The sequence below is a fragment of the Pseudomonas sp. GW821-FHT02B10 genome, assembly GCF_059421865.1.
Map to the genome: position 1 here is coordinate 57,182 of NZ_JBWKVU010000009.1, position 112,936 is coordinate 170,117.

Genomic DNA, 112,936 nt, shown 5'->3' on the forward strand with positions numbered 1-112,936 from the left:
CGCCGATCCATGGCGAGGCCGGGATCGGCTATGTGCTGCGCAGCGGTCTGTTCCTGCCGCCGCTGATGCTCAACGCCGACGAGACTGAAGCCATCGTCCTTGGCCTGCGGTATGTCGACCAGCGTGGCGACGAAGTCCTCGGCAAGGCCGCCGCCGATGCCCTGGCAAAGATCGCCGCGGTGCTGGCGCCGGCGGCCCAGGAAGCCTTGCACAACCCAACCGTGCTGCCCGGCCCGCCGGCGTATCGCTACCCGGAAAACGTGGTGCCGCTGAATGTGTTTCGCCAGGCGATCCGCGAGCAGGCCAAGCTGCACATCGATTACGCCGACGTGAACAAGACGCCGAGCCAGCGCCTGATCTGGCCGCTGGCCCTGGGTTTTATGAACGAGGCGCGGGTGATCGTCGCCTGGTGTGAGCTGCGCGACGATTTCCGCACCTTTCGCACCGACCGCATCGCCGCCGCGAGCGAGCAGGGCCAGCGTTATCCGGGACGGCGCAGCGACCTGTTGCGCACCTGGCGCCAGCGCATGCAACTGGACGATGCCGGGCGTTTCACTCCTGACAAGAATTGACGCGACGGCGTTTTAGCATGGCTCCAGCAACGATAAACAAGGAGCCGCAGCACCATGTCCAGCACAGCCCTTTCTCTCGCACCGGCCATCGCCGCCTACCTCGCGGCCACCAATGGTCGTGACAGTTCGGCCGTCGCCAGTTTCTTCGCCGAAGACGCCCAGGTGTTCGATGAGGGCCAGCACCAGGCCGGCACCCGGGCCATCGCCCAATGGATGGAAGACCGCGCCCGCCGTTACCAGCCCCGGCTCGAGGTGCTCAAGGTCCAGCAACGCACCGGCAAGGTGCTGGTGGATAACCTGATCTCCGGCAGCTTTCCCGGCAGCCCGCTGGAATTGCGCTACGTGTTCCGGTTGGACGAGCAGGGCAAGATCGCCCGGCTGGATATCTCGTTGTAGCCGTCGCTCCCGCGCTCGCTGTAGCCGCTGGTGAAGCCTGCGATCGGCAACGCAGTTGCCGCAAAACCTGGGCACGCGGTGTATCAGATAGAACGCGCGGCCCGGATTACGGCAACTGCGTTGCCGATCGCAGCCTCGCGCTGCTCGGCAGCGGCTACACAGGCGCCGTGTTTCCTGTAGCCGCTGCCGATCGACCGCGCAACGGTCGCCAGGTGAGGCATGGCATACTGCGCGGCCCCTTTGCGGATGCGTGGATCCCATGCCTTTCGATTCCCCCCTCAGCGCCTATCAGTACGCCCTTCAGGAGCGCGGTTTTGTCGCCGACGAGGCCCAGGAGCGGGCGATGCTGGCCCTGCAGCAGTGCCATGTCGCCCTGCATGAAGGGCGACGCTCGATCACCGGGGTTTATCTGTGGGGCCCCGTGGGGCGGGGCAAGACCTGGCTGATGGACCAGTTCTATCAAAGCCTCGAGGTGCCGGCGCGGCGTCAGCACTTCCACCATTTCATGGGCTGGGTCCATCAGCGCTCGTTCCAGCTGACCGGCACCGCCGACCCGCTGCAGGCCCTGGCCCGCGAGCTGAGCGAAGAGGTGCGGGTGCTGTGTTTCGACGAACTGTTCGTCAACGACATCGGCGACGCGATCATTCTCGGGCGCCTGTTCCAGGTGATGTTCGAACAGGGCGTGGTGATGGTCTGCACCTCCAACCAGCCGCCGCAACAGCTGTATGCCGACGGCTTCAATCGCGAACGCTTCCTGCCGGCGATCGCCGCGATCGAGGCGCATATGCAGGTGGTGGCGGTGGACGGCGCCCAGGACCATCGCCTGCACCCGGGGGCGGCCACCCAGCGTTATTGGGTCACCCCGGCCGGCCAGCCCAGCGCCCTGGGCCCGGCGTTCGAACAACTGGCGGCGGGGCAGGCGGTGTCCAGCGCGGTATTGTCGGTGGGCTACCGCGAGGTCCGGGTGATCAAGGCCAGCGAGCGGGTGCTCTGGTGCCGTTTCGCCGACCTGTGCGAGCAACCGTTTGCCGCCATGGACTTCATGGCCCTGTGCGACCGCTTCAGCGCGATCCTGCTCAGCGAAGTGCCCGAGCTCAGCGCGCAACAGCGCCCGGGGCGGATTGCCCGGGGTACCGAGGACGGCGCCGAGCGAGTGGTGGCGGGTGATCGCGAGCTGCCGCAGCTGTCGGTGCACGATGACAGCGTGCGGCGTTTCATCGCCCTGGTGGACGAGTGCTACGACCGCAAGGTGCCGCTCTACCTCGAAGCGCGGGTGCCGTTGGAGGCGTTGTACACCGAGGGCTACCTGGAGTTTCCATTCCGCCGTACCCTCAGTCGTCTGAAGGAGATGCAGCTGCAGCGTTTCGGCTGAGCACGCCTGATCATTACAAGGGAGACCTGACCGTGAACCAGCCCCTGTCTCATCATCTGCTGACCATGGCTTACCAGAACGCCTGGGCCAATCACCGCCTGGGCAAGGCCTGGGAAATACTCACCCCGAGCGAGCTGGCGGCGCCGCGGGTGAGTTTCTTTCCCAGCCTGAAAGCCACCCTCAACCACATCCTTACCTGCGACTGGTTCTATGTCGACGCGCTGGAGCGAGAGCTGCGCGGCGAGGCGCCAAGGGCCGACTGCTATGTGTTTTTCGATGACGAAGAACCTTTCGACCAGGCCGCCGACCTGCGCCGCGAGCAGGCGCTGGTGGACCGCCGGCTGATCGCCTATTGCGAGCAGCAACGGGATGTGGACCTTGCGCGCATCGTCACCATCGCCCGGGAAAAGCCGCAGTGCGATACCCGGCTGCGCATGCTTTCGCATCTGTTCGAGCACCAGTTGCATCACCGTGGCCAGGTGCACGCCATGCTCAGCGGCACCCGGGTGGCGCCGCCGCAGCTGGATGAGTTCTTCTGCGCGGGCGAGGCGGCCCTGCGCGCCGAGGACTTTGCCGAGCTGGGCTGGAGCGAAGCGCAGATCTGGGGCGCGGAGGCGGTCGAGGAAAAAGGACGGTAGCGCTTGACGCGCTAGCTGCTCGTTTGGTCATGTGCCGATGTTTACAATCGCTCTCCCGGGGACCCGCCCGGATCAATAACTGTTGAGGACAGACATGGACGTTGCAGACGTATTGGTACTCCAGGCCAGCTACACCAACCCGGTACACGCCGAGGCGATCGCCCTGGTGCTCAACCACTATGCCCAGGACCCGATGGGCGGCGGCCAGCCGTTGGACGCCGATCTGTTGCGGCAATTGCCCGGCGAACTGGCCAAGCGCCCCCACGCGTTCAGCGTGCTGGCCTTTGTCGGTGGCGAACCGGCCGGCCTGGTGAATTGCTTCGAGGGCTTTTCCACCTTTGCCGGCCGGCCGCTGGTCAATGTGCACGATGTGTCGGTGATCGATAAATTCCGCGGCCTGGGCCTGAGCCAGAAGATGCTGCACAAGGTCGAGGAGATCGCCCGCCAGCGCGGCTGCTGCAAGATCACCCTGGAAGTGCTGGAGGGCAACGCGGTGGCCCAGGCGTCCTACCGCAAGTTCGGCTTCGACGACGCCAGGCTCGACCCGAGCCATGGCCGGATGCTGTTCTGGAACAAGACCCTGTAAGCCCCTGGAGCCCGCCGGCCGATGAACTCATCTCCCCTGGATGCCCCCGTGACCCGCCGTGACAGTGCCTGGACGGTGTTCCTGGTGTTCTTGCGGTTGGGCCTGAGTTCCTTCGGCGGGCCGGTGGCGCACCTGGGGTATTTCCGCACCGAGTTCGTCCAGCGCCGCGCCTGGCTGAGCGAGGCGGCCTATGCCGAGCTGATCGCCCTGTGCCAGTTCCTCCCGGGGCCGGCCAGCAGCCAGGTGGGCTTTGCCCTGGGCTGGTCGCGGGCGGGGCTGGCCGGCGCGCTGGGCGCCTGGCTGGGTTTCACCTTGCCTTCGGCGCTGATCCTGATTGCCCTGGCCATGGGCCTGAGCGGTAGCGGCACAGGGTTGCCCGGCGGGCTGGTGCATGGCCTGAAGATCGTCGCGGTGGCGGTGGTGGCCCAGGCCCTGTGGGGCATGGGCCGTGCTTTGTGCCGCGGGCCGCTGCGTATGCTGATCACGCTTGTCTCGGCGATCAGTGTGCTGCTCTGGCCGACCACCCTTGGCCAGGTCTGTGTGATGTTGCTGGCGGGGATGATCGGCGCGGGCCTGCTCCAGCCGACTATCGACAACCGCGAGGACGGGCTGGCGATCGCGGTCGGCAAGCGCACGGGCTACCTGGCCCTTGTGCTCTTTGCCCTGTTGCTGGCGGGCTTGCCGCTGCTGGCCGGGCTCTGGCCCAGCCTGTCGCTGCTGCTGGCCGACAGTTTTTATCGCGCCGGTGCCCTGGTGTTTGGCGGCGGCCATGTGGTGCTGCCGCTGTTGCAGAGCGAGGTGGTCGCACCGGGCCTGCTGAGCAACGATCTGTTTCTCGCCGGTTATGCCGCTGCCCAGGCGGTGCCAGGCCCCTTGTTCTCTTTTTCGGCTTTTCTCGGCGCCGCCATCGACGGCTGGCGCGGCGCGCTGGTGTGCCTGGCGATGATTTTCCTGCCGGCCATGCTGCTGATCGTCGGCGTCCTGCCGTTCTGGCAGCACCTGCGCCACCTGGGCCGGGTCCAGGCCGCGCTGGCCGGCGTCAACGCGGCGGTGGTCGGCCTGCTGGCGGCGGCGCTGTACGAGCCGCTGTGGACCAGCACCATCCTCAAGCCGCTGGACCTGGGGTTGGCCCTGCTGGCCCTGGCCGCGCTGATGCGCTGGAAGCTGCCGCCCTGGCTGGTGGTGCTCGCCGGTGGCGCCGTCGGCCTGCTGCTGGAGGCCTGAGGCCAGCGTCGTCAGGTGCGCGGCGGGTGATTGAGCCGGGCAAACACCAGGCGGAACAGGGTGAAGCTGCCCGGCACGCTGCTGACCTCGGTCCGGCCCTGATGCAGGTTCATGATCGAGCGCACGATCGCCAAGCCCAGTCCCGTACCGCCTTCGGCGCGCGAGCGGCTGCTGTCGACCCGATAGAAGCGCTCGAACAGGTGCGCCAGGTGCTGCTCCGGGATACCGGCGCCGGGGTTGCCCACCGACAGCGACACGCTCGATTCATGCTCCTCCACCAGGATCGAAATACTCGACGCCCGCGGGCTGTGGCGGATGGCGTTGGACAGCAGGTTGGAGATCGCCCGCTGGATCATCAGGCGGTCGCCGTACACCAGGCCATCGCCGGACAGGCTGATGCCCAGGTGCTTTTCCTCGGCGCTCAGGGCGAACAGTTCCATGACCCGCCGCGCTTCCTCGCCCAGGGAGATTGCTTCGAACGCCACCTGGGAGGCCGGATGGCTGACCTGGGCGAGGAACAGCATGTCGCTGACGATCCGGGTCAGGCGCTCCAGCTCTTCGGTGCTCGACTCCAGCACCGCCTTGTACTCGTGGGGCGGGCGCTCCCGGGACAGGGTGACCTGGGCCTTGCCCATCAGGTTGGTGATGGGCGAGCGCAGCTCGTGGGCCAGGTCGTCGGAGAATTGCGAGAGCTGCTGCACGCCGCCGTCGAGCCGGTGCAGCATGAAATTGATGCTGTGGGCCAGCTCGGCCAGCTCCCTTGGCAGGTTGTCCGGCGACAGCCGATGGGTCAGGTCCTGGGTGGTGACCTTGGCGGCCACCCGGCTGAACTGCTGCAACGGCGCCAGGCCACGCTGTACCACCCACCAGGCGCCGATGCCGATCAGCATCAGCAGCAGGGGCAAGGCGATCACCGTGGAACGCAGGTAGGCACTGAGCAGTGCCTGGTCGTTGGCCCGGTCCAGGGACAGCACCACCCGCACCTGTTCGCCGTTGCGCAGGGTTATCAGGCTGGAGGCGCTGAGCAACCGGTTGCCGGCGCTGTCGAGCCAGTCGAGGAACGCCGGGCTTTCCGGCTGGGTCAGGGCTTCGGGCAGCGGGCCCAGGTTGCGGTTGCCGATGTTCAGCAGCGGTTCGGCCTGGGGATCGGCGGCGAAAATGCTCAGGTGCAGGTTGTCGTGGCCCATCACCAGATCCAGCAGCGAATGTGGGCGGGCGGCGATATCGCCGGTCTTCAGGTCGCTGGTCAGGGTGTGGCGGATCTGTTCGAGTTTGCTGTCCAGGCTTTCCCGCGCCAGGCTGCCCAGCTCGTGGCTGAGGGCCAGGTAGGCCAGGGTCGCGAGCAGCAGCACCAGGCCGGCACCCATCAGGCTGACGGTCAGGCCCAGGCGCATGGACAGGCTGCTGGCGGTGCGTTGCGCGGCTTTCATTGGCGCACTTCCAGGACATAACCGACGCCACGGATGGTGTGGATCAGCTTGATCTCGCTGGCATCGTCGATCTTCGCCCGCAGGCGGCTGATGGAGACCTCCACCACGTTGGTGTCGCAGTCGAAGTTCATGTCCCAGACCAGAGAGATGATCTGGGTCCGGGTCAGCACCTCGCCCGATTGGCGCATCAGCACCTGCAACAGGGTGAACTCCTTGGTGGTCAGGTCGATGCGCCGCGAGCCGCGATAGGCCCGGTGCCGGCGTGGGTCGAGCTCCAGGTCGGCGACCCGCAGGGTGTCGGTCGCCGGCAGGTTCTCGCTGCGCCGCAGCAGGGTGCGCACCCGCGCCAGCAACTCGGGAAACTCGAACGGCTTGACCAGGTAATCGTCGGCCCCCAGGTCCAGCCCCTTGACCTTGTCGGCCAGGCGCCCGCGCGCCGAGAGCATCATCACCCGGGCGTTGCTGTCCTTGCGCATGTCTTCCAGCACCTGCCAGCCGTCCTTTTCCGGCAGATTGACGTCCAGAATCACCAGTTCGTAGTTTTGCTGTTCGATCAGGTAAAGCCCGTCGACACCGGTGGCGGCGCGGTCGACTACATAACCGCTTTCGGTCAGGCCCTGATGCAGATAATCGGCAGTTTTACGCTCGTCTTCGACAACCAGAATGCGCATGGAAAAGTGACCTCTTGATCATTAATACGATTTCAATGGCGCTGGATATGAAGTTGTTGTTGGACCAGCCATAAAACCCGCGAAGTTGCTGCTGATAAATAGCCTCAGCCGTTTGGGTCGGGGGAATGCTCAAGCCTGAAGTGGCTTTAGGGTCAAGATTTAAAGTGCCTGATATCAATGGCTTGTGTCTGTTTTCGACAGCCGGTTAGCTGGCTGGGCCAATAGCAAGCTAAGTGAAGTGATTCAAACCGATCATGTGTTATTTACTGTTTCAATATATGTCGAAGTTTGGCGGAAACTTATATTAATACAGCCGGTAATGACGGTTGCTTAGATGGCGTAATTGTCATTTTGACGTCAGAAAGTTGATAGCCCATGGTCATGTCGCTGATATCGACGGCAATAAAAAAGGCGCCCGTGAAAGGGCGCCGGAAGATCCTCTCTGGCAAAGGAGCATGATCGTCAGAGAGGAGTAGAGCTCGGGGCGTTTCAGGCGTCCGGTTGCGCGCTGGCGCGGGTCGGGTCCTCGGCGGGTGCCTGGGGTTTTTTCCCGTTCTCGGAGGACGTCTGTTCGCTATCGGTGCGGGGTATCTGCTGGCTGATGGGGAAGTTATCCCAGTAGTGCTTCATGCGTTCAGCGCCGCCTTCGGCGAACGCTGCACCCGAGCTGGCAATCATCAGACCGGCGAGCAGGAGTGTGGAGGCTTTCATATGCGATGTCCCATTGACGGTGATCGGTATCCGTTGCGTCCCTGTAACGAAGCAGTGAGGGAAGTCTGGCGCGATCTTATTAACTAGGGGTTAACAGGACGCTGAAGGCGGGATGACAATGCTGTCATCCCGGATGAGGGGCGCTGACGGCCCACAGATATGAGCTGTGTAGGAAGAAGGGCGGGTTACAGCTTCCAGTCCAGGCTCAGGGTCAGGGTGCGCGGTTCGCCCCAGTAGACGCCGTTATAGAAGCCGACCCGTTCGTAGTACTTCTTGTCGAACAGGTTGGTGACGTTGAGCGAGGCCGACAGGTGCGGGTCGAACTCGTAGCGCGACATCAGCCCGGCCACGCTGTAGGCCTGCTGATGGATGCGGGTGTTTTCGGTGACGATGCGCCCGTTGCCGTCGCGCCCCACCGGCCGCCGGCTGCTGCCGTAGATCTCGCTTTGCCAGTTCAGGCTGCCGCCGACGGTCAGCGCCCGCCACTGGCCTGGCAGGCGATAGGCCGTCGACAGGCGCAGCATGTTCATCGGCTCGCCGCCGTTGGCGCGCTGCTTTTCACCGTCCAGGGCGTGGGTGTAGGTGTAGCCGGCGGTGAGGTTCCAGCCCGCGAGGATTTCGCCCGAGACCTCGGCCTCGAACCCCTGGACCTTGCCGCCTTTGCCGCCCGACTTGTAGAACTCCTCGCCGGTGACCGGGTCCGGCGGCACCGAGCTGTCCAGTTCGGCGACGTTGTCCTGCTTGCTCCAGAACACTGCGGTGGCCAGGTTCAGGCGCTCCTCCAGCAGGCTGCCCTTGAGCCCCAGCTCGTAGTTGCTGCCGACCACCGGCTCCAGGTATTTGCGGCTGGCGTCGCGCTCGGTCTGGGGCTTGAAGATGTCGGTGTAGCTGACATACACCGTGTATTGCGGGGTGAGGTCGTACAGCAGGCCGGCGTAGGGCGTCCACATGTCGTTGTGCTGTTGGTGGGTGTCTTCGAGGCTGGTCAGCTGGTTGTTGGCGTCGTAGCGGCGAGAACGACTGTGGGCGCTCCAACTGCCGTAACGGCTGCCGAGCACCGCGTGCAGCTCGTCGCTCAGGCTCAGGCGGGTCGCCAGGTAGCCGGCCTTTTGCCGGGTGCTGTCGCCGGAGCCGGGCAGGTTGGTCACGGTGTCGGGAAACTTGGCGATGCCGCCCATGTATTTCCAGTCGGCGATGCTGGCGTAACCCGGCGGCGTCGGGCCGTCGACGGTGTGTGGCGACGATTCGCGGCGCTCGGCCTCGCCGTAGCCCAGCATCAGTTCATGTTCGCGGCCCAGCAGGTTGTAGGGACCGGCCAGGTTGAAGTCGTACACGCGCATTTTCTGCGTGCCGATCATATGGCTGGTCCAGGCGGTCATGCCCGAGCGGTCGGCCTCCGGGAAACCGGCACCGCCGTAATAGACCTTGCCGTCGCTGTCGCTGTCGCGGTGGGTGTAGGCGGCTTTCAGGTGCCAGTCGTGGCCCAGGCGCTGGTCGAGGGTGGCGAAGGCGGTCTTGTCCCTGAGCGGCCAGGAGCTCCATTGCGCCGCCATGTTGGTGGAGCGCGGCAGGTTGGCCTTGCCGCCCGCGGCGTTCCAGTAGGGCACGGTGCCCCAGGAGGTGCCCTGGACCTGCTTGTCCTGGTAGTCGTAGCCCACCGCCAGGGTGGTGCTGTCGGTCAGGTCGGCCTCGAGAATGCCGTAGCCGACTTCCCGCTGCAGCTGGTAGTGGTCGCGAAACGACTGGCTGTCGCGATAGGCCAGCACCGTGCGCCCGCGCAGGCGTCCGTCGAACCCCAGGGGGCCGCCGACATCGACGTAGCTGTAGTAGTTGTCGTAGCTGCCGCCGCTGACACCGGCCTTGGCCGCCCACTCGTGGGTCGGTCGCTTGCGCACCATGTTGACGGTGGCCGAAGGGTCGCCGGCACCGGTGGTCAGGCCGGTGGCGCCGCGGACCACCTCGATGCGGTCGTAGATGATGGTGTCCGCATCGGACTTCATGCGGGTGAAGGTGTTGAGCATGCCATCGATCTGGAAGTTGTTGATGGAGTAGCCGCGGGAGGAATAGCTCACCCGGTCGGAGTCCAGGTGCTGGACCACCACCCCGGTGGTTTGCCCCAGGACCTCGGACAAGGTGTCGAGTTTGAAATCGTCCATCTGCTGGCGGGTCACCACCGACACCGATTGCGGGGTTTCCTTGATCGACAGGTTAAGGCGCGTGGCGGTGCTCATGCTGCCGGTGGTGTAGGACCCGGTATTTTCCGTGGTGGCGCCCAGGCCCTGGGCGGTGACGCTGGTGGCATCGAGCTCCAGGGTCCTGGCGCTGCGGTCGGGGTTCCGGGCGGGTTCGCTTTCGGCCAGCAGATCGGGGCTCAGAACCGCGCCGCACAGGCCGAATGTCAAAGTCATGGATCGGGTGAATGGCGCGAGCATCGCTGCCGCCTCCTTGTCGTCGAGGGAAAAAATCCGTTTGCACAGAGACGAAAAGGCGGAAGGGTATTTAGGATAAACGAGAATAATTATTATCTTTAGAGATGCAAAAATGCCCCATGAAGGGGCATTGAGGGCCGGTATTACGGGGCTGCGTGAGCCCCGTAGGAAACGGCTTATTCTGGCATCGCTTATTTCTGCACGACTTATTTCTGTACGACTTATTTCTGTACTACCGCGGTGGGTGGCGGTGCCTTGGGCTTCATCAGGCTGAAGTCGATCAGGGCTTTCTCGTTGCGTTCATAAGGGTTGCCGATCAGCAGCGGGCGCGGCTTGAAGCTGTCGCTGACCAGGCTCTTGCTGCGGTCCAGTTCGTCGGAACTCAGCCCGGCCATGTCGGCCCAGGTATGGATCAGGTGCGAGCTGCTGTAGGCGCGGCCGAGGTCGCCGGCGAAGTTCCAGTCATGGTTCTGCTTCCACTTCGGCGAGGCCCAGGCGATGAACGGAATGGTGTACATCGGCGCGGTCGGCTTGCCTTCGTTGCGGCCCAGGGTGTTGTGGCCGGCGGAGTCGAACACGTCTTCGCCGTGGTCCGACAGGTACAGCAGGAAGCCGTTGGGGTCGGTCTTGGCGTAGTCCTTGATCAGGCTCGAAACCACGAAGTCGTTGTACAGCACGGCGTTGTCGTAGCTGTTGTAGGTCGGCACCTGGTCGTCACGCACGCCGGCCGGCACGCCAGTGCGGTCGGTGAACTTGTCGTAGCTCGGCGGGTAGCGGTACTGGTAGCTCATGTGGGTGCCCAGCAGGTGGACCACGATGAACTTGCGCGGCGCGCCGTCGGCCAGGGCCTTGGAGAACGGCTCCAGCACGTCGCCGTCGTACTGGCGGGCGTTCTGGTTGCGGTTGTTGTTCAGGTAGACCTGCTCGTCCGCCTGCTCGGAGAAGGTGGTGAGCATGGTGTTGCGTTTGGTCATGGTCTGCTGGTTGGTGATCCAGTAGGTCTTGTAGCCGGCCTGCTTCATCACGCTGACCAGGGACGGGGTCTTGAGGTACAGGTCCGGGTTTTCCTCGTCGGCGAAGGTCAGCACCTGCTGCAAGGCTTCGATGGTGTAGGGGCGCGGGGTGATGACGTTGTCGAAGATCGCCAGCTGGTCCTTGAGCTTGTCCAGCTCCGGCGTGGTCTGGCGCGGGTAGCCGTAGAGGCTCATGCGCTGGCGGTTGGTCGACTCGCCGATCACCAGGACCAGGGTCGAAGGCTGGTTGGCCATGCTGTCCTTGAGGTTGTGCAGCGGCGGGATCTTGCTCACGTTGTCGAGCATGCCCTGCATGTTTTCCAACTGCTCGCGGTAGCGTCGGTAGGCCACCACCATCTGCCACGGCACCGCGGGCTCGATGCGCGTTTCGAATTTCTCCAGGCCGCCGGCGAAGCTGCCGGTGCGCGCGGTCTGCTTGATCAGCGGGTAGCCGATGACGGCGATCAGGATGGCCATGGCCGCCACCAGCGCGCGACCGCGCGGCAGGTAGACCGGGCGCAGGCGGGTCCAGAGGAAGAGGGCGAAGGCGGTATGGGCGAGGAACGCCAGCACCATCCACCAGGCGAAGTACTGGGTCAGGTACTCACCGGCTTCGGAGGGGTTCGACTCGAACATGATGAAGATGACGCTCTGGGAGAACTCCTGCTGGTAAATGAAGAAGTAACCCAGGCTGGCCATGGAACAGGCCCAGAGCACGATGCCGATGACGGCGGCCATCGCGCGGGTGCGGGCCGGGAACAGCAGCATCGGCGCCAGCCAGATCGCGCTCATGATGAAGGCTTGGCGGAAACCGGCGAACCCGGAGGTGTCGGTCAGTTGGATCAGTAACTGGGTGATGCCGGAGAAGTACCAGAAGAACAGGAAGAGCCAGCCCAGGCCCGCCCAGTCAAACCCCTTCGCGGATGTCTTATCGCGTTTAAACACTGCCATCGAGCGCTCCAGCTGCATTGAACATGACATTCGCCGGAAAGCTTCGACTACCTCGGCGAACGCGCGCCGCGCCCGTGGGGGCGGCAATATTGCGCCGGAGTATCTACAAGCAGGTGTGAAAACTTTGTGAGTTGGTACCTACGTGTCAGATAATGCCGTCGCCAGGAGGCGGGTAGGGTAAAAAGCGACGGGCAAAAAGAAGCCGGCGATCCATCAAGGACTCAGCCGGCTTCATTAACAACCTGTTGCAAGGACCGGCCACGGCGGGCAGGTTCCTCGGATTCTCAGGCGTGTAGCTGGGTGACGGCAGCCACCTGACCCTGGTTCTGCAATGCCAGGCGCAGTTGCGCCAGCTCTTGCTTCAACTGGTCGTGCTCGTTCTTCAGTTCGCGCAACTCGTCACGACGGATAGTGACGTAGAGGGTTTGTGCTGGTCGTGCCGGTAGTACTGTGCCCATTGCTCACCTCGCAAATGGCGTGCATCAACTGTGGTCCGGCCGCTTGAATTCCGGGGCCTGAAACACTATCGGCGGCAATTTTGATTTCTTTTGCCGGCAAAGGGAACTTTTTTATTTTCAGCGGTCGTTGTGCCTTCGAAGCGATTCGCGTCGTTATCCACTCACTGCTTGGGAAACTTAGTCCAGCCGCTCTGGACTAACCCTCACTGGCCTCGTTGGGCTATAACCTTTTGACACAATTTAGTAGTAAGGAGCATCAGCACATGCAACTGGGGATTATCGGACTGGGCCGCATGGGCGGGAACATTGCGCGGCGCCTGATGCTCAATGGGCATGAAACCGTGGTCTATGACCGTAACAGCGCTTTTGTCAGCACCCTGAGTGGCGAAGGCGCCAAGGGCGTCGCCGACCTGCCGGCCCTGGTCGCCGGCCTGGAGAAGCCGCGCGCGGTCTGGGTCATGCTGCCGGCTGGCGCGCCCACCGAAGACACCATCGAAACCCTCAGCCAGTTGCTCGAACCGGGCGACGTGATCATCGATGGCGGCAACACCTACTATAAGGACGACATCCGTCGCGCCCAGGCGCTGGCGGAAAAAGGCCTGAACTACATCGACGTCGGCACCTCTGGCGGCGTCTGGGGCCTGGAGCGCGGCTACTGCATGATGATCGGCGGCGACGCCGAGGTTGTCCGCCGCCTGGACCCGCTGTTCGATGCGCTGGCGCCGGGCATGGGCGACATCCCGCGGACCAAGGACCGGGTGGCTGAAGACGATCGCGCCGAGCGCGGTTACATCCACGCCGGCCCCGCCGGTGCCGGGCACTTCGTCAAGATGATCCACAACGGCATCGAGTACGGCATGATGCAGGCCTTCGCCGAAGGCTTCGACATCCTCAAGACCAAAGCCTCGCCAAGCCTGCCGCAAGACCAGCGCTTCGACCTCAACGTCGCCGATATCGCCGAAGTCTGGCGCCGTGGCAGCGTGGTCTCGTCCTGGTTGCTGGACCTGACCGCCGACGCCCTGGCCACCGATCCGCAACTCGACGGTTTCTCCGGCGAAGTGGCCGACAGCGGTGAAGGTCGCTGGACCATCGAAGCCGCCATCGAGCAGGCGGTGCCGGTTCCTGTGCTGTCCAGCTCGCTGTTCGCTCGTTTCCGCTCCCGCCAGCAGAGCACCTATGGCGACAAGATGCTGTCGGCCATGCGTTTCGGCTTCGGCGGCCACGTGGAGACTCCGAAAAAATGACCTCCTTGCGAAAGAAGTCCAAGGCTCAACCCGCTCCACCCACCACACTGTTTCTATTCGGCGCCCATGGCGACCTGGTCAAGCGCCTGCTGATGCCGGCGCTGTACAACCTCAACCGTGACGGTTTGCTGGATGAGGGGTTGAAGATTGTCGGCGTCGATCACAACGCGATCAGCGATGTGGATTTCGCCAAGAAGCTCGAGGACTTCATTCGCACCGAGGCTGCCGGCAAGGTCGGCAGCGGCGCGCAAGCGCTGGACCCGGCGCTCTGGGCCAAGCTGGCCAATGGCATCAGCTATGTCCAGGGCGACTTCCTGGACGACAGCACCTACGACGCGCTGGCGGCGAAAATCGCCGCCAGCGGCACTGGCAATGCGGTGTTCTACCTGGCCACCGCACCGCGCTTCTTCAGTGAAGTGGTGCAGCGCCTGGGTGCGTCGGGGTTGCTGGTCGAAGGGGACAACGCGTTTCGCCGGGTGGTGGTGGAGAAGCCGTTCGGCTCCGACCTGCACACCGCGCAAGCGCTGAACGAATGCCTGCTCAAGGTGATGAGCGAGAAGCAGATCTATCGGATCGACCATTACCTGGGCAAGGAGACGGTGCAGAACATTCTGGTCAGCCGTTTCTCCAACAGCCTGTTCGAGGCTTTCTGGAACAACCATTACATCGACCACGTGCAGATCACCGCGGCGGAAACCGTCGGGGTGGAAACCCGTGGCAGCTTTTATGAAAACACCGGCGCCCTGCGCGACATGGTGCCCAATCACCTGTTCCAGCTGCTGGCGATGGTCGCCATGGAACCACCGGCGGCCTTCGGCGCCGATGCGGTGCGCGGAGAAAAGGCCAAGGTGGTGGGGGCGATTCGTCCCTGGAGCACCGAAGAGGCCCTGGCCAACTCGGTGCGTGGCCAGTACGTGGCGGGCAAGGCGGGCGACAAGCCGGTGGCCGGCTACCGCGAAGAGGCCAATGTGGCCCCGGACAGCAACACCGAAACCTACGTCGCCCTCAAGGTGATGATCGACAACTGGCGCTGGGTCGGCGTGCCGTTCTACCTGCGCACCGGCAAGCGCATGAGCGTGCGCGACACCGAGATCGCCATCTGCTTCAAGCCTGCGCCGTACGCGCAGTTCCGCGATACCGAGGTCGACCACTTGCAGCCGACCTACCTGCGCATCCAGATCCAGCCCAATGAAGGCATGTGGTTCGACCTGCTGGCGAAAAAGCCCGGGCCGACCCTGGAGATGGCCAATATCGAGCTGGGGTTCGCCTACAAGAACTTCTTCGAGATGCAGCCTTCTACCGGCTACGAGACGCTGATCTACGATTGCCTGACCGGCGACCAGACCCTGTTCCAGCGCGCCGACAACATCGAAAACGGCTGGCGCGCGGTGCAGCCGTTCCTCGATGCCTGGAAGGAAAAGGCCAAGGTGCATATCTACCGGGCCGGTGAAGACGGACCGGCGGCCGGCGACGAGTTGCTGACCCGCGACGGCCGTGAATGGCACAGCCTCGGATGAGGGGCGAGGGGCAGCATCCCATCCAGTTCCTGCTCAGCGACATGGACGGCACCTTGCTGCTGCCCGATCACAGCTTGAGCCAGCGCACCATCGCCGCGGTGCGCGCGCTGCGCGAAGCCGGGGTGTTCTTCAGTCTCGCCACCGGGCGACCGCCGCGGGCCATGTTGCAGCAGATCGAGGCCCTGGGCGTCGACCTGCCGACCGCGGCGTTCAATGGCGGCACCCTCGTCAATCCCGATGGCAGTTTCCTGGTGCGCCACCATGTGCCGGTAGCGGTCGCCAACACTGTCCTGGCGCTGTTGTCGCCGCAGCCGGAAGTCGAAGTCTGGGTGTTCGCCGACGGTGAATGGCTGCTGCGCAATCCCCATGGGCCGATGGTGCCGCGCGAGCAGCATGGCCTGGGTTATCCGCCGGTGGTGGTGGAGAGCTTCGAGGACTACCTGCCGCGCATCGACAAGATAGTCGCCGCCAGTGCCGACACTGAACTGTTGGTGGAGCTGGAGGCACGTTTGCTGGAGCAGGTCGGTGGGCAGGCGCAGGTCTCCCGTTCGCAGCCGGTGTACCTGGATGTGACGGCGCTGCAGGCCAACAAGGGGCAGGCGCTGATCACCCTGGCGGAGTTTCTCGGGGTGCCGCTGGAGCGTACCGCGGCGCTGGGCGATGGCGGCAACGACCCGGCGATGTTCCAGCAGGCCGGGTTGTCGATTGCCATGGGCCAGGCCGAAGCGGCGGTGAAACGCCAGGCCGACCTGGTGACGGGCAGCAATGTCGTGGATGGCGCCGCCGAGGCGATCGAACGATTTATCCTGCCGCGCTAATGCAAAACCTGTAGCCGCTGCCGCAGGCTCGGGCCGTGTTCGGACGATAAGGCCGAAGGCCTTCAGCGATCTGGAGACCGCCGCGACCCTGCGGGTCGATCGCAGCCTACGGCAGCGGCTACATCCTTACAGCCAGTAGCTCACCGCATACCAGCCCAGCACACCCATCACCAGGGTGTAGGGCAACGCCATCCACACCATGCGTCCATACGACAGGCGCACCAGCGGCGCGATCGCCGAGGTGAGCAGGAACAGGAACGCCGCCTGGCCGTTGGGCGTGGCCACGCTCGGCAGGTTGGTGCCGGTGTTGATCGCCACCGCCAGGGTTTCGAAGTGTTCGCGGCTCATCAGTCCGGAAGCGAAGGCCTGTTTCACTTCGGTGATGTAGATGGTGGCGACGAACACGTTATCGCTGATGGCCGACAACAGCCCGTTGGCGATAAACAGCATGCCCGGCTGCTGGCTCGCCGGCAGCGCCAGCACCCATTGGATCAGCGGGGTGAACAGCTGCTGGTCATGAATCACCGCCACCACCGCGAAAAACACCACCAGCAGGGCGGTGAACGGCATCGCATCCTTGAACGCGCTGCCCAGGCGGTGCTCGTCGGTGATGCCGGTGAAGGCGGTAATCAGCACGATCACCATCAGGCCGATCAGGCCGACCTCGGCGATATGCAGGGCCAGCGCGGCAATCAGGATCAGCGCCGCCACGCCCTGTACCAGCAGCGCCGCGCGTTGCCGGTCGGTGCGTTCGGCGTTGTCTTCGGCGGCGTAGTTGGCCAGCACCGCGCGCACGTTGTCCGGCAGCAGGGTGCCGTAGCCGAACCAGCGCAGTTTCTCCAGCAGCACGCAGGTCACCAGCCCGGCCACCAGCACCGGCAGGGACACCGGGGCGACCTTGAGGAAGAAGTCGGCGAAGTGCCAACCCATTTCATGGCCGATCAGCAGGTTCTGCGGCTCGCCCACCAGGGTGCAGACGCCACCCAGGGCGGTGCCCACCGCGCCATGCATCAGCAGGCTGCGCAGGAAGGCGCGGAACTGTTCGAGGTCCTGGTGGTGGAGTTGTGGCAAGTGCTGGTCGTCGTTGAATTCGCTGTCCTGGCGCGGGTCGTTGCCGGACGCCACCCGGTGATACACCGAATAGAAGCCCACCGCGGCGCTGATGATCACCGCGGTCACCGTCAGGGCATCGAGAAACGCCGAGAGGAAGGCCGAGAGAAAGCAGAACAGCAGACCCAGCAGCGCCTTGGAACGTACCCCCAGCAATAGCCGGGAGAACAGGAACAGCAGCAGCTCCTTCATGAAATAGATGCCGGCCACCATGAACATCAGCAGCAGGATCACCGGGAAGTTGTGCACCAGTTCGTCGTACAGCGCCTGGGGCGTGGTCATGCCCAGCGCCACGGCTTCCAGCACCAGCAGGCCGCCGGGCATCAACGGGTAGCACTTGAGGGCCATGGCCAGGGCGAAGATGAACTCGGCCACCAGCATCCAGCCGGCCGTCACCGGGCCGACCGTGAACAGCAGCAAGGGATTGAGCAGCAGGAAGGCGAGGATGCTGGCTTTGTACCAGCGCGGTGAATGGCCGAGAAAGTTGTGGGTGAAAGCCTGGGCCAGTGAACCGGACATTGGCTGCTCCTTGTATTGAAGAAGCGCGCAACTTGCCGCAAGCACCGGTGAAGATCAAGAAACTCTGAAATCTTTTGCCACAAATACCGCCCGGGCCCGCGCAGGAGCCGATAAACCAGCTCCTGCGGGCGGTGCCGGTCAGTCTTCGCGTTTGACCACCAGGGTCAGGATGTCGTAGCTGGCCACCAGTTCACCCAGCTGGTTGCTGACCTCCACGTCCCAGGCCACCACACCCTGGGGGATGCCTTGCGGGCTCTGCCTGCCCTGGTCGATCTTGCGTTTGCAGGTCAGGCGCGCCTGGATGGTGTCGCCGATGCCCACCGGGTTGATGAAACGCAGGGTGTCCAGGCCATAGTTGGCCAATACCGGGCCCGGCGCCGGGGACACGAACAGCCCGGCCGCCGCCGACAGCACGAAGTAACCATGGGCGATGCGCTTGCCGAACTGCGACTCCTTGGCCGCAATCTCGTCGAAGTGCATATAGAAGTGGTCGCCGGACAGGCAGCCGAAGTTCACCAGGTCGGCCTCGGTCACCGTGCGTCTGTGGGTCAGCAACGACTCGCCGATCTGCAGGTCCTGGAAGAACCGGCGGAACGGATGCACCTCGGTCTCGATGACCTTGGCGCCACGCACGTATTCGCCGGTGACCGCCGCCAGCATGCTCGGCGAGCCTTGCACCGCCGCCCGTTGCAGGTAGTGCTTCACCGCGCGCAGGCCACCGAGTTCTTCACCGCCGCCGGCGCGGCCCGGGCCGCCGTGCTTGAGCTGCGGCAGCGGCGAGCCATGGCCGGTGGATTCGGCGGCGGATTCACGGTCCAGCACCAGCAGGCGCCCGTGCCAGGCCGCGGCCACCGGGATGGCCTTGGCGGCGATGCGTGGATCGCGGGTCACCAGGCTGGCCACCAGGCTGCCTTTGCCTCGCGCGGCCAGGGCCAGGGCTTCGTCGAGGTCGTCATAGGCCATCAGCGTGCTGACCGGGCCGAAGGCCTCGATATCGTGAGCCCCGCCTTCGGCATGCGGGTCGCGGGCCTGCAGCAGGGTCGGGGCGAAGAACGCACCCTGGCGGGTGTTTGCCCCGCGCGGCTCGAAGCCGTCGCGGGCGCCGAACAACAGGTCGCTGCTCTGCAACAGGCTCTCCAGGCGTTCGGCCACGTCCCGTTGCTGATCGTGGGAGGCCAGTGCGCCCATGCGCACGCCTTCCACCGCCGGATCGCCGACCACCACCTTGGCCAGCCTGTCGCGCAGGCGGCTGGCGACCGCGTCGATATGCCGGGCCGGCACAATGGCGCGGCGAATGGCGGTGCATTTCTGCCCAGCCTTGGTGGTCATTTCCCGGGCCACTTCCTTGATGAACAGCTCGAACTCTTCGTCGTCCGGGCTCACGTCCGGGGCGAGGATCGCGCAGTTCAGCGAGTCGGCCTCGGCATTGAACGGCACCGAGTTGCGAATCAGCTGTGGGTTGGCGCGCAGCCTGGCCGCGGTATCGGCCGAGCCGGTGAAGGTCAGTACGTCCTGGCCTTGCAGGCGATCGAGCAGGTCGCCGGTGCCGCCAATTACCAGTTGCAGGCTGCCGGCGGGCAACAGCCCCGATTCATTCATCAGGCGCACCACGGCTTCGGTCAGGTAGCTGGTGGCGGTGGCTGGCTTGACGATGCACGGCATGCCGGCGAGGAAGCTCGGGGCGAATTTTTCCAGCATGCCCCAGATCGGGAAGTTGAAAGCGTTGATATGCACCGCCAGGCCACCGCGGGGCACCAGGATATGGGTGCCGGCGAAGCTGCCGAGCTTGCTCAACGGCAGCGCCGGGCCTTCGTGGACGATATTGCCCGAGGGCAGCTCCCGCGAACCCAGGCTGGCATAGGTGAACAGGGTGCTGTTGCCGCCCTCGATGTCGATCCAGCTGTCGGTGCGGGTGGCGCCGCTGTGATGGGAGATAGCGTACAGCTGTTCCTTGCGTTCGCTCAGGTACAGCGCCAGCGCCTTGAGCCGCTGGGCGCGCTGCTGGAAGTCCAGGGCCATGAGGGAGGCGATGCCCTGGCGCCGGCCATGGTCGAGCGCCTCGGCGAAATCCAGGCGTTCTTCGTGGGTGCGGGCCAGTTCGTGGCCGTCGATGGCGCTGCGCAGCACCTGGGCGCCGTGTTGGCCAATCCAGCGGCCGGCGATGAAGCTTTGCAGGGTAGGGGCGTGAGGCATCACGATTCCTCCGGATGATGAATGAGGCCGGCGCGGCCAGCGACCGCGCCGGCGGGGTTTACCAAAGAGCTAGGGTGTAGCCGAGGATCAGGCGGTTCTCGTCGAGGTCGGTGGTCAGGCCGTTGCCCGAACGAAAGGTCACGTTGCGCCAGCGGATGCTCAGGTCCTTCAGCGGTCCGCTCTGGATCACGTAGGTGATGTCGGTGTCGCGTTCGGTCTCGCGGCCGTTGTCGATGCTGCCCGCCTTGACGTGGCGGCCGTCGGTGTAGCGGGTCATGAAGGTCAGGCCGGGCAGGCCCATGGCCGCGAAGTCGTAGTCGTAGCGCAGCTGCCAGGAGTCTTCCTCGGCACGGGTGTAGGTGTTGTAGGTCACCAGGTTGACCACATAGGGATCGCCGCCGTTGAGGAACGGGAAGGCGCTGTCACCGGACAGCTGCTGCCAGGTGGCGCTGATTTTGTGCGCTCCCTTGATCAGGCTGAACATGCTGTTGAAGTTGCGGTTGTCGATCCGCCCGGCGCGCTCGGCGCCGTCGCCGCGGCTGTCGAAGTAGCGCAGGTCGCTGCGCAGGCTGAAGCCGCCGCCCAGGGGTTGGGTATGCAGCAGGCCGAGGTAGTGCTGGCGATAGATCTGTTCGAGCTTGCCGTAGTAGTAGCTGAGGCTCAGTTGCGGGTTGAAGGCGTAGCTGCCACCGGCGAAGTCGAAATGATCACTGCGGGCGGCGCCATAACCGATGTCGTCGTTGCTCGAGGAGTCCCGCAGGTTGGCTTCGGTCAGGCGCCCGGCATTCAGGGTCAGGCCGCTGATTTCCTGGCTGGTCAGCAGGCCGCCCTGGAAGGTCGAGCCGAGCAGGCGGGTGTCGTTGTAAGTCGCCACGGGCAGCAGCGGTTGCAGGGTGCCGATCTTCAAGACGCTTTTCGACAGGCGCAGCTTGCCGGTCAGGCCCAGCTCGCTGAACTCGTCCGCAGGTTCGTGGCTGTTGGGGCCGAACGGCAGCAGGCCGGTGCCGCGGCGATCCGCGCTGGAGTCGAGCTTGAGCCCGAGCTCGCCGAGGGCGTCCAGGCCGAAACCCAGGGTGCCCTCGGTGTAGCCGGACTCGAGCCGCGCGGTGAAGCCCTGGGCCCATTCCTCGGCCTTGGACTGCGCGGCGTTGGCCTGGCGGAAGTCACGGTTGATGTAGTGGTTGCGCATTTCGATCCGCGCCTTGCTGTCGCCGATGAAGTCGGCTTGTACGCTGCAGGTGAACAGGCCCAGGCCCAGCGAGGCTATGGCCGGCAGCAGGTGTTTCGGTGAGGCGATGGAAACGGGGTTCATTGTTGTTATTCCCTGTCATCGATCGGAACGGGTTCAGTGTTTGCTGGCGCCGGAGGCGCCGATGCCGGTCATCGAGCGGATGAACTGCGCGAGGTAGCGTCCACGCTCCAGTTCGGCCCGCGCCGAGGTGTCGGTCACCGAGAACAGCCAGGCACTGAGGAACGCCAGGCTCATGGAAAACAGCGCCGGGTTGGAATAAGGGAACAGCGCCCGTTCGTGATGCAGCACGTTGACCCAGACCGCCGGGCTCAGCACCAGCAGCACGATCGCCGACACCAGTCCGGCCAGGCTGCCGGTCACGGCGCCGCGGGTGGTCAGGCCTTTCCAGAACATCGAAAGGAACAGCACCGGGAAATTCACCGAGGCGGCGATGGCCAGCACCAGCCCGGAGAGGAAGGCGATGTTCTGCGACTCGAACAGCAGGCCGAGGACGATCGCCAGCACGCCGATGCACAGGGTGGCGATGCGCGACACGCGCATTTCCTGCTGCTCGCTGGCCTGGCCCTTGCGCAGCACGCAGGCGTACAGGTCGTGGGACACCGCCGAGGCGCCGGACAGCGCCAGGCCGGCGACCACCGCGAGGATGGTGGCGAAGGCCACCGCCGAGATGAAGCCGAGGAACAGGTTGCCGCCCACCGCCTGGGCCAGGTGCACGGCGATCATGTTGCCGCCGCCGATGATCGCGCCGCTGGCGTCGCGGAACGAAGGATCGGTGCCGACCATGACGATCGCGCCGAAGCCGACCACGATCAGCAGCAGGTAGAAGTAGCCGATGAAACCGGTGGCGTAGAACACGCTCTTGCGCGCTTCCTTGGCGTCGCTGACGGTAAAGAAACGCATCAGGATATGCGGCAGGCCGGCGGTGCCGAACATCATGCCCAGGCCCAGGGAAATGGCGTCGATGGGGTTCGACAGCAGCCCGCCCGGGGCCATGATCGCGCTGCCCTTGGCGTGCACGGCGCTGGCCCCGGCGAACATCGCCTCGGTGCTGAAGCCGAAATGCCTGAGCACCATGAACGCCATGAAGCTGGTGCCGAACAGCAGCATCACCGCCTTGATGATCTGCACCCAGGTGGTGGCGAGCATGCCGCCGAAGGTCACGTAGAACACCATCAGCACCCCGACCAGCATCACCGCATAGAGGTAGCTGATGCCGAACAGCAACTCGATCAGCTTGCCGGCGCCGACCATCTGCGCCACCAGGTACATCAGGGCCACGGTCAGGGTGCCGAAGGCCGAGGTCAGGCGCACCGGGGTCTGTTCCAGGCGGTAGGACACCACGTCGGCGAAGGTGTACTTGCCCAGGTTGCGCAGGCGTTCGGCGATCAGGAACAGGATGATCGGCCAGCCGGCGAGTACGCCCAGGGCGTACAGCAGGCCGTCGTAGCCGTTGAGGAACATCATCGCCGAGATGCCCAGGAAGGACGCCGCGGAGATCATGTCGCCGGCGATCGCCAGGCCGTTCTGCAAGCCGCTCATGCCGCCGCCGGCGGTATAGAAGTCGCTGGCCGAGCGGGTGCGCAGGGCGGCCCAGCGGGTGACGCCGAGGGTGAACAGGACAAACACCAGGAACATGCCGACGGCGTTCCAGTTCAAGGGGCGCGCGCTGCCTTCGGCGGCCAGCGCCAGGTCGGTGGCGAACAGGCACGGCAGGGCGAACAACGCCAGCAAGCGCTTCATTGGGCGCACTCCTGCTTGAGCTTTTCGTTCAGCGGGTCGATCACGTTATTGGCGCGATAGACATAAAAGCCGGTGAGGGCGAAGGCCAGCAGCACGATCGCCACGCCCACCAGCATGCCCACCGTGGTCACCCCGCCACTGAGCGAGCGCCCCAGGGTGCTGGGGGAAAACGCCACCAGCAGCACGAAGCCGTAGTAGATCACCAGCATGGCCAGGGTCAGGGACCAGTAGAGGTTCTGTTTGCGCCGCACCAGCTGGATGAAGTCGGGGTGCCGGCGGATCTGTTCGATGTCTTGCGGGGTCATGGGAGCGCTCTCTTGATGTTGTTTTTGTTTTGGTTGAAACGCGGTGAATTTTTTCTGTAGCCGCTGCCGGAGGCTGCGATAAGGCCGAAGGCCTTCAGCGATCTCAAGATCGTGCGCCCGCTTCGTCGGAGTGCCGCCCAAGTCGATCGCAGCCTCCGGCAGCGGCCACAGATCAGAGCTGGTCGAAGTCCAGCATCACCTTGTCGCTGACCGGGAACGACTGGCACGACAGCACGTACCCGGCAGCCACTTCGTAGTCCTCGAGGGCGTGGTTGCTGTCCATCTCCACTTCGCCCTCGATCACCTTGCACTTGCAGGTGGAGCACACCCCGGCGCGGCATGAATAGGGCAGCTCGGCGCCCTGGGCATTGCCGGCGTCGAGGATGCTCTGGCTATTGCGTGGCAGGTCGAAGGCCAGGGCGCGACCGTCGCTGATCACGGTGATCTGGCTGACTGCCGCGTCGTGATGCCGGGCCGCTTCGCGCGCCTCGCGCTTGTGCGGGCTGCCCGCGGCGGCGAACAGCTCGAAGTGAATGCGCTCGGCGGCCATGCCATGGGCTTTCAGGCTGTCGCGCACGGTTTCGGTCATCGCCTGTGGGCCGCAGATGAAGGCGGCGTCCAGGGCCTTGACGTCGAGCCAGCGGGAGAACAGCCGGGCGCATTTGTCGGCGTCGATCCGGCCGTTGTAGAGGTCGACGTCCTGCTGTTCGCGACTGAACACGAAGATCAGGTTCAGGCGTTGCAGGTAGCGGTTCTTCAGGTCTTCCAGCTGTTCGCGAAACAGGGCGGCGGAGCTTGCGCGGTTGCCGTACAGCAGGGTGACGCGGCTGTGGGGCTCGGTTTCCAGGGTGCTCTTGATGATCGACAGGATCGGTGTAATGCCGCTGCCGGCCGCCACCGCCAGGTATTGGCCATGGCGCGCGGGGTCGAGTTCGACATGGAAGTGCCCGGCGGGCGGCATCACGTCCAGGCAGTGCCCGGGCTTGAGTCGCTCATTGGCGAACGCCGAAAAGCGCCCGCCGGCCACGCGCTTGACGGCAATGCGCAATTCGCCGTCGTTGACCCCGGCGCAGATCGAATAGGAACGGCGCACTTCCTCGCCATCCAGCTGGGTGCGCATCACCAGATGCTGGCCCTGGGTGAAATGAAAGCTGTCCTGCAGGTGCTGCGGAATCTCGAAGGCGATGGACACCGCGTCGCGGGTTTCGCTGCGCACATCCTTGATGGTCAGGCTGTGGAATTTGCTCATGGTTGTTCTCCCACTGACACGGCGTCAGATGCACTTGAAATAGTCGAACGGCTCCAGGCAGTCCCGGCAGCGATACAGTGCCTTGCAGGCGGTCGAGCCGAATTCGCTGAGCTGTTCGGTGTGGCTGCTGCCACATTGCGGGCAGCAGATGGCGGCGCTTTCGCCCAGCAGGCTGCGCTTGCTGCCACTGCCCACGGGCGGGGCGATGCCGTAGGCCCGCAGCCGTTCGCGGCCGCTGGCGGTGATCCAGTCGGTGCTCCAGGCCGGGGTCAGCCGGCGTTGCAGTCGGGGCGCGGAAAACCCGGCAAGTTCCAGGGCGGCGCGGATATCGCCCTCGATCACCTCGGTGGCCGGGCAGCCGGAGTAGGTCGGGGTGACCACCACCTGCAGGTGGCCGTCGTGCCAGTCGAGGTCGCGGACGATGCCCAGCTCCACTACGCTGACCACCGGCACCTCCGGGTCCATGACCGCGCCCAGGATGTTCCAGGCCGCCTCCAGGTCGCCCGGTTGCAGGGCCCGGGCGCCGCGGTCGCTGGAAATCAGCTCACCAGGTCGCATCGGGGTACGCTCGTGGCAGCGCCTGCATTTCCGCCAGCAGAATGCCCAGGTGTTCGCTGTGCAGGCCGCGGCGAGCGTCCAGGTAGAAATGGCTGGGGGCCGGCGGCAGGGGCAGGGTGGCGCTGGCGAAGATTCGCGCCACCGTCGCCTGCCAGGCGCTGGCGACCTGCGCGGGGTCGGCGATGATGCCGGCGCCGTGCAGGTGGTTTTCGCTGTCGTCGCTGCCGATCAGCTCGACGGTGAAGCGCCAGAGCAGGGGAATCGCCTCCAGCATGCGCTGGTGGCTGTGCTCGGTGCCGTCGCCCAGGCGTTCGACCCATTCGCTGGAGCGGCGCAGGTGATAGGTGACTTCCTTCACCGCCTTGGCGGCGATCCCGGCGATGCGTTCGTCGCTGGACTGGGCCAGGCCCTTGAGCACTTCCAGGTGCCAGGCGTCGTAGAGAAACTGCTTGAGCATGGTCACGGCGAAATCGCCGTTGGGCTGCTCCACCAGCAGCAGGTTGCGATAGGCCCGCTCGTCGCGGTGGAACGCCAGGTGGTCGGCGTCGCGGCCGTCGTCCAGCAGTTCGGCGGCGTAGTCCAGCCAGTTGCGGGCCTGGCCCACCAGGTCGAGGCCGACGTTCATCAACGCCAGTTCTTCTTCCAGGGCCGGCGCGCGGCCGCACCATTGGCACAGGCGCTGGCCCTGGACCAGGGCGCTGTCGCCCAGGCGCAGCAGGTATTGGATCAATTCGCTTCGCGTGTTCATGGTCGACCTCACATGTGCCCGACTTCGGCCGGCAGCTTGTAGAAGCTGGCGTGGCGATAGACCTTGTCGTCCGCCGGGTCGAACAGCGGGTCCTTTTCATCCGGGGACGAGGCGACGATCAGCGCCGAGGGCACCACCCACAGGCTCACGCCTTCGCTGCGGCGGGTGTAGAGCTCGCGGGCGTTCTCGATGGCCATGGCGCTGTCGGCGGCATGCACGCTGCCGACATGTTTGTGGTTGAGCCCGTGCTTGCTGCGCACGAAGACTTCGAAGAGGGTCCATTCGGACATAAGGGTGACTCCACATCAGGGGCTGAATTCATGTAGCCGCGGCCGCAGGCTGCGATCGACCCCGAAGGGGGCGCGCTCTTGAGGCCCTCGAAGGCCCTTCGGGCCTTATTGCAACCTTCGGCAGCGGCTACGGTTCACGCGGCGTTTTTATTGGTTTTCTTGCGGGCGTGGGCGACCGCGGCTTCGCGCACCCAGGCGCCGTCCTCGATGGCCTTGCGCCGGGTAGCGACGCGTTCCTGGTTGCAAGGGCCGTTGCCCTTGAGCACTTCGTAGAATTCGTCCCACTGGATCTCGCCGAAGTCGTAGTGGCCGCGTTCGGCGTTCCACCTAAGGTCCGGGTCCGGGCAGGTGCAGCCGAGCAGCTCCAGTTGCGGGATGGTCTGGTCGATGAAGCGCTGGCGCAGTTCGTCGTTGCTCTGGCGCTTGATCTTCCAGGCCATGGACTGCGCGCTGTTGGGCGAATGTTCGTCGCTGGGGCCGAACATCATCAGTGCCGGCCACCACAGGCGGTTGATGGCGTCCTGGACCATGTCCTTCTGCGCCTGGTTGCCCTCGCGCATCATGGTCAGGAGGATTTCGTAGCCCTGGCGCTGATGGAAGCTCTCTTCCTTGCAGATGCGCACCATGGCCCGGGAGTAGGGGCCGTAGGAGGTGCGCTGCAGCACCACCTGGTTGACGATCGCCGCGCCGTCCACCAGCCAGCCCACCGCGCCCATGTCGGCCCAGTTCAGCGTCGGGTAGTTGAAGATGCTCGAGTACTTGGCGCGGCCGCTGTGCAGCTTGGCGATTTCCTCGTCGCGGTCGGCGCCCAGGGTTTCCATCGCGCTGTACAGGTACAGGCCGTGGCCGGCTTCGTCCTGGATCTTGGCCATCAGTTGCAGCTTGCGCTTGAGGGTCGGCGCTCGGGTCACCCAGTTGCCTTCGGGCAGCATGCCGACGATTTCCGAATGGGCGTGCTGGGAAATCTGCCGGATCAGGGTTTGCCGATAGGCATCCGGCATCCAGTTCTTGGCTTCGATCTTGATTTCCGAATCGATTTTGTCCTGGAAGGCGCGTTCCTGTTCGGACATCTCCGAACGGGGCTTGATGCTTTTGACTCCGGTCTCTACCAGCTGTGCGTACATGGTGCGTCTCCTGCCGTGAAGGATTGCCTGGGCATGGAGAACTTTATATGTGATACAAAAATAAATATCAAACACAAAATAGCGTGTCGTATATTGTTTTGTATCGCTTTGCTCATTGAAGGCTTTCCCTTGGGCAAAAAAAAGCCCCGCCGAAGCAGGACTTTAAGCTTGGAATGGCTTATTTCTGCCGGTTATCCATCACGTGGCTGGCCTTGCCCTCGGAGCGCTTGAGGGAAAAGGCCGGGCGCAAAACGATACGCGAGCTGATACCGATGTAGGTCTTGATGTGCCGGCTCAGTTCGTCGCAGATGGCTTTCTGCTGCTCGTCGCCCAGCTGTTGATGCTCGTACTTGAGTTCCACATGCACCTCGACGCTGTCGAGGTTGCCGTTGCGGTACAGGTGGATCTCGTAGCATTCGCAGAGTTGCCGGACCTTGAGCACCTGCTCCTCGATCTGTGTCGGGAACACGTTGACTCCGCGAATGATCAGCATGTCGTCGCTGCGCCCGGTGATCTTGTCGATACGCCGCATGGGTCGCGCCGTACCGGGCAGTAGGCGGGTCAGGTCGCGGGTGCGGTAGCGGATCATCGGCAGGGCTTCCTTGCTCAGCGAGGTGAACACCAGTTCGCCCATCTGGCCGTCCGGCAACACCTGGCCGGTCACCGGGTCGATGATCTCGGGGTAGAAGTGGTCCTCCCAGATGGTCGGCCCATCCTTGGTCTCGGCGCATTCCATGGCCACGCCTGGGCCCATGATTTCCGAGAGCCCGTAGATATCCAGCGCGGTGATGCCCAGGCGCTGTTCGATGGCGCTGCGCAGTTCGGCGGTCCAGGGTTCGGCGCCGAAGATCCCCAGGCGCAGGGCGAGCTTTTGCGGATCGATGCCCTGGCGCTCGATCTCGTCGGCGATGTTGAGCATGTAGGAGGGCGTGACCATGATGATGTCCGGCTGGAAGTCCTTGATCAGTTGCACCTGTTTTTCGGTCTGGCCGCCGGACATCGGAATCACCGTGCAGCCCAGGCGTTCGGCACCGTAGTGTGCTCCCAGGCCACCGGTGAACAGGCCGTAGCCGTAGGACACATGGACCTTGTCGCCACGCCGGCCGCCGGCCGCGCGAATCGAGCGCGCGACCACCCTGGCCCAGGTGTCGATGTCGTTCTGGGTGTAACCGACCACCGTCGGCTTGCCGGTGGTGCCGCTGGAGGCGTGCAGGCGCACCACGTCCTGGACCGGCACGGCGAACATGCCGTAGGGATAGTTGTCGCGCAGGTCGGACTTGCTGGTGAACGGGAACTGCGCCAGGTCCTCCAGGCTGCGCACGTCGTCCGGGTGCACGTCCAGCTCGTCGAAGCGCTGGCGGTACAGCGGCACATTGCGGTAGGCGTGGTTCAGACTCCAGCGCAGGCGTTCCAGTTGATGCTGGCGCAACTGGTCGACACTGGCGGTCTCCAGCGGGTCCAGCAGGGGATCAAGCACGGCTTTGGCAATTGGCATGTTCATGGCTTCACTCGAATTATTGTTGTGTATCGAGCCGCCGGCGGGCGGCTCCTGAGTGCCTGCGCCAAGGATACCCGTGGGGGGCTCCGGGCGCGGGTGTATCCCGTCTTAAAGTCGTTCGATGATCAGCGCGATGCCCTGGCCCACGCCGATGCACATGGTGCACAAGGCGTAGCGACCCTGGTGCTGCTCCAGCTCGTGCAGCGCGGTGGTCACCAGGCGCGCGCCGCTCATGCCCAGGGGGTGGCCCAGGGCGATGGCGCCGCCGTTGGGGTTGACCCGCTCGTCGTCGTCCGCCAGGCCCAGCTCGCGCAGCACCGCCAGGCCCTGGGCGGCGAACGCCTCGTTGAGCTCGATCACGTCCATGTCCGCCAGGCTCAGCCGGGCCAGTTCCAGCACCTTGCGCGTGGCCGGCACCGGGCCGATGCCCATGATCCGTGGCTCGACCCCGGCGGTGGCCATGGCGACCACCCGGCCGCGTGCCTTGAGGTCGTAGCGTTGCGCGGTTACCGCGTCGGCCAGCAACAGGGCGCAGGCGCCGTCGTTGACCCCCGAGGCGTTGCCCGCGGTGACGCTGCCGCCCTGGCGGAACGGCGTGCCGAGCTTCTGCAATTGTTCGAGGGTGGTGTCGCCCCTTGGGTGCTCGTCGTGTTCGACCAGGGTCGGCGGGCCTTTGCGCTGGGGGATGGGCACCGCGACTATTTCCCTGGCCAGGCGTCCGCTGGCTTGCGCCGCCGCGGCCCGCTGCTGGCTGCGCAGGGCGAAGGCGTCCTGGTCGGCGCGGGAAATGCCGAACTGCGCGGCGACGTTTTCCGCGGTCTCCGGCATCGAGTCGATGCCGAAGCCTTGTTCCATCAACGGGTTGATGAAGCGCCAGCCGATGGTGGTGTCGAACAGCTCGGCCTGGCGCGAAAACGCGGTCTGCGCCTTGCCCATCACCAGCGGCGCGCGGGACATCGATTCGACGCCGCCGGCCATGACCAGCCCGGCCTCGCCACAACGCAGGGCACGGGCGGCGCTGCCGATGGCGTCCAGGCCGGAGCCGCACAAGCGGTTGAGGGTGGTGCCGGGGACCTCCACCGGCAACCCGGCCAGCAGCGCCGACATGCGTGCCACGTTGCGATTGTCTTCGCCGGCCTGGTTGGCGCAGCCGTAGATCACTTCGTCGACCCGGCTCCAGTCGACTCCGGGGTTGCGCTGCACCAGGGCGCGCAACGGCACCGCGCCCAGGTCGTCGGCGCGCACGCTGCTCAGGGCGCCGCCGTAACGGCCGATGGGGGTGCGGACTGCATCGATGATCAGGGCGTCATTCATTGGGGGCCTCCTGCGCCAGCACCGGGCCGCGCACTTTGTAGGATTTGCCGTGGAACAGGGCGATCAGCACGCCATGCTGGTTTTCGATCCGCACGTCGTAGTTGCCGGTGCGGCCGCTGCGGCTTTGCTCGATGCAATCGGCGGTCAGGGTGTCGCCCAGGCGGGCCGGGGCGATGTAGTCGATGCTGCAGCCGATGGCCACCGTGGCTTCGTCATAGGTATTGCAGGCCAGGGCGAAGGCCGAGTCCGCCAGGGCGAACAGGAAGCCGCCGTGGCAGGTGCCGTGGCCCTGCAGCATGTCTTCGCGCACGCTCATGCCCAGCCGGGCGGTGCCGGGCGCTACCGACAATAGGCGCATGCCCAGGGCCTGGCTGGCGTTGTCGCGTTTGAACAGGCTCTGCGCGCAGGCGCTGGCCAGGCTCATGGCGGGGTGGTCAATCATGCAGGTTTCTCCCTTCGGTGACCCGCCGACGCAGCAGCAGGGAGGGGCGATAACGTTCCTCGCCGTAGGCGGCCTGCAGGTTTTGCAGGACCTCGAGCACCCTTGGCAGGCCCAGGCGGTCGGCCCACGCCAGGGGGCCTTCGGGGTAATTGACCCCGGCGCGCATCGCCAGGTCGATGTCCACCGCCGAGGCCACGCCTTGCAGCAAGGCGTCGGCGGCCTCGTTGGCGAGCATCGCCACGGTGCGCAGGACCAGCAGCCCCGGGCTGTCGCTGAGCTGGCTGACCTTGAACCCGGCGCGTTGCAACAGTGCCACCGCCTGGTCGCGGGCCACTGGGCTGGTGCCGGCGCAGCAACTGATGGCCAGGCGGCCGGCGTTGGCGTAGTCATGCGCCAGGTCCAGCAAGATCAGGTTGCTCAAGCCTTGGTCGCGGGCGCGCTGGCTGGCCAGGCGTCCATCGCTGACGGCCAGTACCGCATCGCCGACTCGCAACAGGCCAGGGCCATCACGCTCAACCAGACGCACGCCGGACTCGCGCAGGCGTTGCAGCAAACCTTGGGCAACCCCCAGGTCGCCTTCGACCACGCAGTGCTCGATGTTCTGCTCGCTGTGCAACTCCACGGGGGCGGGGCGTTCGGCGCCCTCGGCATAGGCATAGAAACCCTGGCCACTCTTGCGACCGAAGTGCCCGGCATCCACCAGTTCCTGCTGAATCAGCGATGGCTGAAAGCGCATGTCGCCGTAATAGGCCTCGAATACCGAGCGGGTCACCGCGTAGTTGACGTCATGCCCGATCAGGTCTGTCAGTTCGAAGGCGCCCATGGCAAAACCACCGGCCTCGCGCAGCAGGGCGTCGAGCGTGGCGCAGTCGCCGGCGCCTTCCTGCAGCAGGCGCAGGCTTTCGGCGTAGAACGGCCGAGCCACGCGGTTGACGATAAAGCCCGGGGTGGAGCGGGTGTGCACCGGCTGCTTGCCCCAGTTCGTGGCGGTGTCGTACAGGCACTGCGCCAGTTGCCGGTCGCTGGCCAGTCCCGAGACGACCTCGACCAGCGGCATGACCGGTGCCGGGTTGAAAAAGTGCAGGCCCAGCAGGCGTTCGGGTCGTTTCAGGCCGGCGGCGATGCGGGTGATCGACAGCGAAGAGGTGTTGCTGGCGAGGATGCAGCTGTCGCGGCACAGGCTTTCCAGCTGGCGAAACAGCTCGCGCTTGGCCTCGAGGTTCTCGGCGATGGCTTCGATGATCAGCTCGCTGTCGGCCAGTTGCTCGATGGCTTCGGCCGCCTGCAGTCGGGCCATGGTCGATCTGTGCGCCTGGGCATCGAGCTTGCCATTGGTCACGCGCCTGGCGAGTTGCCGGTCGATGCCGGCGATGGCTTGCGCCGCGGCGCCCGGGCGGTTGTCCAGCAGCCATACTGGGTGGCCGGCCTGGGCCGCGACCTGGGCGATGCCGGCGCCCATCGCGCCGGCGCCGATCACCGCGACGCGGGCCTGGGGTGTCAGTGCGCTCATGTTCAACGCCCCTTGAAGGCCGGTGTGCGTTTGTCCATGAAGGCGCTCACGCCTTCGCGGTAGTCCTCGCTGCGTCCGGCCAGGCGTTGCAGGTCTTTTTCCAGTTCCAGCTGTTCGTCGAAGCTGTTGTTCAGGCTGGCGTTGAGGCTGCGCTTGATCAGTGCCAGGCCATAGGTCGGTTGGGTGGCCAGGTGGCGCGCAAGCTTGAGGGCCTCATCACGCAATTCGGCATCTTCGACGCAGCGATAGATCAGGCCCCATTGCTCGGCCTGTTCGGCCGTCAGGCGATTGCCCAGCAGGGCCAGGGCCTTGGCCCGCGCCATGCCGACCAGGCGCGGCAAGGTCCAGGTGCCGCCGGAGTCGGGGATCAGGCCGATCTTGCAGAACGCCTGGATAAAGCTCGCCGAACGGGCGGCCAGCACCAGGTCGCAGGCCAGGGGAATGTTGGCCCCGGCCCCGGCGGCCACGCCGTTCACCGCGCAGATCACCGGCAGCGGCAGGTCGCGCAACTGGCGGATCAGCGGGTTATAGAAGCGCTCGATGGATTCGCCCAGGTCCGGCACCTCCGCGCCGGGGGCCACATTGCGGTCACTCAGGTCCTGACCGGCGCAGAAACCCCGGCCTTCGCCGGTCAACAGCAGCACCCGGGCCTCGGGATTGGCGCGCAGTTGCTTGAGGGCTTCGCGAACCTCGCCATGCATCTGCGCATTGAAGCTGTTGAGCTGCTCGGGGCGGTTCAGGCTGAGGAGGGCGACGCCTGCCTCGACGGAAAACAGGATGTGTTCGAAGTTCATGTTCTGGCGCTCTCTGACAGGTCGTGTGAGTCGTTGGCCGCTGCGGCGGCCTAGTGGCCGGTGAAGCGGGGCCGGCGTTTTTCCTGGAAGGCACGGATGCCTTCTTCGCGGTCGCGGGTGCCGGCCAGTACCGTGAAGGCATGGCGCTCGAAGCGCAGGCCGCTGGCGAGGTCGGTGTCCAGCGCCTTGAGCAGCGCCTCCTTGGCCAGGCGCAGGGCCAGCGGCGCCTTGCCGGCGATCAGCCGCGCCAACTGCAGGGCACGCTCGACCGTGAATTCCGGTTGGGTGACTTCGCTGACCAGGCCGGCGCGCAAGGCATGGCGGGCATCGATCGACTCGCCGCCGAGGACCATCTGCATGGCCAGGGACTTGCCGACCGCCCGCAGCAGGCGCTGGGTGCCGCCGGCGCCGGGCATGATCCCGAGGTTGATTTCCGGCTGGCCAAAACGGGCGTCCTCGCCGGCGATCAGGATGTCGGCGTGCATGGCCAGCTCGCAGCCGCCGCCGAGGGCGAAACCGTTGACCGCGGCGATCAGTGGCTTGTTGAAGGCGGTGATCCGTTGCCAGGAAGCCTGGCGCGGGTCGTTGAGGATGCCGGTGAGATCGCGCTCGGCCATTTCATTGATGTCGGCGCCGGCGGCGAAGGCCTTGCGGCTGCCGGTCAGCACCACGACCTGGACAGTGTCATCGGCCTGGGCGGCGTCCAGGGCGGCCGCCAGTTCGCCGAGCAATTCGCTGGTCAGGGCATTCAGGGCGGCGGGGCGTTGCAGGGTAATCAATCGAACGCCGTCATCGAGGATTTCGACAGCAAGGGTTTGAGGCATGGCGGATGCCCTCACGGTGCACGCTCGGCGCAGGGCCGGGTCATTATTGGATCGGCTGGGAAGCCGGTTTTCGCCGAGTATATCGCTAATGTGATACGTAAATGCAACGTAAAAATATTATTAGTGTGTCTTTATATTGAGTATTTGGTCGGTCATGCCGGGGCTGAGAGGGGTAAGAAACTTGGTGGGTTTCTCGGCGCTATCAGGGATTATCTCAGTTGTATAGCGGCCTTCGCTGAGCAAAGACGCGATACTGTTTTTCGCTTTTTCGTTTAAGCTTGATGTGATACAAAATAAATCATTATCGGCATCGCTTTGCGCAATTTTTCGACTTGCCGCCCTAGCCAAGGAGTACCTCATGACCTGCTACAGCCTCGACGGCCTGACCCCGGTGGTCCATCCCAGTGCTTATGTGCATCCGTCCGCCGTGCTGATCGGCGACGTGATAGTCGGTGCCCATTGCTACATCGGCCCGCTGGCCAGCCTGCGCGGCGATTTCGGGCGGATCGTGCTGGAGGAGGGGGCCAACCTGCAGGACACCTGTGTGATGCACGGTTTTCCCGACAGCGACACGGTGGTCGAGCGCAACGGCCATATCGGCCATGGCGCGGTGCTGCATGGCTGCCGGATCGGCGCCGATGCGCTGGTGGGAATGAACGCGGTGGTGATGGATAACGCGCGGATCGCGCCACGCTGCTTCGTGTCCGCGGCGGCCTTCGTCAAGGCCGGCTTCGAGTGTGCGGAGCAGTCGCTGGTCATGGGCGCCCCGGCCAGCGTCAAACGCCGCCTCAGCGACGAAGAGCTGCACTGGAAGCAGGTCGGCACCCGTGAATATCAACAGCTGGCCAGGCGCTGCCTGGAGCAGATGCAGGTCTGTGAGCCGCTCGCGGAGCCTGAAGCCAATCGCCCGCGGATCACTGACCGCGGCCTGCGCCCGAAAAATACCGGCCAGTGAACAGCCAAGGCACAGTGGGTCGTGCGATCCAGGCCACTCCAAGCCGGTGAAACCCGGTATATTTCTTCCTTTTTGTCCGGTACGCCCATGTCGTCCCTAGCACCGTTGAATCACCTCGTGACCCGTTTCCAGGAGCAGACGCCGATTCGCGCCAGCTCCCTGATCATTACCCTGTACGGCGATGCCATCGAACCCCACGGCGGTACGGTATGGCTGGGCAGCCTGATCCAGTTGCTCGAACCCATCGGCATCAATGAGCGGCTGATCCGCACCTCGATCTTTCGCCTGACCAAGGAAGGCTGGCTGAGCGCCGAGAAAGTCGGGCGCCGCAGCTATTACAGCCTGACCGGTACCGGTCGCCGGCGTTTCGACAAGGCCTTCAAGCGGGTCTATAACGCCAGCGTGCCGGCCTGGGATGGTTCCTGGTGCCTGGTCATGCTGTCGCAGCTTGGCCAGGACAAGCGCAAGCAGGTGCGCGAAGAGCTGGAGTGGCAAGGTTTTGGCGCGATTTCGCCGGTGGTGCTGGCCTGCCCCCGCAGCGATCGGGCGGATATCAACGCGACCCTGGTGGACCTTGGTGCCCAGGAAGACACCATTGTGTTCGAGACCACTGCCCAGGACGTGCTGGCCTCCAAGGCGCTGCGCCTGCAGGTGCGCGAAAGCTGGAATATCGACGAGCTGGCGGCTCATTACAGCGAGTTCATCCAGCTGTTCCGGCCGCTGTGGCAAGCGCTGCGCGAGCAGGAGCAACTGCAACCGGCCGATTGTTTCCTAGCGCGCCTGCTGCTGATCCACGAATACCGCAAACTGCTGCTGCGCGACCCGCAGTTGCCCGATGAACTGCTCCCTGGCGACTGGGAAGGCCGGGCGGCGCGGCAGCTCTGCCGCAACATCTATCGCCTGGTCTACGCCAAGGCCGAGGAATGGCTCAACGACGCGCTGGAAAACGCCGACGGTCCGCTGCCGGATGTGGGCGAAAGTTTCTATCGGCGTTTTGGCGGTTTGAAGTAAGGCATTTCAAGGCGCAGCCCTCGTTCAGGAACACTCGAGTATCGGGGGCGCCTGGCGAGGGATGTGCGGCAGATACTAAAGCGCCATGTCAGGTGCGGACTAAGGCGGTAATAAAGAGGTTTTAACGAATGTCTGGAGGCTCGCCTTGAAACAGGCGGGAGAGAGGCAAGTCAGGCCGCGAAAGTTGAACTTTCTGCAAGCTGGCTAAAGTGCGGCTATATCAACTGCGACAAAATAACGCAGATCACCCGAAGGTGATCTGCGTCCGTGTTCTTACTCTGGCATGGCCCAGGATTGCAGTGTGTAACCTTCCTGGCTCAGTTCGGCGCGGGCCTGTTTCAGCAGGTCTTCCAGTTGCGCCGGGTCGGAGTAGGCGCTGCTTGGAATCTGTTTGCGGCCAATACGGGTATTGGTGCGGTCGATGACGGTCAGGCTCAGTTCGCCGTTACCGTCTTGTGGGGCCCAGGCGACGCATTGAAATGGCTGGAATGCGCGGTCGGCGATCAAAAGTGCTTCGTTGATACGGAGCGGGGCGTTCATGGGGTCTTCTCTCTATGTGCCCAATCAAATGATGTGCCGTCGGTTGGGCTTACCGTTCGGCTGGTTACTTGTACTGATGTCTCGAACCAGGGATCAGGTCACATAGAAAGACCAGAATTTACAACTTTTGTTCACAGCCGCGATTCAGAGCCTTCTTTTGAAAGCTGAATGAAAGATTGGCGCAGGGAATTAAACCAGGCTTTTGGATCCATGTAATGGTTAGTCCAAATGGTGATTGGCGCTATAAACAATCGATACAAGACCCCGTCAAGTAATTGCTAATGTTACAGCCAGGTTTGCCAAACTACTGTTTCTAATAACTTTTCCTCTTTTTGGCGCCAAGGAACAGTCATGCTTGAAGCGACCGCCTTACGCCGCCTTTTAGTGGTTGACCCGTGCGACGATTGCCATCGTCTGCTGCCTGGATTACGCACGGTGGGCTGGGATGTCGACAGTTGTGACCTGGAATCGGCCGTCGATCGCGGCTGTGACGTCGGCCTGCTGCGTTTGCAGGCTTTTCACCTGGAGCGACCGGAAGCGGTCAAGGACCTGATTAGCCGCAGCGGCACCGAGTGGATTGCGGTGCTCAGTCCGGACGTGCTGCGCCTGCAGAAAGTCGGCGATTTCGTTTGCGAGTGGTTTTTCGATTTCCACACCCTGCCGTTCGATGTCTCGCGGGTCCAGGTGACGCTCGGACGGGCTTTCGGCATGGCCCGCCTGCGTGGCCAGGGGCATATTCATGTCGCTCAGCCCGAGCATGAGTTGCTGGGCGACAGCCGACCGATCCGCGACTTGCGCAAGCTCTTGAGCAAGCTGGCGCCCACCGAGTCGCCGGTGCTGATTCGCGGCGAAAGCGGTACGGGCAAGGAACTGGTGGCCAGGACCCTGCACCGCCAGTCGCAGCGCCACAGCAAACCCTTCGTGGCGATCAACTGCGGGGCGATCCCCGAGCACCTGATCCAGTCCGAACTGTTCGGCCATGAGAAGGGCGCGTTCACCGGCGCCCATCAACGCAAGGTCGGGCGTATCGAGGCGGCCCATGGCGGGACCCTGTTTCTCGACGAAATCGGCGACCTGCCGCTGGAACTGCAGGCCAATCTGTTGCGCTTTTTGCAGGAAAAACACATTGAACGGGTGGGCGGCAGCCAGCCGATCCCGGTGGATGTACGGGTGCTGGCGGCGACTCACGTCGACCTCGAGGCGGCGATCGACAAGGGGCGCTTTCGCGAAGACCTGTATTACCGCCTGAACGTGTTGCAAGTGGTCACCGCGCCATTGCGTGAACGGCATGGCGATATCGGCATGCTGGCCAGCCACTTTTCTCACTTCTATAGCCAGGAAACCGGGCGCCGGCCGCGCAGTTTCAGCGAAGACGCGCTGGTGGCCATGGGCAAGCATGACTGGCCGGGCAATGTCCGCGAGCTGGCCAACCGGGTGCGGCGCGGCCTGGTACTGGCCGAGGGCCGGCAGATCGAGGCCCGGGACCTGGGCCTGCTCAGTCCGCAGGCGAGCATCGCGCCCATGGGCACGCTGGAGGACTACAAGCATCGGGCCGAGCGCCAGGCCCTGTGCGATGTCTTGAGTCGGCACAGCGACAACCTGAGTGTCGCGGCCAGGGTGCTGGGCGTATCGCGTCCGACCTTCTACCGGTTGCTGCACAAGCATCAGATCCGCTAGGGCGGTGCGACGAAAAGGCCCGCGGCGAGGTGATCGCCGCGGGCCTTTTTTTGGTTGGCGTTTAGAAGTAGTAAGGGAATTTCAGGCTGAAGGTGAAGTCCGGCGCATCGTCGGTCAGGCCGATGGACAGGTTGGGCACTATGGTCAGGTTGTCGGTGGCCGCCACGGTCATGCCGACGTTGAAGTAGCCGGCGTTGGCATCGCTGGACACCACCGATTGCCAGTCACCGCCATCTTCCTTGAGCTTGCTCTTGCGCTGGACCAGGTCCGAGAAGGAGAACGACATACTCATCTTCTCGTTCAGGGCGAAGGCGATGCCCATGCCGATCTGGAAGCTGTCGCCGAGCTTGACCTTGCCCGGGGTCTTCAAGTTGACCGTGGAGCTGATGTCGTCGAACGATTCTTCCAGGTTGTGGGTGTAGGAGAGGGTGCCGAACAACACCGCCGGGTCGAAGGTCTTGACCAGCGAGATGCCGGGGGTGATCGACCAGACGCCGTTACCGGTCGGCAGGTCATCCGGGACGAACAGGTTGGTGTTGTCCTGGACCTGGCGCAGCTTGATGCCGAACGGCTCTTCGCCGGTCGGCGCCTTGACGCGCAAGGTCAACACCGCGTCCGGGGTATTGACCGATTCGTCGAGGAATTTGTAGGCGATGCCGAAGTTCACATCGCCGAGGGTCGGGTCCTTGGACACGGTCTTTTCGCTGGTGACGCCCGCCGCGCCGTTTTGCGCGCCGCCGGACTGGTAGGTCGATTCGCGGTAGACCACCGGCACGTTGACGTCGAACTGCCAACGGTTGTCCAGGTTGTAGCGGGCCGTGAGGTCAAGGGTCCAGTTGTCGGCCTTGATCCGGTCCAGGTTTATGTTGCCGAGGAAGATCGAGTCCAGCGCCAGGAAACCGTTGAGAATCAGCTGCCGGGTGTCATAACGGGAGTAGGTCAGGCCGGTCTCGACACTGAACTTGCCGCCGCCGAAGAAGCCGCTGGCTTCGTCGTACAGGTTGGACACACTCTGCGCCGGTTGTGAATCATCCTTGAGCGATTCCCCGTAGGAACTGCCGCCGGCCGGGGTCGGGCCTTGGCCCGTGGTCCCGGCCACCTGCTGGTTGCCACGCATGTCCGCTGGCGACTTGGCCAGGCGTTTCGGTGGTGGCGCCGCCGGTTGCTCCTCGACCTGGCGTACCCGTTGTTCCAATACCGCCAGTGCTTTCTGCTGCACTTCGTAACGTTGCTTAAGCTCCAGTAATTCTTGTTTCAGGGCCTCTACGTCGGCATCCGGCGCTGCCTGCAGCAGTGCGGTCGGGAGGAGGGTGCTCAAACATACAACTGCGCGCAGCGAGACTGATCGATACATGGATAAGCCGTCCCTTTGAGCCTAATGATCGAGAATCAGCGTAGTTCAATATCCCAGGTTACGAAGGCCCTTGAGCTGGGTCAGGTTGCAGTCCAAAGCACCGGTACTCGCCCCGTTATTGTTGAGCACGACGTTCAGTTGGGTCAGGTTACTGACCAGGTTGCTGTCGCCCAGCAGGCGGGTGTTTTGCAGCAAGCCGCCCTGGGCCACTTGCTGCAGGGCTGAGCCCTGGTTGTTGCTGGCCTGGATGGCCATCTGGATGCCGCCACCGGTGGCGGACACGGCCACGCTGCCCGCGGCATTGCTGCCGCTGATGGTTTGCCCGCTCATCAACAGCTGGCCTTGCGCCGGCACCAGCGCCGGGGCATGCCTGGCTTCCTTGACGTCGATGGAGACGTTGTTATAGGCGCTGTTGCCATCGCCCGCCGCGCGTACGCTCTGGGTCACCCCTTGGGTGGTGGCCAGGCCCGCGCCGCCGATCACGTTGCCCGAGCCCTGGGTCGGCGTCGAGCCGTTGCCGGTTTCGTTGATCGTGGAGACATAGAATTCCGGCTTGATCGTCGATTGCTGGATCTGCATGGAGGTCGTGGCGCCGATCAGATCGCCCGAGGCATTGCGCCAGGTGCTGCTCATGACAATGCCGAAGCTGATGATCCGCCCTGGCATGACATAGCGACCGCGGAGCTCGGAGAGTTCCTGGTCCTTGATTTCTATAGGCTTGAACCCTGCGTTGGCGTACGCAGGAAAACTTGTGACCAGGCAGGCAGCGGCCAGCCAGTAAGCGCTTTTCATCTGCTGCTCCCGGAGCATCCTGCCCCTTTATCCTTAGGGCGACCCTAGAAGAAGTCGCTCTGAATGAAACCGAATTCCATCAGTTCTGCGTCTTTGACCGGGTTGAAGGTATCCAGCTTGTTCTTGGCCGTCAGCGGGTTGGGCGGGTCGCGCAAGGCGTTGGCCTTGTCGTAGCCGGGGCCGACGATGGCGAAGACGATACCGTTCCAGCCTTTGACAAAGTCTTCGTGGGAGTAGCGTTTATGGCCGAGGACGGGGTCGCCGATATAGACCCAGTCTTTCTGCGCCCGCTGCATGACCACGAAGTGCTTGTAACCACGAATGTCCATCAGTACCACCACCGGAATGGAGACCGCCTGCAGTTTGTCGGGAGGTATCCGGTAGCCCCGGGCGCGCATGCCGATGCTTTCCAGGTAGCGCTTCATGTCCAGCATGGAGAAACCCTGGGTACGCACAAGGTCCTGGTCAGCGGTGGCCAGCATGCCTTTGATGACGAGCTCCTCATCGACGTCGAGCCAGTAGGCCTGGCGCAGCACCGTCGCCAGCGCGGCGGCGCCGCAACTGAAGTCGGTTTTCTGCTCGACCAGGTCGGCGAATTTGCGTTCCCGCACGCTCTGCACCTGCTTGTACACCAGGTTGCCGCCAGGCAACACGGCCACCGGCATCTGCGCGGCCTGAGCCAGGCCCGCCAGGCAAAGCAAAAGGGAGAAGGTTGCCATTCGCATGATCGCTACGCCTTGTGGGACGGTGGAAAAGCCCCGTTTCCGGGGCTTTCGTCACTCTCGTGATTACAGGCAGGCTCTGCAGCCGGCAGCGATGGACAGCGAGTTGCTTTGTTGGTTGCCGACCCCCGCCGAGACGTTGGCACCGCCGTTGCCGGAGAAGCCGTTCATCGAGCCAGACATCGACGCGTTGTTGATCACAGGGTTTTTCCAGCCGTCTTTGGTCAGCACTTGCTTGGTCCAGACGCCGGAAAGTTCGATCGTGCCTTGTTCCTTGAAGGTGAACTTCTGATTGCCATTATCGTGATCGCCACCGCCGCTACGATCGTCATAGTCATGACCGCCACCATGGTGATCGTCGTCGCCCTGGATCTTGCCGTAGCCGGTGCCTTTGTAGGTGCCCGAGGCATTGAAACTGCCGCTGAGGGTGTCTGTTTTGTAGGTACGCACACCCTTGTTGTCCACGTCCAGGCCAGTGGAGGTCTGGTCGGCCGAAGCTGACGCAGTCGCTACGCGTCCGCCGGATACGGCGATTGCCAGGTTGTTTTTCTGTTGGTTGAAGTCGCCGGCGGTGACGTTGATGCCGATATTGCCGGAGCCGCCGTTGCCTGCATTGTCGAGTGTTGCGCTGTTTTGCGTGGACCAGTTTTTCACCGTGTTGTTGGTGTTGGTCTGGGTCGCGCTGGAAGTGGCTACCGCGCTGCCGAAGATGAAGCTTTCATCGGCAGTGGCCAGGGCGACGGCGTTGTCTTGCTGGTTGCCGTCGCCGGCAGCCACGTTGGCGCCCATGTTGCCGTTGGAGTTGTTCATCGAGTCGCTGGCGTCGGCGTTGTTGTGGGTGCCACGGTTGCTGACGCTGTTGCCCGAGCTGTACTGCTCATCGGTCACGTTGGCCACGGCACCGGCGGTGAGTTGCAGCTTGGTGTTGAGGTCTTGGCCGCCGCCGCCGCCGTGGCCGCCATGACCTCCATGGCCGCCGTGATGACCATTGTGACCGCCATGGCCACCGTGACCACCGTGGTTGTCGTCATTACCGCCTGCCTGTGCAGCGATCGCCATGACCGCGGCGAGGGCAAAAACCAGTGGCTTGAGAGCCATTGTAGGTTTCATGGTGTTTCTCCGTGCTTATTTAGTTGGTTAAGTGTTGGTACCTTCCAATCGCACTGCTGCGGGTCAGTCAGCGACCCGTATGCTCAGGGTGTTAGCCATTCGGTTCCCCACCCCGGCACTCTGGTTCACCTGAATCACTCCCCGGCTGCCGGTGAAGGCCTGGTCGCTGGTAACGACCTGGCGGCTGCCTTTAGAAGCGTCAGTTGCTCCCGAGCCTGGTAACAGCGCCACGTTCTGTTGGGACAGGACGCTGTCGTCGATGCTTTGCGGCTGGGCACTGATGCTCACCCGCATTGCGTTGATCATCTGGTTGTTGGCGCCGGCTCCCTGGTTCACACCCAGGACCCCGTTGCCGTTGCTGAAAGCGTTGCCGCCGATGCTGCTGCTGGCGTCGATCGCGCTGCTCGCCGGGGTGCCGAGCTTCTGCCGGACCACAGTGGTGGCCTGGGCGTCGGTGCCGATGGCAATGGCGCGTGTGTTGGTCTGTTGCTGCTGGTCGCCGGCGGCCTGGTTGACGTTGAAGTTGCCGTTGTAGCGGGCGCCGGAGTTGTGAAGGGTGGCGGTGTCCACCGCCTGGATGCCTGGGTCGGCCATCACCGAAGCGCAGCCGAACAGGGCAAGCCATACGAGGGTACGAGTCATCTCATTGGCCTCCGGCCATTCTGCCCAAAGGAGCCAGGCCAGAATTCAGCGAGCGGTTGATGGTGCCGGAGATGGCGCCACCGCTGCCGCCGCCGTGGCCGGTGCTCATGCCGGCCATGCCGTTGGGGTTGGTGACGGTGTTCAGCCCCTGCAGGTTGACGCCGTTGGGCATGACGCTGCCGCTGATCGTGGAACCGCTGCTGACCCCGGCAAAATCGCCGTCGCTCAATTCGGTGTTGCTGGTCATCTGTTTGACCCGGGCCGATGGGTTGGCATTGACGGTGGTCGGGTAGGGATCAGGATGCAGCGGAGGGCGGCCGACGCTACGCGGTTGAACGTCGCGGTCGAGAATGATCCTGCCGTCCCTGATGTCGCCGGCAGCCTGGACCGGGAGACTGAGCAGCGAGCCGATGGCACAGCCGATCAGCAGGAGGCGGGTCAGAGCTGAATTGAGATTCTCCACGGCAGCATTCCCTTCTTTTTCGCTGGCCCTAGTCAGCGTTGCGAGGGTAGAGAGCAGAAGCCGTGCCGCTTTTTGATTGTTTCAAAAATTCAACAGGTTACGAATAACCAGGTGTGTTGCCGGGGCAGGGGTGTTTCAACGATGAGACCCGTATCGCCTTCGACAGCCCGGTATGGCCGTGGCGAGGCTCTGGATCGGGGGGCTCGCGGCGGGTTGTATCAGCGTTTTAACAGATGGCAGAAGGGCAATGAGAAGCCCTTTGATTTGGCCGTTCTGCGCAGCGGCGGGTGTTTCAGGGATGGACGTTTTTCTCGCCAGCAGAGGAAAGAAAAAGCGGACAGGAAAAGGATTCGGCTAACCCTGAAGTAAACGCTCGACCCGCTCGAATGCCCGTTGTCGACGGGCTTCCCAGTCGCCGCGAATCACTTCGAAGGGCTGCTGGTGTTGCACCAGCCAATCACCGGTGGCCTTGAAGAAGGCCAGGCGCTCGCTCAGTTGGGGTTGGCAGCGCTGGCCGTCGTTGCTCCAGCCGACATCTTCGGGGGAGAGTAGCAGGTGCAGATCGTAGCCGCGAGCCAGCAGCTCGGGCTCCAGCCAGTCCGGGCAGGTGCCGAACAGGGTCTGGCTCCAGAGCATATTGCTCAGCAGGTGCGTGTCGAGAATCAGCAGCGGCGGCTGTTGTGCCCGGGCCTGGTCCTCCCAGGCCAACTGGCCGCGGGCGATCTCCGGGATATCCGCCAGGCAGGTATCGCGTCGCTGCTGCTCGATGAAATGGCGGACGTACTCGCCCACCTGGATGCCACCGAAGCGCGCCTGCAAGTGGCCGCTGAGCCAGCTTTTGCCGCTGGACTCGGGGCCGGTCAGTACCAGGACCTTCATGCCGGGCGCAACGCCGGGTCGGCCCGCCAGGCACGCCAGCCCTGCACGGCCAGCAGGGTGAACAGTCCGTACAGGGCCGCCGTCAGGTACAGGTCCTTGTAGATGAACAGGCCGACAAAAATCACGTCGACGGCAATCCACAGCGGCCAGCATTGCACGCGCTTCTGCGCCATCCACCATTGCGCCACCAGGCTGAAGCCGGTCAGCGCGGCGTCCAGCCAGGGTTGCGCGGCATCGGTCCAATGGGCCATGGCGGCCCCCAGCAGCAGGCTGCCGATGGCCCCGAGGCTCAGGCCCAGCAGCATCGAGCGGGGCGCCAGCAGGCTGACCGGACGGCCCTGATGGCTGGCGCCACCGCGGGTCCACTGCCACCAGCCATAGAGTTGCAGGGCGGCGTAGACCACTTGCAGCAGCATGTCCGAATACAGTTTCACTTCGAAGAAGATCCAGCTGTACAGCAGCACCATGACCAGGCCGATCGGCCAGCACCAGGGGTTCTGCCTGACTGTCAGCCAGACGGCGATCACGCCGAGTGCGGCGGCGAACAGTTCAAGCCCGGACATGAAAAACTACCTGGAAGCGGAGGAGGGTGCGGATTGTAACCAGAAGCGGCCTTGCATGTTAGTGAAGGCCGGCAACCGTGGCGGGGCGAACCCCGCCACAACCAGCTTCAGACCCGGAACTGGCGCAACAGGCCGTTGAGCTGCTCGCTCAGTTCCTTGAGGTGCAGGCTGGCGGCACTGGACTGCTCGGCCGCCAGGGCGGTGCTGTGGGACAGGCCGGCGGCCTGGGTCACGTTCTGGTTGATGTCTTCGACCACATGGGCCTGTTGCAACGTGGCGCTGGCAATCGAGGCGTTCAGCCCGTTGAGGTTGCGCAGGGCCTGGCCGATGGCGTTCAGGCTTTCACCGGCCAGCCCGGCCTGCTCGATGGTCTGTTGCGAAGCCCGGTTGCTGTCGCCGATGACTTTCACCGCAGCTTCCGAGTGCCCTTGCAGGCGCTCGATCATCGACTGGATCTCGGCGGTGGACTTCTGCGTCCGCTGGGCCAGCAGGCGCACCTCATCGGCCACCACGGCGAACCCACGGCCCTGTTCGCCGGCGCGGGCGGCTTCGATCGCCGCGTTGAGCGCCAGCAGGTTGGTCTGCTCGGCGATCGAGTGGATCACCTCCAGCACGCTGCCGATCTGGGTGCTTTCCTGGGCCAGGGTGCGAATCACTTCCACGGCCTGGTCGATGGTGCCCGAGAGCCGGTCGATCTGTTGCAGGCTGCCGTCGATATTGACCTGGCCCTGCTGGGCCTGGGCTTCGGCGTCGCGCATCTCGCTGGCGGCGTGTTCGGCGTTCTTCGCCACGTCCTGTACGCCGTAGGTCACTTCGTTGATGGCGGTGGCCACCAGCTCCATCTGCTGCGACTGCTGCTGGCTGCGTTCCTGGGCCTGGCTGGCATTGCTGCCCAGGTCGGTGGAGGACTGCGCCAGGGCTGCGGCCGACACCTGCAACTGGCTGACGACGAGACGCAGCTTGGCGGTGAAACCGTTGAAGTGCCGGGCCAGTTCGGTGACTTCGTCCTGGCCGTGGGTGTCGAGGGTACGGGTCAGGTCGCTTTCGCCGCTGGCGATATTGGCCATGGCGTGCACGGTTTCCTGCAGCGGGCGGACGATGCTGCGGGCGATCAGCAACACCAGCAAGGCCATGAGCAGGGCAATGGCGATACCGACGACCGAGGCCTTCACCACCTGGCTGCGGAACTCGGCCTGCACGTCATCGATGTACACCCCCGAACCGATGATCCAGCCCCAGGGCTGGAACAGCTGGACATAGGAGGTCTTCTGCACCGGCTCGCTGGCGCCCGGTTTCGGCCAGCGATAGTTGACCATGCCGGCGCCCTTGGCCTTGGCGATGGCCACCATTTCGTTGAACACGGCAAAGCCGTCCGAGTCGCGAATGGCCGCGAGGTTCTGGCCGTCGAGCTTGGGGTTGGTCGGATGCATGACCATGACCGGGGTCAGGTCGTTGATCCAGAAGTAGTCGCTCTGGTCATAGCGCAGGTTGCGTATGGCGCTCAGCGCCTGCTTCTGCGCCGTCGCGCGATCGAGGCTGCCGGCGCTTTCCAGGCCCTGGAAATAGGCCAGCACACCGTTGGCGGTCTGCACCACATGCTGGGTTTTCTGCGCCTTGGCCTGGTACAGGTCGTCGTGGATCTGTTTGAGCATCAACATGCCCAGGGTCATCAGCATCAATACCGCGACAATCAGGATGAGCCACAGCCGGCGGCTGATCGACATTCTGCGTAAGCTGTTCATGAATCTGTCACTCCCGATTGTTGTTCTTGTAATAGAAACACCCCGTACATCCGTCATGCGCTCCTTGCAGTCCGGTCCATCGGATTCTCGCAACGCGACAGCGTTTATCGAGTATGTCTGCTAGGATTTCGGCCTCATCGCGAAAAACCTGAATCCGGCTGATTTTTCACGGAATTTTCAGGGGCGATGATGATCCTATTGCGGCTGCGAATCCGCGACGCACGCGTCAGTGAACATTGAAAAAAAATTAAAAAGGCATGCCACGGCATGACCTTCGGGGGATTGATGGAGCTTTGGACTGCCGCACAGGCATTGATTTTAGGGATTGTGGAAGGGCTGACGGAGTTTCTGCCCATCAGCAGCACGGGCCACCAGATTATCGTTGCCGACTTGCTCAACTTCGGTGGCGAGCGCGCCATGGCGTTCAACATCATTATTCAGTTGGGGGCCATTCTCGCGGTGGTCTGGGAGTTTCGCCGCAAGATCCTCGACGTGGTCACCGGCCTGCCGACCCAGCGCAACGCCCAGCGTTTCACCATCAACCTGCTGATCGCCTTCCTGCCCGCCGTGGTGCTGGGGGTGATTTTCGCCGACCTGATCCATGAATACCTGTTCAATCCGATCACCGTCGCCACGGCGCTGGTGGTGGGGGGCGTGGTCATGCTCTGGGCCGAACGCCGGCAGCATGAAATACATGCCAACACGGTGGACGAGATCAGTTGGAAAGATGCCTTGAAGGTCGGTTTCGCCCAGTGCCTGGCGATGATTCCAGGCACCTCGCGCTCAGGCTCCACCATCATCGGCGGCCTGTTGTTCGGCCTGTCGCGCAAGACCGCCACCGAGTTCTCGTTCTTCCTGGCGATGCCGACCATGGTCGGTGCCGCGGTCTACTCGGGCTACAAGTACCGCAATCTGTTCCAGCCGGACGACCTGCCGGTGTTCGCCATCGGCTTCATCACCTCGTTCATCTTCGCGATGATCGCGGTCAGGGGCCTGCTCAAGTTCATCGCCAACCACAGCTACGCGGCCTTTGCCTGGTACCGCATTGCCTTCGGCCTGGTGATCCTCGCCACCTGGCAGTTCGGCTGGGTCGACTGGACCGCGGTCCATTCCTGATGGATGCACGCAATCAGAACCGCCCCGGTAGCGTCGCCGGGGCACGGATCCAGCAGCCAAGGCTCAAGGCGGTGGTTTTCCTGCTGCTCTGCGCCTTACCGCTGTGCGGCTCGCTGCTGTTGGGTGTGAAGGGGATTTCCTGGGTACCGCTGGTGGCCTACGGTGCGGTCAGCGTGCTGACGTTCTTCCTCTATTGGAGCGACAAGCGCAAGGCCCGTAGCGACAGCTGGCGGACCCCGGAAAACGTCTTGCACGCCGTGGAGCTGGCCGGTGGCTGGCCAGGCGCCTTGCTGGCGCAACAGGCGTTTCGCCACAAGACCCGCAAGCTGTCCTATCAACTGGTGTTCTGGCTGATCGTGCTGCTGCACCAGGTGTTCTGGATCGACCGGCTGTTTCTCGAAGGCAGCCTGTTCTCGCTGTTCTAAAGCAACAGGCCTACCTGTACCCGCTTGGGCAGCTTGCTCACCACCAACTGGTGCGAACGCTGCAGCAAGTCCCGCAGTTCGCCGGTGCCCAGCGGGTAGGGCGTCTGCATGATGATCCAGTGCGCCCGGGCCAGGTACGGCGCCGGCCCGATGCCGGGACGGTCGACATGGCCGAGGAACAGCTCCTTGTCCACCTTGAACGCCAGTGACTCGCCCCGCAGGTTCTGCAGGGCGAACATCTTGTTGCCGGCCACGGAAAACACCCGCACGCCGCCCCATTTGTAGTCTTCGCGCGCGCCCGGCAAGTCCAGGCAGAATTGCGCCACATCCGCTTCAGTCATGGTTTTTTCTTCCTTTTGTCGCGCTGTCACAGTGTGCGGTCCCCGCAGCCTTTGAAGGCTTCGCTGACATGCTCGATCCAGGCCCTTACCGCTGGCAATACACCGCGCCGGTGAGGGTAGACCGCCTGCAGCCAACCGCCAGGCAGCGACCACTCGGGCAGCAGTTGCACCAGCTGCCCGGTCTGCAGTTCTTCTTCGCAATACATCATCGGCAGGATGGTACAGCCAAGGCCGGCGAGGGCGCAGGAACGGCGCACCAGAAAATCGTCGATGCCCAGGCGCGCCTCCAGGACCAGGTCGCATTTCTCGCCCTGGGCATCAAGCAGGCGCAAATGCACCATGCGGTCGGCCTCCAGGGCTCCCAGCACCGGCACCTTGTGCAGGTCTTCGGGACTGTGGATCGGCCATTCCCGGGCGAACCCCGGACTGGCGACCATCACAGTCTGCGCCTGGCGCAGGCGCCGGGTCACCAGCAAGGGATCTTCGTCGCCATGTTCGCGAACCCGCAGCGCCACGTCGATGCCTTCGGCGACCACGTCGACCCGGCGGTTGAGCAGCTGCATGTCCAGCTGGACCTGGGGATATTGCTCGAGGAACGAGCTGATGACGGTCGGCAACATATGATGGGCCAGGCCCACCGGGCAGGACACCCGCAGGCGCCCGCGAGGTTCGCTGGACATGCTGGCCACGGCCTCGTCGGCCATTTCCGCTTCCAGCAGCATGGCCTGGCAGTGACGCAGATAACGTTCGCCGACCGCGGTCAGCTTCAATTGGCGGGTGGTGCGTTGCAGCAATCGGGTGTGCAGGCGTTCTTCCAGTTCGGCGATACGCCGCGACAAACGGGATTTGGGCACCCCCAGTAAACGCCCGGCGGCGGCGAAACCACCGGCTTCCACCACCTTGGCAAAGTAATAAAGATCGTTGAGGTCTTGCATATCCTGACTCTACTGTCCTGCTGATGGGACAAACTATCGCATTTATGCCGACTAATCAGCTATTGGTTTCACCTGTAGGATTGTCCTCAATTGATCGCCCGGTGGCGATCCTCACTTGGAGAATCCCAGATGAAACTGTTGCATATCGATTCGAGCATCCTTGGTGACAACTCGGCTTCCCGTCAGTTGAGTGAAAGCGTGGTCAAGGCCTGGAAAAACGCCGATGCCAGCGTTGAAGTGACCTACCGCGACCTGGCCGCCGATGCCATCAGCCATTTCAGCTCCGCCACCCTGGTGGCCGCCGGTACCCCGGCCGAAGTGCGCAACGCTGCCCAGCAGCACGAAGCCGAGCTGAGCGCTTCGACCCTCGCCGAATTCCAGGCCGCCGATGCTGTAGTGATCGCCGCGCCTATGTACAACTTCACCATCCCGACCCAACTCAAGGCCTGGATCGACCGCATCGCCGTCGCCGGCCAGACCTTCCGCTACACCGAAGCCGGTCCTGAAGGTCTGTGCGGTGGCAAGAAAGTCGTGGTGGTCTCCACCGCGGGCGGCCTGCACGCCGGCCAGGCCACTGGCGTGGCTCACGAGGATTACCTGAAAGTGCTGTTCGGCTTCCTCGGCATCACCGACATCGAATTCGTCCGCGCCCACGGCCTGGCTTATGGCGACGAAGTCCGCAACAAGGCCCTGAGCGACGCCCGGACGCACATCAGCGAGCAACTTTTTGCTGCCGCGTAAGGCTTGTGTAAAAGTCGCTTACGCTCCAGGCAACGCCCTTTAAACTCTGTATTCTGATGCCCTCCAGGCAGCGGAATACGGAGTTTTTCGTGTTCGTGCTATTTGTTCTGGCTCGGGTTATGCAGTGGCTTGACCAGGCCCGGCAGCTCCAGGCAACAGGCCAGCGGAATCCTGGCCAGTGAAGCAATGAACCGGCGTTTTCATCAGGTAGGGAAGGTGGTGCATCCATGATGCGTCTTTGGGCAATGTCACTGATCTGCCTGCTCGGCGGCCCGATTATCGTGCACGCCGCGCCCGCGCCCCATCCGCACTGGAGCGTGGGCTTCCACGAGATGAGTTTTCTCGACCCGCTGGACCAGCAGCCGATGCGCGCCATTGCGTTCTATCCCTCCACTGGCATCGAACACAGCAGCAAGGTCGAGGGTTATCAGATCGCCGCCTCCCGGGATTCGAAGGTCGCCATCGGCCGTTTTCCGCTGTTGATGCTGTCCCATGGCAATACCGGCACGCCACTGGCCCTGCACGACCTGGCCACCTCGCTGGCGCGCAAGGGCTTCGTGGTGGTGGCGGTGATTCATCCGGGCGACAACTACAAGGATCACAGCCGGCTGGGCACCCTGAGCAATCTCTATGGCCGGCCGATCCAGATTTCCGAAGCCATCACCGCGACCCTGGCCGACCCGATGCTGTCGCCTTTCGTCAACGCCGGGCAGGTCGGGGTCATCGGTTACTCGGCCGGTGGCGAAACGGCGCTGATCCTGTCCGGGGCGACCCCCGACCTGGATCGCCTGCGCCGCTACTGCCAGGAGCGCCCCGACGATCACGATGCCTGCAATACCCAGGGCGAACTGATCGTCGATCGCGACGACTTGCAACCGGTCGCCGACCCGCGGGTCCATGCGTTGCTGCTGATGGCGCCGCTGAGCCTGAAGTTCGGGCGCCAGACCCTGTCCGGCGTGCATGTGCCGGTGTTGCTCTACAGCGGCGACGTCGACAAGCTGGTGGCTTTGGACAAGAACGCTGCGGCCCTGGCCCGCAAGCTGCCGGTCGCGCCAGACTTTAGACTGTTGGCCGGGGCCGGGCACTTCGTGTTCATGGCGCCGTGCACCGAGGAGCAGTTGCTGAGCATGCCGGCCTTGTGCACCGACGCCGATGGCGTCGACCGCGAGGACATCCACCGCAATCTGATCGCCGAGGCCGGCCGCTTCTTCGCCCAGGCCCTGGGCAAGCCGAGCCGGGCCGGGATGCAGACCGCGGATCAGTGACTCAGGCGTCGGCCCGGCGCTTGAGCAGCAGGGTCAGGCCAAGGGCGCTGAGCGACAGCAGCGCCGCGCAGAAGAAAATCCACGAATACCCCAGGTTCAACGCCACCGCGCCCATCAAGGGCCCGGCAATCGCCAGCGCCAGGTCGAAAAACACCGCGTAGGCGCTCAAGCCGGCGCCTCGGCTGGTGCTGGGCACCTGCTTGATCGCTTCCACCCCCAGCGCCGGGTACACCAGCGACAGGCCGAAGCCGGCGAGCCCGGCGCCGATCATGGCGAACGCCGTCGATGGCGCCAGCCACAGCAGGATCAGGCCCAGGGTCTCGATGCTCATGCAGGCGATGGCCGCGCGATAACCGCCAAACCGGCTGATGCTGGAGATGAACAGCAGGCGCGAGAGGATGAAGCAGATGCCGAATACCGTCAGGCAATAGGCCGCGCCGGTCCAGCCGCGGCTGAGGTAGAACAGGGTAATAAAGGTGGTCAGGGTGCCATAGCCGATGGACGCCAGGCTCAGGCCGGCACCGTACGGCGCGATACGGCCGAACACCGCGCGAAACGACAGGCGCTCGCCACGGATCACCGGCACCGATGGCTTGTTGCGGATCAGCAGCAGGGCCAGGGCCGCCAGCAGCGACAGGGCCAGCCCCAGGCTTTCGAAACCGTAGTCGGCGACCATCACCACCCCCAGCGGCGCGCCGATGGCAATCGCGCCATAGGAGGCGATGCCGTTCCAGGAAATCGAGCGCGCGGTGTGCTCGGCGCCGACCTGGCCCATGCACCAGCTGATGGTGCCCACGCCGATCAGGCCCTGGGCCACCCCCAGCAGCAAACGTCCCAGCAACAGGACGCTCAGGCTGAGCAGCGGCAATGTTTGCAGGAGGCTGGACGCCAGGGTCAGCAGCCCGCTGAGGAAAATTCCCGCCAGGCCGTAGACGATTGCCCGTTTGGTGCCGATGTTGTCCGACAGGCGCCCGGCCATGGGCCGGCTGAGGAGGGTGGCCAGGTACTGCGAGCCGATGGTCAGCCCGGCCACCACCGCGCTGAAGCCCAGTTCGCCGTGGACGTAACCCGGCAGCACCGCGATCGGCAGGCCGATGCAGAGAAACGCGATAAAGGTATAGAAGACGATAGAGACGATCTGCAGGGTGATCGCCATGGAGCTGGGCACGGGCTGTTGTTGCGCAGACATGAGGGCTCGTTCGCGGGCGGGCGGTTGGAGAACTGCATCATGGCGCGGGCCGGAAATAAAAGGAAGCAGGCTAACGATTTCTTTATGGCCGGCTATTTATAGGGGTTGGGAGGACGTCATCGCTGCGTCTGTAGGAACGAGGCTTGCCCGCGATGCTTTTATAGCCGTACAAAAAAAGCCCCGTCACCAGGACGGGGCTTGCAAGCCGGCAACTGGTTGGCGTTTCTTAGAACACCACGCCCTGGCTGCGCAGGTAGTCGTCGTAGGTGCCGCTGAAGTCGGTCACGCCGTTCGGGCTCAGCTCGATGATGCGAGTGGCCAGGGACGACACGAACTCACGGTCGTGGCTGACGAAGATCAGCGTGCCCGGGTAGTTTTCCAGGGCCAGGTTCAGCGCCTCGATGGATTCCATGTCCAGGTGGTTGGTCGGTTCGTCCATCACCAGTACGTTGGGCTTTTGCAGGATCAGCTTGCCGAACAGCATGCGACCTTGCTCACCACCGGAGATGACCTTGACCGACTTGAGGATCTCGTCGTTGGAGAACAGCATGCGGCCCAGGGTGCCACGGATGATCTGCTCGCCCTGGGTCCACTGGCCCATCCAGTCGAACAGGCTGACGTCGTCTTCGAAGTCATGGGCGTGGTCCTGGGCGTAGTAGCCCAGCTCGGCGCTTTCGGTCCACTTCACCGAACCGGCGTCCGGGGTCAGCTCGCCCATCAGGGTGCGCAGCAGGGTGGTCTTGCCGATGCCGTTCGGGCCGATGATCGCCACGCGCTCGCCGGCTTCGACGGTGAAGCTGAAGTTCTTGAACAGGGTCTTGCCGTCGAAGCCCTTGGACATCTGCTCGATGGTCACGGCCTGGCGGTGCAGCTTCTTGGTCTGTTCGAAGCGGATGAACGGGCTGACGCGGCTCGATGGCTTGACCTCGGCCAGCTGGATCTTGTCGATCTGCTTGGCGCGGGAGGTGGCCTGCTTGGCTTTCGAGGCGTTGGCCGAGAAGCGGCTGACGAAGGTCTGCAGCTCGGCGATCTGGGCCTTCTTCTTGGCGTTGTCCGACAGCAGTTGCTCGCGGGACTGGGTCGCCGCGGTCATGTACTCGTCGTAGTTGCCCGGGAACAGGCGCAGCTCGCCGTAGTCCAGGTCGGCCATGTGGGTGCAGACGCTGTTGAGGAAGTGACGGTCGTGGGAAATGATGATCATGGTGCTGTTACGCGCCGTCAGAATCGTTTCCAGCCAGCGGATGGTGTTGATGTCCAGGTGGTTGGTCGGTTCGTCGAGCAGCAGCACTTCCGGATCGGAGAACAGCGCCTGGGCCAGCAAGACCCGCAGCTTCCAGCCCGGAGCCACTTCGGTCATCGGGCCGAAATGCTGTTCCAGGGGAATGCCCAGGCCCAGCAGCAGTTCACCGGCGCGGGACTCGGCGGTGTAGCCGTCCATCTCGGCGAAGTCGGTTTCCAGCTCGGCCACGGCCATGCCGTCTTCTTCGCTCATTTCCGGCAGCGAGTAGATGCGATCGCGCTCGGCCTTGACCTTCCACAGCTCTTCGTGACCCATGATCACGGTGTCGATCACGGTGAATTCTTCGTAGGCGAACTGGTCCTGGCGCAATTTACCCAGGCGAACGTTCGGCTCCAGCATGACCTGGCCACCGGACGGCTCGAGGTCGCCGCCGAGGATTTTCATGAAAGTCGACTTGCCGCAACCGTTGGCGCCGATCAGGCCATAGCGGTTGCCGCCGTTGAACTTGACCGAAACGTTCTCGAATAGCGGCTTGGCGCCGAACTGCATCGTGATGTTAGCTGTGGAGATCAATTACTTTACCTATCAAGGGGTTGCGAGCATCGTGTGGGCTCTTGGGCCATTCCCAGGGTATTCTGGAGCTTTTCCGTTTCGCCCCGGTCATCGCCAGGGTCGAGCCAGCGAGCATAAGTAGACAGCAACATCTGGACGCTATGGCCAAGTTGCTGGGCAATAAAGGTGGGAGGTCATGTTGGAATTTGGCGCGCATTGTCGCATATGTGCGCCGGCAGTTGTATGACAGTGACCCACGGATTTTTCATCCAGGCCGGTAAGCGTCAGGCATTGTAAAAATCGCCGCTGCGGATTTGTTCCGGGCAATGCGACTTAAGTCGTGGAATAGCGGACGGACACATTTTCACAAATCGGAGTTAACCTTTGGTTACAAACTGTGGCTAAAATGCCGACCAGTTGCCACATGCCATCATTGGCATGGGCTCAGGGACGTGCCTTCAGGACCTCTTATCGCTTTCGGACGCTGCATATGACCCCGGCCCAGGTGGCCTACGTGGGGGCGCAGTATGTTCTCTTCTGACATGTGACGATTTCCGTGAAACTCATCATTGCCGCTGTTTACGTTTTATCCATCGCGTATGTGCACCTGCGTGGTCGCGTGCGCCATAAACTGGGCCGCCAGCTGAGTGATCACTCGACCTTCCTGGCCCCGATCAACTGCTTCCTTTATCTGTTCTCGAAGATCCCCAACCGCCCGTACCTCGATCCGGCCGACTTTCCCGACCTGAGCCCGTTGCAGGCCCACTGGGAAGAAATCCGCGCCGAGGGCCAGAGCCTGCTCAGGGCCGGGGAGATCAAGCGTTCGGAGCAGTACGACGACGTCGGCTTCAACTCGTTCTTCAAGACCGGCTGGAAGCGCTTCTACCTCAAGTGGTACGGCGACAGCCATCCTTCGGCGATGAAGCTGTGCCCGCGGACCACCGAACTGGTGCAAAGCATCGGCTCGATCAAGGCGGCGATGTTCGCCGAACTGCCGCCGGGTTCGAAACTGGTGCGCCACCGCGACCCTTATGCCGGTTCCTACCGTTACCACCTGGGCCTGGAAACGCCCAACAGCGCCGGTTGCTACATCAATGTCGACGGAGAGCACTATCACTGGCGCGACGGCGAAGCGGTGATGTTCGACGAGACTTACATCCACTACGCGGAAAACACCACCGAGCAGAACCGCATCATCCTGTTCTGTGACGTCGAGCGGCCGATGAAGTACCGCTGGGCCGCCGCCTTCAACCGCTGGTTCAGCCGCACCGTGATGGCCGCCGCCGGTTCGCCCAACGATGCCGGCGACCGCACCGGGGGCCTGAACCGCGCCTTCACCAGGCTGTACAAGATCCGCCTGCGCGGTAAAGAGCTGAAAAAGCGCAACCGCAAGCTTTATTACCTGGAAAAGTGGGCGATCTTCGCTGCGCTGTTGCTGCTGTTCATCTTCATCTGATTCGCCGGATGGCGAATTGCCGGTCGCGGGCAAGCCTCGCTCCTACAGGGGCTCTGTAGGGGCGGGGCTGGCCCGCGATCACGTCCTCAAGGCTTGTCCACTCCCAACTGCTGCCACATCTTCGCGGTGATCCGCTGCCGATGGGCGTAGCCGTGCCACGGATCCCGGGGCAAGGCCTCCAGGCGCTGACTCAGGTTCGCCACATTCCACTGCTGGGCATGCCGGACATCGCCCAGTTCATCCCGCGCGATCGGCACCGAGACCGGCAGCCCGGGGCGGGCCCGTACCGAATAGGCGGCCACGGTGCTGGCGCCACGGGTGTTGCGCAGGTAATCGACGAAGATTTTGCCGACCCGGTTTTTCGGGCCCATGGTCGCGGTGATGCGCTCCGGCAACTGCTGCGCCATGAATTGCGCGATGGCCTTGGCGAAACCTTTGACCGTATCCCAGTCGGCCTTGCGCGCCAGCGGCACGATCAGGTGCATGCCTTTGCCGCCGCTGGTTTTCAGGAAGACCTGCAAACCCAGTTCATCGAGCACCGAAAGGGTCAGCTGGGTGGCCTCCTGCATGCTTTTCCAGGGCAGCGCCGGGTCCGGGTCGAGGTCGAGCACGAACAGGTCCGGGGTTTCGATCTGGTCGTGGGTCGCGCCCCAGGTGTGCAACTCGATGGTGCCCATCTGCACCGCGCCGATCAGCGCCGCAGTGCTGTCGATTTCCATCAGGCGCGCGTGGCCGGGGTCCAGCGCCGGGTCGAGGTGGCGGATATGGGGGATGGCCAGGTGCTCGGCATGTTTCTGGAAAAACTGCTCGCCTTCCACCCCTTCGGGGGCCCGCAGCAACGACACCGGCCGGTCGCGCAGGTGCGGCAGGATCTGCTCGTCGATGCTGGCGTAGAACTGCGCCAGTTGCAGCTTGGTGGTCCCGGATTGCTGGTCGATGACCCGATCCGGGTGGGTGATCCTGACCCCGGCGACGCTGTGGACGGCCGATTTGTCCGAACGGGCGGCCGTGCCCCGGCTGCGCGTCTCGACGGCCTTGGAGGTCTGCGGCTGCTCGCGAACGATCTCCCTGGCCGGCTTATCGCTGCGCAGAGCGATGAACGCCGCTTGGCGCACCACCTGCTCGCGGGTCCACTCGGCGAACTCGACTTCGGCCACCAGTTGCGGCTCGATCCAGTGCACGCCGCGGGCCTGGGCCGCGGTCAGGGGCTTGGCCAGGGGCGATGAATCCCGCTCAAGTTCCTGCATCCGCTCATGCAGCTGCTTCAAGGTCTGCTGGTCGAAACCGGTGCCGACCCGGCCGGCGTACACCAGCCCGCTCGCGTCATTGACCCCCAGCAGCAGGGCGCCAAAGCCGCTGCGCGAACCTTGCGGGCGGGTATAGCCGACCACCATGAACTCCTGGCGCAGCCGGCATTTGAGCTTGATCCAGTCGGTGCTACGGCGCGACACATAGGGGCTGCCGGCCCGCTTGCCGATCACCCCCTCCAGGGACAGGGCGCAGGCGCTTTCGAGGATGTCGTGGTGCTGGGCGGCAAAGGCTTCGGAAAAGCGCAGGACCTTGCTCGATTTGCGCCCGAGCGCCTGCTTGAGGGCCTGACGGCGTTCTTCCACCGGCGTTTCGCGCAAGTCCTCGCCCTGCAGAAAAGGCGCATCGAACAGGTAATAAATGATGTCCACGCTGCGGCCGATATCGAAGGCGTTCTGCAGCGCCTGGAAGTCCGGCAGGCCTTCGTCGTTGAGCACTACCATTTCGCCGTCGAGCCAGCTGTCCTTGAGCTTCAGGGCGGCCAGGGCCTTGGCTTGCTGGGGCAGGCGGCTGGTCCAGTCGTGACCGTTGCGGGTCAGCAGGCGCACCTCGCCGTCCTGGATTCGCGCCAGGATCCGGTAGCCGTCGAACTTGATCTCGTAGCGCCAGTCGCCGCTGGGCGCCTTGTCCACCAGGGTCGCCAGCTGCGGCGCCAGGCTTTGCGGCAGGACCACGGCTTTTTTCCCCGATGGTTTTTTCTCGGCTTTTTTTGCGGCCTGGGGTTTGGCGCTGGCAGCTGTGCGGTCGCCCACTGTGGCGCCACTGAGCACGCTCCTGGGCAGGGCCCGGACCACGTCGTACTCGTCGCTCGGTCGCGCCTGGGCATCCTGCTCCTTGATCAGCAGCCACTGCTCCTTGTCGCCGCTGCCGCGCATATGGGTGCGCACCAGGGCCCAGTCGCCGCCGAGCTTCTCACCGATCAGGGTGAACTTGAGCTTGCCCGCCCGATAGCTGGCGTCGGGGTCGTCATGGGGTTGCCAGACGCCATGGTCCCAGACGATCACATCACCGGCGCCGTATTGCCCGGCGGGGATGCTGCCCTCGAAATCGCCATAGCTCAGCGGGTGGTCCTCGACATGCACCGCCAGGCGTTTTTGCCTGGGGTCCAGGCTTGGACCCTTGGGCACCGCCCAGCTTTTCAGGCTGCCGCCCAGTTCCAGGCGAAAGTCGTAATGCAGATTGCGCGCATCGTGCTTCTGGATCACGAAACGCAGGGCCGAGGTGGATTTGACGGAGGCTTTGTCCGCCGCCGGCTCCGAGGTGATTGCGAAGTTGCGCTTGCGCTGGTATTCACTCAGGGATTTGGCCATGACCCACTACCTCGTATGGCGAGCCGCGTGGTTCAGGCGCGGGAGCTCTTCGTGGTTTTCCTGGTCTTGCCGGGTTTGTCCGGGCTGGCCGGCGCCTTGCTCCTGGATCTGCTTCCCAGGCTGCGCTTGAGCATCTCGGTCAGGTCGATGACATCGGCGCTCTTGCGTTGCTCTTCGCCGGTGCTGCTTTCCACGTCCTCGATCTTGCCGGCCCGGGCCTTTTTCTCCACCAGGGCCATGATTTTGTCGGTGAAGCTGTCGCGGTATTCCTCCGGCTGCCAGTCGGCGCTCATGTCCGCCACCAGGCGCCTGGCCATGTCCCGTTCGCCCTTGGCCAGGTCCGGGTGAGTCACCTCCGGCCCCAGGGCCAGTTCGTCGAGGCTGCGCACCTCGGCCGGCCAGCGCAGCATCACCAGCACTAGTGCCGACTCCAGCGGCATCAGCGCCGCCAGATGCTGGCGGGTGTGCAGCACCACCAGGGCCAGGGCGACTTTCGAGGTGCTCTGCAGGGTTTCGCGCAGCAGCGCATAGACCTTGCCGCCACGCTTGTCGGGGGCCAGGAAGTAGGGGGTGTCGATGTTCTGCAGCGGGATCTGCTGGCTGTCGACGAAGGCGAAGATGTCGATGGTCTGGGTCGACAGCGGGTGGGCCGAGCGGATTTCGTCCTCGCTGAGCAGCACATAGCGGCCTTTTTCGTAGGCCACGCCCTTGACGATATGTTCCTTGCCGACTTCCTTGCCGGTGACCTTGTTGACCCGCTTGTAACCCACCGGGTCCATGCTGCGCTGGTCCAGCCAGTCGAAGTCCACGCCCTGGGAGGAGGTCGCCGAGACCAGCGCCACCGGAATGTGAACCAGGCCGAAACTGATCGCGCCTTTCCAGATTGCCCGTGCCATGAGCCTGTCCCCGTATTGACTGTGGAATCGCCATGCAGCGACTGGTTTTCAGGTGACCCGTGGCGCGGCGCGAAAGTTTCCCTGGGGTGCCGGCCTGCATGGGCAAGCCGATAACTCGTGTTACATGTCTGACGGATTATTTAATTAACAAGGCCGAACGCGCGACGTAGCCTGGACTCGAATGCGATAACTCGTCGCCATCCAAGAGGGTCGCCATGAATAACCTGCTTCGCGGCCTTGCCGTGTTCGCACTGATGAGCGGGGCCAGCACCGCAGCGTTCGCCGCGCCCCAGGCAGCGCATACGGGCAGCAGGCCAACGTCCGCCATGCTGCTGGCACAGAACCTGCCCGGCAGCAACAACAACCCCTACAACAGCCCGATTCGCCGGGCCAACCCCAACAGTATGCAGGGCACCCAGCCCAGCGCCCCGGCTGTCCGTGGGGTTAATCCGGTACCCGTGCAACGCCCTCCGACCCTGGAGAACGGCGGTATCGGCAACGGCTACCCGCGCACCATCACCCAGCCAAGGATCATCGACCCGACACCCGTGACCCCACCGCGTAACCAACAGCAGCGATAAACGCTGACCGCCCGAGGCCGATGCCGGCCCCGGGCGGAAACCTTTTTATCGACAGAAGGAATCGTGCATGTTGCGTAAAACCCTCTTGGCAACCGTCTGTGCCAGTCTTTTTCTGAGCAGTGCGCTACCGGTCGCGGCCGCCCCCAGTCAACCGTTGCAGAGCGAGCTGGGCCCCCTCAGCGTGACCCCGCTGGTCGAAGGCCTGGATCACCCCTGGGCCCTGGCGTTCCTGCCGGACCGCCAGGGCATCCTGGTGACCGAGCGGCCGGGCAACCTGCGGCTGGTTGGCTCCGACGGCAAGCTCTCGGCGCCCCTGGGCGGCGTGCCGCAGGTCTGGGCGAAGGGCCAGGGTGGCTTGCTGGATGTGGTGCTGTCGCCGGACTTCAAGCAGGACCGCCTGGTCTACCTGTCCTACGCCGAAGGCGGCGGCGAGGGCGGCACGGCGGGGACGGCGGTGGGGCGCGGACGGCTGTCCGAGGACCTGAAGACGCTCAAGGATTTCCAGGTGATTTTCCGCCAGGCGCCCAAGCTCTCCACCGGTAATCATTTCGGTTCGCGCCTGGTGTTCGACCGTGACGGCTACCTGTTCATCACCCTGGGGGAAAACAACGAGCGCCCGACCGCCCAGGACCTGGACAAGTTGCAAGGCAAGATCGTGCGCCTGTATCCGGATGGCCGGATTCCGCAGGACAACCCCTTTGTCGGCCAGCCGGGCGTGCGCCCGGAGATCTGGTCCTACGGCCACCGCAACCCCCAGGGCGCGGCGCTCAATCCCTGGAGCGGCACCCTGTGGGATAACGAGCACGGGCCCAAGGGCGGCGACGAAATCAACCTGATCGAGCGTGGCAAGAACTACGGCTGGCCCCTGGCGACCCACGGCATCAACTATTCCGGCGCGCCGATTCCCGAAGCCCAGGGCAAGACTGCCCCAGGCACCGTGGGCCCGCAGCATGTCTGGGAGAAATCCCCCGGCATCAGCGGCATGGCCTTCTACGACGGCGACCGCTTCAAGGCCTGGCAACACAACCTGTTCATCGGCGCCCTGGCGTCCCAGGAACTGATCCGCCTGCAATTCGACGGCGACAAGGTGGGCCACGAGGAGCGCCTGCTGGGCGAACTCAAAGAGCGCATCCGCGACGTGCGCCAGGGGCCGGACGGTTATCTGTATGTGCTGACCGACGAGGACAAGGGCAGGCTGTACAAGGTCGGCCTGGAATAACCCAGGCCCTTCTTCTGTAGGAGCGAAGCTTGCTCGCGAAAAAATCTTCAACGATAACGCGTGTTGGCAGGATGAATCGCCGCTTCGCGGCTATCGCGAGCAAGCTTCGCTCCTACAGAGGCACTGCGGGCGGGTAGAGGATCACCGCCGCCTGCAGCTTGCCGCTGCCGAAACGGCACATCTTGGCGAACTCGCCATGGCTCACCGGCAGGTGCTGGCAATCCATCGGCTGGCGGTGCTGGCTGTGGTCGACATCGGGATCGTGCAGGTAGACGAACTCTTCGTCGCAGTCGGTGACCATCACCCAATGCGGGGCCTTGGAGCGGGTCAGGCGGTAGCTGCTGATCAGCACCAGGGGCTGGCCGCCATCGGCCAGCAGCTTCGGCAGGTCCAGCGGGCCGCCCAGCACCTGCAAGACGTCGCTGCTATCCAGCTGGGCGCAGAACTCCTCATGCACCAGGCGCATGACGTCTTTTTTATGCTCGTCGCGCACCCCGCCGAGAAACAGCGGCCCCCGGGTATTGACCTGCAGCCTGACCCTGAAGCCCCGGCGCCACGCGGCCAGCGCCAGCCCCTGGGGGCTGCAGCCGCCGTGGCCGGAGGTCATGAACACGGTGGTCGCCTCGCGCCACAGCTGCAGTTCTTCACGGCGCTCCAGGGCGCGCCCGGGCTGCAGCGCGGCCATGGCCATCAGCAGGCAGGCCGGGCCGCAAGTGAAGTCGGTGGTCTGCTGGTAATAGGGCACGCGGATGGTGCGAGTCTCGCGATGCTGCAGGATGCGCTTTTCCAGGCGCAGGGCATCGGCGTGGTCCTCGTAGTAGTCGTGCAGCACGGCGAAGCGTCGGTAGCCGCTGCGTTCGTACAGGGCGATGGCCGTCGGGTTGTCGCTGCGCACCTCAAGCCGCAGGTAGGCGCAGTCATGCTCCCGCGCGCAGGCTTCGATCCGCTCCAGCAGGCGCTTGCCCAGGCCCGACCCGCGGGCCTCGACCGCGATGGCGATCGAGTACAGGCGGGCCAGGGAGGTCCCGCGATGGAACAGCACCAGGGCATAACCCAGCAGTTGTCCCGCCTGCTCGGCGACGATCAGGCACGCATGGGCGCGGCTGATCATCCACTGGAAGCTGCGCACCGTCAGGCGATCGGTGGTGAAACACTGCTGTTCCAGTCGCACTAAAGCAGGCAAGTCCTCAGGTGTGGCAATGCGAAAGACAAGATCCATATAACCGCCGTAAAAGTTGCGTAACGAAACGAGACTTTCAAAAAAGTTCGTGCTTAATAGAAAAGGTCTTGTTCTTAAGCGGATCAAACATTATGTCAGCGGTACAAGGTCATTGGCGTGGAGTATCCGAGCAAAGTCTGCCGGCGACAATAACTCCGGTTAATTATTTTTCAGCGATGAGTGAAACTTCCAGTCAGTTGCTGATTATTGTCGAGCGCAAGGAAGATTGGGCCTCCTATTTCCCCAGCGAAGACATCCTCAGCGCTCAGGAGTACCTGGAACAGACCCGAGAAACCCAGCCCGGCAAGCGGGTCCAGGTGATCAACCTGTGCCGCAGCTACAAGTACCTGGGCCACGGTTACTACTGCTCGCTGCTGGCCGAGGCGCGGGGGCACAAGGTGATTCCCTCGGTGCGCACCATCAGCGAGCTGACCCGCAAATCGCTCTACGGCCTGGCCCTGGACGACCTGGATAAAACCCTGGAAAAGGCCCTGAGCAATCATCTTTACAGCGATACCGAAGGTTTTACCCTGACCCTGTATTTCGGCAAGACCCATATCGAACCGTTACAGGAGTTGGCGCGCCAGTTATTCGAAGTCTTTCCCTGTCCAATATTGCTGGTGGACTTCAAACGAACTAACGGTTGGCATATCGAAGGCGTGAAGTCCGGCGCCTTACATAAGTTGCGCGAAGACCAGGAAGATCAATTCGCCCATTCCCTGGACAGTTTCAGTCGCAAGATCTGGCGCATGCCGCGCTCGAAAAGATTGGCCCGCTATGACCTGGCAATCCTCCATGACCCGCAGGAAGCCCTGCCGCCTTCCAACGCCCGGGCACTGGAGAATTTTGTCCGGGTCGGCAAGGGCCTGGGCATCGACGTCGAACTGATCGAGAAGAAGGATTACTCGCGTATCGCCGAGTACGACGCCTTGCTGATCCGCGAGACCACCAGCGTCGACAACCACACCTACCGCTTCGCCAAGAAGGCCGAAAGCGAGGGCCTGGTGGTGATGGACGACCCTGCCTCGATCCTGCGCTGCACCAACAAGGTCTACCTGACCGATCTGCTGAAAAGCCACCAGCTGGGCATGCCCGCCACCGAGATTCTCTACAAGGAGCGACCGGAAGATTTCGAGCGGGTTGGCGAACGCCTGGGCTTCCCACTGGTGCTGAAGATTCCCGACGGCTGTTTCTCCCGTGGGGTGATCAAGGTCGAGAGCCAGCAGGCGCTGCTGGAGGCCACCGCCGAGCTGTTCGAACATTCGGTGTTGCTGCTGGCCCAGGAGTTTTTCTACACCGAGTACGACTGGCGCATCGGCGTGCTCAACCGCAAGCCGATCTTCGCCTGCCAGTACTTCATGTCCAAGGGCCATTGGCAGATCTACAACCACAAGGCCAAGGGCCAGGACATCAACGGCGAATGCCGCACCCTGGCGGTCCACGAGGCGCCGCGGGCGGTGGTGGAACTGGCGGTGAAGACCGCCAACCTGATCGGCGACGGCCTGTACGGCGTCGACCTCAAGCAGTCCGGCGACAAGGTGGTGGTGATCGAAGTCAACGACAACCCCAACCTGGACGCCGGCATCGAAGATGCCTACCTGCGTGACGACCTGTATTCCCTGGTGCTCGAGGAGTTCGTCCGCCGCCTGGAACTCAAGCGCCGCGGGCAGGCCTGGTGAACGGCCGATGATCAAGAGCTACCAGTTGAGCCAGGGCCGCCTGCTGCCGGTGGAGAACCTGGATGCCGAAGTGATGCTGTTCAGCAACCCGGACCCCGCCGAGCGCGATCTGCTGCGCACCGGCTTCAAGCTCGACGAACACGCCCTGGCCTCGGCGCTGGACCCGGACGAGGTGTCGCGCATCGAGTTTCACCCGGACAACCTGTTCCTGATCTGGAAACGCCCGGAGAACTACTCCGGCGGCGGCAGCCTGTCGTTCGAGGTGTCGTCCTGCGGCCTGCTGTTTTCCCCGCAACGCCTGCTGGTGATCGCCCACGACGACAGCCAGCTCAGCGGCCTGGGCGCGCGGCAGGCCCTGAATAGCCCCCTGGATGTGCTGCTGGACCTGCTGTCCACCAACATCCATCACTACCTGGGGCACCTCAAGGTGATCAAGATGGTCGCCCGCGAGTTGCAGCAGCAGTTCAACGACTCGATGGAAAACCGCCACCTGATCCAGATGTTCAACCTCAGCGAGAGCCTGATCTATTACATCAACGCCATTCACAGCAACGGCGCGGTGCTGACCCGGCTGCGCAACCACGCCGAGAAGGCGCACTTCAGCGCCGAGGCCGTCGGCCTGATCGACGACCTGATCATCGAGAACAACCAGTGCTACAAGCAGGCGGAGATCTATTCGACGGTGTTTTCCGGGCTGATCGACGCGCGCGGCAACCTGATGAACAACAACATGAACAGCCTGTTGCGCAAACTGACCCTGATCAACGTGGTGTTCCTGCCGCTGAACCTGATCGCCAGCATCGGCGGCATGTCCGAATTCAGCATGATGACCGCCGGCACCCCGTGGTGGATTGCCTACCCGCTGTTCCTCGTGGCGATGCTGCTGGGGGCAGGGGGGATGGTGCTCGGGCTCAGGCGCCTGGCCGGCGGCAACGGCAAGTGCGCCTGAGGTTTCAGGCCGGTTGCAGGGTCAGTACCTCAAAGCCGTCGCGGGTCACCGCCACAGTGTGTTCCCACTGCGCCGACAGGCCGTTGTCGCGAGTGACCACGGTCCAGCCGTCTTTCAGGCCGCGCACCCGGGCGCTGCCCTGGTTGATCATCGGCTCGATGGTGAACACCATGCCTTCGCGCAGCTCCAGGCCGGTACCGGGGCGACCGAAATGCAGGACCTGCGGTTCTTCGTGCATCTGCCGGCCGATGCCATGGCCGCAGTACTCGCGCACCACGCTGTAGCCCCGGGTTTCGGCGTGTTTCTGGATGGCATGGCCGATATCGCCAAGGCGCGCGCCGGGGCGGACCACCTTGATGCCTTCCCACATCGCCTCGAAGGTGGTGCTCACCAGGCGCTGGGCCTTGGGGCTGACATTGCCGATCAGGTACATCTTGCTGGAGTCGGCGATAAAGCCGTTCTTTTCCAGGGTGATGTCGATGTTGATGATATCGCCGTCCTTGAGGATGGCCTTCTCATGGGGCATGCCATGGCACACCACTTCGTTGATCGAGGTGTTGATCGAGTAGGGGTAGTTGTACTGGCCCTTGCTGGCCGGACGGGCGCCCAGGTCGTGGCGGATAAAGCGCTCCACGGCCGTGTCCAGTTCCATGGTGGAAAGGCCGGGCGCGACCAGGTCGTCGAGAAAGCTGAACACCGTTGCCAGCAGGCGCCCGGATTCACGCATCAGCGCCAGCTGCTGCGGGGTCTTGATCAGGGCCTGGGTCATGCGCTGCGCCCCCGGATCAGGTCGCTCTTGTTCAGCAGCAGTTTGTTGATCAGGTCGTTGTAGGCCAGGTGCGGATTGAGCTCGGCCAGCAGGCCAATCTTGATCCAGAACTCGGCCTGGGCGTTGATGGAGCGATCCATGGCGTCGCTGGCGACGCGGATCTGTTCATGCAGTTGATCTGAAATCTTGACGATGCCCACGGGGTTTCTGTCCTGGTAAATATACGAAGCATATACGTTTCGTATATTTTTCGGCAAATGGCAGATGGCTCGACTTGTCATTGGCCATTGACTCACCAGCGACCCGCCGGTTAATTTCCTGGCCATGACTTTTTCCGCATTGCGTTCCCAGCCAAGCATTATTACCGCCATTCCTGATTGGCGGGTCTGACACTGCACCCAACCCGCCCTAGAGGCGGGTTTTTTCTTTCTGTCTCCGGGGCTTTCAACACAGCCAGGAGAGCCGTATGAACCATCCCGCCGAGCCCGACACGCAACTGGACCTGCTTGAGCACTACGTGAAGAAGATTCTCGCGGCGCCGGTCTACGACCTGGCGGTGCGCACGCCGTTGCAGCCGGCGCCGGCCCTGTCGGCGGCGCTGGGCAATCAGGTGCTGCTCAAGCGCGAGGACCTGCAACCGACCTTTTCCTTCAAGATCCGTGGCGCCTACAACAAGCTGGTGCAACTCAGCGACGAGCAAAAGCGCCGCGGGGTAATCACCGCTTCCGCCGGCAATCACGCCCAGGGCGTGGCGCTGGCGGCGCAGGAGCTGGGGATCAAGGCGACCATCGTCATGCCTTCCACCACGCCGCAGCTGAAGGTGCAGGGCGTCAGCAGCCGCGGCGCCGAGGCGGTGCTGCAGGGCGAGAGTTTTCCCTTCGCCCTAGCCCATGCCCTGCAATTGGCCGAGCGTAGCGGCCAGACCTTTGTCTCGCCCTTCGACGACCCGGACGTGATCGCCGGGCAGGGCACGGTGGGCATGGAGATCCTGCGCCAGCATCCCGGGCGCCTGGACGCAATCTTCGTCCCGGTGGGCGGTGGCGGATTGATCGCCGGCATCGCGGCCTATGTGAAATACCTGCGGCCCGAGGTGCGCATCGTCGGCGTCGAGTCCGAGCACTCCAACTGTCTGCAGCAGGCGTTGCGGGTTGGGGAAAGGGTGGTGCTGCCCAGTGTCGGTACCTTCGCCGACGGCGTTGCCGTGGCGCAGGTCGGCGCCCATTGTTTCGAGTTGTGCCGAGCGCTGGTCGATGAGGTGATCACGGTCAGCAACGACGAACTCTGCTGCGCAATGAAGGACATCTACGACGACACCCGCTCCATCACCGAGCCGTCGGGGGCGCTGGCGGTGGCCGGGATCAAGCAGTACGTGGCCCGCAGCGGCGTACAGGGCGAAACCCTGGTGGCCATCGATTCCGGGGCCAACATCAACTTCGATCGCCTGGGGCAGGTGGCCGAGCGCGCGGCCTTGGGCGCGGTCGCGCTGGGGTGAGAAGGGAGCAGGGCCTCTGTAGCCGCTGGCGCAGCCTGCGCACGAGCGCGAAGCACTCGCCAGCCGAACCACTGATACACCGCGTTGCCTGGCTTGGCGGCCACTGCATCGGAGTGCCGCCCAAACCGATCGCAGCCTGCGGCAGCGGCTCCATCTCCCGCGATGTAGCCGCTGCGCAGGTTATTCCGCGCGGGCCTTCTCGACCTTGTCCGCGGCGGACCACAGGCGGTAGCGCACTTCGACGTCCTTGGGGGCGTAGATCACGATCGGCAGCTTGCTGTTGTAGCGCAGCACGAAGCCTTCGCCGACCACCGGCACGAACGCCTGCTTGCTGGTGCCCTCGGGGCAGGCCATCAAGGTGCTCATCGGCCCGCTGACCTTGTCCAGGCGGTAGTAGGGGTAACCCCAGCCTTCCAGGTTCTTCTCTTCCAGGGTGCCGCCCAGGCGCTGACGGTTGCAGTCGACGGTCAGGGTCTTGCCGGCCAGGACCTCGACCTTGAAGTCCTCTTCCTTGGCCTGCTTGGGCAGATGGATCACCTGACGCACAAAACCTTCTTCAGCCTTGGGGTAGGGCGCCACGTCTTCGAGTTTGGCCGCATGGCTCAGGGTGGACAGACCGCTCAACAGCACAGCGATGGCGGTGGAAACAGGGAAAAAGCGCATAAGGCCTCCTTGCAGGTTGATCGACGGCCTCCCAATGGAGGGAGCCGTTTGCTTGAAACGCCGGGCAGTTTGACTGGGTAACGACCGGTCATGCAAACCGTGGCCATTTCGCTCCGGCAAATTGCCGGGTGACCAACGGCAAATCCGGCAATCTGCACGACGCGGTCCGCCGATGGTGCTTTACAACCCGATGATTTATCACGGCATGACAACGAGCACGAAGACGGCACGCTTAATGCTCCATTCACTATCAACGAGAAGTCGGCCGCTCCCATTCGCAGGAGGTCATCCCCCTGACGGAGGTATCGGGACATCACGTGAAAAAAGCCCACTACTCAGAGCAAAAAAGAATTTAGTAGAAGCGCAAATACGGCCTAGTCTAGGAATTGGCTTTCTCTTCCAGGGAGGTTTAGTCACGCCGTACGCCGTATTTCGGGGGTGGAATCCCGAGACGATATTCTTGCCATCATTGAATGGCCACTGCACCAACGGAGAGATCTGCCATGTTCTTATCTGCCTTGGAACTGCGCAATATCATTGAATGCAGCTTCCTGCCCAAACGCTGCGAGTGCACCCTGAGCCCCGACCTGCACATGACCGTGAAAGTCTATGGCGACCATGAAACCGACCGCGTGGACCTGGTGGTCACCGGTATCGATGCGGCGAGCCTCAACGGCTGCCGGGAAATCAACGATTTGATCGCCGAGTTGCGCTACGACCTGGCGAACCATCCGGGAAGCCAGCCCATCGCCCTCAAGTCCAGGGTTCATTGATCGGCGGCTTTGCCAATGCCTGTGTTGCTTGCCTGACCTGGATAAATCCCGGGCCAGGCGCAAACTCGACCCTCACCGCGAATAAAATCCCTGCCTGAATCTCACAAAGCTGCCTGTAACCTTGCACGCGGTAGAGCAGGGCAGTCCTCAGTTCTGATAACTGCAAGCGTCCGACAGCTTGCGGTAACTGATGGCTTCCAGCTTGCCCGCCTTGTCGATAAAGGTCATGTCCGCGGTGACCACCTTGCACTCCGGCGTCGCGGGCTCGGTCATCGACACCACCTTGGCCACGTTCAGCGGCATGCCATAGTGATAAGGCACCGGCTGCACCTGGGCCGTGTCCGCCTGAGCCACACCCACGACCCCGGCAAACGCCAGGGCCCCGACCAGCAAAATACGCATGTTCATGAGCGTTCTCCGATAAGCCCGACAAAACCGCATCGAGCGCGCCGCGGAGGGCGACAGGGGATTCTGCGCTGCGCGGTCGCGTACAGTTTTGGGCTGGGGGATTAATCGAAGATTAAGTAGGGGGCTAATGATTTGTGCGGGAGGGAGACTGCCCGACGAAATGTGCTTTGCGCAGAAACGCCTATTCGATGTCAGCGGGGGCCTGAAGGCAGGGGACAGAAGCCCCTGCCTTGCAGGTCGTCAACGCCTGGCCCGATTCCGGGCAGGCATTGAATGCACTTATTTCTTGTCTTTCTCCTTTTCTTCCTCTTCTTTCTCCAGCAGATCGATCCCGCGGATATCGAAGTAGCATTGCCCGCTCACCGACTTGGCTGAGCGCTGCGCCAGGGACTGGACCAACTGGTCATGTATGAAGTGGCCGAACAACAGGCTCACTTCCTCCGGCAATGGCGACAGTTGTTCCTTGAACCATTCCTCTTCCAACAGCACCTGCCACACCAGCATCTGCTGCGGTGTGCCGGCGGCCCTGTAGCCATCCCGCGTCCGGCCGCTGCGCATGCTGCGGGCTTCGCTGTCGACATCTTCCAGCCAGCCGAGTTGTGCCCTTAGTGTCTCGCGCTCGGTTTGCAGTTCCTGGGTGCGCTTGAGGCGGGCCTGCCTCTTTTCCGGGGTTTCCACCGGGCGGCCAAACATCCCGGCGCTATTTCCCGCGGCATACTGGCTGGCGTTCAGGCGATCTTCCTCTTCGCCGATTTCCCGCAGGCGCTGCACATAAGGGCGCGAGATCGACGCCAGCCAGCGGATATACAAACGCATATGGCCGAGGAAGGGCGCTTGGTCACCCAGGTTGAGGTTTTTCAGCTGGGCGATGCTGGCCTTGGCGGCCGACTGGTACTTCTTGACCAGCCCAAGGGCAGTTTTTCCGTTGATATGGTCGTTGAAGGTGAACAGCTCAGCAGTATCGGCATCCTTTTCGTATAAGTCTTCGAGATGAAGGAAAGGTACTCCTGCCTGGAACGCTGCGCGGTACATGCGGTGCAAGCTGACCAGGGCCAGCTCGGCGCTGGGTTTCTGCTCGCCGGGCAGCAGGCTGCCACCGATATCCTCGCTGACCCCGGGCATCAGTTCCTCACGCCACTTGGCGTTGCCTTTGCCAAGCAGGCTGGCCCGCCGGTAAAAGCGTCGCTCGTGGGCGGCGACCAGATGCAGCGCCTGCCTGACCTGCTTGGGCAGGACATTGGCGTCCCCCAGCACGTTACTGGTGGGCACGGGTATATAGTCGTCGATCAGCGGTATTTCGCTACGGCTGCGGTCCACCGCGTCGAACAGGCCGGCGAACAGAATGACCACCTGGGCGCCCTGGTACTCCACTTTCTCGCCATCGATCAGGCAGCGCTCCAGCAGGCGATACAGAAAGCCCCGAGCCAGGGTGGCGCCGTAGTCGAAGCCGTACACGGACAGTTCGATACGCTTAAGGGGCGGGCCGCTCAAGGCCTTGACCTTGCTCACTTCGTCGTTCAGGTAGTCGATGGCGCCATCGATGCGAATATTGGCTCCAGTCTTGGCTATCTCAGCCATGATGGGGTTGTCGCGCAGGGGCGGTACGACTTCAGCCGCGGCGTCAACCACCGCGCCTTTTAACACTTTGAAGACTTTGTAGGGGGCATTTACCAAGTCGCCCAGGTCACGCTTCAAGCGCTCCCACCAGTCATGACCTTTCAGCACATCCTTGAGGATCTTTTTCCCTTCGTCCTTTGCCACATCCTTGGGCACATCGGCTGCCTTGCTGCCTGCGGTATCCACGCCGGCATTGGCGGTGGTGGTCAGGTCTGCGATGTACTCCGTGCCCATTCCTGAAAGGTATAGCCTTCGATAATTGTAAGAGGCTTCATCCTTTCCAGTAGTGGGGTGCGCCATATACATCTTGCCGACGTTACTAACCCGACCTGACTGCAAGTCTTTCAGTAGGTGACGTCCAAAGCCGTCGAAAAAGAATCCGATCCGCAAAGTTCGTTCACAAGTAGTGATATGCGAGTTTTTGGTTGGTCCCGCACAACGGGCGCCGGCAGCCGCAGCCAAATCAGCATTACGGGTACTCATTGGGATTTGGTTTCCTGATCCTTGGAGTTAGAGACTGGTGGCGCATCCTTGAGGTTTTCATAAGGAGTGTCCAGGTTGGCACTCCAGGCTAGGCGAACTTGGTCTCCGGGGAAGAAATGCACGTGTAGATATCGATCAGTGCGTTGACGAGGTGGGTTAGCGATCTCGACTGATAAGGTTTCTTTTTGAACTCCTTGGCGAACTTGCTCACCTGTACGACCTTTTATCCAATCTACTTTCAGCGTTTTGCCTTCAATGCGCCAACAGCAGGTTGCTCCGCCCCCTCCGTTTGCCGTGGCATTGCCCCCCCAGTTGTCATTAACGAAGTAGCTGAAGATAGGGCGATCCGTTTGGTTGTGAACGTAGAGCATTGCCCCCGGCATTTGGCTGTACTGCCATATGAAATAGGCAGCAATTAGTCCCCCCCAGACCAACAGATTGATGAGGGTTTTCTGCAAACCGGACAAAGACTTCCAGCGATTTCTAAGTGATTGAATCGATGTCACAACAAACTCCTTGTTAGTGCGAACCTGTTTCTGCGCACGGTCATGTTCTTTCGCCTGGGGGCATTTCTGTTGCCCAGCTCGCGCTGCTTGCAAGTTTTTCAATAGTGGGCGGCGAAAACCCGTGACTCATTGGGATTGGGCTTCCTGGTCCTTGGCATCAGGCACTGCGGGTGCTTCCTTGAGATTTTCATAGGGGGTGTCGAGATTGGCGCTCCAGGCCAGGCGAACCTGGTCGCCGGGGAAGAAGTGCACATGCAAATAGCGGTCACTGCGTTGGCGGGGAGGGTTAGAGATCTCGACTGATAGGGTTTCTTCTCGAGTTACCTGCTCATACTGTGTTCGGGTCGTGCTCTTGATCCAATCCACCTTCAGTGTCTTGCCCTCGATGCGCCAGCAGCAGGTCATGCCCCCATTTCCACCCCAATTGTCGTTGACGAAATAACTGAAGATGGGGCGATCCGTATGGTTATGCCCATAAAGTGCGGCCCCGGGCATCCGGCTGTACTGCCAGATGAAGTAAGCAGCGATCAGCGTGCCCCACACCAATAGGTTGATCAGGGTTTTCTGAGCCTTGGGTAAGGATTTCCAGCGGTTTACGAGTGACGCCATTACCACAGACTCCTTGTCCGGCTGCCTGCAAGCCTTTCAACCGATGGCGCCGAAAGCCGCAGAGCGACAACTAGATGGGAATGAAGGAGGCTCATTCGGACCGGCGCTCCTGATCCCCGGCATAAAACTCGCGCAGTTCCTCCTTGAGAGGACTGGTGTGTTTGTCACTCCAGGCCATGCGCACCTGATCTCCGGGCAGGAAATGCACATGCAGGGTATCGTCGGTTCGCTTGCGAGGTGGGTTAGGGATCTCGATTGAAAGGGTTTCCTTTTTAACCCCCTGACGCACTTGTTCTCCTGTGCGGCCTTTTATCCAGTCCACCTTCAGCGTCTTGCCCTCGATACGCCAGCAACAGGTCACACCTCCGTTGCCTCCCCAATTGTCATTGACGAAATAACTGAAGATGGGTCGATCCGTATGGTTATGTCCATAAAGCGCCGCGCCCGGCATGCGGCTGTACTGCCAGATGAAATAACCGGCGACCAGCGCGCCCAGAGCCAACCACTGGATCAGGGCTTTCTGGCGGCCGGGCAGGCGCTTCCAGCGCTTTGCGAGTGACGGCAACGACATCGCCTCAGGCGCCTTCTTGTGCGGCCAGGGCGTTTTCCAGGGTGTCCCGGTCATCGGTGACCTGACGCAGGATTCCCGCCCATTCGGGGCGCTGGTGCAGTGGGTTGCGGGTGATCAGGCTGTGCAACACGAAGGTCGACTGATCTTCCTGCCGGTCCAGGCCCTGGTCTCTGGCGATCTGCAGCAGGTCTTGCACCTGTTGCAGGCGTTCGCCGTGGCAGTCGCTGGCAAAGGCCTCGGGGGCGACGTTTTCGGTCTGCACCAGCAGCTGCTCGGCGTGGGCGTCATGCTGCAGGCTGTGCATCATCGGCTCATCCAGGCGGATCGGGTGGTACTCGGGCACTTCGCTGTGCGCCGGGCCGGCAAGGCGCTGCCAGTCTTTTTCGGCCTTGACCCACCAGGTGTCGAGGGGGCCGAACAGCCACTGGTGCCATGGCTGGCCGACTTGCTGGTGGAGCAGGGGCAGCACTTCAGCGCTGTAGCTGCGGATCAGCAGCACCGCATCGTTGGCGTCCTGGCAGACCAGGGCGTCGCCAAGGTGGGTGGCCAGCCGATTGGCTGGCAGGGTGCTGCTCAACCAGCCGGCCAGGTTCGAGCCGAACAGTTCGTGGATCGCCACCAGCCGCTCGAACGGTTGACCGGTCATGTCCAGCAGTAGCGGCCCGTCATTGCGCAGCTGGGCCAGCTCGGCCTGGTACATCAGGGGCCAGCGGGCGCCTTCCAGTTCACCCAGGGCGTTGCGCTGCGGCGCGCTGAGCAGGGCCTGCTCGACGATCGCCGTGAGGCTCAAGCCCTTGGCCGCGGCGTTGATCCAGTCCTGCTGGCCTTGCTGCAAATCGCTCATGGCTGTGCTCCGGACAGAATCGCCTGGCGTTGGCGGATGGCCTTGAGCAGGCACTCGACGCAGATACCCTTGGGCGGCGTCAGGCGCGGTATGGGCGAGTTCAAACGACCCAGCAGCAGGCCGCCGGCCTTGTCGGCGTCAGCGAGCTTCAGCAGTCCCGGCAACAGCGGCGCCGCCGGCGTACCCACGCCCGGCGCGCCTCCGGAGTTGATCTTCACGTCGGCCCCGCTGATGGTCACGCCGCCACCGTCGAGCTTGACGAAGCTGCCGCCGGCCTTGGCCGTCAGTTCCGCGCCTGCCTCGACCACGGCCTTCCCACCGGCCTTGTAATGAATCTCCTGGCCAGCTTCGACGAATTGCGCGGTGCCGATACTGGCGTGCTGGGTGACGGCCACGGTCAGGTGGTCGTTGGCGCGGATTTCGCTCTTGCGGTCGAGGTGGGTGATGCGGTGTTCCTCGGCCTTGAGTTCGGTCAGGGTGTTGGCTTCGACCGTGTCGTGGCGCTGGTTGCCGACGCGGATCCGCTGGTCGTGCTCGACGTTTTCGTCCCAGTCGCGCTGGGCGTGCAGGTAGATCTGTTCGGCGCCTTTCTTGTCTTCGATGCGCAGTTCGTTGTAGCCCTTGCCGCCCGGCGAGCTGAGGGTCTTGAAGGTGCTGCGGGTCTTGTTCGCCGGCAGGTCGTAGGGGACCAGGTTTTCCTTGTGGTACAGGCAGCCGGTGACCAGGGGCTGGTCGGGGTCGCCTTCGAGGAAGGTCACCAGTACTTCCATACCGATCCGCGGGATGGCGATGCCGCCGTAGGCCTTGCCGGCCCAGCCGCTGGCGACGCGGACCCAGCAGGAGGTGTTGTCGTCGGCCTGGCCGTCGCGGTCCCAGTGGAACTGCACCTTGATCCGGCCGTATTGGTCGCAATGGATTTCTTCGCCCTTGGGCCCGGTGACCACCGCGGTCTGGCTGCCCAGGGACTTGGGTTTCGGGTGTTCCAGCGGCGGGCGGTAGTGGGCGTCCCAGGGCGTGGCGAGGAAGCGGTTGCGGTAGCCCTGGTGGAAGTCGTCCTTGTTGCTGGTGACGTCGCTGGTGATGTTCTCGCCCAGCACCTGGGGCTGCTTGCCCTCGTGGATCACCTCCAGCAGCAGCCACAGGTCGTTCCATTCGCTGCGCGGGTGGGCGGCCAGGGTCAGGAAGTGGCCGCTGACCAGGCTCGGCTCGTCGCCTTTGCCTTCGGCCAGCCGGTAGTCGCTGCGATGGCGCTCCAGGGCGCGGGTCGCCAGTTGCTTGCCGCGGGCCTGCTGGGTGAACAGGCCGGGGTAGTCGTAGTCTTCCAGGTCCGGCATGAATTCAGACTTGGCCGCGCCCTCGGGCAGCAGGCGCGGCTTCTCGAAATCGTAGTCGCGGCGGCTGACGCGGCTGGTGCGGGTTTCCAGGCGCAGGTTGAAGCGCTTGATCACCGGCTGTTCGGCGGCCATGCCCGAGTCCTGCTGGTAGTTCACCGCTGCCAGCTTGCGGAACACCGTCTGGTCGTCGCCGAACACCAGTTTGTGGCCGCTGGCACTGTGCTGGAAGTGGAAGTGAATGCCTTCTTCCTCGCACAGGCGCTGGATGAAGTGCAGGTCGGATTCGTCGTACTGGGTGCAGTAGACCCGCTCCGGGTAGGTGGCGCCGAGCTGGAAACTGTAGGCGTCGGCCAGGATGCCGCGGGCCTCGAGGACCTGGGCGATGATCTTCGGCACACTGAGGTGCTGGTAGATCTTCTGGTTGAAGTTGTGGCGCAGGTAGTTGAGCTGCGGAGTCAGGCTGATGCTGTAGCGGGTCAGCTTGCGCCCGGAATCGCCCTGGGCGATGCGGTACACCAGGCCGTGGATCAGGCCTTTACCGGTCGCGCCAAAGGTCAGGCAGGCCGGCTTGTGCAGGAGTTCTTCGAGCTTGAGGTCGGGATGCCCGCTGACCAGTTCGATATCGAAGCAGAAGGGCTGATTGAGGGCTTCGCGGCCAACGAAACTGAGGACCTGAAGGTCGACCGAGGCGCCTTCGATCGTCAGGGAAATATGGGTAGCGTTAGCATCCAGCATGCCGTGAAATCCATCCATTGAATAAGCAGGGGGCGGATGGTGCAGGAATAAGCCGGTCGATTCAAGCCGAGGCGGCCGCGGCTTTCCGCCCGCCGGAGCATTCAGAAATGTCCGCGATAACCATTACTTATGCCTGACAACCCATCCGGCTAACGCCCTACGGGCATCAGCGGAGTTGGCTGTAAGGGATACGCCGATGGTCGCTCAGGGATTCCCGTGAGGACGCGGGCCGGCGACGGGCCTTCGAGCAGCGAGCCAGCGCCGCAATTGCCGTCGGCCAGTTGGCCTGCAAGGGCGACACAGGCTGTCGCCGGGGCAGGTCGTTGTCGCGTCAGGAACGCGGGGGCAACGGCGGCCGGTAGTAGCTCTGGAACCAATCGACAAAGCGTCCGAGGCCCTCGGCCAGGGGGACCTGAGGGCCGAAGCCGGTGACGTTCTCCAGGGCGCTGGCATCGGCGCAGGTGTTCAGCACGGTGCCGGGTTGCAACGGCAGGTACTCGACCTGTGCCTTGCGTCCGAGCAGTTGCTCCAGGGTGGCGACGTAGTCCTTGAGTTCCACCGAACGTTGCCCGCCGATATTGAACAGACGCCAGGGCGCCATGCTGGTGGCGGGGTCGGGGTGTTCGCGGTTCCACAAAGGGTTGCGCACCGGTGGCTTGCCCAGCAGGCGAACCAGGGATTCGACCAGGTCGTCGATATAGGTGAAGTCGCGCTGGTGCATGCCGTAGTTGAACAGCTTCAGAGGACGGCCTTCGCAGATGGCCCGGGCGAACAGCACCGGCGACATGTCCGGGCGTCCCCAGGGGCCATATACGGTAAAGAAGCGCAGGCCGGTGGCCGGCATGTCGAACAGATGGCTGTAGCTATGGGCCATCAGCTCATTGGCCCTTTTGCTCGCGGCGTACAGCGACAGCGGATGGTCCACGGTGTTGCTGGCCTTGTGCGGCAGTTGATGGTTGGCGCCGTACACCGAACTGGACGACGCGTAAATCAGGTGTTCGGGCGGATAGCGCCGGCACATTTCCAGCAGGTTGAGAAAGCCGCCGAGGTTATTGTCCAGGTAAGCCTTGGGGTTTTCCAGGGAATAACGTCCCCCGGCCTGGGCCGCCAGGTTGATCACCACCTGCGGGCGAACCTGGGCGAACAGCCGGTCGAGGGCTTCGGTATCGCCGAGATCGAGGCGGTACAGCGGGAACTGTCCCACCTGCTGCTCCACCCAGCGCACCCGGTCGCGTTTGAGTTGCGGGTCGTAGTAGTCGTTGAAATTATCCAGCCCGGTGACCTGATGCCCATCCTTGAGCAAGCGCAGTGCAGTATGGGCGCCGATGAAGCCGGCGGCCCCGGTGATCAGGATATTCATGCGCAGAGCGCCCCCGGTACGCGCCAGGGCAAGCCACTGCCCGGGGGACACAGGCGAGCGATGTCCCGCGCGATGGCGAGGGCGACTGCTTGTACCAGGCCGACATGGCCGGTACCAAAAACGCTGACATCCAAGGGAGGAACCTCATCCGTGATGGGTAATGCGTGAGTTTCATGGCTCACTTTTTAAAGAACTGAATAGGTGCAAGTCCTTTTCGCGTTCTTTTTTTGACACTACCACAGCATGGAGTCGGTTAATTGGCGTTTTATCGTGTTATATAAATGACGAAGGCGTTTTGTATAACCCTATTTAAGAAATAATACCGTTTAAAATCAACTAGATAACCTGAATGAAAGGCTCATGAAAGCATTGGGGCAATTCCTGGGTAACAAACCCGGCAGGGCAAATTGATCCGACGAACGGTAGAGTTTTTAACGAAAAAAACGCCATTTTTATCCTGGGCGCAGACTTCCTTGGATCCAAAACCTCTCGAAGCGCCCAATGAATAGCGCCTTGGCCAAGAGCCTGGAGAAAGGCAAAGAGTGTTGGAAATGATCGCTTTATTCGAGGCGAGGGCAGTGCGTTGAAGGAGGGTGTTCAGGGGCAAAGGCTGTAGCCGCTTCAGACTAAAGTCGGGTGTAGCCCGTCAAAGCCATCTGCCATCATTTGCGATCAACATTGATTTGATCAATTCACCTGGCCAGAAATGATTCGCCAGATGGATTGCTATTGCCTTCTTTCATCTGCTTTACCGATGCACTGCTGGAGCTTTTCATGCCTTTCCCTTTGCTGCACTCATTCCGACCGCTGCGTTATCCAACGGTGGGCCTCGGCGCCCTGTGCCTGTGCGCGGGTTTTACCGCCCGGGCCGAGGCCGCGGGTTTCTTCGAAGACAGCAGCGCCAAGCTCGAGTCGCGCACCATCTACTTCAACCGTGACTTCCGCGACGGCCATACCGGCAACGATCAGGGAGCCTCCAAGCGCGAAGAGTCGGCGCAAGGGTTCATTCTCAACCTGCAATCGGGCTACACCGAAGGCACCGTCGGCTTTGGTATCGACGCGCTGGGCATGCTCGGTTTCAAGCTCGATTCCAGCCCCGACCGCAGCAACAGCGGCCTGCTGCCGTCCAGCGGCCAGGACCCGCGGGGTTCCAAGGACCAGTACGCCAAGCTCGGCCTGACGGCCAAGGTGCGCCTGTCGCAGAGCGTGCTCAAGTACGGCGCGCTGCTGCCGGACCTGCCGCTGCTCAAGTACAACGACGGGCGTCTGCTGCCGACCATGTTCAACGGCGCCATGCTCACGTCCAAAGAGATCAAGGATCTGACGTTCACGGCCGCGCGGCTGGACAAGTACACCGCCCGGGACTCCACGGACGCCCAGGACATCCGCGTGCACTGCAAGAACAAGCGGTATGCCTGCAACGTCACCGCCGACCATTTCGACATGTACGGCATCGACTACAAGTTCAACGACCGCCTGACCGGTCAGTATCACTACGCCGAGCTGGAAGACATCTACCGCCAGCACTTCATCGGCCTGCTGGCCAACCAGCCGCTGGGCCAGGGCGTGCTCAAGGCTGACCTGCGCCTGCTCAAGAGCGCCGACAGCGGCGCCGAACGCGCCGGTTCCATTGATAACCGCGCCCTGAGCGGCATGCTCGGCTACGCCATCGACGGCCATACCTTCAGCGCTGGCTGGCAGCGCATGAACGGCGACAATTCGATGCCGTACCTCGATGGCAGCAACCCGTACCTGGTCAACTATGTGCAGGTCAACGACTTCGCCGCCGCCCAGGAGCGTTCCTGGCAGTTGCGCTACGACTATGACTTCAAGGCCATCGGCATCAACGGCCTGAGCTTCCTGACCCGCTATGTCAGCGGCGACCATATCAAGGTCCCGGGCAGCGACCAGGAAGGCCGCGAGTGGGAACGCGACAGCGAACTCAAGTACGTGGTGCAGAGCGGCACCTTCAAGGACGTCAGCCTGCGCCTGCGTAACGCCACCTACCGCAGCAACTACGAAAAATACGCCCGGGACGTGGACGAGACGCGGCTGATCGTCAGCTACAACTTCTCGATTCTCTGACGGCGCTGCCGGAAGCTGAATACGCGATCTGTCTGGAGAAACGCATTGGCAGGCTTTGCGGCCGCTGCGCGCCCGATCGCAGGCTGCGCCAGCGGCTACAAGGTTTGCGGTGTCTGTGTAGCCGCTGCCGAGCTTGCGAGGCTGCGATCGGTTTGGGTGGCATTTCGACGTAGCGACCGCTAATTCTGAATCTGCGATCTGTCTGGATGAACGCATTGGCTGGTTTGCGACTGCTTCGCAGCCGATCGCAGGCTGCGCCAGCGGCTACAGGGCGTGCGCAGGCGGGGGAGATGTGCGCAAGCGCAGTTCGGACCGTTACAGCCAATGCCAGAAGCGGCTCCAGAAGCCGCGGTTCAACTCTTCCCGGCAGCTGGCGTATTGCTGGCCGTACAGGCTGGAACGGCTTTGCACCTTCATCGCCACGGTCTGCAGCCAAGGCTTGGCCGTATAGGTCTGCCGGCGGTAGCCGCCCCAGCCTTCGTGATAGTTCAGGTACTGGCGGTAGGCGTCCTGCTTGGTCACGCCGTTGACCCGTGTGGTCTGGTCCATGTACCAGCCGATAAAGTCGGTGGCGTCGGCGAAGTTGGTGCGGCTGGCCCAGTAGTTGTCGCCCTTGCGCTGGTAGTCGCCCCAGACTTCGTCCTTGGCCTGCGGGTAGCCGGCCGCCGTGCTCACCCGGCCCCAGGGAATCACCCAAAGCAGGTATTTGCGTGGCGGCAAGGCGTCCTGCTTGAAGCTCGATTCCTGGTAGATGATCGACAGCGGCACCTGGATCGGCACCCCCCATTTCTCTTCGGTGGCCTTGGCGGCTTTGTACCAGTCGCTTTTCTCGCGAAAGATCTCGCAGATGTCGTTGGGGTTGGCCGGCGGCGAGGTCGCGCAGCCGGTCAGGATGAGGGGGAAGACTACGGCGGCACAGGCAAAGCGGGTCAAAGGCAAGGCTCTATTCGGGTCGGTGGGGGCGCCAATGTGGTACGAATGCGGCGCCCCTGCGATCAGTTCAATTGGTGGCGATAGGGCAGGTCCGGTCCGGTCTTGCCACAGGTCAGCGCCGCGGCGCGGATGGCGAACCTGAGCATCTGGTCGATCTGGTCCCGGCTCAAGCCCGCCACACCCTCCAACGAATCCAGCTGCCGTTCGGTCAGCCAGGCAATCAAGGCGGCCTGGAAGGTGTCGCCGGCGCCCACGGTGTCGGCCATCTTAATCGGCATGGCCGGCGCCGACCAGCGGCCATGCACCCGGCTGAACACCGTCGCGCCCTCTGCGCCGCGGGTCAGGAACACCAGCTGGCAGTGGTGCTGTAGCCAGCCTTCGATCACGTGCTGCGGGTCCTGGTCGGGGTAGAGCAGGTGCAAGTCCTCGTCGCTGACCTTGATCAGGTCGGCCAGCCGGACCAGGGTGTCGATGCGTTGGCGCCACAGCTGGATATCCGGGGCCGGGTTGAGGCGCACGTTGGGGTCGAGGCTGATCAGGCGCTGGCCGCGCTCGCGACGCACCAGCGCCAGCAGGGTGTCGCCGATCGGCTGCACCACCAGGGAAAACGAACCGATGTGCAGGCCGCGCACCCGGCTGTCGAGCGGCGGCAGGTCGCTGAGCTGCAACTGGCGGTCGGCGCAGCCTTCGCCACGGAAGCTGTATTGCGGCGAGCCGTCGGCGCCCACCGCGACCATCGCCAGGGTGGTCGGCGCCGCGACGTGCAGCAGGTAGTCCTCGGCCACGCCTTCGTCGCGCAGCACCTGCAACAGGCGCCGGCCGAGGTAGTCGGTGGACAGCCCGGCGAACAGCGCCGCGTCCACGCCCAGGCGGCGCAGACCGACCGCGACGTTAAAGGGCGAACCGCCGGCGATGGCCTGGAAGTTGACCCGCGATGCCCGACCGCTGGCATCGTCTTCGCTGAAAAAATCGAACAGTGCTTCACCACAGACCAGATACATAGTCATTCGCTCTTCAAAAGGGTTGCCACATGCTGTTGGTAACGTTCATAGGCCTGCTGATAGGCCGCGACATTGGCCGCTATCGGCAAGGTTTCGCTGCTTGCATCGAGCCTCACGCAGCGCTGGCACAATTGCGCCAGGCTCTGCGGCTGGCCGCTGCTGCGGGAATAGCACCAGGCCGCCTGGATCGCCGCGCCCAGGGCCGCGGCCTCGCTCTGCTCGGTGCAGACCACCGGGGTGTGCATGATATCGGCGACCATCTGCCGCCACAGCGGGCTTTTCGAACCGCCGCCGATCAGGCGGATGCCCTGGCTTTGCAGGCCGTTTTGGCGTAGCAGGTCGAGGCCGTAGCGCAGGCCGAAGGTGGTGCCTTCGACCACCGCGCGGCACAGGTTGGCCCGGGTCAGGTTGTCGGCGGTCAGGCCCAGCAGGCTGCCGCTGGCATGGGGCAGGGCGGGGACCCGCTCGCCGTTGAGGAACGGCAGCATGCACACGCCCTCGGCACCGATCGGCGCCTGCGCCACCAGCTGGTTGAAGGCGTCGATATCCAGGTCGAACAGTTCGCGCACCGCGCCGGTGGCATTGGTCAGGTTCATGGTGCAGATCAGCGGCAGCCAGCCGCCGCTGGAGGAACAGAAGGTCGCCACCGCGGCGTCTGCGCTGACCCGCGGTTGCTCGGCATAGGCGTACAGGGTGCCGGAGGAACCCAGGCTCATGGTGATCGCCCCGGGCTGGATATTGCCGGTGCCGATGGCCCCGAGCATGTTGTCGCCGCCACCGCTGGACACCAGCGCCCGCGGGTTGAGGCCCAGGTGCCGGGCGAGCTCCGGCAGCAGCGTGCCCACCGGCTGGTCGGCTTCGAGCAGTTCCGGCAAGGCGGCTTCCAGGCGGCCGTCGGGGTCGATGTGCCGGAGCAGTTCCAGGTCCCACTGGCGGCTGCGCACGTTGAAATAGCCGGTGCCCGAGGCATCGCCGTATTCGCTGCAGCAGCGGCCGGTCAGCCAGTAATTCAGGTAGTCGTGGGGCAGCAGCACATGGGCGATGCGCTGGAAAATCTGCGGATGCTGTTCCCGGGTCCACAGCAGTTTCGACACGGTGTAGCCGGGGGCAATCGCCACACCGAGGCGCTCCAGGGAGCCCTGTTCGCCGCCCAGGTAATCCAGCAGGCGCTGGTTCTGTGGGGTGGATTCGGTGTCGCACCAGAGCTTGGCCGGGCGCAGCACCTGGCCCTGCTGGTCGAGCAGGACCAGGCCGTGCTGCTGGCCGGAGACGCCGATGCCGAGGATGTCCAGGCCGCTGACCCCCGCCGCCAATAACGCACGGCGGGTGGCCAGGGTGAACGCCTCGCGCCATTGCTCGACGTCCTGTTCACGGCGGCCGTTGGCGCCGCTGATCAGGCTGTGGGGCGCCGCGCCCAGGCCCAGTACTTCACCGCTGGCGGCGTCGAGGACGATGGCCTTGGTGCCCTGGGTGCCGCAGTCGATGCCGAGGAAAAGCTGTTGCGTCGTCATGGATGAACCTGCACAAAATTAATCAAACCCACTGTAGCCGCTGCCGAGCCTGCGAGGCTGCGACCGGTTGCAGCGCAACCGCAAAACCTGCGCCCGCGATTTGCCTGGAGAAACGCGTTGGCAGGCTTTGCGGCCGCTGCGTCGGAATGCCGCCCAATCCGATCGCAGGCTGCGCCAGCGGCTACAGGGTTCGCGGTGCTTGTGTAGCCGCTGCCGAGCTCGCGAGGCTGCGACCGATTGCGTAGCAATCGCAAAACCTGAGTCTGCGGTCTGTCTGGAGAAACGCATCGGCTACAGGCAAACATCAGCGGTCCCGGGCCAATACCCGCTCCAGGGTGCGGGTCACGCCGTTGTCGCGCAGGCTGCTGTAGCAGCGTTCGAAGGCTTCGACAAAGGCCGGCGAGTTGGGGATGGCGCTGCCGAAGATCTCCTCGACCGCCAGCAATCGCTGGCTGATCAGTGCGTCGTCCGCCACCAGCGCCTGGCAGAACGCGGCGCGCGGGTCGGGAATGCGGTAGGTGTCGCCGTTTTCGTCCACGCCCTTGAGGTACCGGGCCCAGGCGGCGACCACCAGGGCGGCGCGCTCGGTATCGCGGCCGTCGGCGATCAGGCGGTTGAGGGTCGGCACGCTGAACTTGGGCAGCTTCGACGAGCCGTCGGAGCAGACCCGCTCCAATTGGTCGGCAATCGCCCGGTTGGAGAAACGCGCCACCAGGGTGTCTTTGTAGGCACTCAGGTCGATGCCCGGCACCGGCGCCAGTTGCGGGGTCACGTCCAGGTCCATGTAAGCGCGCATGTACGTCACGAACAGCGGGTCGGCCAGGGTCTCGTGGACAAAGCGATAACCCTTGAGGAACCCCAGGTAGGTCAGGGCCAGGTGGCTGCCATTGAGCAGCTTGATCTTCATCTCCTCATAGGGTGTGACGTCGTCGGTGAATTGCACGCCGACCTTTTCCCAGGCCGGCCGGCCGCTGACGAACTTGTCTTCCAGCACCCATTGCGCAAAGGGTTCGCAGACCACCGGCCAGGCGTCGTCGATGCCGTGCTGGTCGTGCAACTGCAGGCGGTGAGCGGTGCTGGTCATCGGCGTGATGCGGTCGACCATGGCATTGGGGAAGCTGACGTGGGTGGCGATCCAGTCGCGCAGGTCGGCGTCGCGCTGCCCGGCGAAGGCCAGCAGCGCCTTGCGGGTCACCGCGCCGTTGTGCGGCAGGTTATCGCAGGACATCAGGGTAAAGGCCGGGACCCCGGCCGCCCGGCGCTGGGCCAGGGCCGCGCAGAGAAAACCGAACACGGTCTGCGGCTGCTGCGGGTGGGCCAGGTCGTGCTGGATCTGCGGCAGGTGGGCCATGAACTCGCCGCTGCTGTCGTCGATGCAGTAGCCACCCTCGGTGATGGTCAGCGAGACGATGCGGATCTGCGGGTCGGCCAGTTTGTCGATCAGCGCCCGGGCGCCGTCTTCGGCCAGCAGCATGTCGCTAATGGCGCCGATCACCCGCACTTCTGCGGCATCGCTGTCGCCCAGCTCGAACAGGGTGAACAGGTAGTCCTGGCCGGCCAGGTCGTCGCGGGCGCGGCGGTCCTCGGCGCGCAGGCCGAGCCCGCAGATGCTCCAGTCCAGGCCTTCGCCGGTGTTCATCAGGGCATCGGTGTAGTAGGCCTGGTGCGCCCGGTGGAAACCACCCACGCCGATATGCACCATGCCTTGCCGGGTCTCGGCCAGGTCGTAGGCGGGCAGGCGGACTTCAGGGGCCAGGTGGTGGAGGTTGTGTCGGTTCAGTTTCATCGTTCGGTTCTCGTTCAGGCGGCGGCGCGCAGCGGCCTGGCCACGGCCACGCCGTCGGCATCGAAGAGGTGGCAGTGCTCGGCATCCAGGTTCAGGCTCAACTGCTGGCCATAGGCGCTGGCCAGGTCGCCGCGGATGCGCATGGTCAGGGCCTCGCCGGAAGCGGTGACGACGTGGCAGAAGGTGTCGCTGCCCAGGCGTTCGCTGACGTCGGCGGTGACCTGCAGGGTGCAGTCGCCGGGCCGGGCCAGCTCCAGGTGCTCGGGACGAATACCCAGGGTCACCGGGCTGCCGACGCTCAAGTGGGCGCCGCTCTGCGGCAGCTGGATGCGGGTGCCGGCCTCCAGCTGCACCTCGCAGCCCTGGCCATCGACCCGGCTCAGCCGGCCCTTGAGAAAGCCCATCTTCGGCGTGCCGAGGAAGCCGGCGACAAACAGGTTGGCCGGGCTGTGGTACAGCTCCAGCGGCGAGCCCACCTGTTCCACGCGCCCGCCATTGAGCACCACCACCTTGTCGGCCAGGGTCATGGCTTCGACCTGGTCGTGGGTCACGTAGATCATGGTCGCCTGCAGCTCTTTATGCAGGCGCGCCAGCTCCAGGCGCATCTGCACCCGCAGCGCCGCGTCGAGGTTGGACAGCGGCTCGTCGAACAGGAAGATCTTCGGGTTGCGCACGATGGCCCGGCCGATGGCCACGCGCTGGCGCTGGCCGCCGGACAGCTGCTTGGGCTTGCGCTCGAGCATCGGCCCCAGTTCGAGGATGCGCGCCGCTTCGTCGACCTTCTGTTGCACCTCGGCTTTCGGCACGCCGGCCAGGTCCAGGGCGAAGGACATGTTCTTGCGCACGCTCATGTGCGGGTACAGGGCGTAGGTCTGGAACACCATGGCCAGGTCGCGCTTGGCCGGGCTGACCTCGGTGATGTCGCGGCCATCGAGCTCGATGGTGCCGCTGCTGACTTCCTCCAGGCCGGCGATCAACCGCAGCAGGGTGGACTTGCCGCAGCCCGAGGGGCCGACGAAGACCACGAACTCCTTGTCGCGCACCTCCAGGTCGATGCCCTTGATGATGGAAAAGCCTTCGAAGCCTTTTTGCAGATTGTTGATTTTCAGGTTGGCCATGACGGGCCTCCATGTTTCTGAATGTCGGTGTAGCCGCTGCCGCAGGCTGCGATAAGGCTCGAAGAGCCTTCCCGCGGTCTTGAAAAGCACGACCCCTTCGGGGCCGATCGCAGCCTGCGGCAGCGGCTACAGGGTTTTGATCAAGGTTTGGAGCAGCGTTGATCAAGGGAGGAGTTCGGTTTATTTCACGGCGCCGAAGGACAGGCCGCGCACCAGTTGTTTCTGGCTGATCCAGCCGAAGATCAGGATCGGCGCGCAGGCCAGGGTCGAGACCGCCGAGAGCTTGGCCCAGAACAGCCCTTCGGGGCTGGAGTAGGAGGCGATCAGCGCGGTCAGCGGCGCGGCGTTGGACGAGGTCAGGTTCAGCGACCAGAACGCCTCGTTCCAGCACAGGATCAGCGACAGCAGCACGGTGGAGGCCAGCCCGCCCTTGGCGATCGGCAGCAGCACCCGGAGCATTTCCTGGCCCAGGGTCGCGCCGTCCAGGCGCGCGGCCTCGAGGATGTCCCGGGGGATGTCCTTGAAGTAGGTGTAAATCATCCAGACCACGATCGGCAGGTTGATCAGGGTGTAGATCGCGATCAGCGCGATGCGCGTGTCCAGCAGGCCAAAGCTCTTGGCCAGCAGGTAGATCGGCATCAGCACGCCCACCGGCGGCAGCATCTTGGTCGACAGCATCCACAGCAGGGTGCGCTTGGTGTTGCGGGTTTCGTAGAAGGCCATGGAGTAGGCCGCCGGTACCGCGATCAGCAGGCACAGGGCGGTGGCGCTGAAGGAGATCACCACCGAGTTCCAGGCGAAGGCGAAGTAGTTGCTGCGCTCGTTGATGTGCAGGTAGTTCTCCAGCGTCGGCGTGAAGATGAACTGCGGCGGCGTGGCAAAGGCGTCGATTTCACTCTTGAAGCTGGTCAGCAGCATCCAGAAGATCGGGAAGAAGATCAGGACCGCGATGGCCCAGGCCAGGGTGCCGAGCAGCAGGCTTTGCAGGCGGCGGGATTGTTGCAGGGTCATGGCGCGCACCTCAGGGCTTGTCAGTCAGGTTTTTGCCGAGCATCCGTACCAGGATGATCGCGGCGATATTGGCGATGACCACGGCGATCAGGCCGCCGGCCGAGGCCATGCCCACGTCGAACTGCACCAGCGCCTGGTTGTAGATCAGGTAGGCGAGGTTGGTCGAGGCGTAGCCCGGGCCACCGTTGGTGGTGGTGAAGATTTCGGCGAACACCGAGAGCAGGAAGATGGTCTCGATCATCACCACCACCGCGATCGGCCGCGCCAGGTGCGGCAGGGTCAGGTGCCAGAAGATCGCGATGGCCCCGGCGCCATCCAGGCGCGCGGCTTCCTTCTGTTCCTGGTCCAGCGACTGCATGGCGGTCATCAGGATCAGGATCGCGAACGGCAGCCACTGCCACGAGACAATGATGATGATCGACAGCAGCGGGTAGTGGGCCAGCCAGTCCACCGGCTGGGCGCCGAACAGCTTCCACAGCGCGGCGAGAATCCCCGACACCGGGTGGAAGATCAGGTTCTTCCAGATCAGCGCGCCCACCGTGGGCATGATGAAGAACGGCGAGATCAGCAGCACCCGGACAATGCCGCGGCCGAGGAACTCGCTGGCCTCCAGCAGGGCGCTGATCAGCACCCCGAACACCACGCTGATCAGCAGCACGCTGCCGACCAGCAACAGGGTGTTGGCGGCCCCGGGCAGGAAGCCCGAGTCGCTGAGGAAGTAGCTGAAGTTCTCCAGGCCGACGAACTGGTTCTCGCCGGGGTACAGCAGGTTGTAGCGGATCAGCGAGAAGTACAGGGTCATGCCCAGCGGCACGATCATCCACAGCAGCAACAGCGCCACCGAGGGGCTGACCAGGAACCAGCCGGGGTTGAGCAGGCGGCGCTTGCGCGCGGCCTGGGGGATTTGCAGATGAGCGTTGGCAGTCGAGGTATTCATGGCGATCACAACCGTTCAGGTGTGTTTTCTGTGTAGGAGCGAGGCTTGCCCGCGACGAACGATGACGCGCTTACGGGACAGACCGCGGTGCGGCTATCGCGGGCAAGCCTCGCTCCTACAGAGGACGGGGATTACTTGGGGTAGCCGGCGCGTTTCATTTCGCGTTCGGTGGTCTGCTGGGCGGCGGCCAGGGCCTGGTCGACCGTGGTCTGGCCGATCAGCGCGGCGGAGAACAGCTTGCCGACCTGAGTGCCGATGGCCTGGAACTCGGGGATGGTCACCAGCTGGATACCGATGTAGGGCACCGGCTTGAGGGTCGGCCTGGTCGGGTCGGCGACTTTCAGCGATTCCAGGGTCACCCTGGCGAACGGTGCGGCCTGCATATAGGCCTCGCTGTAGGTGGAGGCGCGAGTGCCTGGCGGTACGTTGGCGATGCCGTCTTTCTCGGCGACCAGGGCCCCGTATTCCTTGGACGTGGCCCAGGTGGCGAAGGTCTTCGCGGCGTCCTTGGCCTTGGAACTGGTGGGGATCGCCAGCGCCCAGGAGTACATCCAGGCGCTGCCCTTGTCGGTCACCTGCTGCGGCGCATAGGTAAAGCCGACGTGTTCGCTGACCTTGCTCTGCGACTTGTCGGTGACGAAGGAGCCGGCGACGCTGGCGTCGACCCAGATCGCGCACTTGCCGCTGTTGAACAGCGCCAGGTTCTCGTTGAAACCGTTGCTGGAGGCGCCGGGCGGGCCGGCCTTTTTCATGGTGTCGACGTAGAAGGCCAGGGCGTTTTTCCATTCCGGCCCGTTGAACTCCGGCTGCCACTGCTCATTGAACCAGCGCGCGCCGAAACCGTTGGCCAGGGTGGTGATCAGGGCCATGTTCTCACCCCAGCCGGCCTTGCCGCGCAGGCAGATGCCGTACTGTTCCTGCTCGGGTTTGTTGAGTTTGCCGGCGAACTCACCGATCTGTTCCCAGGTCGGGTGTTCGGGCATGACCAGGCCGGCATCCTTGAACAGGTCGGTGCGGTAGTAGGTCATCGAGCTTTCGGCGTAGAACGGCAGGGCGTACAGCGTGCCCTTGGCCGACAGGCCTTCGCGTACCGAGGGGAAGATGTCCTGCAGGTCATAGGCGGCGGGCAGGTCCTGCATCGGTTGCAGCCAGCCCTTGGCGCCCCAGAGTGCGGCTTCGTACATGCCGATGGTCAGCACGTCGAATTGCCCGCCCTGGGTGGCGATGTCGGTGGTCAGGCGCTGGCGCAGCACGTTTTCTTCGAGCACCACCCAGTTCAGCTTGATGTCCGGATGCTCGCTCTCGAAGGCTTTCGAGAGTTTCTGCATGCGGATCATGTCGCTGTTGTTGACGGTGGCGATGGTCACGGTCTGGGCGCCGAGGCTGACGCCGCTTAAGGTCATGCAGGTGGTGACGAGCAGGGCTTTGATGCAGGGTTTCATCGTGCACTCCTCTTCCGGGCCCGGTGGGCGGCAGAAGGACGGTTATTGTTGTTGTGTCTTCCGGATGCTGGGAAGAATGTGGGCTGATTACAGCCCTCAACGACCGCGCCTGACAAATCATCCCTGACACTTGAATCGATACTTTTTTGCACTGCGATGAAATCCTCCGCCCGGCGCAAGCCGCCATGGGCCAAGGATTCGCCCGTTCGGGCCGGGTAAAGCAGGGGAGATTGCGTATTGGTTTTTTTACCGTGGCGGCCTGGACCGGAGAACGGCGAGAAGGTGCCGATGACAGCGGCGAAGCCCCGGTCGACCGGGGCTTCGCACTGAGGGGAGGGGTCAGAAGCTATAGGTGGCCGACATGATCGCCGCGCGCGCGTCGCCGTATTCGGTGGCCGAGGAGCGTGTCGTCGAGCCGCTCTGCTGGCGTACCCGTTCTACATAGTCCTTGTCGAACAGGTTATTGACGTTCAACTGCAGGTCGAGGTTGTGGTTGACCTTGTAGCCGAGCATGGCGTTGTGCACCCAGTAGGCATCCAGCTTGGCGCGGGTGCTGGAGCTGACGTTGCGCTCGCTGACATAACGAGTGCCGTACCCCAGGGTCCAGCCGGCCGGCAACTCATAGGTGGTCCACAGGTTGAGCGAGCGCGGCGGTGTGTTGCCCAGGGCCTGGCCCTTGCGTGCGATGCCCGAGGCGGTGTTCGCCGCGTTGAGGATTTCACTGTCGAGGAAGGTGTAGTTGGCGAACACATCCCACTGCTCGCTGACATGCCCGGTGACGCCGATTTCCACACCTTGCACCCGTTGCTTGCCGGCCAGTTGGGTCGAACCGTCGGCCATGGTTTCCCGGGCGTTGCTCTTCTCTACGCGAAACAGCGCGGCGTCCAGCTCCAGGCGCTTGTCCAGCAGCTCCCACTTGGTGCCCAGTTCCCAGGTCTCGTTCTTCTCCGGCGCCAGGTCCTGGTTGCCCTTGCTCAAGCCGCCGCCGGTGGAGGCCAGGTTCTCGGCGGAAGGGTTGAAGGAATTGCCCCAGGCGGCATAGATGCGCCCGTTCTCGGTCGGCTTGAACACCAGCCCGGTGCGCGCACTGGCCTTGTTCGTGTCCGAGGCCAGGCTGTCGTTTTTCACATGGCTGGCCGAATACTTGTCGACATCGCCCTTGATCTTGTCGTAGCGCAGGCCGAGGTTGAGGTCCCAGCGCTCGCTCAGGGCGATGTTATCGAACAGGTAGTACGCCTGGCCCTTGAGGGTGGTTTCGGTATAGCCGCTGGTGGCCTTGTTGACCGGGCCGTTCCAGCGCCCGGGCGGGCTGCCCAGGGCATAGCCGTTGCGCGGATACAGGGCCGTGCTCAGGCCATGGTTGTAGGTTTTCAGGTCGAGGGTTTCTCGCGACAGCTCCAGGCCCGCCACCAGGTCGTGGCGCATGCCGGCAAACTCGAAGTCGCCAATCAGGTTGCTCTGGTTGATCCACATCTCGGTGGTGGCGTCGCGCCCGTAGGCCTGGGGCCCGGCCGGGCGGTAGCGGCCCGCCGGCAGGCCACTGGTATTGACATGGGACGCCGAGACGACGGTGTCGCGCGCGGTGCGGCTGTAGCGCGTGAGGTTCTGCAGGCGCAGGTGGTCGTTGAAATCATGCTCGAAGTCGGCGGTGAAGGCGTTCTGTTCGATCTCTTCCTTGTCGAGGTTCTTCCAGCCGAAATAGGCATCGCGCTTGACCCCGGCCAGCTTCTTGCCGTCCAGCGCCGGCACGCCATAGTCCGGCAGGTTATCGTCGCTCTGGTGGAAGGCGCTGAGGGTCAGCCGGGTGGCGTCGCTGAAGCCCAGGCGCAACGAGGGCGCGATGCCCCAGCGCTCGCGGTCGATTTTCTCGCGGCCGGGCACATCGTTCTGATGGCCCATCAGGTTGATCCGCACCGCGCTGTCCTGGCCGACGCCTTCCAGCGGCTGGTTGCTGTCCAGCGTCAGGCGGTAGTAGTTGTCGCTGCCGAGGCTGCCGCCGAGGCGGGTGAAGGCCTGGTTCTTCGGTTGCTTGCTGACCACGTTGATGCTGCCGCCGGTGGTGCCGGCGCCGCCGAACACCGAGTTGGGGCCCTTGATGACCTCCACCTGCTCGACGTTGAAGGTGTCGGAACGGTTGGTCTGCGCGCTGTCGCGCAGGCCGTCGATCTGCATGTTGCTGTTGGCCGAGAAGCCACGGATGTTGATGCTGTCCCCCGAGCCGCCACCGCCTTCGCCGGCATTGAAGGTGATGCCGGACACGTTCGACAGCACCTGGCGCAGGCTCAGCGCCTGTTGTTCCTGGATCAGCTTGGGTGGCACCACGGTGATGGTCTGCGGGGTGTCCAGCAGCGGCGCCACGTACTTGGCGGAGGCCGAGCGTTCGGTGCGGGAACCGGGTTGCTCGGCCTCGACCTTGATGTTGTCCAGTTGCAGGGATTTCTGCCGTTCGCCGGCTTCGGCCGCGCCGGCGCAGGAGGCCAGGGCAAGGCCCAGGGTAGAGGCCAGGAGGCGATGTTGTGGCAAGGCAGATGGGGCTTTCGTTTGCATAAGAAACGCTCTCTTTTTTGTGAGAGTGAATCCTATTTGAGAATTATTGCTAAGAGCGGCTGCGAGGGGGCTACTTGCGGCTATCCCGCGAAATTTAGGACGTTTCTCGGTGGAACCCAGTAAAAGTCACTACTGGGTATCGGACGTATGCTGCACTTTAGCCAAAAGCGCTCTGGCTTTTTACCGGTCACTGCCTAAGATGACCGGCCATCTCTTTATGCAGGAAGCCGTTCAGCGCGATGTCGGAAAAAGACACCATCTCCATGCAACTGGTGCGCGAAGCGCTGCTGCAAAGCTGCGCCCCGGGTGCCGCCAGCGATGAAGTGCTGCTCAAGGCCGGTATCGACCCGGCCCAGCTGGACGTCAGCGCCGCCCGCGTGCCCGCGCTGGCCTATGCCCGGCTGTGGCGCCTGCTGGCCCGGCGCACGGACGACGAGTTCTTCGGCATGGACCCGCGCAAGCTCAAATCCGGCAGCCTGGCGTTTCTCTGTCGCACCGCCATGGCCCGGCAGAACCTGGCCGCGGGCCTGGAGTCCGGGCTGGCGTTCCTGTCGCTGATGCTCGAACGGCTGCCGGCCCAGCTGGTGCGCCAGCAGAGCCTGGCGGAGATCGTCCTGCTGGAGGATGAGCAGGCGCCGCGCCGCGCCTTCACCTATTTCACCTACTGGATGATCGTCCACGGCGTGGCTTGCTGGCTGGCCGGGCGGCGCATCCCGATCCTGGCCATCGAGCTGCGCTGCCCGGAACCGGATTTCTGCGACGATTACCAGGTGATGTTCTCGCAGAACCTGCGCTTCGACCGGCCGCGCACGCGGATGATCATTGCCGCCGACTGCCTGGATTTGCCGATCAAGCGCAGTGACGAGGAACTCAAGCGCTTCCTGGCCCAGGCGCCGGCCAACATCCTGGTCAAATACCGCGACCCAGAGAGCCTGGCCAGCCGCATCAAGCACGACCTGCGCCAGCTGCCCGCGGCCCAGTGGCCGGAAACCGAGAGCCTGGCCCACAGCCTGTGCATGTCGGCCTCGACCCTGCGCCGCCGCCTGGCGGAAGAAGGGCAGACCTACCAGGGCCTCAAGGACGGGGTGCGCAAGGAGCTGGCGATCGCCTGGCTGGCCGAGCCGCAGATCAGCTTCACGGAAATCGCCAGCCGCCTGGGCTTCGCCGACGCCAGCTCGTTCTACAAGGCCTTTCGCAAATGGTCCGGCTCCAACCCCGGGCACTATCGCAGCCTGATCCTCAACGACCCGACCTGAGCGCCTCCCTGCGGCCGTTGTCAGGCTGCGATCAACCGGAACGGTCGCAAAGGCGTGCAGCGCGGTGTCTCTGATGCACCGCGTCAAGGCTGATAGCGAGTCCTGCGGCCTCGATCGCAGCCTGCGGCAGCGGCTACGGGGAACCTGGGTAGCCGCTGCCGAGCAACGCGAGGCTGCGATCGGCAACGCAGTTGCCGCAAAACCTGAGTTTGCCGTGCGTCAGGCCGAACGCGCCGCCCGGCTTGCGACCGCTGTGCAGCCTCGCAGCCCTGGCACCGGCTACACCGGTTCCTGTAGCCGCTGCCGAGCAGCGCGAGGCTGCGATCGGCAACGCAGTTGCCGCAAAACCTGGGCCTGCCGTGCGTCAGGCAGAACGCGCTACCCGGCTTGCGACCGCTGCGCGGTCGAACGCAGCCTCGCAGGCTCGGCAGCGGCTACAGGGGCTTGATCGCCATGGGGTTCTTGGCCAAACCAGTCACGCAACTTGAAAGCTTTGACCATTGTCCCGCCCGGGCCGTGGCGCCAGTATTTGCCCGATGTCTTTGTAGTTCCCATTGGTTCCCATCCTAATAAGAACAGCGAGGGATTCTGGCAATGCGCGATTACCTGTCTGCCACGGCACACTTCAATTATCAGCACACCGTCGACGCAGCCCTGCACGGCTCCTTGTCGGCCCTCAATGCCTGCGTCGAATGCTGTGACCGGCACGCCTTGCCGGGGCGTATCGCGCTGTTCTGGGAGGGCCGCGACGGCAGTAGCGCGACCTACACCTTCAGCGAGTTGCAGGACCAGGCCGCGCGTTTCGCCAACTTCCTGCTGGCCCAGGGCGTGGGCCAGGGCGACAAGGTCGCCGGCCTGCTGCCGCGCAACGTCGAACTGTTGATCGCGGTACTCGCCACCTGGCGCATCGGCGCGGTCTACCAGCCGCTGTTCACCGCCTTCGGCCCCAAGGCCATCGAACACCGCCTGGGCAGTTCCGGGGCCAAGGTGGTGGTGACCGACGCGGTCAACCGGCCAAAGCTCGCTGAAGTGGCGGACTGCCCGACCATCGTCACGGTCGCGGGCGCCAAGGGCCAGGGCATCGTCCGCGGCGACTTCAGTTTCTGGGCCGAGCTGGGCAATTACCCGGCGCAGTGCGAGCCCGTGCTGCTGACCGGCGAAGACCCGTTCCTGCTGATGTTCACCTCCGGCACCACCGGCCCGTCCAAAGCCCTGTACGTGCCGCTCAAGGCCATCGTCGCGTTCCAGAGCTACACCCGCGACGCCGTCGACCTGCGCCCCGAAGACGCGTTCTGGAACGTCGCCGACCCGGGCTGGGCCTATGGCATCTACTTCGGCGTCACCGGCCCGCTGGGCCTGGGCCACCCGATCACCTTCTACGATGGGCCCTTCACCCTGGAAAGCACCTGCCGGGTGATCAACAAGTACGGGATCAGCAACCTCACCGGTTCGCCGACCGCGTATCGCCTGTTGATCGCCGGCGGCGACGAGTTCGCCCGCTCGATCAAGGGCAAGCTGCGCATCGTCAGCAGCGCCGGCGAGCCGCTGAACCCGGAGGTGATCCGCTGGTTCGCCGACAACCTTGGCGTGGTGATCCACGACCATTACGGCCAGACCGAGCTGGGCATGGTCCTGTGCAACCACCATGGCCTGGAGCACCCGGTGCATGTCGGCGCGGCCGGTTTCGCCTCGCCCGGCCACCGCATCGTGGTGCTCGATGAGCAGCACCAGGAACTGTCGGTGGGCCAGCCGGGGATCCTCGCCATCGACCGCAGCCAGTCGCCGATGTGCTGGTTCAACGGCTACCACGGCGTGGTGACCAAGGCCTTTGTCGGCAACTACTACCTCAGCGGCGACACCGTGGAGCTGAACCCGGACGGCAGCATCAGCTTCGTCGGGCGCAGCGACGACGTGATCACCACCTCCGGTTACCGGGTCGGCCCGTTCGACGTGGAGAGCGCGCTGATCGAGCACCCGGCGGTGGTCGAGGCGGCGGTGATCGGCAAGCCCGACCCGGAGCGCACCGAGCTGGTCAAGGCCTTCGTCGTGCTCAGCCCGCAGTACCGCGCCGCGCCGGAGCTGGCCGAAGAGCTGCGCCAGCATGTGCGCAAGCGCCTGGCCGCGCACTCGTACCCCCGTGAAATCGAATTTGTCAGCGAATTGCCGAAAACCCCAAGCGGCAAGTTGCAGCGCTTCATCCTGCGCAACCAGGAAATCGCCAAGGCTCAAGAGGCCGCGGCGCACAAGGCTTCGGCCTGAATTACCCAGGAACTCATGATGCACATCGAAAACAAGGTTTTTCTCGTCAGCGGCGGCGCTTCCGGTCTCGGCGCGGCCACCGCGCAGATGCTGGTCAAGGCCGGCGCCCAGGTGATGCTGGTGGATCTCAACGCCGAGGCCGTCGCGGCCCAGGCGCGCCAGCTCGGTTGCCAGAGCACGGTCGCCGATATCACTGACGAAGCGGCCGCCGAAGCGGCGGTGCAGGCCACGCTCAAGGCGTTCGGCGGCTTGCACGGGCTGGTCAACTGCGCCGGCATCGTGCGTGGCGAGAAGATCCTCGGCAAGCACGGTCCCCATGCCCTGGCCAGCTTCAGCCAGGTGATCAACGTCAACCTGATCGGCAGCTTCAACCTGATGCGCCTGGCCGCGGCGGCGATTGCCGAAGGCGAGCCGAACGCCGACGGCGAGCGCGGGGTGATCATCAACACCGCCTCGGCGGCGGCCTTCGACGGACAGATCGGCCAGGCCGCCTATGCCGCGTCCAAGGGCGCCATCGCCAGCCTGACCCTGCCGGCCGCCCGCGAGCTGGCGCGCTTCGGCATCCGGGTGATGACCATCGCCCCGGGCATTTTCGAAACCCCGATGATGGCCGGCATGAGCGACGAAGTCCGCGCTTCGCTGGCCGCCGGCGTGCCGTTCCCGCCACGCCTGGGCAAGCCGGACGAGTACGCCGCGCTGGTCGGGCATATCATTAGCAACAGCATGCTCAATGGCGAGGTGATCCGTCTCGACGGCGCCTTGCGCATGGCAGCCAAGTAAAGAGGATTGATCATGAACCAGGATCCGATCGTTATCGTCAGCGCCGTCCGCACCCCCATGGGCGGCTTCCAGGGCGAACTGAAAAGCCTGACCGCGCCGCAGCTCGGCGCCGCCGCCATCAAGGCCGCGGTGGAGCGCGCCGGGGTGGCCAGCGACAGCGTCGATGAAGTGCTGTTCGGCTGCGTGCTGCCGGCCGGTCTCGGCCAGGCGCCGGCCCGTCAGGCGGCGCTGGGCGCCGGGCTGGACAAGGCCACCCGCTGCACCACCCTGAACAAGATGTGCGGTTCCGGCATGGCCGCGACCATCGCCGCCCACGACATGCTGCTGGCCGGCAGCGCCGACGTAGTGATCGCCGGCGGCATGGAAAGCATGTCCAACGCGCCGTACCTGCTGGACCGTGCCCGCAGCGGCTATCGCATGGGCCACGGGCGGGTGCTCGACCACATGTTCCTCGACGGCCTCGAAGACGCCTACGACAAGGGCCGGCTGATGGGCACCTTCGCCGAAGACTGCGCCCAGGATAACGGCTTCAGCCGCGAAGCCCAGGACGCCTTCGCCGTGGCCTCGCTGACCCGCGCCCAGCAGGCGATCAAGGACGGCAGCTTCAAGGCGGAAATCGTGCCGCTGCAGGTCACCGTCGGCAAGGAGCAGCAGACCATCAGCGACGACGAACAGCCGCCCAAGGCCAGGCTGGACAAGATCGCCACACTGAAACCGGCGTTCCGCGACGGCGGCACCGTCACCGCGGCCAACTCCAGCTCGATCTCCGACGGCGCCGCGGCCCTGGTGCTGATGCGCCGTTCCGAGGCGGAGAAACGTGGCCTCAAACCGCTGGCGGTGATCCACGGTCACGCGGCGTTCGCCGATACCCCGGGGCTGTTCCCTGTAGCCCCAGTCGGCGCGATCAAGACGCTGCTGAAGAAAACCGGCTGGTCCATCGACCAGGTCGAGCTGTTCGAAATCAACGAAGCCTTCGCCGTGGTCAGCCTGGTCACCATGCAGAAGCTGGAAATCCCCCACGACAAGGTCAACGTCCACGGCGGCGCCTGTGCCCTGGGCCATCCGATCGGTGCGTCCGGCGCGCGAATCCTCGTGACTCTGCTCTCGGCCCTGCGCCAGCAAGGCCTGAAACGCGGCGTCGCGGCCATCTGCATCGGTGGCGGCGAAGCCACGGCCATGGCCGTCGAATGCCTGTATTAAGGAATCAGCATGCTGCCTAATGACGAACAACAGCAGATCAGCGACGCGGCCCGGCAGTTCGCCCAGGAACGCCTCAAACCGTTCGCCGCCGAATGGGACCGCGAGCATCGCTTCCCCCGCGAGGCCATCGGCGAGATGGCCGGGCTGGGCTTCTTCGGCATGCTGGTGCCGGAGCAGTGGGGCGGTTGCGACACCGGTTACCTGGCCTACGCCATGGCCCTGGAAGAGATCGCCGCCGGCGACGGCGCCTGCTCGACCATCATGAGCGTGCACAACTCGGTGGGGTGTGTGCCGATCCTCAAGTTCGGCAACGACGAGCAGAAGGAGCGTTTCCTCAAGCCCCTGGCCAGCGGCGCCATGCTCGGCGCCTTCGCCCTGACCGAACCCCAGGCCGGCTCCGACGCCAGCAGCCTGAAAACCCGCGCGCGGCGGGAGGGCGAGCATTACGTGCTCAACGGCTGCAAGCAGTTCATCACCTCCGGGCAGAACGCCGGGGTGGTGATCGTGTTCGCGGTGACCGACCCGGCGGCCGGCAAGCGCGGCATCAGCGCCTTTATCGTGCCCACCGACGCGCCGGGCTACAGCGTCGCGCGGGTGGAAGACAAGCTCGGCCAGCACGCCTCCGACACCTGCCAGATTCTCTTCGAGGACGTGAAGGTGCCGCTGGCCAACCGCCTGGGCGAGGAGGGCGAGGGCTACAAGATCGCCCTGGCCAACCTCGAAGGCGGTCGCGTGGGCATCGCTTCGCAATCGGTGGGCATGGCCCGCGCGGCTTTCGAGGCCGCCCGTGACTACGCCCGCGAGCGGCAGAGCTTCGGCAAGCCGATCATCGAGCATCAGGCGGTGGCTTTCCGCCTGGCGGACATGGCCACCCAGATCGCCGTGGCGCGGCAGATGGTGCACTACGCCGCGGCCTTGCGCGACAGCGGCAAGCCGGCGCTGGTGGAGGCGTCGATGGCCAAGCTGTTCGCCTCGGAAATGGCCGAGAAGGTCTGTTCCGCCGCCTTGCAAACCCTGGGCGGCTATGGCTACTTGAACGACTTTCCGCTGGAGCGCATCTACCGCGATGTGCGGGTCTGCCAGATCTACGAAGGCACCAGCGACATTCAGCGCATGGTCATTTCGCGCAACCTCTGACTTTTAGCAGGAGCTGATCCATGAGTTACGAAACCATTCTGTTGGAGATCAAGGACCGCGTCGGCCTGATCACCCTCAATCGCCCGCAGGCGCTGAACGCCCTCAACGCGCAGATCGTCAGCGAAGTGAACCAGGCCCTGGACAGCCTGGAAGCCAATCCTCAGATCGGCTGCATCGTCCTCACCGGCTCGAAGAAGGCCTTCGCCGCCGGCGCCGACATCAAGGAAATGGCCGAGCTGACCTACCCGCAGATCTACATGGACGACCTGTTCAGCGACAGCGATCGGGTGGCCAACCGGCGCAAGCCGATCATCGCCGCGGTCAACGGTTTTGCCCTGGGCGGTGGCTGTGAACTGGCGTTGATGTGCGACTTTATCCTGGCCGGCGACAACGCCAAATTCGGCCAGCCGGAAATCAACCTCGGCGTGCTGCCGGGCATGGGCGGCACCCAGCGCCTGACCCGCGCCGTGGGCAAGGCCAAGGCCATGGAAATGTGCCTGACCGGGCGTTTTATCGATGCGGTGGAAGCCGAGCGTTGCGGCATCGTCGCGCGCATCGTGCCGGCCGACGAGCTGTTGGACGAGGCGTTGAAAGTCGCGGCGCTGATCGCCGGCAAATCGGTGCCGGTGAGCATGATGATCAAGGAAAGCGTGAACCGCGCCTTCGAAGTCAGCCTCTCGGAAGGCGTGCGTTTCGAGCGCCGGGTGTTCCATGCGGCCTTCGCCACCGAGGATCAGAAGGAAGGCATGGCGGCGTTTATCGCCAAGCGCGAGGCGCAGTTCAAGGACAAATAGTCCGGGTTGTCGCTCGCCATGAAAAATCGCAGCCTTGGCTGCGATTTTTTTTGTGTGGTGTTTGTACGGAAGCTATCGCGGGTAGCGCGTGTGCCTGTAGCCGCTGGCGCAGCCTGCGATCGACCGGTACGGTCGCAAGGCGGGCGACGCGGTTCAATGGATGGGCTGCGTCAGGGCTGACAGCGAGTCCTTCGGCCTCGATCGCAGGCTGCGCCAGCGGCTACATCTCGGCGTGCTCGCGAAGCTTTTGGGGTCACAACAGATAGTGCTTCAACTCCCGGGCGATCAGCATGCGCTGGATCTCGCTGGAGCCTTCGTAGATCTGGGTGATCCGCGCGTCCCGGTAGTAGCGCTCCACCGGGTAGTCCTCGAGGTAGCCGTAGCCACCGTGGATCTGGATCGCCGAGGAGCAGACCTTCTCGGCCATTTCCGAGGCGAACAGCTTGGCCTGGGAGGCTTCCGACAGGCATGGCTGGCCGGCGCTGCGCAGGCGCGCGGCATGCAGGATCAGCAGACGCGCGGCGTTGAGGCGGGTGTGCATGTCGGCCAGCAGGTTGGCGATGCTCTGGTGCTCGATGATCGGCTTGTCGAACTGCACCCGCTCGCGGGCGTAGGCCAGCGCCGCTTCGAACGCGGCACGGGCGATACCCAGGGCCTGGGCGGCGATGCCGATGCGGCCGCCTTCGAGGTTGGACAAGGCGATGGCCAGGCCCTTGCCGCGCTCGCCCAGCAGGTTGGCTTCGGGGACGGTGCACTGGTTGAAGGTCACCGCGCAGGTGTCCGAGGCGCGGATGCCCATCTTGTGTTCGCTGCGGTCAACCACGAATCCCGGGGTGTCGGTGGGCACCAGGAACGCCGACAGGCCTTTCTTGCCCAGCTCCGGATCGGTCACCGCGAAGACGATGGCCAGCTTGGCGCGCCGGCCGTTGCTGACGAACTGCTTGGCGCCGTTGATCACCCACTGGCCGTCCTTGAGTTCGGCGCGGGTGCGCAGGTTGTGGGCTTCGGAGCCGGCCTGGGGTTCGGTCAGGCAGAAGCAGCCGATTGCCTGGCCGCTGGCCAGGTCCGCCAGCCAGGTCTGTTTCTGTTCCGTGCTGCCGTAGTTGAGGATCGGCCCGCAGCCCACCGAGTTGTGGATGCTCATCAGCGCACCGGTGGCGCCGTCGCCAGCGGAGATTTCTTCCACCGCCAGGGCGTAGGCCACGTAGTCGACGTAGGTGCCGCCCCATTCCTCGGGCACCACCATGCCCAGCAGGCCCAGTTCGCCCATCTTCGCCACCAGGGTGTCGTCGATCCAGCCGGCCTTTTCCCAGGCCTGGGCATGGGGGGCGATTTCACCGCGGGCGAAGTCCCGGGCCATGTCGCGGATCATCACCTGCTCTTCGCTCAATTCAATGTCGTGCATGGCTCAGCTCCGGCTGGGGTCGAAAGCGCTGAAGAAACTCGCCACATGCGCGGCGTCCAGCGCCTGCAGGGTCGGTGGGTTCCAGCGTGGGTTCTTGTCTTTGTCGATCAGCAGGGCGCGCACGCCCTCGATCAGGTCGCCGCGCTCGAACCACTGGCGGTCCAGGTGCAGCTCCAGGGCGAAACACTGTTCCAGGCTCAACTGGCGGCCGCGCCGGAGCATTTCCAGGGTCACGGCCATGGCCAGGGGCGAGCGGGTCGACAACAGGTCGGCAGTGTTGGTGGCCCATTCATGAGTATCGCCCAGGGTCACTTCGCGCAGTTGCTGCACGATGCTCGGTACATCGGCCTGGGCAAAGAAGTGGTCGATGGCCGGGCGCAGCGCCGCCAGTGGCGCGTCCGGCAGTTGCTGCACTCCGAGCTTGGCCAGCAGGCCCTGCAGGTCCTTGAGCGGGGTGTCGTGCCATTGCAGGTTGTCCAGGCGCTGGTCCAGCAGGCTCAGCTGGTCGCTCTCCAGGTACCAGTCCGCCAGCCCGCAGTACAGGGCGTCGGCGGCGCGGATCTGCACGCCGCTGACCCCCAGGTAGATGCCCAGCTCGCCGGGGATGCGCGACAGGAAATAACTGCCGCCGACATCCGGGAAGTAACCGATGGCCACTTCCGGCATCGCCAGGCGGCTGCGCTCGGTGACTAGCCGCAGGTCGGCGCCCTGGACCAGGCCCATGCCGCCGCCGAGGACAAAACCGTCCATCAGCGCCAGCACCGGCTTGCGGTAACGGTGGATCGCCAGGTCCAGCGCGTATTCCTCGACGAAGAATTCCTCGTGCAGGGTCTGGCCGTTCTGGTAGCTGTCGTACAGGGTGCGGATATCGCCACCGGCGCAGAAGGCCTTTTCGCCGGCGCCGCGCAGGACCACCGCGTGCACCTGCGGGTCCTGGGCCCAGGCATCGAGCTGGCGTTGCAGGGTGCGTACCATGCCGAGGGTGATGGCATTGAGACCGGCGGGGCGGTTGAGGGTCAGGTGACCGATGTGGTTGCGGACTTCGGCCAGCACGTCCTGTGGCGAGGCCTCGACCGACGTGGCGCCGGCGTCTCGCGTGGCCTGGGATGGAACCTGAGCAGTCATCACTAACTCCCTGCTTTTATTGTTCTTTATAGGTGTGTTCGCGCGCGAACGATGAGGGATCGTAACAGTGCAAATTTGCCATGTACAACCGGGATAACTGCAGGTTGGCTGTGCATTTTTGCATGGGGCGCAGCCGCCTTCGGCGCTGCTTGTGGTGATCCAGGGCCCGTCGGAGCGGGCTCGCGACAGAATCGGCTGTGAGCGAACCGTTATCAGCTGATTCAGGCTGTCCGGGCGGCCCGTTACGACACCCCGGGCCATACATCTGTTGGCATTCTGGCCACCCGTTGCAGACGCTGGCCGCCAGCGCCGCGAGCGGAAAAGGCACGGTCGCAGGCCGACCGGCGCCGCCCCAAAACAATAACAACCCTGCTGCGGTGGACACCGCACCGACTCTCTGCCCCTGTCAAAAAGTGTGCTTCGGCCCTGGGCCGGAACACGATAAATCCAAATAATCCGGGACTCTGAAGATGATCAATAAATGGCTGGCTGTGCCTGTACTGGCGTTGGCATTCTGCTCGGCGGGCGCAAGCGCCAAGGAATGGAAAGAGCTGCGATTCGGCGTCAACCCAAGCTACCCACCGTTCGAATCGACCACCGCCGACGGTGGCGTGCAAGGTTTCGGCGTGGACCTGGGCAATGCGATCTGTGCCGAGCTCAAGGTCAAGTGCGTGTGGGTCAGCAACGATTTCGACGGGCTGATCCCGGCGCTCAAGGCCGGCAAGTTCGACGCCATCGAATCCTCGATGACCGTCACCGAGGCGCGCAAGAAACAGATCGACTTCACCGACCGGCTGTACGCCGGCCCAACCGCCATCGTCACCCGCAAGGACTCGGGCCTGGAACCCACCGCCGAATCCCTCAGGGGCAAGACCATTGGCTATATGCAGGGCACCATCCAGGAAACCTACGCCAAGGCCAAGCTGGCCCCCAGCGGGGTGAAACTGCGGGCCTACCAGAACCAGGATCAGGTGTACGCCGACCTGGTGTACGGCCGCCTCGATGCGTCGATCCAGGACAAGCTGCAGGCACAGATGAGTTTCCTCGCTTCGCCCCAGGGCGCCGACTTCCAGAACAGCCAGGGCATCAGCGACCCCCTGGTGCCCGCGGAAATCGCCATCGGTATCCGCAAGGATCAGGAAGAACTCAAGGGCATGCTCAATGCCGCGATCAAGGCCCTGCATGAGAAGGGCATCTACGCACAGATCCAGCGCAAATACTTCGGCGATCTGGACCTCTACAACAACTGATTCCCACGCCCTGGGCCCTGTGTCGTGACACCACGACGCAGGGCCTGGCCGTGGCGCATTCAAGGTGACTGGCGTGAATACCTTCCTGAATCTTTTCGGCCTGGACCTCTCGGCCCTGCAAGGCTATGGCCCACTGCTGCTGCATGGCACCTGGCTGACCCTGAAACTCTCGGCGCTGTCGTTGCTAGTGAGCATGCTCCTGGGCCTGTTCGGTGCGGCGGCCAAGCTGTCGCCACTGCGCCTGTTCAACCTGCCGGCGACCTTCTATACCACGCTGATCCGTGGCGTGCCGGACCTGGTGCTGATGCTGCTGATCTTCTACAGCCTGCAAGGCTGGCTCAGCAGCCTCACCGAGTTCATGGGCTGGCCCTACATGGAGATCGATCCGTTCGTGGCCGGCATCGTCACCCTGGGTTTTATCTATGGCGCGTACTTCACCGAGACCTTCCGCGGCGCGATCCTCAGCGTGCCGCGGGGCCAGCAGGAGGCCGGTGCGGCCTTTGGCCTGAGCCGCTGGCAGCGGTTTCGTCTGGTGGTCTTCCCGCAAATGATGCGGTTCGCCTTGCCGAGCCTGGGCAACAACTGGCTGGTGTTGCTCAAGGCCACGGCGCTGGTGTCGATCATCGGCCTGTCGGACCTGGTCAAGGTGGCCCAGGAGGCCGGCAAGAGCACCTTCAACATGCTGGATTTCCTGCTCCTGGCCGGTGCCCTGTACTTGTTGATCACCAGTGCTTCGAACTATCTGCTGCGGGTACTCGAGCGGCGTTATAACCAGGGTGTGCGGGGGCTGTCGCGATGATCGAGCTGATTCAGGAATACTGGAAACCCTTTCTGTTCAGCGACGGCTATGGCCTCACCGGGCTGGCCATGACCCTGTGGCTGCTGGTGGCGAGCATCGCCCTGGGTTTCGTCCTGTCGCTGCCGCTGGCGATCATGCGCACCTCGCGCTGGGCCCTGGTGCGCTGGCCGGTGCAGCTGTTCACCTACGTGTTTCGTGGCACACCGCTGTATATCCAATTGCTGATTTGCTACAGCGGCATCTACGGCATCGCCGCGGTGCGTTCCCAGCCCTTGCTGGAAGCCTTCTTCCGCGACGCGATGAACTGCACCTTGCTGGCCTTCACCCTGAATACCTGCGCCTACACGGTGGAGATCTTCGCCGGGGCGATCCGCAGCATTCCCTACGGTGAAATCGAGGCCGCCCATGCCTACGGGCTCAGCGGCTGGCGCCTGTACCTGCGGTTGATCCTGCCGTCGGCGTTGCGCCGGGCGCTGCCGTACTACAGCAACGAAGTGATCCTGATGCTGCACGCCACCTCCGTGGCCTTCACCGCGACCATCCCGGACATTCTCAAGGTGGCGCGGGACGCCAACGCCGCGACCTTCATGACCTTCCAGGCGTTCGGCATCGCCGGCCTGTTGTACCTGGGCCTGTCCTTCGGCCTGGTCGGCGCCTTCCGCCTGGCGGAGCGCCGCTGGCTGAGTTTCCTCGGGCCGGCGCACTGAGGCTTTTCTCCCTTTCCCGTGCGGGGTGTCGCGCCGATGGCGACGCTCCAGGAGTGTTCCATGTACAAATTGAGCGTTGAAAATCTCTACAAGCGGTTTGGTGACAACGAAGTGCTCAAGGGCGTCTCGTTACAGGCTCGTGCCGGCGACGTGGTGAGCATGATCGGCGCCAGCGGTTCGGGCAAAAGCACTATGCTGCGCTGTATCAACTTCCTGGAGCGCGCCGACGAGGGCCACATCGAGCTGGACGGCGAGCGTATCGCCACCCGTTCCGCCCCAGGCGGCATGCGTGTCGCCAGCCCGGCCCAGTTGCAGCGCCTGCGCACGCGCCTGGCCATGGTGTTCCAGCACTTCAACCTGTGGAGCCACCTGACCGTGCTGGAGAACATCATGCTGGCGCCATGCCGGGTGCTGGGTAACAGCCGCAAGGAAGCCGAGGCCAGCGCCCGGGCCTACCTGGACAAGGTGGGCCTGCCGCAGCGGGTTGCCGAGCAGTACCCGGCCTTTCTCTCCGGCGGCCAGCAGCAACGGGTGGCGATTGCCCGGGCGCTGGCGGTGGAGCCGGAGATCCTGCTGTTCGACGAGCCGACCTCGGCCCTGGACCCGGAGTTGGTGGGCGAAGTGCTCAAGGTGATCCAGGCGCTGGCGGAGGAAGGGCGCACCATGCTGATGGTGACCCACGAAATGGGCTTCGCCCGTCAGGTCTCCAGCCAGGTGCTGTTCCTGCACCAGGGGCGGGTGGAAGAGCAGGGCGATGCGACTATTCTCGATCGCCCGCAGAGTGAACGTTTGCAGCAGTTTTTATCCGGCCGTTTGAAGTGAGGCAAGACATCCATGGCGGACATCCGCGACCTGTCGATCGTGCTTGATCGGATCGATCAGGCCATCATCGAGGTGCTGCGCCACGAAGGGCGCATCACCTACCAGAAACTCTCCGAGCGCGTGCACCTGACTCCCAGGCCGTGCCTGGAACGGGTGCGCAAGCTCGAACAGCTGGGCGTCATCCGTGGCTACGGAGCGATTCTCGACGAGAAGAAACTCACGCCCGGCCTGTCCCTGCTGGTCCTGGTCGCGTTGTCCAACCAGAGCGGGCGCGCCGCGCAGAAGGCTTTCGAGGCCAAGGTCCGCGCCTGTCCGCAGGTGCTCGAATGCCGGCTGATCAGCGGCGCCTTCGACTACAGCCTGCGCATGCGCTGCCGCGACATGGAGCATTACCGGGTGCTGACTGAGGTCTGGTTCGACGACCCGGACCTGCATATCGACAAGCTGGTCAGCCATCCCGAACTGGCGATGGTCAAGACCACCATGGAATAGGCCGCGCCAGCGGCCTTAAAAGTATCGCGGGCAAGCCTCGAGCCTACAGACGCCGCAATCTTCTGTAGGAGCGAGGCTTGCCCGCGATGACGTTTTCCCGTTCAAAAAACATCTGAGATTCAGCCCACCGAATCGGCTGCCGCACAGCCTTCTTTCAGCCATTTCCTGCATGGCAGCCCCCCCGGATCAGCCGGGTTTTTCCGTGCCCCGAACAGACAATGAGCACCTCTCAACCCTCATCGAATCTGTGCCCCATGCAAACCACCAATACTGTTTTGATGATTCGCCCGACGCGTTTTTCCTTCAACCAGGACACCGCGGCGAACAACCGCTTCCAGCGTCCCGCGGCCTGTTCCGAGGACGTGCAGATCAAGGCCCTGCAAGAGTTCGACGGCTATGTCGCGGCGCTACGGGCCGAGGGCGTGACTGTCATGGTGCACAACGACGCCGAGGCCCCGCACACCCCGGATTCGATCTTTCCCAACAACTGGTGGAGCAGCCACCCGGACGGCACCCTGGTGCTGTACCCGATGCAGGGTCACAACCGCCGCCTGGAGCGCGACAAGGGCGTGCTCGACTGGCTGCGCGAGGAGTACCGGGTCGAGCGACTGCTGGACCTGTCCAGCCTGGAACAGCAGGAAGTATTCCTCGAAGGCACCGGCAGCATGGTCCTGGATCGCGAACAGCGGATCTGCTACGCCGGTTATTCCACCCGCACCCATGCCCGGGCCCTGGACCAACTGGTCGCGCACCTGGGCTACGAGCTGTGCGCGTTCAACGCCGTCGACCGCCAGGGCGTGGCCATCTACCACACCAACGTGATGATGAGCGTTGGCAGCCGCCTGGCCGTGGCCTGCCTGGAGTCCCTCTGCGATGCCGGTGAACGCCGGGCGCTGCGTTCGCGCCTGGAAAGCAGCGGCAAGCAGATCATGGCCCTGAGCTGGGACCAGTTGGAGTCCTTCGCCGGCAACATGCTCGAAGTGCGCAACGCCGCCGGCGAGCCGTTGCTGGTGATGTCGCGCACCGCCTGGAATTCCCTGGATAGCGAGCAGCGCCGCCTGGTCGAGCGCCACGCCAGGCCGTTGCCGGTGAACATCGACACCATCGAACGCATTGGCGGCGGCAGTGCCCGCTGCATGCTCGCCGAAGTCTATCTGCCCCAACGCCAACCTCACCTGGAGCACGCGCGATGATCGTTCGTCCTGCCACCCTGAATGACCTGCCGGCCTTGCTGGCCCTGGCCCACAGCGCCGGAGCCGGCCTGACCACCTTGCCCGCCGACGCCGTGCGCCTGCGCCAGCGCCTGGAATGGGCGGAAAAGACCTTCGCCGGCGACGCCGAGCGGGCCGATGCCGACTACCTGTTCGTGCTCGAGGGCGACAGCGGCGAGGCCGTGGGCATCTGCGCCCTGGCCGGCGCCGTGGGCATGCGCGAGCCCTGGTACAACTACCGGCTCGGGCTGTTTGTCGCCGCGTCGAAAAACCTCGGGATCAACCAGCAGTTGCCGACCCTGTTCCTGGGCAACGACATGACCGGTCACTCCGAGCTGTGTTCGCTGTTTCTTCATGCCGATCACCGCAGCGGCCTCAATGGCCGATTGCTGTCCAAGGCGCGTTTCCTGTTCCTGGCCGAGTTCCGCCAGCACTTCGGCGACAAGGTGATCGCCGAGATGCGCGGCTATTCCGACGCGGACGGCGTGTCGCCATTCTGGGAAGGGCTGGGCCGGCATTTCTTCAAGATGGACTTCGCCGACGCCGACTACCTCACCGGCCTGGGCAACAAGACCTTTATCGCCGAGCTGATGCCCAAGTTCCCATTGCCCACCTGCCTGCTGCCGGAGTCGGCCCGGGCGGTGATCGGCCGGGTGCACCCCAACACCGAGCCGGCCCTGGGCATGCTCAAGGCCGAGGGGTTCGGCTTCAAGGACTACATCGACATCTTCGACGGCGGGCCGCTGATCGAATGCGATACCCGCGAGATTCGCGCGGTGCGCGACAGCCAGGTGCTGCAACTGAGCATCGGCACCCCGGGCGAGCAGGCCGAACCCTACCTGATTCACAACCGCCAGTTCGCCACCTGCCGGATCACTGCGGCGCCGGCCCGGGTCGCCGCCGGCACCCTGATCGTCGATGCGCGCACCGCGCAGACCCTGGGCCTGGCAGCCGGGGCCTCGGTACGCGCGGTCAGCCTGGCGGTGCCGGAGCGGCAATTGTCCGCGGCGTAGGCGCACCGGACGACGAGCGCCGCTACAATGGCGCTCGACTTTCGTGACCCAGAGGCAACATGGACATCGACCTGGCCCGCACCTTTTTGCAAATCGTCCGCAGCGGCAGCCTGATCGCCGCGGCCGAACGCCTGCACCTGACCCAGACCGCGATCAGCGCCCGGGTGCAGAACCTCGAAGGCCAGCTCAACTGCAAGCTGTTCGTGCGCAACCGCGCCGGGGCCCGGCTGACGGCCGACGGCGAAGCGTTCATCGTCTACGCCAACCAGCTGGTGCAAACCTGGGAAGCCGCCCAGCGCGACCTGCCGCTGCTGGCTGGTTATCGCAACGTGCTGCACATCGGCGGTGAAGTCAGCCTGTGCAACCCGCTGATGCTTAACTGGGTAAGGCGCTTGCGCCAGGCGATTCCCAGCCACGCGGTGCGCAGCCAGATCGCCGAGGGCGCGAGCCTGCAACGCCAGCTGGAACTCGGCGTGCTGGACGCCGCGCTGGTGTTCCAGCCGGTGTACGGGCCGGGATTGCAGGTCGAGCAGTTGCTGGAGGAAAAGCTGATCCTGGTGCGCCTGGCCGGCAAACCCGAGCCTTATGTGTACATCGACTGGGGCGAGGATTTCCGCCGCCAGCACGACGCGGCGTTACCGGACCAGGCCAAGGCCGCGGTGGGTTTCAACCTCGGGCCGCTGGCCTTGCAGTTCATTCTCGAAGGCGGTGGCAGCGGCTACTTCCGCACCCGGGTGGTGCAAAGCTACCTGGATAGCGGCGTGCTGGAACGGGTGGAAAAGGCCCCGGAATTCAACTTTCCGACCTACCTGCTGTACGCCCGCGAACGGGATTCGGTGCAGCTGCAGCAGGCCTTCGAGGTGCTGCGCGAAGTCATCGCCAGCGACACCGACTGGTCGCAGCGCTGGGACCCGATGATCTGAGTCGTAAAACGCGGCGCCTGGTCTTACGACCGCTTCGCGGTCGAGCGCAGCCTGCGGCAGCGGCTACAGGAATCGCGGAGTCTGTGTAGCCGCTGCCGAGCCCGCGAGGCTGCGATCGGCAACGCAGTTGCCGTAAAGCCTGACTCCGCGATCTGTCCGGATAGCCCGATCAAACCCGCGGCGCCAACACCTCGCCAATACTGCGCCGGCGCGCATGGGCCTCACTGGCGTGGATCAGTTGCTCCAGATCTTGCGGGGTGACATCGAAGAATTCCTGCATTTCATCCAGCGCCAGCTTCAGGTCGGCGGCGGTGATGGCCTGGGTATCGCTCGGCGGATGGTCGGCGGGCAATTGGGGCGCGGGTTCGCTCTGGCCCTTGGGGTAGCGGATGCGGGTCAGGTTGTTGTAGGCCAGGGCGCTGAGCAACAGGCACAGGGCCGCCAGCATCACCGGGCCCAGGGCCTGCCAGTCGAGGGCGATGGTGGCCGGGTCGGCCAGCACCATCGTCAGGGCCACCGCGCCGGCCGGCGGATGCAGGCAGCGCAGCCAGCACATCAGCACCAGGGACATGCCGGCGGCCAGGCAGGCGCTGCCCAGGGTGCGTCCGAGCACATGGGCCACCAGCAACGCCAGGACGGCGGCGCACAGGTAGCCGCCGAGGATCGACCAGGGTTGCGCCAGCGCCCCCGACGACACCGCGAACAGCAGCACGGCCGAGGCCCCCAGCGGACCGATCAGGTGCAGCGCCACTTCCATGCCGAACACCCGGCCGCACAACCAGACACTGAACAGCGTGCCCAAGGCCATGCCGATCGCGGCGCGGCTCCATTCCGAAGGGCGGGTATTGATGGCGGCGGGTTTCCAGCGAGCGAGCATGACGAAGCGATCCAATTCCGGTTCTGCGGGCAAAAAGAAGGGCTTGTCTGGAGCACCAGAAAGCCCTGAAACGTTCCAACATTTGGGGGGAGGAACCGGCACAGTGTGCCGATCAAACCACACGCCTACAAATTCATAATAATGCTGTTTAAGTGCATTATTTTTGTACTGTGGCGGCCTGGGCCACCCGCCGTCCGCTCATGAAACACAGCAGGCCGCCCAGGGCGGTCAAACTGCTCAGGGCATAGAACATGGTCGGCGCCGGGGTATGCACCAGCAGGTAGCCACAGATCACCGGGCTCAAGGCGCCGCCCAGGGCCGCGAGGTTCTGCGCGCCGTAATAGCTGCCGCGCAGGGCCTCGGGCGCCAGGGTGTCGATGAACAGGAATTCCGCCGGGTAGATGATCATCTCGCCAAGGGTGAAGACGAACATCGCCAGGCACCAGCCCAGCAGGCTGTCGGCCAGGCTGAAGCCGATCAGGCCGAGGATGAACAGGCTGGTGCCGACGGCGATCCAGTAGCGCAATTGTTCGCGCTTGAGGAAACGACCGATCTGGTACTGCAGCAGGATCACGCTGATGGCGTTGCAGGCCAGCAGGGCGGCCATGGTGTCGAGGGCGCTTTTCGCGTCTTCGGTGACCAGCAGGTACTGCGACAGGTACAGGGTGAAGCGCCCATGGACGATGGTGCTGAGCAGGCAGCCGCAGGTGAACATGATCAGCGTGCGGTCGTTTTTCAGGGTCACAAGGGTGTCGAGGAAACTCTGCGGCTTGCTCAGCGAGGGCAGGCCCGGCGTGGCTGGAATGCCGCGCATCAGCAGGGTGCTGAGAAAGGCGATGGCGCCGGCGATCAGGAACGGCGCCAGCGGCAGGTGCCCGGCGATCACCACGCCGAGCATGGGGCCGGTGGCGTAGCCGATATTGGTCAAGGTGTAACGCAGGGAGAACACCCTGGCCCGCTGACTCACCGGCAGGTTTTCGCTGATGATCGCCTTGGAGCCGATCAGGAACAGCGCCGAGGCGGTTTCGGTGATCACCAGGATCGCGGTGGTCAGGTAGAGGTTGTGGGCGAAGGTCAGCAATACAAAGCCGATGCCGCTGGAGAGCATGCTCAGGATCAGCAGCCGGCGCTTGTCCAGGCGATCGAGGATGTAGCCGCCATACAGCGCGAGCAGCGTGGCGATGAACACTGCGACCCCCAGCAGCAGGCCGACGTCCTGCTGGTCGAGGCCGAGTTTTTCGCTGAGGAACAGGGTGAGCAGGGGGCTGGTGATGGCGCGACTGACGACAATGGTCAGCGAGCAGATCATCAGGCGGCGGATAACCAGCGAGTAAGTGGCCACGGTGGTGCACGAGTCCTTGTTGTCTGAGTGGGCTACGGAGGAGCTACGGAGGAGCTATGGCTGGAGCCAGCGGTCCAGCACGGCGACGGATTCCATATCCGCCAGCCGCCACAACTGTTGCAGCAATTCGCCGGCCCGTTCGGCTGGCAGCACCCGGGTCGCCAGGCTGAGAAACTTTTCTTGCAGCGCCTGATCGTCGAGCGGGTTGCCCGGCGCGCCCAGCGGCACCTCGACGCAGCGGCTGGCCTGGCGCCCGTCGCGGGTGCGCAGGGTCACCACGGGCTCGCCATCCTCTGACAGTTGCGGGTCCACTTCAAGGCGGATCCGTGCCATGGCACTGGCGATCCGTGTTGTTTCGCGGCACTCGCGGTCATAGGCATCCAGCCGCGCATGGCCATGCACCAGGCGCGCCGCCAGGGCGTAGGGCAGGCTCATCTGCGCGGCGGCCAGGGAGTCGATATCGCGGCTGCCGCACATGTCGTCGAGGAAGGCGCAGAGGGACACCTGAATGTCCTCCACCTGATCCGCCGTCACTTGCAACTGTTCGAGCAACAGGCCCAGGGCATCGATGGCCGAGTGGGTGCCACGGCAGGAGGCATAGGGTTTGATCGAGCAGCGCGCGAGCTTCCACACCTGGCCCAGGTGTTCGTCGAGGGCCTGGGGGATCGCGTTGCTGCCGGCCAGGGTCTTGAGAAAACCGCCCCAGACCTCCTCGAACAGCTGGCCCGGCCCGGTCACGCCTTGCCGGGCAAGGCGCGCGGCCAGCAGACCGCCTTCGGCGGCCCGGCCGCTGTGCAGTTTCTTGCTGTGCGAGCCGTCGTGAATAAAAGCCCAGAGCCCGCCGCTGAAACTGCCCGCCAGACCCAGGGCCGAAGCCATCTGCCGGGCATCCAGGCCGAGCACCCGACCGCAGGCGGCAGCCGCGCCGAACACCCCGCAGGTGGCGGTGGAATGCCAGCCGGCGCCGTTGTGGGCCGAATAACCGCCGCAGGCTTCCAGCACCCGGCGCCCGACTTCATAACCCATGACCACCGCGGTGATCAGCTCGCGGCCGCTGAGTGGCGTGTCCCGCAGGCTGGCGGCGGCCATCACCGCCGGCAGCACCACGGCCCCGGAATGGTCGCAGCCGCCGGTGTCGTCCAGCTCCAGGGCATGGGCGGCGATGCCGTTGAACAAGGCGGCCTGGGTGGCACTGCTGCTCAGCGCGGTGCCCCACACCCGGCTGCGGCCGCCCTCGTCGCCGAGGGCCTGGCGCGCTGCTGCGGCGACTTCGCTGTGCGCCCCGGCCAGCGCGGCGCCGAAGGTGTCGAGGATATGCCGGATGGCCTGGGCCACCAGAGCCGGGGGCAGGTCTTCGAAACGGCTGTCGACGCAGAATTGCGCCAGGCGTTGCAAGCGATCGGTCATGGCAGGTAGGCCCGATAGTGACGTTCATAAATCGCCGCGGGGTGATCCTCCGCCAGCGGTTGCGCGCGTTGTGCCCACCACTGGGCGATCTCGCCGGCGCGGGCGATCCAGGCATCCTCGTGCCGCTGGATGCCCTGCAACAGCTCGCGCAGCAGGCCGATGCGCCCCGGGGTGGCGATGATCTCCGGGTGCAGGCGCAGCACGTAGAGCAGGCCGAAGCGGTGGAAGCCGGCGAAGTCCAGCTGCAGGTTGCCCAGGGTGTGGCTGTAGGAGGCGATCCGCGATTGCCCCGGCGGCACCGCCGGGCTGAGGTTGAAGGCAAAGTAGGGTTCGTCCTCCAGTTCGTAGTGCAGGGGCAGCTCGATCACTTCCGGCCGGGTCGGGTGGGGGAAGGGCAGGTCATCGCCGCGCCAGGACGACGACCAGCGAATACCTTGCCCGTGCAGCGCCTCGACGAACCCCGGGGCCCAGTTGCCGGCCGGAATGCGAAAGCCGGTGGGGCGCTGGCCGGTGAGGTCGGCCAGGGCCTGGCACCCGCGTTGCAGTTCCAGCTGCTGTTCGGCCAGGCTCAAGCGGTCGTAATTGGCGTGGCGATAACCGGCGCAGGCGATTTCATGCCCGGCGGCCTGGATCGCCCGTACATGCCCGGGGTTTTCCTCGGCCACGATCCCCGGGACGAACCAGGTGGCGGGCACCCGCAGTTCGTCGAGCAATGCCAGCAGGCGTTCGACGCCGCGCTGGCTGCCGTAGCGCCAGACCGACAGGGTCTTGTCGCGCCCGGCCACTTGCGGGGCCTGGGTGAGGATGCCGTGGATGTCGTTGTAGTCGACGGTCACCGCCACGGCGCAGCGGTAGCCCTGGGGCCAGACCCGGGTGTCAGCCATGGCGATGCTCCTTGAGCCACCAGCGGGCGACGTCGCGGCAGGTGGCGAACCATACGTCCTCGCGCTGGCGCATATGTTCGAACAGGCGCTCCAGCAGCAGGATGCGCCCGGGTTTGCCGGTGATCTTGGGGTGGAACAGGGTGGTCAGGCACAGCCCTTCGTCCATGGCGCCGTCGTATTCGCGGCACCAGTTGTCCAGGGTCAGTTCGTAGCTGGCGGTGCGGTCCAGGCCCGAGGGGAAGTCTGGGGCGCGGGTGTAGGCGAGGGAGGCGTAGTCGTCCATCTCCCAGCGCCCGGGGATCTCCACCAGCGGCGTGGCATGGCCCGGTACCTGGACCAGGTACGGA

Annotated in this window: 103 protein-coding genes and 1 pseudogene (2 of these 104 cut by a window edge); 38 read left to right on the plus strand and 66 right to left on the minus strand. The window is 64.0% G+C overall.

Annotation, left to right across the window (positions count from 1 at the left end; genetic code table 11):
- From AC07VU_RS19405 to chrA, 6 genes are all read left to right on the plus strand, one after another.
- Positions 1-572, plus strand: the 3' portion of a protein-coding gene (locus AC07VU_RS19405) for a helix-turn-helix transcriptional regulator (protein ID WP_062825795.1). Its footprint begins 145 nt before the window's first position; the window shows 572 of its 717 coding nt (coding positions 146-717); the start codon falls outside the window, past its left edge; the stop codon is at positions 570-572.
- A 54-nt stretch (positions 573-626) separates the two neighbouring features.
- Positions 627-968: a nuclear transport factor 2 family protein gene (locus tag AC07VU_RS19410; RefSeq protein ID WP_495030276.1), complete on the plus strand. Its 342-nt coding sequence runs from the start codon at positions 627-629 to the stop codon at positions 966-968.
- A 259-nt stretch (positions 969-1,227) separates the two neighbouring features.
- On the plus strand, positions 1,228-2,340 hold the full coding sequence (gene zapE / locus AC07VU_RS19415; protein WP_274302572.1) for a cell division protein ZapE: 1,113 nt from the start codon (positions 1,228-1,230) through the stop codon (positions 2,338-2,340).
- A 32-nt stretch (positions 2,341-2,372) separates the two neighbouring features.
- The gene (locus AC07VU_RS19420; RefSeq protein WP_495030277.1) at positions 2,373-2,978 is read left to right on the plus strand and encodes a DinB family protein; all 606 of its coding nucleotides are present in this window, start codon (positions 2,373-2,375) and stop codon (positions 2,976-2,978) included.
- 94 nt (positions 2,979-3,072) lie between these two features.
- Positions 3,073-3,564, plus strand: coding sequence for a GNAT family N-acetyltransferase (locus AC07VU_RS19425; RefSeq protein WP_009043737.1), 492 nt, complete (start codon positions 3,073-3,075; stop codon positions 3,562-3,564).
- A 21-nt stretch (positions 3,565-3,585) separates the two neighbouring features.
- Positions 3,586-4,788 (plus strand): chromate efflux transporter, encoded by a 1,203-nt coding sequence (chrA, locus tag AC07VU_RS19430; protein ID WP_495030278.1) that lies wholly within the window; start codon positions 3,586-3,588, stop codon positions 4,786-4,788.
- Between the two features lie 11 nt (positions 4,789-4,799).
- On the opposite strand, the gene AC07VU_RS19435 is transcribed toward chrA, so the two are convergent.
- The 6 genes from AC07VU_RS19435 to AC07VU_RS19460 form a co-directional block, all read right to left on the minus strand.
- On the minus strand, positions 4,800-6,218 hold the full coding sequence (locus AC07VU_RS19435) for a heavy metal sensor histidine kinase (RefSeq protein WP_274302579.1): 1,419 nt from the start codon (positions 6,216-6,218) through the stop codon (positions 4,800-4,802).
- The gene (locus AC07VU_RS19440; protein WP_007922715.1) at positions 6,215-6,889 is read right to left on the minus strand and encodes a heavy metal response regulator transcription factor; all 675 of its coding nucleotides are present in this window, start codon (positions 6,887-6,889) and stop codon (positions 6,215-6,217) included. Before AC07VU_RS19440 ends, AC07VU_RS19435 begins: the two co-directional genes overlap by 4 nt.
- 489 nt (positions 6,890-7,378) lie before the next feature.
- On the minus strand, positions 7,379-7,600 hold the full coding sequence (locus tag AC07VU_RS19445) for a hypothetical protein (protein ID WP_009043741.1): 222 nt from the start codon (positions 7,598-7,600) through the stop codon (positions 7,379-7,381).
- A gap of 185 nt (positions 7,601-7,785) precedes the next feature.
- Positions 7,786-10,032, minus strand: a complete 2,247-nt coding sequence (locus tag AC07VU_RS19450; protein WP_495030279.1) for a TonB-dependent siderophore receptor — start codon at positions 10,030-10,032, stop codon at positions 7,786-7,788.
- A 218-nt stretch (positions 10,033-10,250) separates the two neighbouring features.
- Entirely contained in the window at positions 10,251-11,993 is a 1,743-nt protein-coding gene (locus AC07VU_RS19455; RefSeq protein ID WP_274302582.1) for a phosphoethanolamine transferase CptA, read from the minus strand.
- A 284-nt stretch (positions 11,994-12,277) separates the two neighbouring features.
- Entirely contained in the window at positions 12,278-12,451 is a 174-nt protein-coding gene (locus tag AC07VU_RS19460) for a DUF6026 family protein (RefSeq protein WP_495030280.1), read from the minus strand.
- 230 nt (positions 12,452-12,681) lie between these two features.
- Here AC07VU_RS19460 and gnd point away from each other — a divergent pair, with 230 nt between their 5' ends.
- The 3 genes from gnd to AC07VU_RS19475 are packed head-to-tail and all read left to right on the plus strand — an operon-like array spanning position 12,682 to position 16,030.
- The gene (gene gnd / locus AC07VU_RS19465) at positions 12,682-13,695 is read left to right on the plus strand and encodes a phosphogluconate dehydrogenase (NAD(+)-dependent, decarboxylating) (protein WP_225970778.1); all 1,014 of its coding nucleotides are present in this window, start codon (positions 12,682-12,684) and stop codon (positions 13,693-13,695) included.
- Positions 13,692-15,212, plus strand: coding sequence for a glucose-6-phosphate dehydrogenase (gene zwf / locus AC07VU_RS19470; protein WP_495030281.1), 1,521 nt, complete (start codon positions 13,692-13,694; stop codon positions 15,210-15,212). Before gnd ends, zwf begins: the two co-directional genes overlap by 4 nt.
- Positions 15,209-16,030, plus strand: a complete 822-nt coding sequence (locus AC07VU_RS19475) for an HAD family hydrolase (protein ID WP_274302584.1) — start codon at positions 15,209-15,211, stop codon at positions 16,028-16,030. The genes zwf and AC07VU_RS19475 overlap by 4 nt, the downstream gene beginning before the upstream one ends.
- A 126-nt stretch (positions 16,031-16,156) precedes the next feature.
- Here the strand turns inward: AC07VU_RS19475 and nhaB are convergent, their stop codons facing one another.
- From nhaB to paaF, 16 genes are all read right to left on the minus strand, one after another.
- On the minus strand, positions 16,157-17,659 hold the full coding sequence (gene nhaB / locus AC07VU_RS19480) for a sodium/proton antiporter NhaB (protein ID WP_274302586.1): 1,503 nt from the start codon (positions 17,657-17,659) through the stop codon (positions 16,157-16,159).
- A gap of 138 nt (positions 17,660-17,797) precedes the next feature.
- Entirely contained in the window at positions 17,798-19,852 is a 2,055-nt protein-coding gene (gene paaZ, locus AC07VU_RS19485) for a phenylacetic acid degradation bifunctional protein PaaZ (RefSeq protein WP_495030282.1), read from the minus strand.
- A 58-nt stretch (positions 19,853-19,910) separates the two neighbouring features.
- A complete protein-coding gene (locus tag AC07VU_RS19490) occupies positions 19,911-21,164 on the minus strand; it encodes an OprD family porin (RefSeq protein ID WP_495030283.1) in 1,254 nt (417 codons plus the stop codon).
- 33 nt (positions 21,165-21,197) lie between these two features.
- Positions 21,198-22,844: a cation acetate symporter gene (locus tag AC07VU_RS19495; protein WP_274302591.1), complete on the minus strand. Its 1,647-nt coding sequence runs from the start codon at positions 22,842-22,844 to the stop codon at positions 21,198-21,200.
- Positions 22,841-23,149, minus strand: coding sequence for a DUF485 domain-containing protein (locus AC07VU_RS19500; protein ID WP_007926513.1), 309 nt, complete (start codon positions 23,147-23,149; stop codon positions 22,841-22,843). The genes AC07VU_RS19495 and AC07VU_RS19500 overlap by 4 nt, the downstream gene beginning before the upstream one ends.
- A gap of 172 nt (positions 23,150-23,321) precedes the next feature.
- The gene (gene paaE, locus AC07VU_RS19505; protein ID WP_495030284.1) at positions 23,322-24,398 is read right to left on the minus strand and encodes a 1,2-phenylacetyl-CoA epoxidase subunit PaaE; all 1,077 of its coding nucleotides are present in this window, start codon (positions 24,396-24,398) and stop codon (positions 23,322-23,324) included.
- A gap of 24 nt (positions 24,399-24,422) precedes the next feature.
- Entirely contained in the window at positions 24,423-24,956 is a 534-nt protein-coding gene (gene paaD / locus AC07VU_RS19510; protein WP_102679947.1) for a 1,2-phenylacetyl-CoA epoxidase subunit PaaD, read from the minus strand.
- The gene (gene paaC, locus AC07VU_RS19515; RefSeq protein ID WP_495030285.1) at positions 24,943-25,704 is read right to left on the minus strand and encodes a 1,2-phenylacetyl-CoA epoxidase subunit PaaC; all 762 of its coding nucleotides are present in this window, start codon (positions 25,702-25,704) and stop codon (positions 24,943-24,945) included. Before paaC ends, paaD begins: the two co-directional genes overlap by 14 nt.
- A gap of 8 nt (positions 25,705-25,712) precedes the next feature.
- Entirely contained in the window at positions 25,713-25,994 is a 282-nt protein-coding gene (paaB, locus tag AC07VU_RS19520; RefSeq protein WP_102679945.1) for a 1,2-phenylacetyl-CoA epoxidase subunit PaaB, read from the minus strand.
- A 134-nt stretch (positions 25,995-26,128) separates the two neighbouring features.
- Positions 26,129-27,118: a 1,2-phenylacetyl-CoA epoxidase subunit PaaA gene (gene paaA, locus AC07VU_RS19525; RefSeq protein ID WP_007926503.1), complete on the minus strand. Its 990-nt coding sequence runs from the start codon at positions 27,116-27,118 to the stop codon at positions 26,129-26,131.
- 178 nt (positions 27,119-27,296) lie between these two features.
- On the minus strand, positions 27,297-28,619 hold the full coding sequence (gene paaK, locus AC07VU_RS19530; RefSeq protein ID WP_274302601.1) for a phenylacetate--CoA ligase PaaK: 1,323 nt from the start codon (positions 28,617-28,619) through the stop codon (positions 27,297-27,299).
- 105 nt (positions 28,620-28,724) lie between these two features.
- Positions 28,725-29,930, minus strand: a complete 1,206-nt coding sequence (gene pcaF, locus AC07VU_RS19535; protein WP_274302603.1) for a 3-oxoadipyl-CoA thiolase — start codon at positions 29,928-29,930, stop codon at positions 28,725-28,727.
- Positions 29,923-30,372 carry a hydroxyphenylacetyl-CoA thioesterase PaaI gene (gene paaI, locus AC07VU_RS19540; protein WP_087091052.1) on the minus strand — a complete coding sequence of 150 codons (450 nt, stop codon included), beginning with the start codon at positions 30,370-30,372 and terminating at the stop codon, positions 29,923-29,925. Before paaI ends, pcaF begins: the two co-directional genes overlap by 8 nt.
- Complete coding sequence (gene paaH / locus AC07VU_RS19545) at positions 30,365-31,882, minus strand: 3-hydroxyacyl-CoA dehydrogenase PaaH (RefSeq protein WP_274302606.1); 1,518 nt, start codon at positions 31,880-31,882, stop codon at positions 30,365-30,367. Before paaH ends, paaI begins: the two co-directional genes overlap by 8 nt.
- 2 nt (positions 31,883-31,884) lie before the next feature.
- Positions 31,885-32,676, minus strand: coding sequence for a 2-(1,2-epoxy-1,2-dihydrophenyl)acetyl-CoA isomerase PaaG (paaG, locus tag AC07VU_RS19550; protein ID WP_124320791.1), 792 nt, complete (start codon positions 32,674-32,676; stop codon positions 31,885-31,887).
- Positions 32,677-32,726: 50 nt separating this feature from the next.
- On the minus strand, positions 32,727-33,500 hold the full coding sequence (paaF, locus tag AC07VU_RS19555; RefSeq protein ID WP_495030286.1) for a 2,3-dehydroadipyl-CoA hydratase PaaF: 774 nt from the start codon (positions 33,498-33,500) through the stop codon (positions 32,727-32,729).
- Between the two features lie 358 nt (positions 33,501-33,858).
- Here paaF and paaY point away from each other — a divergent pair, with 358 nt between their 5' ends.
- Positions 33,859-34,455 (plus strand): phenylacetic acid degradation protein PaaY, encoded by a 597-nt coding sequence (gene paaY / locus AC07VU_RS19560; RefSeq protein WP_274302612.1) that lies wholly within the window; start codon positions 33,859-33,861, stop codon positions 34,453-34,455.
- Between the two features lie 87 nt (positions 34,456-34,542).
- Positions 34,543-35,466, plus strand: coding sequence for a phenylacetic acid degradation operon negative regulatory protein PaaX (paaX, locus tag AC07VU_RS19565; protein WP_274302614.1), 924 nt, complete (start codon positions 34,543-34,545; stop codon positions 35,464-35,466).
- Positions 35,467-35,739: 273 nt separating this feature from the next.
- Here paaX and AC07VU_RS19570 read toward each other — a convergent pair whose 3' ends face one another.
- Positions 35,740-36,006, minus strand: a complete 267-nt coding sequence (locus AC07VU_RS19570; protein WP_007926479.1) for a hypothetical protein — start codon at positions 36,004-36,006, stop codon at positions 35,740-35,742.
- 351 nt (positions 36,007-36,357) lie between these two features.
- Here AC07VU_RS19570 and AC07VU_RS19575 point away from each other — a divergent pair, with 351 nt between their 5' ends.
- A complete protein-coding gene (locus tag AC07VU_RS19575) occupies positions 36,358-37,683 on the plus strand; it encodes a sigma-54 dependent transcriptional regulator (RefSeq protein ID WP_009043764.1) in 1,326 nt (441 codons plus the stop codon).
- 61 nt (positions 37,684-37,744) lie between these two features.
- Here the strand turns inward: AC07VU_RS19575 and fapF are convergent, their stop codons facing one another.
- The 9 genes from fapF to AC07VU_RS19620 all read right to left on the minus strand — a co-directional run bounded on the left by fapF (position 37,745) and on the right by AC07VU_RS19620 (position 45,950).
- Complete coding sequence (gene fapF, locus AC07VU_RS19580; protein WP_102679933.1) at positions 37,745-39,037, minus strand: fibril amyloid transporter FapF; 1,293 nt, start codon at positions 39,035-39,037, stop codon at positions 37,745-37,747.
- A gap of 45 nt (positions 39,038-39,082) precedes the next feature.
- Complete coding sequence (gene fapE, locus AC07VU_RS19585; RefSeq protein WP_190304705.1) at positions 39,083-39,829, minus strand: fibril amyloid subunit FapE; 747 nt, start codon at positions 39,827-39,829, stop codon at positions 39,083-39,085.
- 44 nt (positions 39,830-39,873) lie between these two features.
- Positions 39,874-40,554, minus strand: coding sequence for a fibril amyloid maturation endopeptidase FapD (fapD, locus tag AC07VU_RS19590; protein ID WP_150051031.1), 681 nt, complete (start codon positions 40,552-40,554; stop codon positions 39,874-39,876).
- A 63-nt stretch (positions 40,555-40,617) separates the two neighbouring features.
- Positions 40,618-41,661 (minus strand): amyloid-like fimbrin subunit FapC, encoded by a 1,044-nt coding sequence (gene fapC / locus AC07VU_RS19595; RefSeq protein ID WP_495030287.1) that lies wholly within the window; start codon positions 41,659-41,661, stop codon positions 40,618-40,620.
- 63 nt (positions 41,662-41,724) lie between these two features.
- Positions 41,725-42,303 (minus strand): fibril amyloid subunit FapB, encoded by a 579-nt coding sequence (fapB, locus tag AC07VU_RS19600; protein ID WP_495030288.1) that lies wholly within the window; start codon positions 42,301-42,303, stop codon positions 41,725-41,727.
- Position 42,304: 1 nt separating this feature from the next.
- On the minus strand, positions 42,305-42,766 hold the full coding sequence (gene fapA, locus AC07VU_RS19605; RefSeq protein WP_495030289.1) for a functional amyloid chaperone FapA: 462 nt from the start codon (positions 42,764-42,766) through the stop codon (positions 42,305-42,307).
- Between the two features lie 354 nt (positions 42,767-43,120).
- Positions 43,121-43,645, minus strand: a complete 525-nt coding sequence (locus AC07VU_RS19610) for an AAA family ATPase (protein WP_274302627.1) — start codon at positions 43,643-43,645, stop codon at positions 43,121-43,123.
- Positions 43,642-44,208, minus strand: coding sequence for a nicotinamide riboside transporter PnuC (pnuC, locus tag AC07VU_RS19615; protein WP_053261070.1), 567 nt, complete (start codon positions 44,206-44,208; stop codon positions 43,642-43,644). The genes AC07VU_RS19610 and pnuC overlap by 4 nt, the downstream gene beginning before the upstream one ends.
- A gap of 107 nt (positions 44,209-44,315) precedes the next feature.
- A complete protein-coding gene (locus AC07VU_RS19620; protein ID WP_495030290.1) occupies positions 44,316-45,950 on the minus strand; it encodes a methyl-accepting chemotaxis protein in 1,635 nt (544 codons plus the stop codon).
- A gap of 285 nt (positions 45,951-46,235) precedes the next feature.
- Here AC07VU_RS19620 and AC07VU_RS19625 point away from each other — a divergent pair, with 285 nt between their 5' ends.
- Together AC07VU_RS19625 and AC07VU_RS19630 are read left to right on the plus strand one after the other, a co-directional pair.
- Entirely contained in the window at positions 46,236-47,066 is an 831-nt protein-coding gene (locus AC07VU_RS19625; RefSeq protein ID WP_053261582.1) for an undecaprenyl-diphosphate phosphatase, read from the plus strand.
- A complete protein-coding gene (locus AC07VU_RS19630) occupies positions 47,066-47,491 on the plus strand; it encodes a DUF1294 domain-containing protein (RefSeq protein WP_274302633.1) in 426 nt (141 codons plus the stop codon). Before AC07VU_RS19625 ends, AC07VU_RS19630 begins: the two co-directional genes overlap by 1 nt.
- Here AC07VU_RS19630 and AC07VU_RS19635 read toward each other — a convergent pair.
- Both AC07VU_RS19635 and AC07VU_RS19640 read right to left on the minus strand, forming a co-directional pair.
- On the minus strand, positions 47,488-47,832 hold the full coding sequence (locus AC07VU_RS19635; protein ID WP_053261071.1) for an MmcQ/YjbR family DNA-binding protein: 345 nt from the start codon (positions 47,830-47,832) through the stop codon (positions 47,488-47,490). The genes AC07VU_RS19630 and AC07VU_RS19635 overlap by 4 nt on opposite strands.
- A 26-nt stretch (positions 47,833-47,858) precedes the next feature.
- Entirely contained in the window at positions 47,859-48,767 is a 909-nt protein-coding gene (locus AC07VU_RS19640; protein WP_102681216.1) for a LysR substrate-binding domain-containing protein, read from the minus strand.
- A gap of 129 nt (positions 48,768-48,896) precedes the next feature.
- Here AC07VU_RS19640 and AC07VU_RS19645 point away from each other — a divergent pair, with 129 nt between their 5' ends.
- Positions 48,897-49,508 (plus strand): FMN-dependent NADH-azoreductase, encoded by a 612-nt coding sequence (locus tag AC07VU_RS19645; RefSeq protein ID WP_007926437.1) that lies wholly within the window; start codon positions 48,897-48,899, stop codon positions 49,506-49,508.
- Between the two features lie 227 nt (positions 49,509-49,735).
- On the plus strand, positions 49,736-50,773 hold the full coding sequence (locus AC07VU_RS19650; RefSeq protein ID WP_007926435.1) for an alpha/beta hydrolase family protein: 1,038 nt from the start codon (positions 49,736-49,738) through the stop codon (positions 50,771-50,773).
- Between the two features lies 1 nt (position 50,774).
- Here AC07VU_RS19650 and AC07VU_RS19655 read toward each other — a convergent pair whose 3' ends face one another.
- Together AC07VU_RS19655 and AC07VU_RS19660 are read right to left on the minus strand one after the other, a co-directional pair.
- Entirely contained in the window at positions 50,775-51,962 is a 1,188-nt protein-coding gene (locus AC07VU_RS19655) for an MFS transporter (RefSeq protein ID WP_087091036.1), read from the minus strand.
- Between the two features lie 226 nt (positions 51,963-52,188).
- On the minus strand, positions 52,189-53,775 hold the full coding sequence (locus tag AC07VU_RS19660; RefSeq protein ID WP_009043780.1) for an ABC-F family ATPase: 1,587 nt from the start codon (positions 53,773-53,775) through the stop codon (positions 52,189-52,191).
- Between the two features lie 535 nt (positions 53,776-54,310).
- Between AC07VU_RS19660 and lpxO the strand changes: the two genes are divergently transcribed.
- The gene (gene lpxO / locus AC07VU_RS19665; protein ID WP_062825821.1) at positions 54,311-55,210 is read left to right on the plus strand and encodes a lipid A hydroxylase LpxO; all 900 of its coding nucleotides are present in this window, start codon (positions 54,311-54,313) and stop codon (positions 55,208-55,210) included.
- Between the two features lie 86 nt (positions 55,211-55,296).
- Here lpxO and ligD read toward each other — a convergent pair whose 3' ends face one another.
- Positions 55,297-57,828: a DNA ligase D gene (ligD, locus tag AC07VU_RS19670; RefSeq protein ID WP_495030291.1), complete on the minus strand. Its 2,532-nt coding sequence runs from the start codon at positions 57,826-57,828 to the stop codon at positions 55,297-55,299.
- A 32-nt stretch (positions 57,829-57,860) separates the two neighbouring features.
- Positions 57,861-58,724: a non-homologous end joining protein Ku gene (ku, locus tag AC07VU_RS19675; protein ID WP_495030292.1), complete on the minus strand. Its 864-nt coding sequence runs from the start codon at positions 58,722-58,724 to the stop codon at positions 57,861-57,863.
- 215 nt (positions 58,725-58,939) lie between these two features.
- On the opposite strand from ku, the gene AC07VU_RS19680 reads away from it, so the two are divergent.
- Entirely contained in the window at positions 58,940-59,305 is a 366-nt protein-coding gene (locus tag AC07VU_RS19680) for a hypothetical protein (protein WP_053261076.1), read from the plus strand.
- Between the two features lie 67 nt (positions 59,306-59,372).
- Entirely contained in the window at positions 59,373-60,524 is a 1,152-nt protein-coding gene (locus AC07VU_RS19685) for a PQQ-dependent sugar dehydrogenase (RefSeq protein WP_495030293.1), read from the plus strand.
- A 112-nt stretch (positions 60,525-60,636) separates the two neighbouring features.
- Here the strand turns inward: AC07VU_RS19685 and rimI are convergent, their stop codons facing one another.
- Positions 60,637-61,743, minus strand: a complete 1,107-nt coding sequence (gene rimI / locus AC07VU_RS19690; RefSeq protein WP_274302650.1) for a ribosomal protein S18-alanine N-acetyltransferase — start codon at positions 61,741-61,743, stop codon at positions 60,637-60,639.
- A 176-nt stretch (positions 61,744-61,919) separates the two neighbouring features.
- Between rimI and AC07VU_RS19695 the strand changes: the two genes are divergently transcribed.
- Together AC07VU_RS19695 and AC07VU_RS19700 are read left to right on the plus strand one after the other, a co-directional pair.
- A complete protein-coding gene (locus AC07VU_RS19695) occupies positions 61,920-63,422 on the plus strand; it encodes a RimK family ATP-grasp domain-containing protein (protein WP_164485839.1) in 1,503 nt (500 codons plus the stop codon).
- A gap of 7 nt (positions 63,423-63,429) precedes the next feature.
- Positions 63,430-64,371, plus strand: a complete 942-nt coding sequence (locus tag AC07VU_RS19700) for a magnesium transporter CorA family protein (protein ID WP_101337911.1) — start codon at positions 63,430-63,432, stop codon at positions 64,369-64,371.
- Positions 64,372-64,375: 4 nt separating this feature from the next.
- On the opposite strand, the gene map is transcribed toward AC07VU_RS19700, so the two are convergent.
- Both map and AC07VU_RS19710 read right to left on the minus strand, forming a co-directional pair.
- Positions 64,376-65,140, minus strand: coding sequence for a type I methionyl aminopeptidase (gene map / locus AC07VU_RS19705; protein WP_007926404.1), 765 nt, complete (start codon positions 65,138-65,140; stop codon positions 64,376-64,378).
- The gene (locus AC07VU_RS19710) at positions 65,137-65,340 is read right to left on the minus strand and encodes a ParD-like family protein (protein ID WP_007926402.1); all 204 of its coding nucleotides are present in this window, start codon (positions 65,338-65,340) and stop codon (positions 65,137-65,139) included. Before AC07VU_RS19710 ends, map begins: the two co-directional genes overlap by 4 nt.
- Before the next feature lie 266 nt (positions 65,341-65,606).
- Here AC07VU_RS19710 and ilvA point away from each other — a divergent pair.
- Positions 65,607-66,614: pseudogene (gene ilvA, locus AC07VU_RS19715) on the plus strand (threonine ammonia-lyase, biosynthetic); the annotation flags it as partial.
- Positions 66,615-66,812: 198 nt separating this feature from the next.
- Here the strand turns inward: ilvA and eco are convergent.
- Positions 66,813-67,295 (minus strand): serine protease inhibitor ecotin, encoded by a 483-nt coding sequence (eco, locus tag AC07VU_RS19720; RefSeq protein ID WP_087091025.1) that lies wholly within the window; start codon positions 67,293-67,295, stop codon positions 66,813-66,815.
- Positions 67,296-67,798: 503 nt separating this feature from the next.
- On the opposite strand from eco, the gene AC07VU_RS19725 reads away from it, so the two are divergent.
- Positions 67,799-68,068 (plus strand): DUF1652 domain-containing protein, encoded by a 270-nt coding sequence (locus AC07VU_RS19725; protein ID WP_053261084.1) that lies wholly within the window; start codon positions 67,799-67,801, stop codon positions 68,066-68,068.
- 147 nt (positions 68,069-68,215) lie between these two features.
- Here the strand turns inward: AC07VU_RS19725 and AC07VU_RS19730 are convergent, their stop codons facing one another.
- The 8 genes from AC07VU_RS19730 to AC07VU_RS19765 all read right to left on the minus strand — a co-directional run bounded on the left by AC07VU_RS19730 (position 68,216) and on the right by AC07VU_RS19765 (position 76,535).
- A complete protein-coding gene (locus AC07VU_RS19730) occupies positions 68,216-68,476 on the minus strand; it encodes a DUF2790 domain-containing protein (protein ID WP_495030294.1) in 261 nt (86 codons plus the stop codon).
- Between the two features lie 279 nt (positions 68,477-68,755).
- Positions 68,756-70,576 (minus strand): hypothetical protein, encoded by a 1,821-nt coding sequence (locus tag AC07VU_RS19735; protein WP_495030295.1) that lies wholly within the window; start codon positions 70,574-70,576, stop codon positions 68,756-68,758.
- Complete coding sequence (locus AC07VU_RS19740; RefSeq protein WP_495030296.1) at positions 70,573-71,082, minus strand: DUF3304 domain-containing protein; 510 nt, start codon at positions 71,080-71,082, stop codon at positions 70,573-70,575. Before AC07VU_RS19740 ends, AC07VU_RS19735 begins: the two co-directional genes overlap by 4 nt.
- Positions 71,083-71,208: 126 nt before the next feature.
- Positions 71,209-71,691, minus strand: coding sequence for a DUF3304 domain-containing protein (locus AC07VU_RS19745; protein ID WP_495030297.1), 483 nt, complete (start codon positions 71,689-71,691; stop codon positions 71,209-71,211).
- A 91-nt stretch (positions 71,692-71,782) separates the two neighbouring features.
- Positions 71,783-72,262, minus strand: a complete 480-nt coding sequence (locus AC07VU_RS19750; RefSeq protein ID WP_102681203.1) for a DUF3304 domain-containing protein — start codon at positions 72,260-72,262, stop codon at positions 71,783-71,785.
- 4 nt (positions 72,263-72,266) lie between these two features.
- The gene (locus tag AC07VU_RS19755; RefSeq protein ID WP_495030298.1) at positions 72,267-73,106 is read right to left on the minus strand and encodes a DUF4123 domain-containing protein; all 840 of its coding nucleotides are present in this window, start codon (positions 73,104-73,106) and stop codon (positions 72,267-72,269) included.
- Positions 73,103-75,175 carry a type VI secretion system Vgr family protein gene (locus AC07VU_RS19760; protein ID WP_495030299.1) on the minus strand — a complete coding sequence of 691 codons (2,073 nt, stop codon included), beginning with the start codon at positions 75,173-75,175 and terminating at the stop codon, positions 73,103-73,105. The genes AC07VU_RS19755 and AC07VU_RS19760 overlap by 4 nt, the downstream gene beginning before the upstream one ends.
- A gap of 331 nt (positions 75,176-75,506) precedes the next feature.
- Complete coding sequence (locus AC07VU_RS19765; RefSeq protein ID WP_495030300.1) at positions 75,507-76,535, minus strand: NAD-dependent epimerase/dehydratase family protein; 1,029 nt, start codon at positions 76,533-76,535, stop codon at positions 75,507-75,509.
- Positions 76,536-77,309: 774 nt separating this feature from the next.
- Between AC07VU_RS19765 and AC07VU_RS19770 the strand changes: the two genes are divergently transcribed.
- Positions 77,310-78,620 (plus strand): OprD family porin, encoded by a 1,311-nt coding sequence (locus tag AC07VU_RS19770; protein WP_097135508.1) that lies wholly within the window; start codon positions 77,310-77,312, stop codon positions 78,618-78,620.
- A 315-nt stretch (positions 78,621-78,935) separates the two neighbouring features.
- On the opposite strand, the gene AC07VU_RS19775 is transcribed toward AC07VU_RS19770, so the two are convergent.
- The 9 genes from AC07VU_RS19775 to AC07VU_RS19815 form a co-directional block, all read right to left on the minus strand.
- Positions 78,936-79,553, minus strand: coding sequence for a transglycosylase SLT domain-containing protein (locus AC07VU_RS19775; RefSeq protein ID WP_087091019.1), 618 nt, complete (start codon positions 79,551-79,553; stop codon positions 78,936-78,938).
- 62 nt (positions 79,554-79,615) lie between these two features.
- Positions 79,616-80,554: a carbohydrate kinase family protein gene (locus AC07VU_RS19780; RefSeq protein WP_495030344.1), complete on the minus strand. Its 939-nt coding sequence runs from the start codon at positions 80,552-80,554 to the stop codon at positions 79,616-79,618.
- Between the two features lie 2 nt (positions 80,555-80,556).
- Positions 80,557-82,065, minus strand: coding sequence for a xylulokinase (gene xylB / locus AC07VU_RS19785; protein ID WP_495030301.1), 1,509 nt, complete (start codon positions 82,063-82,065; stop codon positions 80,557-80,559).
- Between the two features lie 304 nt (positions 82,066-82,369).
- On the minus strand, positions 82,370-83,851 hold the full coding sequence (locus tag AC07VU_RS19790; protein WP_495030302.1) for a mannitol dehydrogenase family protein: 1,482 nt from the start codon (positions 83,849-83,851) through the stop codon (positions 82,370-82,372).
- A gap of 14 nt (positions 83,852-83,865) precedes the next feature.
- A complete protein-coding gene (locus tag AC07VU_RS19795) occupies positions 83,866-84,969 on the minus strand; it encodes an ABC transporter ATP-binding protein (RefSeq protein WP_495030303.1) in 1,104 nt (367 codons plus the stop codon).
- A gap of 180 nt (positions 84,970-85,149) precedes the next feature.
- Positions 85,150-85,980 carry a carbohydrate ABC transporter permease gene (locus tag AC07VU_RS19800; protein WP_274302687.1) on the minus strand — a complete coding sequence of 277 codons (831 nt, stop codon included), beginning with the start codon at positions 85,978-85,980 and terminating at the stop codon, positions 85,150-85,152.
- Between the two features lie 10 nt (positions 85,981-85,990).
- Positions 85,991-86,917 (minus strand): carbohydrate ABC transporter permease, encoded by a 927-nt coding sequence (locus AC07VU_RS19805; RefSeq protein WP_495030304.1) that lies wholly within the window; start codon positions 86,915-86,917, stop codon positions 85,991-85,993.
- Between the two features lie 131 nt (positions 86,918-87,048).
- Positions 87,049-88,359: an ABC transporter substrate-binding protein gene (locus tag AC07VU_RS19810; protein WP_495030305.1), complete on the minus strand. Its 1,311-nt coding sequence runs from the start codon at positions 88,357-88,359 to the stop codon at positions 87,049-87,051.
- Between the two features lie 339 nt (positions 88,360-88,698).
- Positions 88,699-90,906, minus strand: coding sequence for a TonB-dependent receptor (locus tag AC07VU_RS19815; protein WP_495030306.1), 2,208 nt, complete (start codon positions 90,904-90,906; stop codon positions 88,699-88,701).
- 239 nt (positions 90,907-91,145) lie between these two features.
- Between AC07VU_RS19815 and AC07VU_RS19820 the strand changes: the two genes are divergently transcribed.
- The 6 genes from AC07VU_RS19820 (at position 91,146) to AC07VU_RS19845 (ending at position 98,332) form a co-directional block, all read left to right on the plus strand.
- Positions 91,146-92,162 carry an AraC family transcriptional regulator gene (locus tag AC07VU_RS19820; RefSeq protein WP_277588878.1) on the plus strand — a complete coding sequence of 339 codons (1,017 nt, stop codon included), beginning with the start codon at positions 91,146-91,148 and terminating at the stop codon, positions 92,160-92,162.
- A 594-nt stretch (positions 92,163-92,756) separates the two neighbouring features.
- Complete coding sequence (locus tag AC07VU_RS19825) at positions 92,757-94,421, plus strand: AMP-binding protein (protein WP_053261098.1); 1,665 nt, start codon at positions 92,757-92,759, stop codon at positions 94,419-94,421.
- 18 nt (positions 94,422-94,439) lie between these two features.
- Positions 94,440-95,201, plus strand: coding sequence for an SDR family NAD(P)-dependent oxidoreductase (locus tag AC07VU_RS19830; RefSeq protein ID WP_007925739.1), 762 nt, complete (start codon positions 94,440-94,442; stop codon positions 95,199-95,201).
- Between the two features lie 12 nt (positions 95,202-95,213).
- Complete coding sequence (locus AC07VU_RS19835) at positions 95,214-96,401, plus strand: acetyl-CoA C-acyltransferase (RefSeq protein ID WP_420801019.1); 1,188 nt, start codon at positions 95,214-95,216, stop codon at positions 96,399-96,401.
- A gap of 9 nt (positions 96,402-96,410) precedes the next feature.
- Positions 96,411-97,538 (plus strand): acyl-CoA dehydrogenase, encoded by a 1,128-nt coding sequence (locus AC07VU_RS19840; RefSeq protein ID WP_123412774.1) that lies wholly within the window; start codon positions 96,411-96,413, stop codon positions 97,536-97,538.
- A gap of 20 nt (positions 97,539-97,558) precedes the next feature.
- Positions 97,559-98,332 carry an enoyl-CoA hydratase gene (locus AC07VU_RS19845; protein ID WP_087091006.1) on the plus strand — a complete coding sequence of 258 codons (774 nt, stop codon included), beginning with the start codon at positions 97,559-97,561 and terminating at the stop codon, positions 98,330-98,332.
- A 253-nt stretch (positions 98,333-98,585) separates the two neighbouring features.
- Here AC07VU_RS19845 and AC07VU_RS19850 read toward each other — a convergent pair whose 3' ends face one another.
- Together AC07VU_RS19850 and AC07VU_RS19855 are read right to left on the minus strand one after the other, a co-directional pair.
- On the minus strand, positions 98,586-99,737 hold the full coding sequence (locus AC07VU_RS19850; protein WP_087091005.1) for an acyl-CoA dehydrogenase family protein: 1,152 nt from the start codon (positions 99,735-99,737) through the stop codon (positions 98,586-98,588).
- Positions 99,738-99,740: 3 nt separating this feature from the next.
- Entirely contained in the window at positions 99,741-100,862 is a 1,122-nt protein-coding gene (locus tag AC07VU_RS19855) for an enoyl-CoA hydratase/isomerase family protein (protein ID WP_277588877.1), read from the minus strand.
- 470 nt (positions 100,863-101,332) lie between these two features.
- Between AC07VU_RS19855 and AC07VU_RS19860 the strand changes: the two genes are divergently transcribed.
- From AC07VU_RS19860 to AC07VU_RS19895, 8 genes are all read left to right on the plus strand, one after another.
- The gene (locus AC07VU_RS19860; protein ID WP_277588876.1) at positions 101,333-102,112 is read left to right on the plus strand and encodes a transporter substrate-binding domain-containing protein; all 780 of its coding nucleotides are present in this window, start codon (positions 101,333-101,335) and stop codon (positions 102,110-102,112) included.
- A 73-nt stretch (positions 102,113-102,185) separates the two neighbouring features.
- Positions 102,186-102,911, plus strand: a complete 726-nt coding sequence (locus AC07VU_RS19865; RefSeq protein WP_277588875.1) for an ABC transporter permease — start codon at positions 102,186-102,188, stop codon at positions 102,909-102,911.
- On the plus strand, positions 102,908-103,618 hold the full coding sequence (locus AC07VU_RS19870) for an ABC transporter permease (protein WP_087091001.1): 711 nt from the start codon (positions 102,908-102,910) through the stop codon (positions 103,616-103,618). The genes AC07VU_RS19865 and AC07VU_RS19870 overlap by 4 nt, the downstream gene beginning before the upstream one ends.
- A gap of 60 nt (positions 103,619-103,678) precedes the next feature.
- Entirely contained in the window at positions 103,679-104,440 is a 762-nt protein-coding gene (locus AC07VU_RS19875) for an ABC transporter ATP-binding protein (RefSeq protein ID WP_087091000.1), read from the plus strand.
- Positions 104,441-104,452: 12 nt separating this feature from the next.
- Positions 104,453-104,932 carry an Lrp/AsnC family transcriptional regulator gene (locus AC07VU_RS19880; RefSeq protein ID WP_007974731.1) on the plus strand — a complete coding sequence of 160 codons (480 nt, stop codon included), beginning with the start codon at positions 104,453-104,455 and terminating at the stop codon, positions 104,930-104,932.
- 254 nt (positions 104,933-105,186) lie between these two features.
- Positions 105,187-106,125, plus strand: coding sequence for a citrulline utilization hydrolase CtlX (gene ctlX / locus AC07VU_RS19885; protein ID WP_277588874.1), 939 nt, complete (start codon positions 105,187-105,189; stop codon positions 106,123-106,125).
- Positions 106,122-107,156, plus strand: coding sequence for an arginine N-succinyltransferase (gene astA / locus AC07VU_RS19890; protein ID WP_495030307.1), 1,035 nt, complete (start codon positions 106,122-106,124; stop codon positions 107,154-107,156). The genes ctlX and astA overlap by 4 nt, the downstream gene beginning before the upstream one ends.
- A gap of 59 nt (positions 107,157-107,215) precedes the next feature.
- Positions 107,216-108,079, plus strand: coding sequence for a LysR family transcriptional regulator (locus AC07VU_RS19895; protein ID WP_495030308.1), 864 nt, complete (start codon positions 107,216-107,218; stop codon positions 108,077-108,079).
- A gap of 169 nt (positions 108,080-108,248) precedes the next feature.
- On the opposite strand, the gene AC07VU_RS19900 is transcribed toward AC07VU_RS19895, so the two are convergent.
- The 5 genes from AC07VU_RS19900 to AC07VU_RS19920 all read right to left on the minus strand — a co-directional run.
- Positions 108,249-108,956 (minus strand): HPP family protein, encoded by a 708-nt coding sequence (locus AC07VU_RS19900; protein WP_495030309.1) that lies wholly within the window; start codon positions 108,954-108,956, stop codon positions 108,249-108,251.
- 157 nt (positions 108,957-109,113) lie between these two features.
- Entirely contained in the window at positions 109,114-110,298 is a 1,185-nt protein-coding gene (locus tag AC07VU_RS19905; RefSeq protein WP_087090997.1) for an MFS transporter, read from the minus strand.
- 54 nt (positions 110,299-110,352) lie between these two features.
- The gene (locus AC07VU_RS19910; RefSeq protein WP_495030310.1) at positions 110,353-111,705 is read right to left on the minus strand and encodes an MmgE/PrpD family protein; all 1,353 of its coding nucleotides are present in this window, start codon (positions 111,703-111,705) and stop codon (positions 110,353-110,355) included.
- Positions 111,702-112,589, minus strand: coding sequence for a polysaccharide deacetylase family protein (locus tag AC07VU_RS19915; protein ID WP_457276381.1), 888 nt, complete (start codon positions 112,587-112,589; stop codon positions 111,702-111,704). Before AC07VU_RS19915 ends, AC07VU_RS19910 begins: the two co-directional genes overlap by 4 nt.
- Positions 112,582-112,936 carry the 3' end of a polysaccharide deacetylase family protein gene (locus AC07VU_RS19920; RefSeq protein ID WP_274302746.1) on the minus strand. Its footprint extends 494 nt past the window's final position, so the window shows 355 of its 849 coding nt (coding positions 495-849); the start codon falls outside the window, past its right edge — the gene reads right to left on this strand; the stop codon is at positions 112,582-112,584. Before AC07VU_RS19920 ends, AC07VU_RS19915 begins: the two co-directional genes overlap by 8 nt.

Excerpts from the sequence above, each read along its gene's own strand:
- AC07VU_RS19620 (WP_495030290.1), bottom strand. The coding sequence starts at position 45,950 with ATGAACAGCTTACGCAGAATGTCGATCAGCCGCCGGCTGTGGCTCATC.
- AC07VU_RS19735 (WP_495030295.1), bottom strand. The coding sequence starts at position 70,576 with ATGAGTACCCGTAATGCTGATTTGGCTGCGGCTGCCGGCGCCCGTTGT.
- AC07VU_RS19445 (WP_009043741.1), bottom strand. The coding sequence starts at position 7,600 with ATGAAAGCCTCCACACTCCTGCTCGCCGGTCTGATGATTGCCAGCTCG.
- AC07VU_RS19570 (WP_007926479.1), bottom strand. The coding sequence starts at position 36,006 with ATGAACGCCCCGCTCCGTATCAACGAAGCACTTTTGATCGCCGACCGC.
- fapB (WP_495030288.1), bottom strand. The coding sequence starts at position 42,303 with ATGACTCGTACCCTCGTATGGCTTGCCCTGTTCGGCTGCGCTTCGGTG.
- AC07VU_RS19490 (WP_495030283.1), bottom strand. The coding sequence starts at position 21,164 with ATGAACCCCGTTTCCATCGCCTCACCGAAACACCTGCTGCCGGCCATA.
- AC07VU_RS19410 (WP_495030276.1), top strand. The coding sequence starts at position 627 with ATGTCCAGCACAGCCCTTTCTCTCGCACCGGCCATCGCCGCCTACCTC.
- fapE (WP_190304705.1), bottom strand. The coding sequence starts at position 39,829 with ATGAAAAGCGCTTACTGGCTGGCCGCTGCCTGCCTGGTCACAAGTTTT.
- AC07VU_RS19425 (WP_009043737.1), top strand. The coding sequence starts at position 3,073 with ATGGACGTTGCAGACGTATTGGTACTCCAGGCCAGCTACACCAACCCG.
- paaD (WP_102679947.1), bottom strand. The coding sequence starts at position 24,956 with ATGCGACCTGGTGAGCTGATTTCCAGCGACCGCGGCGCCCGGGCCCTG.
- AC07VU_RS19810 (WP_495030305.1), bottom strand. The coding sequence starts at position 88,359 with ATGAAACCCTGCATCAAAGCCCTGCTCGTCACCACCTGCATGACCTTA.
- AC07VU_RS19645 (WP_007926437.1), top strand. The coding sequence starts at position 48,897 with ATGAAACTGTTGCATATCGATTCGAGCATCCTTGGTGACAACTCGGCT.
- AC07VU_RS19725 (WP_053261084.1), top strand. The coding sequence starts at position 67,799 with ATGTTCTTATCTGCCTTGGAACTGCGCAATATCATTGAATGCAGCTTC.
- AC07VU_RS19455 (WP_274302582.1), bottom strand. The coding sequence starts at position 11,993 with ATGGCAGTGTTTAAACGCGATAAGACATCCGCGAAGGGGTTTGACTGG.
- AC07VU_RS19625 (WP_053261582.1), top strand. The coding sequence starts at position 46,236 with ATGGAGCTTTGGACTGCCGCACAGGCATTGATTTTAGGGATTGTGGAA.
- fapF (WP_102679933.1), bottom strand. The coding sequence starts at position 39,037 with ATGTATCGATCAGTCTCGCTGCGCGCAGTTGTATGTTTGAGCACCCTC.
- AC07VU_RS19880 (WP_007974731.1), top strand. The coding sequence starts at position 104,453 with ATGGCGGACATCCGCGACCTGTCGATCGTGCTTGATCGGATCGATCAG.
- AC07VU_RS19795 (WP_495030303.1), bottom strand. The coding sequence starts at position 84,969 with ATGGCCAACCTGAAAATCAACAATCTGCAAAAAGGCTTCGAAGGCTTT.
- eco (WP_087091025.1), bottom strand. The coding sequence starts at position 67,295 with ATGCGCTTTTTCCCTGTTTCCACCGCCATCGCTGTGCTGTTGAGCGGT.
- AC07VU_RS19915 (WP_457276381.1), bottom strand. The coding sequence starts at position 112,589 with ATGGCTGACACCCGGGTCTGGCCCCAGGGCTACCGCTGCGCCGTGGCG.
- paaG (WP_124320791.1), bottom strand. The coding sequence starts at position 32,676 with ATGAACTTCGAACACATCCTGTTTTCCGTCGAGGCAGGCGTCGCCCTC.
- paaK (WP_274302601.1), bottom strand. The coding sequence starts at position 28,619 with ATGAACATGCCAATTGCCAAAGCCGTGCTTGATCCCCTGCTGGACCCG.
- AC07VU_RS19495 (WP_274302591.1), bottom strand. The coding sequence starts at position 22,844 with ATGAAGCGCTTGCTGGCGTTGTTCGCCCTGCCGTGCCTGTTCGCCACC.
- AC07VU_RS19820 (WP_277588878.1), top strand. The coding sequence starts at position 91,146 with ATGTCGGAAAAAGACACCATCTCCATGCAACTGGTGCGCGAAGCGCTG.
- paaB (WP_102679945.1), bottom strand. The coding sequence starts at position 25,994 with ATGTCCGAATGGACCCTCTTCGAAGTCTTCGTGCGCAGCAAGCACGGG.
- AC07VU_RS19870 (WP_087091001.1), top strand. The coding sequence starts at position 102,908 with ATGATCGAGCTGATTCAGGAATACTGGAAACCCTTTCTGTTCAGCGAC.
- chrA (WP_495030278.1), top strand. The coding sequence starts at position 3,586 with ATGAACTCATCTCCCCTGGATGCCCCCGTGACCCGCCGTGACAGTGCC.
- AC07VU_RS19910 (WP_495030310.1), bottom strand. The coding sequence starts at position 111,705 with ATGACCGATCGCTTGCAACGCCTGGCGCAATTCTGCGTCGACAGCCGT.
- AC07VU_RS19450 (WP_495030279.1), bottom strand. The coding sequence starts at position 10,032 with ATGCTCGCGCCATTCACCCGATCCATGACTTTGACATTCGGCCTGTGC.
- paaC (WP_495030285.1), bottom strand. The coding sequence starts at position 25,704 with ATGAACACGCGAAGCGAATTGATCCAATACCTGCTGCGCCTGGGCGAC.
- AC07VU_RS19650 (WP_007926435.1), top strand. The coding sequence starts at position 49,736 with ATGATGCGTCTTTGGGCAATGTCACTGATCTGCCTGCTCGGCGGCCCG.
- AC07VU_RS19875 (WP_087091000.1), top strand. The coding sequence starts at position 103,679 with ATGTACAAATTGAGCGTTGAAAATCTCTACAAGCGGTTTGGTGACAAC.
- fapC (WP_495030287.1), bottom strand. The coding sequence starts at position 41,661 with ATGAAACCTACAATGGCTCTCAAGCCACTGGTTTTTGCCCTCGCCGCG.
- pcaF (WP_274302603.1), bottom strand. The coding sequence starts at position 29,930 with ATGAATGACGCCCTGATCATCGATGCAGTCCGCACCCCCATCGGCCGT.
- AC07VU_RS19630 (WP_274302633.1), top strand. The coding sequence starts at position 47,066 with ATGGATGCACGCAATCAGAACCGCCCCGGTAGCGTCGCCGGGGCACGG.
- AC07VU_RS19860 (WP_277588876.1), top strand. The coding sequence starts at position 101,333 with ATGATCAATAAATGGCTGGCTGTGCCTGTACTGGCGTTGGCATTCTGC.
- AC07VU_RS19575 (WP_009043764.1), top strand. The coding sequence starts at position 36,358 with ATGCTTGAAGCGACCGCCTTACGCCGCCTTTTAGTGGTTGACCCGTGC.
- AC07VU_RS19745 (WP_495030297.1), bottom strand. The coding sequence starts at position 71,691 with ATGGCGTCACTCGTAAACCGCTGGAAATCCTTACCCAAGGCTCAGAAA.
- nhaB (WP_274302586.1), bottom strand. The coding sequence starts at position 17,659 with ATGTCCGGTTCACTGGCCCAGGCTTTCACCCACAACTTTCTCGGCCAT.
- AC07VU_RS19440 (WP_007922715.1), bottom strand. The coding sequence starts at position 6,889 with ATGCGCATTCTGGTTGTCGAAGACGAGCGTAAAACTGCCGATTATCTG.
- AC07VU_RS19790 (WP_495030302.1), bottom strand. The coding sequence starts at position 83,851 with ATGAAACTGAACCGACACAACCTCCACCACCTGGCCCCTGAAGTCCGC.
- ligD (WP_495030291.1), bottom strand. The coding sequence starts at position 57,828 with ATGGCCAAATCCCTGAGTGAATACCAGCGCAAGCGCAACTTCGCAATC.
- map (WP_007926404.1), bottom strand. The coding sequence starts at position 65,140 with ATGACCCAGGCCCTGATCAAGACCCCGCAGCAGCTGGCGCTGATGCGT.
- AC07VU_RS19460 (WP_495030280.1), bottom strand. The coding sequence starts at position 12,451 with ATGGGCACAGTACTACCGGCACGACCAGCACAAACCCTCTACGTCACT.
- AC07VU_RS19680 (WP_053261076.1), top strand. The coding sequence starts at position 58,940 with ATGAATAACCTGCTTCGCGGCCTTGCCGTGTTCGCACTGATGAGCGGG.
- AC07VU_RS19685 (WP_495030293.1), top strand. The coding sequence starts at position 59,373 with ATGTTGCGTAAAACCCTCTTGGCAACCGTCTGTGCCAGTCTTTTTCTG.
- zwf (WP_495030281.1), top strand. The coding sequence starts at position 13,692 with ATGACCTCCTTGCGAAAGAAGTCCAAGGCTCAACCCGCTCCACCCACC.
- AC07VU_RS19845 (WP_087091006.1), top strand. The coding sequence starts at position 97,559 with ATGAGTTACGAAACCATTCTGTTGGAGATCAAGGACCGCGTCGGCCTG.
- AC07VU_RS19770 (WP_097135508.1), top strand. The coding sequence starts at position 77,310 with ATGCCTTTCCCTTTGCTGCACTCATTCCGACCGCTGCGTTATCCAACG.
- AC07VU_RS19635 (WP_053261071.1), bottom strand. The coding sequence starts at position 47,832 with ATGACTGAAGCGGATGTGGCGCAATTCTGCCTGGACTTGCCGGGCGCG.
- paaH (WP_274302606.1), bottom strand. The coding sequence starts at position 31,882 with ATGAGCGCACTGACACCCCAGGCCCGCGTCGCGGTGATCGGCGCCGGC.
- AC07VU_RS19805 (WP_495030304.1), bottom strand. The coding sequence starts at position 86,917 with ATGAATACCTCGACTGCCAACGCTCATCTGCAAATCCCCCAGGCCGCG.
- AC07VU_RS19500 (WP_007926513.1), bottom strand. The coding sequence starts at position 23,149 with ATGACCCCGCAAGACATCGAACAGATCCGCCGGCACCCCGACTTCATC.
- paaZ (WP_495030282.1), bottom strand. The coding sequence starts at position 19,852 with ATGCCTCACGCCCCTACCCTGCAAAGCTTCATCGCCGGCCGCTGGATT.
- rimI (WP_274302650.1), bottom strand. The coding sequence starts at position 61,743 with ATGGATCTTGTCTTTCGCATTGCCACACCTGAGGACTTGCCTGCTTTA.
- AC07VU_RS19695 (WP_164485839.1), top strand. The coding sequence starts at position 61,920 with ATGAGTGAAACTTCCAGTCAGTTGCTGATTATTGTCGAGCGCAAGGAA.
- AC07VU_RS19760 (WP_495030299.1), bottom strand. The coding sequence starts at position 75,175 with ATGCTGGATGCTAACGCTACCCATATTTCCCTGACGATCGAAGGCGCC.
- xylB (WP_495030301.1), bottom strand. The coding sequence starts at position 82,065 with ATGACGACGCAACAGCTTTTCCTCGGCATCGACTGCGGCACCCAGGGC.
- zapE (WP_274302572.1), top strand. The coding sequence starts at position 1,228 with ATGCCTTTCGATTCCCCCCTCAGCGCCTATCAGTACGCCCTTCAGGAG.
- ku (WP_495030292.1), bottom strand. The coding sequence starts at position 58,724 with ATGGCACGGGCAATCTGGAAAGGCGCGATCAGTTTCGGCCTGGTTCAC.
- AC07VU_RS19730 (WP_495030294.1), bottom strand. The coding sequence starts at position 68,476 with ATGAACATGCGTATTTTGCTGGTCGGGGCCCTGGCGTTTGCCGGGGTC.
- AC07VU_RS19750 (WP_102681203.1), bottom strand. The coding sequence starts at position 72,262 with ATGTCGTTGCCGTCACTCGCAAAGCGCTGGAAGCGCCTGCCCGGCCGC.
- AC07VU_RS19475 (WP_274302584.1), top strand. The coding sequence starts at position 15,209 with ATGAGGGGCGAGGGGCAGCATCCCATCCAGTTCCTGCTCAGCGACATG.
- AC07VU_RS19835 (WP_420801019.1), top strand. The coding sequence starts at position 95,214 with ATGAACCAGGATCCGATCGTTATCGTCAGCGCCGTCCGCACCCCCATG.
- AC07VU_RS19815 (WP_495030306.1), bottom strand. The coding sequence starts at position 90,906 with ATGCAAACGAAAGCCCCATCTGCCTTGCCACAACATCGCCTCCTGGCC.
- AC07VU_RS19900 (WP_495030309.1), bottom strand. The coding sequence starts at position 108,956 with ATGCTCGCTCGCTGGAAACCCGCCGCCATCAATACCCGCCCTTCGGAA.
- AC07VU_RS19610 (WP_274302627.1), bottom strand. The coding sequence starts at position 43,645 with ATGAAGGTCCTGGTACTGACCGGCCCCGAGTCCAGCGGCAAAAGCTGG.
- paaI (WP_087091052.1), bottom strand. The coding sequence starts at position 30,372 with ATGATTGACCACCCCGCCATGAGCCTGGCCAGCGCCTGCGCGCAGAGC.
- AC07VU_RS19435 (WP_274302579.1), bottom strand. The coding sequence starts at position 6,218 with ATGAAAGCCGCGCAACGCACCGCCAGCAGCCTGTCCATGCGCCTGGGC.
- AC07VU_RS19895 (WP_495030308.1), top strand. The coding sequence starts at position 107,216 with ATGGACATCGACCTGGCCCGCACCTTTTTGCAAATCGTCCGCAGCGGC.
- AC07VU_RS19840 (WP_123412774.1), top strand. The coding sequence starts at position 96,411 with ATGCTGCCTAATGACGAACAACAGCAGATCAGCGACGCGGCCCGGCAG.
- AC07VU_RS19830 (WP_007925739.1), top strand. The coding sequence starts at position 94,440 with ATGCACATCGAAAACAAGGTTTTTCTCGTCAGCGGCGGCGCTTCCGGT.
- AC07VU_RS19700 (WP_101337911.1), top strand. The coding sequence starts at position 63,430 with ATGATCAAGAGCTACCAGTTGAGCCAGGGCCGCCTGCTGCCGGTGGAG.
- AC07VU_RS19765 (WP_495030300.1), bottom strand. The coding sequence starts at position 76,535 with ATGAATATCCTGATCACCGGGGCCGCCGGCTTCATCGGCGCCCATACT.
- fapD (WP_150051031.1), bottom strand. The coding sequence starts at position 40,554 with ATGCGAATGGCAACCTTCTCCCTTTTGCTTTGCCTGGCGGGCCTGGCT.
- AC07VU_RS19640 (WP_102681216.1), bottom strand. The coding sequence starts at position 48,767 with ATGCAAGACCTCAACGATCTTTATTACTTTGCCAAGGTGGTGGAAGCC.
- paaF (WP_495030286.1), bottom strand. The coding sequence starts at position 33,500 with ATGCCTCAAACCCTTGCTGTCGAAATCCTCGATGACGGCGTTCGATTG.
- AC07VU_RS19855 (WP_277588877.1), bottom strand. The coding sequence starts at position 100,862 with ATGACTGCTCAGGTTCCATCCCAGGCCACGCGAGACGCCGGCGCCACG.
- astA (WP_495030307.1), top strand. The coding sequence starts at position 106,122 with ATGATCGTTCGTCCTGCCACCCTGAATGACCTGCCGGCCTTGCTGGCC.
- paaX (WP_274302614.1), top strand. The coding sequence starts at position 34,543 with ATGTCGTCCCTAGCACCGTTGAATCACCTCGTGACCCGTTTCCAGGAG.
- AC07VU_RS19780 (WP_495030344.1), bottom strand. The coding sequence starts at position 80,554 with ATGTATCTGGTCTGTGGTGAAGCACTGTTCGATTTTTTCAGCGAAGAC.
- paaA (WP_007926503.1), bottom strand. The coding sequence starts at position 27,118 with ATGTACGCACAGCTGGTAGAGACCGGAGTCAAAAGCATCAAGCCCCGT.
- AC07VU_RS19800 (WP_274302687.1), bottom strand. The coding sequence starts at position 85,980 with ATGACCCTGCAACAATCCCGCCGCCTGCAAAGCCTGCTGCTCGGCACC.
- paaY (WP_274302612.1), top strand. The coding sequence starts at position 33,859 with ATGACCTGCTACAGCCTCGACGGCCTGACCCCGGTGGTCCATCCCAGT.
- pnuC (WP_053261070.1), bottom strand. The coding sequence starts at position 44,208 with ATGTCCGGGCTTGAACTGTTCGCCGCCGCACTCGGCGTGATCGCCGTC.
- AC07VU_RS19655 (WP_087091036.1), bottom strand. The coding sequence starts at position 51,962 with ATGTCTGCGCAACAACAGCCCGTGCCCAGCTCCATGGCGATCACCCTG.
- AC07VU_RS19825 (WP_053261098.1), top strand. The coding sequence starts at position 92,757 with ATGCGCGATTACCTGTCTGCCACGGCACACTTCAATTATCAGCACACC.
- AC07VU_RS19850 (WP_087091005.1), bottom strand. The coding sequence starts at position 99,737 with ATGCACGACATTGAATTGAGCGAAGAGCAGGTGATGATCCGCGACATG.
- ctlX (WP_277588874.1), top strand. The coding sequence starts at position 105,187 with ATGCAAACCACCAATACTGTTTTGATGATTCGCCCGACGCGTTTTTCC.
- paaE (WP_495030284.1), bottom strand. The coding sequence starts at position 24,398 with ATGAGCAAATTCCACAGCCTGACCATCAAGGATGTGCGCAGCGAAACC.
- AC07VU_RS19755 (WP_495030298.1), bottom strand. The coding sequence starts at position 73,106 with ATGAGCGATTTGCAGCAAGGCCAGCAGGACTGGATCAACGCCGCGGCC.